This window comes from Flavobacterium cryophilum (genome assembly GCF_048286555.1).
Classification (GTDB): domain Bacteria; phylum Bacteroidota; class Bacteroidia; order Flavobacteriales; family Flavobacteriaceae; genus Flavobacterium.
Window position 1 is genome coordinate 1 of sequence record NZ_JBLVPZ010000002.1, and the last position, 115,343, is coordinate 115,343.

A 115,343-nucleotide genomic window follows, 5' to 3' on the forward strand; every position below is an offset into this window, starting at 1 on the left:
TCCCATCCCGAACAGAGTAGTTAAGCCCGCCTGCGCAGATGGTACTGCAGTTATGTGGGAGAGTATGTCGTCGCCTTTCTTTTGAAAAACCCCGTTTCTTACGAAATGGGGTTTTTTGTGTTTAATAAGTATGAGATAAATTGCTTTTTATATCTATACTGCTGCATTTTAAGGATCAATGGATCAATCCCAAAACCTGTGGAGCGATAAAAATTAAGCATAAATATTAGTTAGTCTAAAAAAGGAAGAATTCTATATTTCTAACTCCTCTGAATTGAGCTCTAAATGCCTTTATTTTAGCATTGAAAGATTCTGCCGAAGCATTTGTGCTTCTGTTATCAAAATAGTTCAAAATAGTTTGATAGTGATTCACTATAGATCGAGAGATTGTATTAAAGGATTTGAACCCGGATTGGTTTACTTTTTCGTGCCATTTGGATAATTTTGCAAATCCGATTATTTTATCTGTTGTCTTTTCAAAGATGTTGCGCAAGTCTTGCGTTAGATTGTATGCTTTTTGAATTTCAGGATACAATTCAAATAATAATGCCGCACGTTCTATTTGGTTTGCCGACCATTTTGATTTGTTTTTGTACAAGAAATAGCGACTTCTGGCCAGTAATTGTTTAAGAGTATCTCCATTAGCCAAGACTTCAGACTCGAACCTTTTCTTGTTTTTCTTGGCCTTTTCTATTCCCTCATTTTCCTGGTCTATGGCTTGCCATCTGTATTTGATCCTTATTTCTTGTAAAGCTTCTGTAGCCAGTTTTTGAACATGGAAGCGGTCGGTTACCCTTGTTGCATTTGGAAAACATTTCTTAGCAATTAATCCCATATTAGCTGCCATATCCAGCGTAATCTCTGTGACTTGATTGCGTGCTTTGAGAGGAATTTTTTCAATAATAGAAATTACAGTGTCGGCTTTAGTTATAGCAATCATGGCAACTATAGTTCCTTTCTTTCCTTTTGCTGCTTTATTGGTCAAAATAGTATAGAGTTCACCATTGGAGAGTGAAGTTCCGTCTATCGATAAACGTTTGCCTAAATTTTCTGGAAAAATAAGCCATTGTTTGCGTGTGATAGTTGATTCCAAGTTTTGAAATCACTTAAGAAGTCTTTGTATTGATGTTGCAGTTTTTTACCCGTAACTCCGTAAAAAGAAGCAATAGCATTACAGTCATTAGGTCTGGAATCTATTGATCCCTTTTAAAAAAGACGCAAACTCTTGTGTTACCCGAGTTCCGTCTGCTACTAAATTCCAATCTCTGAAAACGACTTGCCCAGTATTTTCATTAAGCCATCTTCTGCGAGTGATATGAAGGTATACTTGGTGTCCACGAATTGGGAAATCCTGAACGGTTATCTCGTCAAAGAATCCTTTGGAACTTAATTTATATTGTCGGTATTCTTTAGGGATTGAATTGATCTCCTTTAAGTAAAGATGAAGTATTTCTTCTCCTTTTTGATAAGAAGTAAGTTCAAAGTATTCAACAATAATTTCTGGTAATAATAATTTGATAAGTTCGCTATAAGAATCTTGCATTTGTATCTGATTTGGAAATACAAATATCCTTATTTTAACATTTCCCCACAACTTTTAGGACTGATCCCATGAAACTATCATTTATTTATAATTTTAAATTGCAAAGATATTTTTCAATTACAGTTATCTAGCAATTCCTCAAAATGATCATCCATAAAAACTTCTTAAATAATTAAATTCAGAATATTTGAATTTACGTGGAATTAATTTATTCAGATCACGTACCCACTCTTTGTAAATTATTAAAATAATTCGTAAGATAATTACTTAAATTTTCCAAATAATTACCAAAAAAAGTGCAAGTTAAAATTTGGCTAGACCGATCTATTATAGAAGATCTATTTTTTAAAAGAACAAGTACCATATAAGTACGACAGTGACCGGTTTGTGCATTATATTGCAATTCAAATTAATACAAACTTCGGACATACAGAAGAGGTTTTATGAAAAGACTGGAAACAACCTATATATTAGCGGAAAGAATTTTTGTAAGTGCAGCCTTTTGAAATAGATTGTCAAAGGTTTGTTTCACTAAATGGCTCTCAAAAGACGTTAATATTTTTTTTCAAACATTAAGAATAGCTTTTTATTTGTTTTGGTACTTTAATTAGAAATTGAAGTTTCTATTAAGTCTATTTTGCGTGAAGGATGGTAGAGAAAATCCTTTTATGAAGTGAAGCGCAATAAAAGATTGTAGCGTACAGCCTGACCTTGTTCCGGTACTAAGTAAAGTTATTTATAAAATAGTGGTGGAACAAGGATACGCCCAAAAAAAACAAATGGCATAAAAAAACCGATTTGTATTCACAAAGCGGTTCGTATTGTAAAGGTGATTTTATTTATACAAATAAGCCTTCGATGCTTAAATAGTGTTCGCCGGTGTCGTAACAAAAAGTCAGGACTTTCGCGTTTTCGGGAATTTCGAGAAGTTTTTTGGCCACTGCTGCCAGTGATGCTCCAGAAGATATTCCTATGAACATGCCTTCTTCTTTTGCGGCTCTTTGGGTATAGGTAAATGCTTCATCTTTGCTCACTTGGATGGTTCCGTCCAGTAAATTCGTATGCAAGTTGGAGGGGATAAATCCTGCTCCAATGCCTTGAATAGGGTGGGGACCCGGTGCGCCCCCGCTGATAACTGGCGAAGCTTCGGGTTCTACAGCGTATACTTTTAGGTTGGGGAAGTGTTGTTTCAATATTTCGGCACAACCCGTGATGTGTCCGCCGGTTCCTACGCCGGTAATCAAGTAATCCAGTCCGTCAGGGAATGCTTTAATGATTTCCTGGGCGGTCGTTGTTTTATGAATTTCAATATTGGCAGGATTATCAAACTGAAGCGGTGACCAAGAATTTGGTAGTTCTTTTACTAACTCCTGTGCTTTTTCCAGTGCGCCTTTCATCCCTTTTTCTCGGGGGGTCAATACAAATTCGGCACCATAAAGGCTCATGAGTCGGCGTCTTTCTATAGACATGGAATCAGGCATTACCAGCACTAATTTATAGCCTTTTACGGCAGCAACCATTGCGAGTCCAATTCCTGTATTTCCGGAAGTGGCTTCAATAATAGTGCCTCCTGCTGTTAATAATCCTCTTGATTCGGCATCTTCAATCATCGCAAGAGCGATTCGATCCTTGATGCTGGCTCCTGGATTAGCACGTTCCAGTTTGATCCAGACATTATGACTGGGACCAAACAAACGATTGATTTTCACATGTGGCGTGTTGCCTATTGTTTCGAGTATGTTGTTGTATTTCACAGTGATTATATGGAGAAAAAATTAATGTCTTTTATTTCCTGCTGGTTCAAAACAGTGTTTTTATTGGATTGCATGACAAATGAATACGGATTCACACTCTTTGTAATAAACGTATTTCCACCCACAATACTATGATTTCCTATGATGGTGCTTCCGCCTAAAATAGTGGCATTGGCATAAATAATTACATGGTCTTCTACGGTCGGATGGCGTTTTTTTTCCTGCATGTTTTTCTCGACTTGCAACGCTCCCAAAGTTACTCCCTGATAAATACTTACATGTTTTCCTATTATTGTGGTCTCGCCAATGACAATTCCGGTGCCATGATCGATCATAAATGGAACGTCGATGGTGGCATTTGGGTGAATGTCGATTCCGGTTTTGCTATGGGCATATTCGGTAAGAATTCGCGGAAGCATACACGAGGTTCGGGAAGCAATTGCATTTGCAATACGATAGACTTCAATAGCAAAAAAACCGGGATAGGAATTGATGATTTCCTGAATACAATCAGCAGCAGGATCTGTATCTAATATGGCTTGCGCATCTTTTTGCATCGACTGGTACAATTCCGGAAGCGCGGTATAAAAAGATTCGGTGTCATCCAGAATTTCATTGGCAGTTTTGTCTTTTACAATCTCCGAAAGAATGGCAATAAAGTTGGCTTTATTTTGGTCCAAAAGCAATTCGATTTGAATGGTTTCCATTGCTTTCTCCGGAAATAATATTTTGAACAGATCATCAATCCAATTGATAATCTTGGAAGAGTCGATGGCTCTTACCCAATTTTTATTTTGGTTTTCGTGTAGTGTATTTGAAAAACGGTTGGTTTCAGTATTCATTTAGGGTACAATATAATCGCAATGGAGTTAGTGAAATGGCTCGAAATACAAATATAGAGCAGAATTGAATAGGTTCATAACCCTGATTTGTAAATAAATGTTAATATGTTAAATTCCCACAAAATGTAGGCTTTGCGTTGGATTTGGTTACATAAAAAAATCCGATTTGCTTTCACAAATCGGATAAATAAATCTGAAATCAAAAAACGTTACTTTACAATCTGAATTCTATAAGTGTATTACCTCACCATAAGCATCCGCCACAGCTTCCATTACAGCTTCGCTCATTGTTGGGTGTGGGTGAATTGATTTTAATATTTCGTGACCTGTTGTTTCCAGTTTACGTGCCACAACGGCCTCAGCAATCATATCGGTAACGCCGGCACCAATCATGTGACATCCTAACCATTCACCGTATTTAGCATCAAAAATTACTTTTACAAAACCATCCGGTGTTCCGGCAGCTTTTGCTTTCCCTGAAGCTGAGAATGGAAATTTACCAATTTTCAATTCGTATCCTTTTTCTTTTGCTTGTTTTTCAGTCAATCCTACCGATGCAATTTCTGGAGTTGCATACGTGCAACCCGGTACGTTTCCGTAATCAATCGGTTCTACATGTAATCCTGCAATTTTCTCCACACAATTAATTCCTTCGGCAGAAGCTACGTGCGCTAATGCTTGTCCTGGCGTAACATCACCAATGGCGTAATATCCGGGAATGTTGGTTTGATTGTATGCATTTACCAAAATTTTATCTTTGTCAGTAGCGATTCCTACTTCTTCCAATCCTATGTTTTCAATGTTGGTTTTGATTCCCACAGCCGAAAGTAAAATTTCAGCTTCTAGCACTTCTTCTCCTTTTGCTGTTTTTACAAAGGCTTTGACACCTGCTCCAACTGTATCAATTTTCTCAACTGTTGAGTTAGTCATGATTTTGATACCTGCTTTTTTCAACGAACGCTCCATTTGTTTCGAAATGTCTTCGTCTTCAACGGGAACTACATTTGGCATAAATTCTACAATAGTTACTTCGGTTCCCATCGAGTTGTAGAAATGTGCAAACTCAACTCCAATCGCTCCAGAGCCAACAATAATCATCGATTTTGGTTGTGTTGGCAATGTCATTGCTTGTCTATAACCAATTACCTTTACACCATCCTGAGGCAAGTTTGGCAGTTCGCGAGAACGCGCTCCTGTTGCAATGATGATATGATCCGCACTGTATTCAGTAACTTTATTGGCAGCGTCAGTTACATCAACTTTCTTTCCTGGTTTTAGTTTTCCAAAACCTTCAATCACGTCGATTTTATTTTTTTTCATTAAGAATTGAACTCCTTTGCTCATACCGTCAGCGACAGTACGGCTGCGTTGCACAACAGCAGGGAAGTCTTTGTCAAATGATGAAACAGTCAATCCATAATCAGAGGCGTGTTTTAAATAATCAAACACCTGAGCTGATTTTAGCAACGCTTTAGTTGGTATACAACCCCAGTTCAAGCACACTCCGCCTAAGTTTTCTTTTTCTATTACAGCTACTTTAAAGCCTAATTGTGATGCTCTAATAGCTGTAACATAACCACCTGGACCACTTCCTAAAACTATAATATCGTATTTCATTTTCTAAGTATTTATTTTTTTAATTGTAAAATGATCGAAGCAAAAGTGCCTTCCATTTTGTGTGTGTTTCTTGTTTAATCGATTGTGCGAATTTAAGGATTTATTCTGTTTTGAGAAAGTTTCAAACTAATAAAGTGGTAAACTATAAAATTTTCAGAAAAACATCTTTATTTGTTAGCGCTTAGCTCTTTATCCCTTTGCGATTAAGACATTTAATTCGCCACTGAAAATTGGGAATCATACAAGTTCTTGTAATACCCACTTTCTTGATTGATTAATTCCTGGTGCGTACCTTGTTCTACAATAAGCCCTTTGTCCATGACCACAATTTTATCTGCATTCACAATTGTTGCCAAGCGATGTGCAATTACAATGGAAGTTCTGCCTTTAGTAATAGTTTCCGTAGCACGTTGGATTAATTCTTCGGAATAGGTATCGATTGATGATGTGGCTTCGTCGAGAATTAAAATACTTGGATTACTAACATACGCTCTTAAGAAAGCAATTAATTGGCGCTGACCTGATGAGAGCATAACTCCACGTTCCTTTACATCAAAATCATAATTATCTGGTAAAGTCATGATGAATTCATGAACGCCAATTTTTTTGGCTGCTGTCAAAACCTGTTCTCGGCTAATTTCAGGATTATTCAAGGTAATGTTATTGAAAATGGTATCGGCAAAAAGAAAGACGTCCTGCAATACTACTGCAATTTGTTTTCGCAAGGAACTCAATGTGTAATTCTCAATATTATGACTGTCGATGTAAATCGAACCACTGTTAATTTCATAAAAACGATTCAGTAAATTAATAATTGTAGATTTTCCAGCACCTGTAGACCCTACAATAGCAATCGTTTGACCCGCATTAACTTCTAAATCAATTCCTTTTATCACTTCTTCATCAGGAATGTACCCAAAACGAACTTTTTTAAATTGGATATCGCCTTTAAAGATTGGCGCTTCGATAATCCCGGTATCCTGAATTTGATCTTCGGTATCCAAAATGTCAAAAACACGATTTGCCGCAATCATACCCAGTTGCATCTCGTTAAATTTATCGGCAATTTGACGCAACGGATTGAATAACATTCCGATGAACATCGTGTACGAAAATAAATCTCCAAACGTAGTAAAATTATCCCCGTTTAAAATCTTGATACCTCCATATAATACAATAAAACCAAGGGTTAAAGATGAAATAATATCGGCAATAGGGAAAAAGATGGAGTTGTAAAGAATGGTTTTTATCCAAGCTTTTTTGTGTTTGTCGTTGATACTTTTAAATTTTTCATACTCAATATTTTCTCTGTTAAAAAGTTGAACAATCTTCATTCCCGTTACGCGTTCCTGCACAAAGGAATTCATGTTGGCAATTTGGGTACGCACTTCCTCAAAAGCCACTTGCATTTTGCGTTGAAAAATTCGGGTAAAATAAACCAGAATTGGCATTGCGATAATCACAATCCAAGTCAGTTTCCAGTTCATGTAAAACATAAAAGCCAGTACTACCACCATTTTCATCAAGTCACTAATTATCATAAATAATCCCTGGCTGAAAATTCTGGCAATAGATTCAATATCCGAAACCGAACGTGTAACCAATTGTCCTACGGGAACGTGATCAAAATATTTCATTCGGAAACTTAAAATATGACGAAATAATTTTGTTCGAATGTCTTTTACGATGTCTTGCCCGAGCCAGTTGGCCCAATATACAAAGTAAAACTGCGAGAATACTTCGAGTAAAAGTACAATTCCCATTAGGACAACATACAGTAATAATCCCTGTTGGTCTTGAGTTGCGATGTAACCGTCCACGGTTTGTTTCAATAAATAAGGACGTAATGCCGCAAAAATAGACAGTGAAACGGCAAAAATAATCACGCCGTTAAAACGCCATTGATAGGGTTTCGTGAATTTTAAAATTCGTTTAAATAATCGGGTATCAAATGCTTTTGCTTTCATATTTTTTGGAGCTGTTCCTGCTATTCGTTGCAATCTGTCATTGGTTCGTTCCTCTCAATGACAGGATTTTCACTGCTATCAGGGCTATTGCGTAATGTAATCGTATTCTATTTTGGTTAAATACAAACCATGCGCCGGAACCGAAAAACCAGCTTTATCACGGTTTTTACTTTCTATGATGGCCGTAAAATCAGCCAGTGTAATCTTGTGTAAACCTATGTTTACTAATGTGCCCACAATGGCACGAACCATATTTCGTAGAAAACGATTTGCCGAAATGGTGAAAACCAAATTGCCGTTTTCTAATTTCCAATTGGCTTCAAAAATTGTGCAGTCAAAAGTATTTACATCTGTATTGACTTTCGAAAAACATTGAAAATCAGAGTGATTAAACAGTAATTTTGCCGCTTGATTCATCAAATCAAGATCTAGCTTTTGATGGAAATACCAACTTTGCTCTTGCAAAAAAACTGCTTTAAAAGTGTTAATATGGTATTCATAGGTTCTTTTTGTAGCGTCAAAACGACTATGCGCTTCATCATGAACCGGAAGAATGTCATAAACGACAATGTCTTTGGGCAAATAGGAGTTGAGTTTGTGCATTAAACTGGGAACATCAAATGGTGTTTCAAAATCAAAATGAGCATACATCTCTTTGGCATGAACGCCGGTATCTGTTCTTCCGGCTCCCATAAGATTGATGGTTGTATTCAATAGCACCGAAAACGCTTTGTTCATCGTTTCTTGAACAGAAGCAGCATTCGGTTGGTATTGCCAGCCGTGATAATGAGTTCCGTTGTATGCTAATTTGATGAAATATCTCAAGTGAATTTTTTTGAAGCTACAAAGATACTTATTAATTTTTTTGCCACGAAATCACTAAGAGGCAAAGTTTGGTAAGTTTCGATTTGATTTTTTATTTGGAATCCGAATGTTTATTTTTACCCCAAAATCCTAGCCCAGATTACTTCACTAAACTTTTATTTTCATAGGAGTTCAGTGAATGTAAACATTTGCAGTGGAAATCCTTTATTATTTTTTCTTTAAAATAATAAAGATTGAAACGGATAGCTGGAAATTGCTCCAAAAAAAAATACTTTGAAAAAAATACTTCTGCTTTCCGATACGCACAGTCACATTGATGATACGATTTTGAAATATGTTGCACAAGCTGACGAAGTTTGGCATGCGGGTGATATTGGGGATTTAGCGGTAACGGATGCCATAAAAAAGTTGAAACCGTTGCGTTGTGTATATGGTAATATTGATGATGCGAAGGCGCGACTGGAATTCCCATTGCACAACCGTTTTATGTGTGAAGGGGTCGATGTCTGGATTACGCATATTGGTGGTTATCCTGGCAAATACAGTCCCAATATTAAAACAGAGATGAAAACTAACCCGCCAAAATTATTTGTTTGCGGGCATTCGCACATACTGAAAGTCATCTTTGATAAGCAATACAATTTATTGCACTTGAATCCCGGAGCGGCTGGTAAAAGTGGTTTTCATCAAGTACGTACGATGTTGCGTTTTGTGATTGAGGGCGAAAAAATCAAGGATATGGAAATTATTGAGATGGAAAAACGGGTGTAATTAATTTTTTTTGATAGGTAATAGGCACCTCAGTAGCAATAGTTGTTCCGGAATTAAGCTTTGAATTTATTAGAATAGTTCCTTTTAAACTATTTATTCGGGCTTTAATTTGGTTGATTCCAAAACCTTCCAGAATATAGAATTTTTCGGTATCAAACCCTTTACCGTTATCTTCGACTGTGATTTGGAGTGATTTGTTGTTTTCTTGAATGGTTAGATTAGCCAGGGTGGCGCAGCTATGTTTTGTGATATTGTTTAGTAGTTCCATTATGATAAAATACATTTTCATTTCAAAATCTTCGTTGTACCGTGTTCTTGTAGGTACCACAACAGAATAGTTAAATTGAATCACTGAGTTTGAGTTTTTATCGCATAAATCTTGTAATGCGTAAAATAAACCAAATCGGGCTAATAGCGTTGGCATTAATTCATGGGATAAATCCCTTATTTGATCGTGTGCTTCCTCTAATATTGCTTTAGTTTTTAAGATTTCTGCTGCATTAGTTTGGTTTTGAGAGGTAAATGCATTGAGGTGCAATCCTGCCGAGGATAGCAATGCACTAATGTTATCATGTAAAAATGAAGCGATTTTTTTTCGTTCTAATTCTTGTCCGTTGATAGATGCGTTGATTGTATTTTGTTGCAGTTGGCTTTGTATGTCTTTAAATTTATTTTTTTGTTTTAGTTTTGAGTTTTGTGAGAAAATGTAAAAAAGGAAAAAGAAAAACAACAAAACAATAATTATGGCAATCACAATTTTTTTGTTTTTGGATTGCTCTTGTAGAAGTACATATTCTTTGGTTTTGTACTCGTTTCCTATCTTATCAATTTCTCTTTTGTATTCGTCAATCTCGAGATTTATTCCGGCAACATTTGCTTTGTTGAGCTTTTCCTCATTGTTTAACTGAATCGTTAGAGCATTGTAAAGCGCAAGATTTTTATAAGCATTTTCATAATCTCCATTTTTTAATAAAAATTTAGAATATTCATGATGTGAATAGGATAAATCTGATTTTTCCATTCCTTTATTACCTAGTTTGATGGCATTTTGAAAAAAAAACGACGCTTTTTGTGTGTCATTTTTATGACTATAATACATTCCATTTAGCATATTCAAGGCAACGATGGTCGATTCGTCGCCAAACTTTTCGTGGTATTTGTTGATGTATTTTAAATAGGGAAACCCTTCTTCATAGCGACCAATGTCGAAATAGGCCCAAGTTATATTGAGTTTAGTAAAAACTATTTGAGCAGAATCATTAATTTTTGTGCTGTATTGCAGCGATTTTTTGTAGTAATAAATTCCTTTTTCATATTGTTTTTTGTTAAAGCAATAAATGTTCCCCAAATTATTACTTATCCAATTTTTCAAAACATCATTATTGGTTTTATTTGCGTAGGATAGTCCTTTATTGTAATAAAAAAAGGCTTTGTCGTATTCAGATAATTGGTCAAAATTTGCAGCAATTAAGTTATACGTTGCCGCAATCAGATTGTCATCTTTCAAAGCAATCGCATGGGTCAGGGCATGTCTTGATTTTATTAATGATTTTTCAAAATCACCGACTTTCATTAGCTCACTGGCTTCTTTTGTGAGTTGGGTAATTTCTTTCTTTAGGGGTAATTTTTTTTGAGCTGAGACAGTAATTCCACAGAAGCTAAGTAGCAAAATCAATACTATAACAAGTTGTTCGTACCGCATAGATAATTTAATTTTTTCTGTTTATTGCTGTTTTTGGTTAAAAACAAATCGTAGTTCGGATTGACAACTTAAGATTTAATTAATTTGTTTTTAATGGCGTATTTTACCAGACTGATAGAGTTTTTTGCATCCAGTTTTTTCATTATATTTTTACGGTGGGTTTCGACCGTATTCATACTGATGAACAATTGTTCACTAATTTCTTTTCCGCTATATTCAAGAGATATTAATGTGATGATTTCTAATTCTCGATCGGTTAAAATAGAATGAATTGCAGGCTCATTTTTGATTAATTTCAGATTGTCTTTTGTGACTGTATGAAATATTTTTTCTCGTACCGATTTACAAAAATATTCTTCGCCTCTAAACACCGCCTGAATTGCTTCAACGATATTTTCGCCGGCACATTTTTTTGTCAAATAACCACTGCTGCCCAATTTCATGACTTCCTTTATTAATCTTAAATCATCGTAACTGGATAAAACAATGATTTTACAAGGAAATCCTTTTTCGGCAAATTCCTTAATAACTTCGATTCCATCTTTTTTGGGCATATTAATATCTAAAATAAGAATATCGGCATGGTTTTCGGTAACTTCATTAAAAATAGTGTCTCCACTGAGCGAGAATCCAACGACTTCAAAATCAGGAAGAGTATGTAGCAAAGTACGAATGCCATCAATAAGTATTTGATGGTCATCAGCAAGATGGATTCTAATTTTTTGTACCATATTTTAATTACTATTTTCAAATTTATAAAAAAAATCGGATAATATCATTTTATAAGATTTTTATTCTTTTTTTTATCTCAAATAAAAACATTAGACACAAAAAAACCCGAATTGTTACATTCGGGTTCTCTTCGCACTAATAAACTAAAGTTTATAGGTTTACCTCAATCTGTCCACAGATTTTACAAGATCTTCATCCTTTTTGATCGCTTTATTGGCCAAGACCAATAACACGACAGCAATTACAGGTAGAAACATCCCAATACCTTTCTCTGAAACAGCAGGTGTTTCTCCAGATAGATTTAGTGAACGATATACAAACAATCCTAATAAAATCAAATTTAATATGATATTCAATCTGCCAATAACAAATTGATTTTGTCTTTTTTTATAGGAAACAATACTTAATAAAGTCAATGTGGTACTCAATCCGAGCAATATAGTATACACTTGGCTTTGCATGAAATAAAATTCTTTACCATCGTTCATTGTCCATAATGGAATAAAAAAGAGTAAGATGCCCGTCACTACAAAAGCAAGTAGTAAATATATAGTTTGAATTCTTTGTATCATTTGTTAAATATCTTTTGCAAAAATATATTTTCTTTTTAATAAATACTATTGTCTGATTAAATTTTATTCGTATTATTGCATCATAATACCGTAAGCACTTCATACTGCGGTTGATTCAAAATAAAGTTCACTGCCTATCTTTTACATTATTTTCCAAAAATTAATTAAACTCATAGAACATTCATGTTTGATATTTCTGCATTAAAAGAAATGAAGCTTTCTGAGCTTCAAGAAATAGCTAAATCAGCTAAAACCATAAAATTTAACGGTGTAAAAAAAGAGATTTTAATCAATCAAATTTTAGAGCATCAAGGAGCTAATGTTGAGGCAACATTAGATACAATAGTGGAAAGTAATTTTGAAGACGATAAGCCTAAAAGAGCTCGAATTACTCCGGTAATAAAAGTGGCTATTCAAAAATCAGTAAAAAATTCTCTTTTTGAAACGGAAGAAGTAATAACTGAAGCAAATGCTCCCAGTGAAAATATTCTTCCAATTGAGGTTATTTCAGATGATGAACCGGCTTCCAAAACAGAATTTGAAGGCGATGAGAAAAAATCCAGTAAAATTATTAAATTTAATAAATCAGCTTACGAAAAAAAAATTGCTTTAAAAAAGGATAAAGAAGAGTTAAAAGAAGCAAGTGCAGAGAATGAAACAATTGCTGATGATGCAGTTGAAGAAAAAACAGATGTTGCTGTTACTACTGTAAAAAAAATAAATCCAAACCAATTACACAAGCAGAATCCAAATCCCAACCCAAACCAAAACGGAAATGGTAGTGGAAATTCAAATCCAAATTTTAAAAACAAGAAAAATAATTTTGCTGCTTCTGATTTTGAATTTGACGGAATTATAGAAAGCGAAGGTGTTCTTGAAATGATGCCTGATGGATATGGTTTCTTGCGTTCTTCGGATTACAACTATTTGGCCTCACCAGATGATATTTATTTATCGACTTCACAAATTAGATTGTTCGGTCTTAAAACCGGAGATACTGTAAAAGGAGTGGTTCGTCCACCTAAAGAAGGGGAGAAATTTTTCCCATTAGTACGCGTTTTAAAAATAAACGGACACGATCCTCAAGTGGTTCGTGACCGAGTATCATTCGAACATTTAACGCCTGTCTTTCCATCAGAAAAATTCAAATTAGCAGAGAAACAAAGCACTATTTCAACACGAATTATCGATTTGTTTTCGCCAATAGGAAAAGGACAGCGCGGAATGATCGTGGCACAGCCTAAAACTGGTAAAACGATGTTGCTTAAGGAAATTGCCAATGCAATTGCGGCAAATCATCCAGAAGTATATTTGATTGTTTTATTGATAGACGAACGCCCGGAAGAAGTTACAGACATGCAACGTAGTGTACGTGGGGAAGTAATTGCATCCACATTTGACAGAGAACCACAAGAGCATGTTAAAATTGCGAATATCGTTCTTGAAAAAGCGAAACGATTGGTAGAATGTGGTCACGATGTAGTGATTTTATTGGATTCTATTACACGTTTGGCCAGAGCCTATAATACGGTTCAGCCTGCTTCAGGTAAGGTGTTAAGTGGTGGTGTGGATGCGAATGCATTGCAAAAACCAAAACGTTTCTTTGGAGCCGCCCGAAATGTTGAAAATGGAGGTTCATTAAGTATTATTGCTACTGCATTGACTGAAACCGGTTCGAAAATGGACGAAGTTATCTTTGAAGAATTTAAAGGTACTGGTAATATGGAATTGCAATTGGATAGAAAAATTGCTAACAAACGTATTTTCCCAGCTATCGATTTGACTTCTTCTAGTACACGACGTGACGATATGTTATTGGATCAAAAAACCTTGCAAAGAATGTGGATTATGAGAAAATACCTTTCGGATATGAACCCAGTGGAAGCGATGGATTTCATCAACGATCGTTTTAAGAAAACGAAAAATAATGAGGAGTTTTTAATTTCAATGAATGATTAAGAAGAAAACAGAATAGCATAAAGAACTTAGATAAAACACATAAAAAAATTCCTCGATTTGTTCGAGGAATTTTTTATAATCTGTAATCTGAAAATTCTATATTCTATTCGATTTCTTTCTGTACTCTTTTTTCTTTCTGATCTACACTTTCTTTTCTTTCTAACAAAGCCATGTAAAATCCGTCAAAACCAGACTCTGAAGCCAGGATTTTTTGGTCTTTAATAAAATCGAATTGTTTTCCAATGTCAGTTGTCAAGAAACGAGCAATTTGTTCTTGATTTTCTGATGGCAATATAGAACAAGTGGCGTATACTAATTTTCCGCCCGGTTTCACAATTTTAGAATAACTTTCTAAAACTTCCGATTGTACTTTACGAATGTTATCAATAAATTCAGGCTTTAATTTCCATTTCGCGTCTGGATTTCTTTTTAGAACTCCTAAACCGCTGCAAGGTGCATCAATTAAAACACGGTCTGCTTTTTCGTGTAATTTTTTGATTATTTTTGTCGAGTCAATAATTCGGTATTCAATATTGAAAGCACCGTCTCTTTTAGCTCTTATTTTTAATTGTTTCAATTTGCTTTCATACAAATCCATAGCGATTAGCTGTCCTTTGTTTTCCATCAACGACGCGATATGAAGTGTTTTTCCACCTGCACCGGCGCATGTATCAACAACACGCATTCCTGGTTTAACATCAAGAAAAGCGGCTACTAATTGTGAATTAGCATCCTGAACTTCAAAGAAACCTTGTTTAAAAGCATCGGTCAAGAAAACATTGGCTCTTTCTTTGAGTACCAAAGCATCTGGTTGATTTTTCAACGTTTCTGTTTCAATGTTTAAATCCATCAAAATAGCACGTAGCGCTTCTCTGGTAGTTTTAAGTGTATTGACTCTTAGGATCACTTTAGCAGGTTGGTTTTGAGCTGTAATTTCTGTTGCCCAGACTTTTTCACCTAATTCTTTAACTCCCAATTCATCCATCCAGTCTGGAATAGATTCTTTTAAAGCCCTCACTTTGGATAGTTCGTCAAAGCGTCCTTTTATTTTTCGTTCTGGAGTTCCTTCCAGTTGTCTCCAATCTGGAATGGGATAGCCTCTTAAAACGGCCCAAACAGAAAACATTCTCCAAAGGTTATCTCTGTCAAAAGGTTCTTTAACCTCGGCTATTTCTGCGTATAATCTTTTCCAACGTACAATTTCGTAGATGGTTTCGGCGACAAACTTTCGATCAGAACTTCCCCAACGTTTGTCTTTTTTTAAGGATCTGGCTACCACTTTATCAGCATATTCACCTTCGTTAAAAATGGCGTTTAATGCGTCTATTGTGGTGTAAACTAAATTTCTGTGTAATCTCATTTTAAATAATTGAGGTGCAAAGGTACTATTAATTGATTGAATGTTATATTTTTAATAATGAATGTTGTTTTTTAATTTTTTGGTATAAAAAAACATCGTATTAAATACAATGTTTTTATATATTTTTAAAAAACAGGAAGATTACTTTACTCTTGTCAACGCTATTTTTTCAGGAGCATGCAGTACCATTGGAAATTTCTCCACTTTTACCGAACTACTGTCTAAACCAAAAGCTCTTTCTTCGGATAAACTTAGTTTTTTAATAAAGAAATAGGAGTTCATAATTATTTTTTCATGCCAAAGCAAATCACTATCATTTGAAAGGAATTTTTCAGATAATACAAATTTGAAATCACCAATGATGTTATTTTTATTCAAAGATTCGTACCTGCTGGTGATATCTACTTCTCCTTTTTGTACCATATCTTTAATTACTTCTTTAAACATCAGGTTTATTTTTGTAGGCTCTCTAAAACCTAAATTGAAGTCAACACGATACAAGTCATCTTTGACAATTTCGGTTACTTTATATTCGGTTTTATACGGTTCCGTTAATATATTGACGTGTACAAACCAATAAATATCAGCTCTTTTAGGTCTTTTTTGTAAAATCGAATACATTACTTTTTCTTCAATTTCATCTACTCTGCCCGCATTAGTCATATAAACTAAATGTGTTGCATATTTCGGTATTGTTAAATCAGTACTTAATTCAACGAGTACTTTTTTGTAATCTTCAATTTTGACAATTTTGGTGTAGCTCTTGTTGATTTTTTTAGCTAAATACCAAATCGTCATTATACTTATTAAGGTAATCGCGATAAAAAGAGTTACGTAACCACCATCAGCGAACTTAGTAATGTTGGCCGCCAGAAAACTAAATTCAATTATTAAATAAATGGTAATTAGCGGCACTATAAAATATAATTTCACTCGTTTCATTATCAAATAAAAATTCAGTAAAATAGTGGTCATTATCATACATAATATAATTGCGAGACCGTATGCATGTTCCATATTGCTGGATTCTTCAAAGTGCAATACGATTCCAACACATCCAAAAAATAATAACCAGTTAATAGACGGAATATACAATTGCCCTTTTAATTCAGTAGGATATTTTATTTTTACTTTGGGCCAAAAATTCAATCGCATCGCCTCATTTATCAGAGTAAATGAGCCACTAATTAATGCTTGGGAAGCAATTACGGCTGCAAGTGTAGCTATAATGATTCCTATAGGTTGAAACCAGTCTGGCATTATTAAGTAAAATGGATTTCCGTTTTTTCCACCTAAAGTTTGTAATGTTTCCCCTTCGTGATGTATTAAATAAGCGGCTTGGCCAAAATAATTAAGCACTAAAGCAATTTTTACAAAGATCCAGCTGATTCTAATATTTTTTCGTCCGCAATGACCCATGTCGGAATACAATGCTTCAGCACCAGTTGTACAAAGGAATACAAATCCTAAAACAAAAAAACCTTCTGGGTGAATGGTCAATAAATGATAAGCGTAGTACGGATTAATGGCTTTTAATACCTCAGTGTGTTGCGAAATTTGCGTGATTCCAAGAACTGCAAGCATTCCAAACCAAATTAGCATCATGGGTGCGAAAAATTTACCGACTAATTTGGTTCCAAATTGTTGAATGGTAAAAAGTATAAATAAGATCCCTATAACAATTGGTATTGTATTTATATCAGGGTAATAGGTTCTTATTCCTTCAACAGCAGAAGATACTGAGATAGGAGGAGTGATAATTCCATCAGCTAGTAATGCACTTCCCCCAATGATTGCGGGAACTATTAACCACTGGATTTTCGTCTTTTTGACTAACGCGTATAAAGCAAAAATCCCACCTTCACCATGATTATCAGCACTTAGTGTAATAATGACGTATTTTATTGTAGTTTGTAAAGTAAGTGTCCAGAAAACACAAGAGATTCCACCTAAAACAATATCGGCATTAATGACATGATCCCCAAGTATAGCTTTCATTACGTATAAAGGCGAAGTTCCAATATCACCGTAAATTATTCCTAATGAAATTAATAATCCACCTAATGTCCATTTACTGTGAAGGTCTTTCTGCGATGCGTTCATGTATTATTTTTAAAAAACTTGTCAAATTTACACTTTTAAAATAAAATAGCGCTTTTTATCCAATAAAAAAAAACACGGCCCTATTAGCCGTGTTTTTTACGTTTTTTAATGCAGTTTTTTACGATCTTCTGTTGTCATTTCTTGATGAATTGCCTCTTTGAGATTCATTTCTTTGTGGAGCTGATTCTCTTGAAGAATTACCTCTGCTTTGAGATTCTACTCTTTGCGGCGCAGCTTGTCTAGAAGAATTGCCATTGTTTTGTGCTTCTGCTCTTTGTGGAGCAGCTTGTCGAGAAGAGTTGCCTCTGCTTTGAGATTCTGATCTTTGTGGCGCTGCTTGACTACCAGGATTCGTTCTATTTTGCGAATAATCTTTCGTCGCATTTCCTCTTTGTTGCGCTCCCTGACTTGAAGGACTAGTTCTGTTTTGAGAATAATCTCTTGTAGAGTTACCTCTTTGTGGCGCTGCCTGACTAGAAGGATTCGTTCTGTTTTGCGAATAATCTTTCGTCGCATTTCCTCTTTGTTGCGCTCCCTGACTAGAAGGACTAGTTCTGTTTTGAGAATAATCTCTTGTAGAGTTTCCTCTTTGTGGCGTTGCCTGACTTGAAGGACTAGTTCTGTTTTGAGAATAATCTCTTGTAGCGTTTCCTCTTTGTGGCGTTGCCTCACTTGCACGATTAGTTCTGTTTTGAGAGTAATCTCGAGAAGATCCAGACCTTTGCGGTGTTACTTCTCTTGATGAACTAGTTCTGTTTTGAGACCCTGTTCTTCTGTTTGAAGAACCCAATTCATTTCTGGAGCCCCTTGTTTGTTCTAATTCATAGCGGTTGGATACATTAGCATTTCTTCTGGAAAAAGAATAATTTGGATGTTGTCTTTCATAACCGTTTGAACGTCTAGAATTGTGAAGCACGATTGCACGTTCGCTTCTTCGATAATTAACATAATTATAATTGTTATTGATGTTCAAACTAATGTTAATATTATTTCTATATCTGAAAATTGGGAATGGATTCCATGCGTAGTAATACGAAGGATAATAACCCCAATTCCACGCGGAATAATAAGGACTATAATTAGCAGACCAGAATGAAGCATAAATTAGTGGTGTGCTGTAGTAAACGGGTTCGTAAATATAATTTTGACCGTACATGTACACATCTCCTACTACTTGAACGTGAATTTGGTTGTTTCTGTCTTTTTCGACATCAATTGTAGCAACATCCTGATAAACGTCTCGATCGATAACAGATTGAATGATAATTAGGTGAGTCCTATTTTCGACAGTTTCAATAACTCTTAAATAATCCACCTCATTGTCATTATTCAAATCTAAATTTGATATTTGTAATTCAGGATCATTCAGGCGTCGTTCAAAATCCTGTAGATTTCTTGAGTCACCAAAAATAGAAGCAACAGCTCTCAAATCAAGATTGTCACTAATTTCATTATTCATTGCATATACTGATGTTCGATCCTGTGCCTGTATTTGTGTTGCGAAAACAGAGGTCAATAGGCTCAGTAGTAAAAGTTTAGTTTTCATAATTAATTGGATTAGGTTTATTCTTTTTTTGATTATCCAATTACTGTGCCAATAAATTGGATCGTTATTTACTGTTCATATTAATAATTGTAAATTAGCCATAAAATTTATATAAAATGAGAACTTTTTTTTTGATTCTATTCATTTCAAGTGTCGTGTTATCCTGTAAAACAGCTAATTTTGCGGTCAAAAATGATGCTAAGGTTGAATTTCAATCTGTTATAGTAGATACGTTATTTCAGGATAAAATAAGCATTCGGGCTATTTTAATTGATGCACATAAAATTTGGTTTGCTGCTGATAAAGGAAGATTTGGTTTTTTTGATTTGGATAATAATCAAAAATTTGAAAGCAAAATTATCAAAGATTCTTTGGACCTTGAGTTTAGAAGTAACGCGAAAACAAAAAAGCATATTTTTATTCTAAATGTTGGAAATCCAGCGCTACTTTATCAAATTTCAAAAAACGGAAAAGAAACAAAATTAGTATATCAGGAAAATCATGAGAAAGTGTTTTATGATAGCATGCAATTTTGGAATGATAGGGAAGGTATTGCGATGGGAGACCCAATTGCAGATTGTCTGAACATAATTATTACACGAGACGGTGGAAATTCATGGCATAAGGTGCCGGCTAATAAATTACCAAAGGTGATTGTTGGAGAAGCTGCTTTTGCCGCTAGTAACACTAATATTATAATCAAAGGGAATAATACCTGGATTGTCTCCGGTGGAAAAAAATCAAGAGTTTTTTATTCTCCTGATACTGGAAATTCATGGACCGTGTACGATACGCCAATAGTGCAAGGGAAATCAATGACCGGAATTTTTACTGCAGATTTTTATGATGCTCAAACCGGATTTATTGCCGGAGGAGATTATGAAGTGCGAAATCAAAATTTTTCTAATAAAGCGATCACCCTAGATGGTGGAAAAACATGGAGGCTAACAGCAGAAAATCAAGCTTTCGGATACGCTTCTTGTGTTCAATATATCCCTGAGAGTAATGGTAAAGGGTTGGTGACTGTAGGTTTTTCAGGAGTGTATTATTCCTTGGACGGTGGTATTTCATGGAAACAAATATCAACGGATTCCACTCTTAATACGATTAGATTTATAGATAAGCAGACGGCAATTGCAGCGGGACAAAATAAAATGATTCGCATCAGATTTAAATAACGAAAAATACCTTAAGTCCAAATAAATCAAGGCTTAAGGTATTTTTGAATTAATAAAAATAAATAATATTACTTTTTATGACCTTTGTTACGATATTGTTGTAGCAATTTTCTGTTGAAATCTTCTTCCGCTTTTTTAAGTTTAACTATTTTTACAGCAGGTAAAATTGTTTTTACATTTTGCATGAATTTTTTTCGCAATAAAAACAACTCTTCTTCCGTATCTTCTATTTGAGCCAAAAAGGTATTGGCTTCTTTTTCAGTTATTTTATCTAGAGATCCATCACTCATGCGTCTCATGTAGGTTCTCATTTTCTGATGCCTCAGTTCAAATTGTTTGTCATCGAATGTATTGTAGATCGGCCAGAATCTTTCGGATTCATTAGTTGTTAAGTCTAATTCGGTCGTGAAAAAAGCAGCTTTTAAGGCTTTTATTTGCTCTTTTTTCTCTTTCATGCTTTCGCCTTGAGCGTAAAAGTTGAAAGAAACCAATAGCAATAATACCGGTATTAATTTTTTTATATTCATTTTTTATTTATTTAAATATGGCTTTAAATGGAAGCTTTATAATATTGTTTATTCTAAAATAAGATTTTCTAAGTTTGAATTTACTGATAATTGTTCCTCTATCGCTTCATCTTCTAAAACAATACTGGTATGAATGTTATTAATATCTTCGGATTCTAATACACTTATTAAATCATATTGATTAACATTAGATTGATATGTAATATAATTTTCTAACTCCGCAGCATCTATTTCTTTTGTGTTTGTCGAAGAAGAACCAAAAAATGGAATCATTAAAGCAAATACTAAAACAGCTGCAACCATCAGTACTAAACTTTTTCTTTTTTGAAATATAGAAATTACTTTTGGCTCGTTTTTAGGCAATTGCGCCATCATTTTGACTGAAAAATTTTCAAAATAGTGGTCTGGAATTTTAAATCCAGCTTCAATTTTAGGTTTGTTCTCTAATTTAAATGTTTTCATAATATATTTTAGACAGTGTTAAAGCTAAAAGGTTTAATTTGTCGAAACAAAAGCTTCAATTTTTTTTACAGCGAGATGATAAGATGCTTTTAATCCACCAACGGTGGTTCCCAGAATTTCCGAAATTTCTTCATACTTCAATTCTTGAAAATATTTCATTTTAAAAATCAATTGTTGTTTTTCAGGCAATAATGCAATCGCTTTTTGTAATTTTATTTGGATTTCATTTCCGTCAAAAAACACATCGGCTTCCAGATTATCAATCGTTTTGTTTTGTAACGTTTCAGATGAGATACCGCTTGTTTTTGATTTTTGTTTTAAAAACGTCAAGGATTCATTAGTTGCAATACGGTACATCCATGAAAAAAGTTTACTTTCTCCTTTGAAATTTTTCAGATTTTGAAATATTTTTATAAAAGTATTTTGCAATACATCATCCGCATCATCGTGATTCAAAACAATGTTACGAATGTGATTGTATAACGGTCTCTGATAATCCTGTAATAACCGCTGAAACGCTTGATTTTGCGTTTTAGGGTTCAACAAATGATTTATAAATTCCTGTTCTTCTTGCAAAACGATTATTTAAGAGTTAGAATAGAATTTATTAAAAAGGTTTAAACAGTAAAAAAAAACATTAAAATTCAGACTCTTCTTCTTCCTTATTTATTACTGGTGCCGGTGTTTTTACGGCTTCTTCTTTTTTGACAACAGCGCGAGGGATCGCAGCTACAGGAATTACTTTGGGTTTTAATGGATAGTAAATTTCCGTAACCCATTTTGAAGGGTTTTTAATTTCTGTTTTACTGATAATTAAATTCTCTAGGTGAGAGAATGCAGGGTTAATCTCTATTTTATTAGTGTTAATGTATTTTATTGTTTTATCTAAAGCTTCTTTTTTATGCGAATAATCGCCCGTTAAAGTTGTTTTAACGGCGTCGAATGCTTCTAGTTTTCCAGTTAAAATATCACTTCCCGAGCTCGTTAAAATTTGGTTTTTTATGGGTACACAAAAAGATAATTTAGTCAATCCGCTTACGGCATCATAAGTGTGATAAATTATGAATGGTTTTCCATTTAGTTCAATACTATTTTTATCGCAAAAAGCAATTATTTTTGGGAATACGATCTGAGCATTTTTATTGACCTTTGAAATTTCACTGGTAAAGGTTTGTCTCAAATAAAATGTTCCGAGTTTTTGTGCCAATCCATTTACTTTTACAGCAAAAGTATTTATTTCAAAATCAAGAGTTTTGTCTAAGTTTGCTAAACTCTTTTCATACGTTTTTCCTATAATTTTATTTATTCCTCCTTTAAAGGTTGTATAAACTTTCATGGTGAAACTCATTTTCCCAGTTGTTTTCCATGTCACCTTGGTTCCACCAATTGTATCTTTAAAACTCCAAAAAACGGATGATGATGTTCCGTTATAATTCATTTTTTGAGAAATACTGTCATTCTCTTTTACAAAAACAGTTAACATGTCACCGGTTCCATCTTTTCCTTGCCATGAAAAGGTAGCTCCTGGACCAATTGTTTTTTTAGGATACGTAATCTGCATTTCAGGATCTTCAAGAATCCATGAACTAAAATCTTCCCAGTTTCTATAATCATTAATAAAATTATATACTGTAGCTCTTGGAGAATTTATAATTTGACTTCTTTCAACGGTAAAATCTCCTTTTTGTGTTGCCACAAAAATGGATAAAGCCACAAAACTTAGCAATAATAAAAGAAATAAGTATTTTAAAATCCTCATAATATACAGGTTTGTTAATTTTTGTAAAGTTAAAGATTTTATTTACAAGTCATAGAAAGCGCTAAATAAATATAGAGTGTCTTCTAGATAAAGGAGGTGCAGCTGCAAGTTTTGGTTTGAATTTAAGGACGTTTATACGACAATCAACAGCTGTATTTTTAGTTGTTTTCGAATAAAAAACTAAACAAGTACAATTGTTATTCATTAGTATTGAATCATTTGCATTAAATGCAGAACGCATTATGTGGCCAGAATTATTTGTTTATTTTAAAAAAAAACTAACGTTTAAAAAATACTTTTATCAAAAATAAAATTCCAATAAAAATTCCAAATCCTATCAGAATCTTGTAATTTCCTTGATAAAACTGTTTATGAATTCTAATATCTTTTCGATAGGCGTAAAATGCAGCGATAATAAATGCTACAAAAAACAAGCCTGCAAACACTAATTGACCTTGGCTAAACATAGTTTAAATTATTTCTAGCAAATTTAGGTAATAGTTTAGAAATAGTTGCTAATTTGCCTTTTCATTTATTAAAATAAAAAATGCAAAAACAGATAAACTCAGTTAAAGAATTTCATACGGCTTTTAAAATAGGACACAGCGAAATTCCTACAGCTGATCTAGGGGAAAGCAAACACACGCTTCGTTATAACTTAATGAAAGAGGAAAACGAAGAATATCTTGAGGCTGTTCAGAACAATGATTTGATTGAAATTGCTGATGCGTTGGGTGATATGATGTATATACTATGTGGAACTATAATTGAACATGGTCTGCAGCATAAAATAGAAGCAGTTTTTGACGAAATTCAACGCAGTAATATGAGTAAGTTGGGTAAAGACGGCAACCCTATTTACCGTGAAGATGGCAAAGTGATGAAAGGTCCCAATTATTTTAAACCTGATTTCTCTAAAATAATTAGTGAATAGTATCTCCTGTTTTATTTCATACTTGATACACAGATAAGATAAAAAAAAGCGATTTTCATATTGAAAACCGCTTTTTTTAAATCATGAAAGAGAAGAATTAGACTTTAACAGTCCATCCAAAAGTGTCTTCTTCCAGTTTGTTTTGTATATTTTCCAATTTGCTTTTTAGTTGTAAAGCCATTGTGTTTTCAGTTTTTGGCAATTCATAATAAACATCTTGGTAGGAGAAACCAGAAATTGGACTTACAACAGCGGCCGTTCCTGCTCCAAAAATTTCTTTTAAAGTTCCGTTCTTAGCAGCCTCTACAAGCTCATGTACTAAAACCGAACGAATATCTACATTAATTCCTTCACTTTTTGCTAAATCAATAAGCGTTTTTCTAGTCACACCATCCAGAATTCTTTCACTAGTAGGAGCCGTTAATAATGTATCGTTTATTCTAAAAAACACATTCATCGTACCCGCTTCTTCCAGTTTAGTATGGGTTGCATCATCAGTCCAAATTACCTGTTGAAAACCTTCTTTGTTCGCTAAATTTGTTGGGTAAAATTGAGCAGCATAATTTCCAGCAGCTTTTGCAGCACCTATTCCTCCATTTGCAGCGCGACTGAAATGTTCCGCAATTAGTACTTTTACGTCGCCAGAATAATACGAACTGACGGGTGATAAAAGAATCATGAATTTATAGTTATCGGAAGGATTAGCAATTACCCCGGTTCCAGTTGCAATCATAAATGGTCTGATGTACATGGCATTTCCTTTTCCTTTCTTAATCCATGCTTCGTCTAACTGCAACAATTGATTTAGACCGCTCATAAATATCTCTTCAGGAACTTCCGGCATAGCCATTCTTACTGCAGAGGTATTAAAACGCTTGTAGTTTTCATCAGGTCTAAAGAGCCAAACGTCATCATTTTCGTCTTTGTAAGCTTTCATACCTTCAAAAATTGCTTGACCATAATGAAAAACCCTTGTAGACGGGTCTAACAAAAATGGTGCATAAGGCTTAATGACTGGTTTCTGCCATTCCCCATTTGTAAAATCACATTCAAATAAATGATCTGTAAAAACAGAACCAAAGCTTAAGTTGGAAAAATCAACTTCATTTATTTTTGAAGAGGGAGCTTTTATTGTTTCAATTTTGTTAGTTTGAGTAGTACTCATAGTAAAGTATTATTTTTTTGATTTGTTTTAAATGACGAACTGAAGCTTAAAAAAACTTAATTTTTATAAGTTGAAGTTTAATCTTTGCAAAATTAAATAAAAATCAACAAAATACTTGTCAAAAACCTATTAATTATAGGTTTTATCTAAGATTTGTTTGCATTTTAAAAAAAGTAAAAAAATCAGCCCCATTTCTATTAATTATACATTAAATATCGGTTTTTCAGAAGCAAACGTCTTAGATTTTGATTAATTTTGGACAAAAATTAAAGCTTTTAATTTAGTATAACCTCAAAATTCAATTTTGAAAAGAGAAATAATCCAAACACTTGATGGTTCAACTACCATTCAAATAGCAGAATGGGATGAATGTTATCATTCTAAACATGGTGCCATTCAAGAAGCACAGCATGTATTTATAAAAAATGGCCTTTCATTATTTCAAAACAGGAATGTCTCTATTTTGGAAATAGGATTTGGCACAGGTTTAAATGCCTTTATAACGTTGCTGGAGTCAAAAAAAATGCAGCAATCGATTGATTATGTCGGTGTTGAAGCCTATCCAATTTCAGAAGATGAAGTTGGATTAATGAATTATGTCACGGAATTAAACGCAACTCAAGAAAGCGCAATTTTTGATAAAATGCACAAAAGTAATTGGGGAGAAAAAATTCATTTAAGATCGGATTTTTCACTCACAAAAAGGAAGCAATTTTTTGAAGAAATTGATGATATCAATCAATTTGATTTGATTTATTTTGATGCTTTTGGGTATAGAGTGCAACCTGAATTATGGAGTACGGCTATTTTTGAGCAGATGTATAAGGCGCTTAAAAGTACTGGTGTTCTGGTTACTTATGCTGCTAGAGGTGTTGTAAAAAGGAGTATGATTGAAGTGGGCTTTACTGTCGAAAAACTAGCAGGACCACCGGGAAAAAGAGAGATGTTTCGCGCTACAAAGAACTAATTTTTGTCATTTAAGTCGTTTGTTATCAGGGTTTTATTGTGATATCAAAAGAATTAATAATTAAAAAAATAAAACTAAGTTAAATAGTTTTGATGTAAAAAAAAAAGATGTATTTTTACATCACTTTAGAATATGATATATAATTAAAATCAGCGTTTATTATGTCAAAAATCATGTATGATTATACAAAATCAATTTTAGAAAGAGTTAGTTTTGATCCATTGCTCTTTTGCAAGGAATTAGAGAAAGCCATCAAAACATTGTTACCCTACGAAATGGAGCAATTGCGAGAATGGTTATTAAATTTTACAATTGGAAAACCAGAATTAAAACAATGTTTACTAATCGTAAATTCATAAAAAAAAGGAACCGTAAAACGGTTCTTTTTTTTTATTTTTTAGGAAGTGAGCTTATAATTTGAACATTCTGAAATACGATAGCACCTTTTATAACTCCTGCAATCGTATTTCGAAGCGCATCAATTATCTGTATTTTTAATTCGCTTTTAGGGAAGATGAGACTGACTTCTCGGGCAGGTTTAGGTTCCTTAAAATGACGTAGTTTTACTTTGTCAGATTCTTTTAAATCTAAGGTATGTAAATAGGGAAGTAATGTTGTTCCTAAACCTTCATCGGCTAATTTTATAAGGGTTTCGAAACTTCCGCTTTCAATTTGAAAACGACTCATTTCATTTCTACTTACATTTTTGCATAAATTTAAAATTCCGTCGCGAAAACAGTGCCCGTCTTGTAAAAGCAAGATTTCATCTATATTTAGATCTGAAACTTCTATTTCTTCTTTTTGAAAATGATGGTGACTTTCTGGAATGTACGCTACAAAAGGCTCGTAATATAATACAATTTCTTTTATTTTTTCCTCTAACAAAGGTGTCGCGGCAATGGCGGCATCAAGATGGCCATTGTTTAATTTTATTATAATTTCTTCGGTATTTAACTCTTCGATTATGAGTTTTACTTTTGGGTATTTTTTAATAAAATTATTCAAGAACATGGGCAATAAAGTGGGCATAATAGTCGGAATTATTCCCAATCTGAATTCTCCGCCAATAAATCCTTTTTGTTGTTCTACTATATCATGAATCCTGTCAGCTTCATTGACGATGTTTTTTGCTTGGTTTACAATTTTTAAACCAATATCAGTAAGTTGAATTGGTTTTTTGGTTCTGTCAAATATCTGAATACTTAATTCTTCTTCTATTTTTTGAATCTGCATACTCAGTGTAGGTTGAGTTACAAAACATTTTTCGGCTGCTAAAGTAAAATTTTTGTGCTCTGCCACAGCAAGAACATATTTTAATTGAGTGATTGTCATCTTTTATAGTAATATCTAATGCAAATATAAAAACAATCAATTTGACTTATAGTGTAAAGAAGTATTTTCTTGTGTATTTTTGTATAAAATAAAAAAAGATGAAAACAAATATTTTAGGATTACCCGTTAAAGAATCAGAATTGATCGTTAGTGAATTGAATATTTTGTTGTCTAATTTCCAAGTGTATTATCAAAATTTAAGAGGGATTCATTGGAATATTAGAGGGAAACGTTTTTTTGATTTACATGTTAAATTTGAAGAATTGTACACTGATGCCCAAATTAAAATTGATTTAATTGCTGAAAGAGTTTTAACTGTTGGAGGAACGCCACTGCACACTTTTGAGGATTATATAAAAAACAATCAGCTAGCTGTAGGTGAAAATATTTCAAACGATGAAAAAGCAGTACATTTAATTGTTACTTCATTGTCCCATTTGTTAAAAATAGAAAGAGCGATTCTGGACAAATCGGGGGAAATAAATGATGAAGGAACAAATTCGATGATGAGTGATTTTATATCAGAACAAGAAAAGACAATCTGGATGATGCAAGCTTGGTTAGAAGAAAGTTTGTAGTTTAGTAAAAAACGGAATGAAATAAGTTCACGTTTTGTACTTTGATTAATTGTTAATTTTTTTTAATTTTATAAAAATAGTTGTTAATTTAATTAAGTTAATTCTATTTTTGTACAAATGAAAATAATATCTAAAATATTTTTAATTGTATTTATCGCTTTTCTCATCACTCCAACTGTAGTTACGGTGATTGAGAAAAGCGCAGATATTTCTATTTTCTATAGCATTTCCGAAGAAGAACAGCCGCATAAAGAAATTAAAACCTTTTTTTATTTGGAAACTCCTACTGAGGTTGTTATTTCATTAAAATCATCGTCTATTGCTATTCTATCTGAGAATTTATCAAAACACGATAATATTACCTCCTCGATATTTATTCCCCCACCCAACGAAGTTTAATACAATTTTTGATTTTAATTTTTTAAAATCAATTTTCACATCTACATGTGAAGAAATTTTTGTGTTCAATCTTTAGTTTGGTATTATGACAAAAAAAATCAATCTTTTTGCTAGCCTTAAATCCGATTTCGCATCTGGTTTAGTGGTTTTTTTGGTGGCGCTGCCTTTGTGTTTAGGTATTGCAATGGCTTCTGGTGCTCCTTTATTTTCGGGAATTATTTCAGGAATCGTAGGAGGAATTGTTGTGGGCTATTTAAGCACATCAAATATAAGTGTCTCTGGTCCTGCCGCGGGTTTGACTGCAATTGTTCTTACAGCAATTACGGATTTAGGCGCTTATGATATTTTTTTAACTGCAGTTTTCATCGCCGGTTTCATACAATTAATATTTGGATTTGTCAAAGCTGGGAGTATTTCTAATTATTTTCCCACGAATGTCATTGAAGGAATGTTAGCAGGGATTGGAATAATTATTATTCTGAAACAGTTGCCGCACGCGTTTGGTTACGACAATGATTTTGAAGGAGATCAAGCGTTTTCACAAATGGATGGCAGTAATACATTTTCGACGTTGTTTCGTATTTTTGATTATATCCAAATAGGCGCGATAGTTATTACATTGGTTTCTGTTGTTATTTTGATTTCTTGGGAAAAAGTTCCTTTTTTGAAAAAATTAAAATTAGTTCCGTCAGCCTTAATTGCAGTGGCTCTCGGTGTTATTTTAAATGAAATTTTCGTTAGCGCCGGAAGTGCATTAGCTATTGGAAAAGAACATTTGGTATCTTTACCAGTTCCATCATCTTTCGAAGAATTTAAATCTATTATTATAACTCCTAACTTTTCAGGCCTTACGAATCCTAAAGTTTGGGTCGTAGCATTTACAATCGCTATTGTTGCTTCGATTGAGACGCTTTTAAGTATAGAAGCGTCGGATCGAATGGATGTCCAAAAACGCTACACTGACACTGATAAGGAATTAAAAGCGCAAGGAGTAGGTAATATGGTGAGTTCACTTTTAGGCGGCTTACCATTGACATCTGTAATTGTACGTTCCTCTGCCAACAATAATGCAGGAGCCAAATCTAAAATGTCAACCGTTATTCATGGATTTTTGTTATTGACAAGTGTCTTGGCCATTCCCGTGGTTCTGAATAAAATTCCCTTGGCTACTCTTGCCGCTATCTTAATCTTAATTGGATACAAACTGGCTAAACCAGCTACATTCAAACATTTTTGGAAAAAAGGTAAATATCAATTTGTGCCTTTTATTGCCACATTATTAGCAGTTGTATTTTTGGATTTATTAAAAGGAGTCGCTCTGGGTATTCTTATCAGTATTATTTTTGTTTTAAAAGGGAATCTTAAAAGAGCTTATAATTTTAGAAAAGAGGAATATGCAGATGGAGATGTAATTCATATTGATTTGGCTCAGGAAGTTTCTTTCTTGAATAAAGCGGCAATTAAACAAACATTAAATCAAATTCCGGAAAATTCTAAGGTTATAATTGATGCTAAAGATACGGTGTATATTGCGCATGATATTTTGGATTTAATCCATGAATTTAAAACCACCAGAGCTGTCGATACTAATATAAAGGTGAAGCTGCGCGGATTTAAAAAAGCCTATCAGTTGGAAAATACTGAAGGAACTCAAAATCACGTGAGTATAGAGCATTATTATGATGCCGCAAAAAGAGTTATGGTCAATAAGGTAATAGTCGATGAGGTCTCCATCAAAGAATAAAATTATATTAATATAGGATTTAATTTAAAAAAAGGAGTTTCTTTACATTGTACTGATAAGTGACGAAATGATGTATAAATAAAATAATTACACAAAGATTATGAGCGATTTTTATGAAAAAATGTTAGAGAATAACAAAAAATGGGTTGAAAGTTGTTTAGCGAGTGATCCAAATTGTTTTGAAGATCTTGCCAAAGGTCAAACACCGCCATTATTGTGGATCGGTTGTTCAGATAGTAGAGTTCCTGCCAATGAAATTATAGGGGCAAAGTCTGGAGAAGTTTTTGTACATAGAAACATAGCCAATATGGTTGTGCATAGTGATATGAATATGTTGAGCGTGTTGGATTATGCGGTGAATGTATTGAAAGTAAAGCATGTACTGGTATGCGGACATTACGGTTGCGGAGGAATCAAAGCAGCAATGGGGAATGATTCAATTGGTATTATTGACAACTGGATTCGACACATTAAAGATGTATACCGTTTGCACAACAGCTATTTAGATTCTATCAAAGATGAAACAGAACGATTTAATACTTTTGTCGAATTAAATGTAAAAGAACAAGTGTTTGATTTAGCCAAAACATCAATAGTACAGGCTGCGTGGAAAAATGGTCAAGATTTAACCTTGCACGGATGGGTTTACGGACTTAATTCTGGTTTTGTAACAGATTTAAATGTAAACATCAGTTCCGAAAAAGATTTGGACGAAGTATACCAACTGAAATTTTAATATAAAAAAAGCCGCTCATGCGGCTTTTTTATTCGTTATCAAGATTTTCATTAAAGGCAGAAGGCAATAGAGTAGGGATGAATTTAATTAAGATTGGCAACAACAAACTACCACCAGGAAGTAAAAATATAGTCAGCGAAGGAATGGTTTTACAAATTTCCAACAATTGTTTTTTGACTTTTTTCTTTTCTTTTTCGTCTAAATCTCTTCGAGTTGAGTAGGCCAACAATACCATTAATTCTTTGCTTTGCACAATTTCCTTTATCAATCTATTTTTATTGCGACTTATTAGTGTAACGACACTTTGAGTCGTTTGATCGTAAAAATGCTTGACAGGGTTTGAATAATTGAAATACGGTATTTCTTTTTTATGTTTCGTTATAAATGAATTGGTACTATCGATGCTTTGTTTTACAAAATCATCAGAAACCGATACTGTTTCAGCCAATGAATGTAAAAAATAGGCTTCATCATTTTCAATTTTGCCATCACTCCATAAGGCCATTCCAGCAATATCTATCAAATAAAATTTTTCTAATTCACTTGTAAAATAATCCAATTGCAGTGTTTCGAGACTTTGTACAGAAATTCGGGAAAATTTGCTGTACCGAATTGAGGCTTCAAAAAGTTTTATCAATAAATCATCATATTGGGATTTTTTAGATTTAATTTTTAAAGCGAGTGTCACAATATTTACAATGGTCTCTTCAATTTTCTTCAGGTATTTTTCCGGAATTTCACCCTGTTTTAGGTATTGACGAAAGGCCAGTACATCGATAAAAAGTAACGCATTAGTTACCAGATGGGAGAAATTTTTACTGATGATACTCTCATTCGTCTGAACACGCTCATCAATTATTTTTTCCAGTGTCAAGGAGAGAGAATTTTTAGGAAGTATCTTTTTAAACAAACTGAAACCTTGAGGATTCATTTGATTGTAAAAAGAAACCGTTTGTTTAATGAAATTTTCAGAACTCTTTTCGTCACTATCCATGCAAAAAACACTATATAAAGTATTTAAGAGTGCAACTTTTGATATCTCTTCTTTAAACCATCCTTTAGTTTCAATTGCATTGTCAGTATCAAATGTGATGATATGTCCATAGATAAATCCTGTTTCTCTAACTTTTTGATAAAATGTATCTGTAGTTTTAGAAACTGTTTTCTCTGAAGTTTTTTGTTCAATAAAAAATTTATCTATCCAACCTGATGCCGAAGGGTTAATCATTGCTTTAATTTAAAGGTACAAAGCTATACTTTTTTGTGATAGTTTTAACTGGTGTTTTTTAGTTTAACACAGATATTGCGGTTAATTACTACTGTTTTTTTACTTTTAAACAGGATAAATTTAATTGGTACAATTATTACTGAAAAAGACCCAGAATCACGCAATAGTTTCACTGCATTAATTTAAAAATTAAGTGTTGGTAGATTGGTGATTGATACTTGGTATATTGTATCTATAGCAATTAAAGCCCTGAATTACAATGAAAACAGGGCTTTTAAAAGTATTTAAGAATTGTAAAGCGCTTCGGCTGCGTCCCAATTTACAACATTCCAAAAAGAAGCAATATAATCGGCTCTGCGGTTTTGATTTTTTAGATAATAAGCATGTTCCCAAACGTCTAAAGCTAAAACAGGTTTTCCTTTTAATCCTTTACCACGCAAACTCATCAATGGATTATCCTGATTTGCTGTAGAACCGATAACTAATTTACCATCCTGAACTACTAACCAAGCCCAGCCGGAACCAAAACGTTTCATCGAAGCATCACTAAATTGTTTTTTAAATTCATCTAAAGAACCAAAAGTAGTTGTTATTGCGTCCCCTAATTTTCCTTTTGGAGTACCGCCGCCATTTGGCTTCATTAAACTCCAAAATAAGCTGTGATTGTAGTGTCCGCCCCCATTATTACGAATAGCTTCTGGAAATTTTGATATTTTTCCGAAGATACTTTCCAGTGATTTAGAATGGTCAACTAAGTTATTATCCAATGTTTCGATTGCTTTGTTCAAATTTGTCACGTAACCTTGATGGTGTTTGCTGTAATGAATTTCCATTGTCATTTTATCAATATGTGGCTCTAAAGCATCATACGCATAAGGTAATTTTGGAAGGCTATAGTTTCCCTGGAAGTCCATCGTTTCAACATCAGGCAGTTGATTTTCTATTTTTAAAGAGTTTTCAGACGCAAAAGCACTATTGAATACGCTAGAACCAATAAGCGTCCCAGTCGAAAGTATTGCTGTTTGTTTTAAAAAATTTCTTCGTGTATTATTATTTTCCATAAGTTGAAAATTTATCCTAAAAAGGTTATTAAATAAGTTATAAATTTAATCATTAAAAAATAGGGACGGGTTAAGAAAGACTTAAAATTTAGTTCCTGTTTTGTTACCAATAGGTTGTTCAGTTTAAAATTGTATCTGAATTATCTGAAATTCATTTCTTATTTGTATCAAATATCTTTGTAATTTTGAAAATAAAAATAAATGGATTCTCATCGAAAGAGCTCCTTTTATCGTAAATAAATGACAATCAGATTCCTTATCTTTTGAAAGGAAATAAAAATATAAAAATGAAACATAAAGAAATAGCCCTAACGAGCTGGAGTTTACTCAAGCGTACTTATCATGAATTTGACGATGATAATGCCATAAAATTAAGTGCTTCATTATCTTATTATACTATTTTTTCATTGCCTCCACTGTTAATTATTATTCTGTCAATTTTTAGTTTTTTCTTTGGAAGAGAAGCGGTAACAGGACGTTTTTTTGGACAAATTAATGGTATGGTTGGCAATGAAGCAGCAATGCAAATTCAAGAGACAATTAAGAACATAGAACTCTCGGACAGTAATACATTTGCTGCTATTTTCGGAGGAATAATGCTGCTAATAGGTGCTTCTGGTGTGTTTGCTGAAATTCAGAGTTCCATCAATTTTATTTGGGGCTTGAAAGCAAAACCCAACAAAGGAATTATAAAATTTATAAAAAATAGATTAATGTCATTTTCGATGATTGCTTCTGTTGGTTTTTTATTAATGGTGAGTTTAATGGTCAATACAGTAATGGATGTTATAAACACTCGGTTACTGGTTTATTTCCCTGATACGACGGTTTATATATTTTATATTTTCAATTTAATAATCTTGTTTGCAACAACGACAATGCTATTTGCAATTATTTTCAAAACCTTACCAGATGGCGATATTGCTTGGAAAGATGCTTTGATAGGTTCAAGTTTTACTTCTTTTTTCTTTATGTTTGGTAAATTTGCTATTGGATTTTATTTAGGAAGTTCAACTGTTGCAACCGTTTATGGTGCTGCAGGATCAATCATAATTATTTTAATTTGGGTGTATTATTCGGCTATAATCTTATATTTTGGAGCTGAATTTACTAAAGTGTACGCCAATGCTCATGGCAATAAAATCATCCCAAATGCCTATGCCGTAGCAATTAAGGTGGAAGTTGTAGAAGTTAAAAAGAATTAAATATTTTAATTTTACCCAAATAATTTTCTAAGATTAAATTAATACGCCTGATTTGGGCTCAATTGTCGTAATAATTTTTTACAAATAATTTGAAAAATTGATCCAAATGAAAAGTTTTGTCTTTTGTAAAAGCTTTCTTTTTAGCAATTAAAATACAAATAACTCAAGGTTTTGTCGATTTAAAATACAATCCTCTGAAACACGCTTAATTATTGATTAACAATAGTTTAGCTTTTTTTAGCTACCTTTGAACCTCATTATTTTACCTTTTCAAGACGCATTTTAATGGAAAATTTTGATATTGGTTAAAGATTCGTAGGCATTTAAGTGCTTTTAAAATACATATCGTTTACCATTAGCAGAAACTAATTTTGTTTACAATTTTTATAAAGTTGGCATGGACAAAGGTTAATCAAATTTAGCCGATACCGATGGAGGACGACTATATATTAATTTCGAAAATTTTCACTGCAATCACAATTTATTAATTTTTCAATAAAACATGTTAAAAAAAACTACCCATTTACGATTATCAAAAACCTTTTACCTTGCCTTATTTGGCTTGCTACTTGCATTTCCTGTAATGGCTCAGGATAAACCAGAACTCAAACTTGGCGGGGCACTACGTTTTAATTATAATTTGTCTTCATGGAAAGAAGGTCAGAAAAAACGCGGAGGAGATTTTGGGTATGATATGTTTCGGATAAATGCCAAAGGTGCTTACAAGGGAATATTTTTCGATGCCGAATACAGATTATATTCAGAAGATTTTGGTGGCGGATTTTTAAAACAAGGTTGGCTTGGTTACAATTTCAATAAAAGAGATCAAATTCATATCGGTTTAACTCAAGTCCCTTTCGGTATACAACAATACAACTCTCACAATTGGTTTTTTAATCTGACTTACTATGTAGGGCTGGAAGATGATCATGATATGGGTATTAAATACATGCACACAGGAGAAAACTTTGAATATCAACTGGCATTCTTTAAAAATGCCGAAGAACTAAGATTTGGCAGCAACACCGAAACCTCTCCAGACCGATATTCTTATGATATTGCAGGCAGAAACAAAGAAGTAAATCAATTCAACGGAAAGATTATTTATAAATTTGGAAGTGAATCAACAAATAGATTGGGATTCTCCGTGCAATATGGAGGTCTATATAATCTTGACACTGAGGAAATGGGCGAACGAGGTGCATTTGCTGCTCATTACGAAATAACAAAAGGGAAATGGAACGCAAAAGCTCAAGTCCTTACTGCTTTCCATGATCCAGAGAATGTTGAAGGAGAATCTACAGCCGTAATTACAATGGCCGCTTATGGAGCTCCGTATGAAATTGCATCAGATTTTAACATATACTCCCTGGGGGTTTCTAGAAATGTTCCTGTCGAATGGGGGCCAGTTACGAATATGCAGTTTTATAATGATTTTGCTTTTATGCAGAAAAAAACGACCGGATTTACGGATTCTTACATGAATGTAACCGGCGCACTAATCACTGCAGGAAGTGTATATACTTATATTGATTATGCAGTGGGATACAATCATTCTTGGTTAGGCGGAAATTTTGTGGACGATTTTGCCAAAGGGAATCCCGAAGCTAAATGGGAAGCAAGGTTTAACATTAATATTGGCTATTATTTTTAGCGTTTATTAAAAATAGTAAGAGGGAAACTCTTGAAAAAATTAAATAATAATAAAAACCAAAATGCTTTATGGCTAAGAAAATTATAAGAAGCGATGAGAGAAAATCCTTTTTTGGATTAGAAGTGAATGGGCCTGTGTTCTTTACATCCGCAATTACCGTTATGATCATCATAACATTAACCCTAATGTTTAAGGAAGGAGCAGAACAATTTTTTACTACAATTCAGAATTTTGTTGCTGATAAGGCGGGCTGGTTCTTTATATTAAGCGTAAATGTATTTTTAATATTTATGATTTATCTGGCATTCAGTAAATTTGGCCACTTGAGGATTGGTGGACAAAGTGCAAAACCCGAATTTAAAACTCTTTCTTGGTTTGCAATGTTATTCAGTGCCGGAATGGGAATTGGACTGTTGTTCTGGAGTATTTCAGAACCAATTTATCATTTTCTCAGCCCACCAATGGCAGAAGGCGGAACTGCTGAAGCAGCGAAGGATGCTATGAAATTTACCTTTTTACATTGGGGTTTTCATGCTTGGGCAGTTTATGCACTGGTGGGATTGTCTCTGGCATATTTCACGTATTCCCGAGGTCTTCCACTCACGATCAGATCAATTTTTTATCCTTATTTAGGAGATAGAATTTACGGAAAAATTGGCGATGCAATAGATATTTTTGCAGTCCTAGCTACATTATTTGGACTTGCCACATCATTAGGAATGGGCGTTCAACAAATTGCAGCAGGATTAAATCACCTTTTTGCGGTAGATAACGGTGTAGAAACCCAAATTTACTTAATTGCCGGAATAACCTTGATTGCTACTATTTCAGTAGTTTTGGGAGTAGATAAAGGAGTGCGAGTTTTGAGTGAATGGAATATGAGAGTAGCAGTGCTATTTCTTTTTATAGTAGTGATATTAGGACCAACCATCTTTATTTTTAAGTCCTTCATACAAAATACAGGAAGTTATTTATCCAGTTTTCTGGAAGTTGCCACTTGGACTGAAAGTTACACAGGTGGAAATTGGCAAAATGCCTGGACCATTTTTTACTGGGGATGGTGGATTGCCTGGTCTCCTTTTGTGGGAATGTTTATAGCCCGTATTTCTAAAGGGCGCACGGTACGTGAGTTTATTTTGGGAGTTTTATTAGTTCCCTCCATTGTAACTTTTTTCTGGATTTCAGCTTTTGGAAGTACAGCTTTACATCAAACGCTTCTGGGAGATGATACTATCGCAAATGCCGTGAATGATAATGTTGCCACCGCCCTGTTTGTGTTTTTAGAAGACTACCCTTTTGCATTTATTCTTAACATTATTGCTATAATTTTAATTGCAGGATTCTTTATTACCTCTTCAGATTCCGGTTCTTTAGTAGTAGATAATTTAACTTCCGGCGGTAAAATAGACGCGCCAGTAAGTCAAAGGATCTTTTGGTCCGTTGCTGAGGGTAGCATTGCGGCGGTTCTTTTAATAGGCGGCGGATTAAAGGCTCTTCAAACCGCCACTATAGTAACTGGGCTTCCCTTTGCCTTGATTTTGATAGTCATGTGCTTTTCCCTTTACAAAGGTTTAAGCGAAGATCTTAAGAAACTAAATAAGCGGGCTTCTCAGAAAGAACTTGAAAACTATGAGGAGATAGTTTCGGATATCATTAAAAAACAGAATACGAAACAGCATAATAACATAAAATAACACTAACTATGACTGAAATAAAAAACATATTGGTCGCTTTAGACCTTTCAGATATTGATAGCACCTTAATTGAATATGCATCATTTGTTGCAGAAACACTTCATGTTAAAAAAGTGTACTTTGTACATAATATTAAAAAGTTTGAGATCTCGGAATTATTTGAAGAACAGTTGAAGGATATTAATCTTGACGAAATAATTGGTAGTGAGTTAAATGAAAAGGTAGAGCGAGAATTTACATCTTTAGTAGATTGGGAAGTACTTATTTCCGAAGATCCTTATTCTGAATCCCTTATTAGTTATATTGTAAACAAATATGAGATTCAGTTGGCTTTAATTGGAAATAAAAACAAATCAAAAGGTACGGGAGTCGTAAGTGGAAAATTATTGCGGATGCTTAAATGCAGTATTTTATCGATACCTAAAAATGCAAAACCGATTATTACAAATATTTGGGTGGGAACGGATTTTTCAACTGCTTCTCATAAGGTTTTTGAAGTAGCCGAAAATTTACAGAGCGTCGTGGCAGCTAAAGTAAAAGCTGTACATGTTTATAATGTGCCGCTTCAATTCTCGCCGTACATTCCAAAAGAGCATCTAAATTCAAAAATAGAAATTCATTTACAAGAAAAATATGATAAATTTATAAAAAAGATTAGATTTAAAGGTGACTTAACGTCAGAAATCATCCAAGGAAGGGATAGCGGGGTTGCAGAAAAACTGCGGAGCAAAGCCGAAGCATCTGGGGCAGATCTCATTATGGTTGGAGATAAAGGCCGGAATACCTTCTCCTCTTTACTTGTAGGAAGCGTTACCGAGGAGATTTTCAATCAAGATCTGGAAATACCTTTGTGGATCGTAAAGTAGCACATTCAAACTTGACCTAAGCAAACACCAGTTATTGAAAAAAATGGGTTTGTCTCTGGATGCAGTAAGTTTTTCGCAAATGCTTAGGGAGGAGTGAAATGAGGCAAAAAGACATTAGATGCACATGCTTGATTTAAAAAGTTTGATGTCTTTAAAATCTAATTTTTGTAAGACAATTTTCTGTGCTTTTTATTTCGAAAAATAGTACATTGGCAATGTTTTTGCACCATTTAAAAGAGTATAATAATGAAAAACTGATCTCATGAAAAAAATAATTCTGTCGCTTACTGTTCTGCTTTTTGTATTTATTTCTTGCAATTCCCTTAAAACAATCACAGGCAAAACAGCGTCACTTGAAGGAACATGGGAGTTGAATTATGTTACAGTACCAAGTATTGCTTTTGATGGATTGTATCCAAATAAAAAACCAACGATTAATTTTGACTTAAAAGAAAATCGTTTTTCAGGAGATACTAGTTGTAATAATTACACTGGAAAATTAAGTGTAAAAGGAAATACAATTAGTTTCAAAGGACCAATTACGATAACCAAAAAGATGTGTTTGGATGGTAATGGTGAAAGTGTGTACGTATCATTGTTAGAAAAAATAGATTCCTATTCTGTTTCTGAAGATGGAAAAATTTTGAATTTTATTATGGGCGATATCGCAGTGATGCGTTTTGAAAAAAAATAAATGTAATGTGTTAAAACAATTTGCTTTCAGAACCTTTGAGCATGTCTTTAATAAAGGTTTTTTAAATTTTTAAATACGACAATCAAAATATTACAAATGGATATTATGAAAATAAAACTATCAATTTCAGTAATTTTTTTGTCATTAATTCTGGCTACTGGCTATGGGCAAGAAAAAAGTAAAAAACAATTAAGAAAAGAACGTAAAATAGAGAAGCTAAAACAGACAGCGGCTTTAGTTGATGCTAAAAAATTTATTTTTATTGGAAGAACAGCTTTGCCTCAAGGGTTTAGGAGCATGGATTTAAGCACAAATCCAAATTATGTACAATTTTATCCAGATACGATCAAGAGTGAAATGCCATTCTTTGGACGAGCATTTAGTGGCGTTGGGTATGGTAATGATGTAGGATTACATTTTGAAGGAATTCCTCAAGAATTTACTGTTGAAAAAAGTAAAAAGTCCTATCAGATAAAAGCAATTGTTAAAGGTGATAGAGATACATACAGACTTTTGCTTTCCGTTTTCTTCGAGGGTAGTGCAACACTTTCTATTAGTTCCAATAACCGAAGTACGATTTCTTATAATGGAGATATATATAAAATTAAAAATAAAGAAAAGAAGTAATTTAGCGATTGAAATAATAAAAAAAACCGTCTTGTTTTCAGAAACAGAACGGTTTTTTAAACAAATAAATTTCCAAAAACTAGATTATATTAAAACAATATTCATTTTCAGTCACTAATTTAGTTGTGATGATTTCTCTCAATCCTACAATGTTTGGCATGTTTGTATATTTAGTAAAACGACGTAATCCCATAAGCATCATGCGTTGTTCATCGCCTTCAGCAAATGAGATTACACTTTCTTTTCCTTTTTGGGTAACAATATCTACCGCTTTATATAAGTATAGTTTTGCCATGGCAATTTGTTCCTGTACTTTGGCTTCCCCTTCTTTTTTTGCTAATTTCTCCGTTCTCAGAATCGTACTCTCTGCCATATAGATTTCAATCAAGATATCAGAAGCGGCCATTAATAATTGTTGGTGTGCATCTAAGTCCGGACCGTATTTTTGAACCGCTCCGCCTGCAACCATTAAAAATGCTTTTTTCAATTTTCCAATCATTTCTTTTTCTTCGGCAAATAATTCTGCATAATCAGGAGTTTCAAATGACGGAATACCCATTAATTCTTCTTGCACTTTTGATGCAGGTCCCAATAAATCAACATGTCCTTTCATCGCTTTCTTAATCAACATCCCTACAGACAACATTCTATTAATTTCGTTAGTTCCTTCGTAAATACGTGCAATACGCGCATCTCTCCACGCACTTTCCATCGGAGTGTCTTCAGAGAATCCCATTCCACCAAAGATTTGAATTCCTTCATCGGCGCAATTTTGAATGTCTTCAGAAACCGCCACTTTTAATATGGAACATTCAATGGCATATTCTTCAACACCTTTTAATTCTGCTTCTTGATGTGTAGAACCTTCGGCCTCACGAGCAGAGATTCTATCTTCAATATCTTTAGCTGCTCTATAGGAAGCGCTTTCTCCAGCGTAGCAACTTGTCGCCATCTCCGCTAATTTAGCACGGATAGCGCCAAATTGTGCTATTGGAGTATTGAACTGAATTCTTTCATTAGCATACTGTACCGAACTTGCAATCACTCTTCGTTGGGCGTCTAAACAAGCTGCTGCTAATTTTATTCGTCCCACATTTAAAGCGTTCATTGCAATTTTAAAACCGTTTCCTCTTTCAGAAAGCATGTTTTCCACTGGAACTTTTGTCTCATTAAAGAAAACTTGACGTGTAGAAGAGGCACGAATCCCTAATTTATGCTCTTCTTCGCCCATTGAAATTCCGTTGTCTGCAGTATTTTCAAGGATAAAACCGGTAATGTTTTTATCATCACCAATACGGGCAAAAACGATAAACAAAGAACAAAATCCCGCATTCGAAATCCACATCTTTTGACCTGTGATTTTGTAATGTGTCCCATCTTCAGATAAAACTGCTTTCGTTTTACCGGAATTAGCATCAGATCCTGCGCCTGGTTCTGTCAAGCAATAGGCTCCAAACCATTCGCCAGAAGCTAATTTAGGTACGTATTTTTGTTTTTGCTCTTCTGTACCGTACAAAGTGATCGGCATGGTCCCAATTCCGGTATGAGCACCGAAAGCGGTAGAGAAGGATCCCGTTGCTCCTGAAATATAATCGCAAACCAACATCGTCGATACGAAACCCATTCCTAATCCACCATACGCTTCTGGAACTGCAACTCCTAAAAGCCCCAAGTCACCTGCTTTTTTCATGGTTTCTTGTGTGTAAGCATAATCTTTTTTCTCAAAACGATCTTTGTGTGCCCACAATTCTTTATCTACAAACTCTTTTACAGAGTCACGCATCATTAACTGCTCTTCTGAGAAATCCTCTGGAGTAAAGATATCTTCGCACTTCGTTTCTTTTACGAGGAATTGACCGCCACGGGTTACGTTTTTTTCAATTGTATCTGCCATTTCTTGTTATTTTAATGATGAATTTTAAATTTTAAATTATTTCGTTATGCTGACTTCCTGAGAAGTCTTTATTATTTTTGTTATTATGTTTATTATATGCTCAATTTCAATTAAATAATTGGACACAGATATTGAAGTTAGTTCCGATTTGTCTAATAATCGCAACCAGTATTTCGTTTCTCTAGCTTCTTTAGATGCAATAGCCATTTTATTTATAAAATCTCTTTTAGATTGTGCAGCAATTGCCTCTTCAACATTGGCGCCAATACTCGTTGCTGACCTTAGTATTTGTTTAGAAATGATGAATTCATTTTCTTTTTTAAGCTGAATAAAAAGATTTATAATCGACAATGCAAAATCAAAAGAATTGCAATAATGTTATCTTTCAAAACCATTTAAAATTTAAAATTCATCATTTAAAATTAATTAAAGCAGCTCATAAATCCCCGCACTTCCTTGTCCCGTTCCCACGCACATGCTCACGATTCCGTATTTGCTTCCACGTCGTTTCATCTCATCGAATAATTGTACCGAAAGTTTAGCTCCTGTACAACCCAATGGGTGCCCTAATGCAATTGCTCCACCATTGACATTGATAATATCAGGATTTAAATTTAGTTCTCTGGTAACTGCTAATGCTTGTGATGCAAAAGCTTCATTCAATTCAATTAAATCAATATCATTCAACGTTAAGCCGGCTTGTTTCAACGCTTTTGGAATCGCTTTAACAGGGCCAATACCCATGATTCGCGGTTCTACTCCAGCCGAAGCGAAGTTTACCAAACGGGCGATAGGAGTAAGGTTCAATTCTTTGACCATTTCTTCGCTCATAATTAATACGAATGCTGCTCCATCACTCATTTGAGAAGAGTTTCCAGCCGTTACGCTTCCGCCAGCTTCAAAAACAGGTCTTAAACCGGCTAATGCTTCTACAGAAGTTCCTGCTCTCGGACCTTCATCTTTATTTACGACATAGGATTTGGTTTCTTTTTCCCCATTTTCATTAACAAAGGTTTGTTCTACTGTAATAGGGACAATTTGCTTGTCAAATCTACCTTCGGCTTGCGCTTTTAGCGCTTTCATATGTGATTGGTAGGCAAACTCATCTTGGTCGGCACGAGAGACATTAAATTGTTTGGCAACTGCTTCCGCAGTCAGTCCCATTCCCCAATAATAATCTTCGTTTCCCGCTTTTGCGACAGCATAATCCGGAGTCGGTTTGTAGCCTCCCATTGGAATAAAACTCATGCTTTCGGCACCGCCCGCAATGATACAATCGGCCATTCCAGATTGGATTTTGGCCGTAGCCATCCCAATCGTTTCTAATCCAGACGCGCAATACCGATTTACGGTTACACCGGGAACGTCTTCGATTTTCAATCCCATTAAGGAGATTAATCGTCCCACGTTTAGTCCTTGTTCTGCTTCCGGCATGGCATTTCCTACCATTACGTCATCAATACGAGTTTTGTCAAAATCAGGCAACTCATTCATCATAAACTGAATCGTTTCGGCTGCCAATTCATCAGGGCGTTTAAATCGAAACACTCCTTTTGGAGCTTTACCCACGGCTGTTCTGTATGCTTTTACTATATAGGCTGTTTTCATAACTATTGTTTTGAATTTTGAGTAATAAATTTTAAATGAAGTTCATTCCTAATTTATTATTCCTAATTTATATTTTAAAATTAATTTCTCAACGGTTTCCCTTTGGTTAACATAAACTGAATTCTCTCCAATGTTTTTCTTTCGGTACACAATGACAAGAAAGCTTCCCGTTCCAGATCTAATAAATATTGTTCCGTTACTAATGTTGGTTCTGATAAATCACCACCAGCCATTACATAAGCCAATTTATTTGCAATTTTCTTATCGTGTTCCGAGATGTATTTTCCGGCTTCCATTTGGTCCGTTCCTACTAAGAACATTCCCAAAGCTTGTTTTCCTAAAACTTTTACATCGCTTCTGCGAATTGGTTGTGTGTAACCGGCTTCTGCCATTAACAAAGCGTGTTTCTTCGCTTCTGCAATCTGACGGTCTTTGTTGACTACAATGATATCTTTTCCTTGTTGTAAAAGTCCGGTATCAAAAGCTTCGTATCCTGAAGTCGAAACCTTTGCCATGGCGATCGTCAGGAAATATTCTTGCAGTACATTCAATTCAACATCGTTTTTATGGAATAAATCAGCTGCACGCAATGCCATTTCTTTCGATCCGCCACCGCCAGGAATTACTCCAACTCCAAATTCAACTAATCCCATATACGTTTCTGCCGCGGCAACTACTTTATCCGCATGCAAACTCATTTCGCAACCACCTCCAAAAGTCATTCCGTGTGGCGCAACTACTACTGGAATTCCAGAATAGCGCACGCGCATCATCGTGTCCTGGAACATTTTGATAGCCATATTTAATTCGTCGTATTCTTGCTCTACGGCCATCATGAATATCATACCAATATTAGCGCCCACAGAGAAATTCGCTGCTTGATTTCCAATAACCAAACCTTGATATTCTTTTTCGGATAAATCTATTGCTTTATTGATCGCAGCTAAAACATCGCCACCAATCGTATTCATTTTAGATTGGAATTCTAAATTTAAAATTCCGTCTCCCAAATCCTGAATGATTGCACCACTATTGCTCCATACTTTTTTGCTTTCGCGAATGTTGTTCAGGATAATAAAGGCATCCTGACCCGGAACTTTAGTTTGCGATTTGGTCGGTATATTGTAGAAAAAAGTAGCACCTTCTTTAATAGTGTAGAAGCTAGAACTTCCGGAAGCCAACATATCATTCACCCAAGCAGCTGGCGCTAAACCTTCGGCTTTCATAATTTCGATTCCTTTTTCGACACCTATGGCATCCCAAATTTCGAAAGGACCATTTTCCCATCCAAAACCCGCTTTCATCGCATCGTCAATCTTATATAATTCATCTGAGATTTCAGGAATTCGGTTCGAAACGTAAGCAAACATGCCTGCAAAACTTTTTCTATAGAATTCACCCGCTTTATCTTTGCCTTTTACCAAAACTTTAAAACGGTCAATCGGTTTGTCGATCGTTTTTGTCAGTTCCAAAGTTGCAAAAGAAGCTTTTTTTGCAGCTCGATATTCTAATGTATCTAAATCTAACGAAAGAATATCCTTGTCTACTTTTTTATAAAAACCTTGTCCAGTTTTGCTTCCCAACCATTTGTTCTCCATCATTTTACTGACGAAATCAGGTAATTTGAACAATTCGTGTTGTTCGTCATTCGGGCAGTTTTCGTAGATTCCGTTGGCAACATGTACCAAAGTATCCAAACCAACTACGTCAACGGTTCTAAAAGTCGCTGATTTTGGTCTTCCAATAACCGGACCGGTCAATTTATCCACTTCTTCAATCGTAAGTCCCAGTTCTTTAACCAAATGAAACAAACTCTGAATTCCGTAAATTCCAACTCTGTTCCCAATAAATGCTGGAGTATCTTTGGCAACAACCGACGTTTTCCCCAAAAATTTAGAACCATAATCCGTAAGGAAATCCAAAACTTCTGTTGAAGTTTGTGGACCCGGAATAATTTCGAATAATTTTAAATAACGCGCAGGGTTAAAAAAGTGTGTCCCACAAAAATGCTTTTGAAAGTCCTCGCTTCTTCCTTCACTCATAAAGTGAATTGGAATTCCAGAAGTATTTGAAGTCACCAAAGTTCCTGGTTTTCTGAATTTTTCAATCTGTTCGAAAACCATTTTTTTGATGTCCAAACGTTCCACTACAACCTCAATAATCCAATCGGCAGTGGCGATTTTAGCCATGTCATCGGTCGTATTTCCAGTTGTGATTCTGCTGGCAAACTTGACGTTGTAAATAGGAGAGGGTTTCGATTTCAGGGAATTGGCCAAATGCTCATTCACCAATCGGTTTCTTACTATTTTGCTTTCTAAAGTGAGTCCTTTTTTAGCTTCGGCTTCAGTAAGTTCGCGAGGAACAATGTCCAACAGTAACACTTCAACTCCAATGTTAGCAAAATGACAAGCAATTCCTGAACCCATAATTCCGGATCCAATTACTGCAATTTTTTTAATTGTGCGTTTCATATAAAATAATATTTATTTTTTCATCGGGCCTATGTAATTCGCATTTCAGCAATCGGTTTTTGTGACTAATTGTTGTTTATGCGCATTTCATATGTCGTTTATATTTGTTTTTTCAATTTGCTCCGCCATTTCGCTGACGTTCGTGTGATTAAATATATTTTTATCTTGAATTAATTCGTTGATGGTTTCCGCTACTTCTATAAAATGTTGCAGCTTTTCTTCGGAAATAGTTTGTTTTACAGTTTCATTGAATTTCAAAACCGTATTTTTTGACAATTCTCTTTTTTCTTTACCAAAATCCGTCAAGTAAATCAATACGCCGCGGCCGTCTTCGGGGTTTTTCTTTCGGATGATTAAGCCTTTTTCCTCCATAGACTTTAGGGTTCTGGTCAGGCTGGTGGCTTCCATTCCCATCTTTGGTCCCAAAGAGGTCGATGGCGTACCACCTTCCTTATCAATACTCAATAAAGCGAATCCTGTAGCCATGCTCGCATCGTATTTCGATGCTTCTTCATTATACATTCTGGCCACTGCTTGCCAAGTGGCACGTAATATATAATCTATCGTTTTATCTTTCATAAGTAACTATATCGTTTTCAAATATAATAAAAATTACTATGCATGCATAATATATTTAATTATTTTTTTGTTAAAAAGCATTAAATATAAAAAAAAGCTACTGAAATAGAGGAGATTATGCTGTTTTTTAAGAGAAATTATTTTTAGGGCGTTTCCCTACATAAAAACTTTGGGGTCGGGATTTTTGTTGTATCTCTTATACACTGCCTTCCTTTAACGATGCTTCGGCATCGGATCGGTAACTGATAAAAGGATGCCAATGCCATCCTAGAGGCAAATCCTATTGCGGAAAAATGTCGGGTCTTGCAGTTTAATGGTTCTGGTTTTTAAGATTCCGACCTTGTAAAAAAAGATTCTTACAGCTACAGATTTGTTGTGCAGATTTTATTCGATTGTGAAGTTCGAATTAACAAATTTCTAACGGTGTACACGTCATTACAAAATAATTTTCAGACTGAAGAAAATCAGAAGTTACCTCTATGTGAATTACTTCTGAAAATAGAAACAATTTTTCTTCTTTTATTGCACTGAAGCGGCTCTGCTGATTAGTAATTTAATTCAACTACTTCTAAAACCATTAAGCAATTTTTTATTATATTTGAAATAAAAGTCATTTTTTTTAGCGTAAAATGCTTATTTTAAATGTATTAATTGATATTCTGAACTTCAATTAATTGCAATCGGCGGGTCAAATGTACTGTCACTATATGTCTTAAACTTGTCCCTAAGGAAGTAGAATTACTGGATCAATTTATTCAGCATCCCATTGAAAATAAATCCATGAAACGGTAAAACGGAGTACCAATATAATTTCCCCCAAATTCCTCTCGGTCTAAAAGTTGCCGATTGATATAAAGTGTTATTTATAATTTTAAATTCTAGCCAAGCTTCACCTGGCAGTTTCATTTCGGCAAATAAAATTAATTTTCCCTCTTCTTTATTGGCATATAAAACCCGCCAAAAATCTAAGGCATCACCAGAATGAATATCATGTCGGTTTGTTCTTCCTCTTCTAGAACCTACACCACCATATAATTTGTCTATAAAGCCACGTAAATCCCAAAGCCAATCTCCATAATACCAACCGGAATCGCCGCCGATTGACCAAATTCGGTTTATAGTAAAATCCCGGTCGATGATTTCCATTTTACGACGGTCAATAAAGCAATTTTTTTTTGGAACTTTCAAATATTCCGACATATTGCTGTTAAAACGCCCGCTGATTAAAGAATCTTTCCAGCTCGAAGCCACTTTATCTTCGTCTACTTTTATTAAAGCACGAGAGAGCGCTTGTTTGTACGACATAGGCGTAACATCCAACAAGGAATTGATCCTGTTATCCCTGCAAACTACTTCAACTTTCATGCTACTAACCAATGCTGAGGCAAGTCTATACGATGTTGAGGTTACAAAATACAACCAATAGGAAGAGAGTTTTGGCGTCATTATAGGTATAGTAAATATCCATCGCTTTAATTTTTTAGCTTCTGCAAAACCTAAAAGCATTTCTTTATACGTTAAAATATCAGGTCCTCCAATGTCAAAACTCTGGTTATAGGTAACGGGATTTAATAATGATTTGGATAAAAAATCAAGAACATCCGGAATTGCAATCGGCTGACATTTAGTATTAAGCCACTTAGGAGTAATCATAATGGGAAGTTTATTTACTAAATCCCGAATAATTTCGAACGAAGCGCTACCGGAACCCACAATAATTCCTGCTCTTAAAGTTGTTGTGGCAAAAGTTCCCGTATTTAAAATATCCTCCACTTTTTTCCTCGAAGACAAATGTTTTGATAGTGATTTATCATTGACAATCCCACTCAAATAAATGACTTGTTTGGCTTTGGTTTCATTCAAGCGTTGTACAAAATGGAGTGCCGATACCCTTTCTAATTCATCAAAATTAGCAGCGGATCCTGACATGGAATGAATGAGATAATAAGCCGCATCGATATCAAATGGAATCGTTGCTACTGTTTCTTGTTTTAGAAAATCGACTTCAATTACGGTAACACTTTTTTGAAATTCGATAGGACAATAAAACCTGTTTTTATCTCTCACACAACAGATTATTTCATGTCCTTGTGCCACCAACAAAGGCAAAAGTCGTTTTCCTATATAACCTGTTGCGCCTGTCAAGAGAATTTTCATGGTTTTATTTTTTTTGCATTCAAGGCACTAAATTCTAGTGCTTTAAGTGATCATTTTTTTCTTTAAGTCTTTGCCTTTGTTGCCATTTTTTAATTCATTTTTTGACTTGAAAAAAATTAAAATTAACTCAATTTATTAGAAACTAAACTGATGAATTCTTTTCTGGTTTTGTCTTTTTCGAAAGCTCCGGTAAATGATGATGTTGTGGTAACCGAGTTTTGTTTTTGAATCCCTCGCATTTGCATGCACATGTGTTGCGCTTCAATCACAACAGCCACACCCAAAGGATTCAATGCTTCTTGGATGCAATTTTTAATCTGGTCTGTCAATCTTTCTTGCACTTGCATTCTTCTAGCAAAAGCATCAACAACTCTTGGGATTTTACTTAAGCCAACAATTTTACCATTCGGAATGTAAGCCACGTGTGCTTTGCCAAAAAAGGGCAACATGTGGTGTTCACACATTGAATATACTTCGATGTCTTTTACCACAATCATCTGTTTATGGTCTTCGGTAAACATAGCCGATTTAAGTATTTCTAAAGGATCCAGACCGTAACCGTGTGTTAAATATTGCATCGCTTTCGCTACTCTTTCTGGGGTTTTCTCAAGTCCTTCGCGAGTTACATCTTCGCCTAAATTTTCAATTATTACTCTGTAATTATCAGCTAACAATTCTGTTATTTCAATGTCGTATTGTTCAATTTTTTCGTAGCTTTTCATTTCTTTTATCATGGTATTCTGTGTTTTCTACTTTTGTTAACCGAATTATTTTTTTAAATTTTAAAGGTCACGATTCCGTAATCCATTTCGAAAATCTGACCCGAAATTGATTTCGCATTTTCCGAAATGAGGAAGTTTGCCATACTGGCCACTTCTTCCGGTTTTAGATAGCCTTTCATTGGGTGGCGTTCGACCATATTTTCTTTCATTCGATCGTTTCTCAAAATACCTGCCGAAAGTGTCGTTTCGGTAATGGTGGGAGCGATGGCATTGATCCGCACTACCGAAGCCAGTTCTGCTCCCAAGGATTTCACGAGTCCTTCGATTCCTGCTTTTGCGGTAGCAATACTAGCATGAAATGGCATTCCTAATTTTGCAGCTACGGTGCTAAACAAAACTATGGATGGATTAGTTCCCTTTTTTAAAACAGGTAAATATTTTTGAATGGCTTTTACAGCGCCAATAACATTAATTTCAAAATCATTCCTGAAATCATCGATGCTCAAACTGCCTATAGGTTTCAAATTGATCGAGCCCGGACAATAAATCAAGGTATCAATAGTTTCTATTTCCGGAAGCGAATCCTGCAATACATCGACAGAAAAGTGTTTCAAATTGGGATGCGAGATGTCTGGCGCATTTCGGCTAATATTGTAAACCGTGTTTGTTTCTAATTGTTGTAACAAAATTGCATTTCCAATCCCTTTGCTACCGCCAATTATTACTATATTTTTCATCTTTTGTATGTTTTGATTATAACTAATTACTGTTCGCTGAAAACAACTAATTATCGCTTGGAAATCTTGTTGTTGTTAATTTGTCTTTGCATCGTACATTTAAATCGACCTTCTTTAAAATCCCTAAGTTTTTCATGTTTTGTTTTGCGGCCCTGCACTCTTTTGCGCCACATTCTAAAACTGGATGCTTTCATTTCGGTACGCATCAGATCGATTACTTCTTGTTCTTTTAATCCAAATTGCAATAAAATGGCATCAAAAGTGGTGCGGTCTTCCCAAGCCATTTCTATGATTCGGTCTTTGTCTAAATCAGTTAATTCTTTTTTTGTAGTCACTGTATTTTAATAATTTATGATTGCTATTGATTTTGTTAAATTATTCGCTGTCGCCTATATCAGACATGGTGTGTAACTTTAGGATGCGGGAACTTTCCTCTTTTACCAATGGATTATTCTTCATTTTCCATAATAAATCACTCGCAAATTTCCGTGTCCGTTCCATATTTACAATTGGTTTCGGATAATTGATGCCTATTTCGAAATCATTAAACTTTTGTTCTAAGTACGTCATTTTATAAGGTTCATGTACAAATGCCCTTGGCAAATTGCGCAGTTCAGGCACCCATTTTTTTATAAATTCGCCATCAGGATCATGTTCGTAACTGTTTTTTATTGGATTATAAATTCGCAACATATTGATTCCGGTTTCTCCAGCCTGCATTTGCAACTGCGGAAAATGAATTCCAGGTTCAAAATCCAGGAACATTTGTGATAAATGTTGCGTCGCTTCCTGCCAAGGTTGCCATAAATTATGTGTAAAAAACGAAACTAACATAGCCCGCATTCTAAAGTTTAAATAGCCCGTTTCGTTTAAACAGCGCATGCAAGCATCAATTAATGGGAATCCCGTTTGTCCTGTTTTCCAAGCTTCAATATAATTTTCATTAACTTTTTTTTGCAAAGAATGAAAACCTCTATTGACACTTTCAAACTCCATGATTTCTTCCATTTCAAATTTTTGGATGAAATGCGCCTGCCAGGTAAGTCTGGAGATAAAGGAATCAATTTGATTTTTATGGCTGCATGTCAATCGAAACGTGGCCGCTTTTTGTAAAACTTGTCTGGAAGATAGGTTTCCCCAAGAAATGTAAGGGGATAATCTGCTGCAACTTCTTCGTGCCAATAATGGTTTTGAAATATGGGAATTGTAATTGTGATAGCGCTCATCAAAGAAAGACTGTAAATATTTCCCAGCCATTGTACTGCCCCCTTTTTGAAAAATAGTATCTGGAACAGTTTCTAAATTTGTTTTTTCCAATGCTTTTTCAAGTTCGACTATTGCTTCTGAATTAAGAAAATTTTCTACTTTCGAATCAAAAATAAATTGCGGTTCGTTCATGTATATTTCCCATTTTGAAACCCAGTTTGTTCTGTTTTTTAACGCCCTGAAAATACCGTTATTAATATTTTCAACCCAATTGATTTGATTGTTTTTACAAAAACGTTTGAAGGTTTTATCTCGTTCGTAAGTGATTTTTAAACCGGTTTCCTGATGCGAATACACTGATTCGATTTTGTATGTTTCCTCAAGAATATTGAAAACCTGCATCACTTCTGATGACACCGCTAATACTTGAGTGTTGGATTTCTCGAGTTGAATATTAATATCTACAATTGATTGCTTAATAAAATTCCAGTGTCTTAGACTGTAATGAGAATCGTTTTCTAAAGATTTTTCGAATACATACAGCAACAAAGTAGGTATGTTTGTTTGTGTGGCATTAAAAATGGCTTCGTTATCCTCTAAACGAAGGTCTCTTTTTAACCAAACCACATTAATATGTTTCTTATTTGTCTTCATTTAATTTTAAAATAATTGTTGCTGCAACCATAATTTCTGGAATTTGGATTGTCCGTCGTAATTGGCTGCTTGTAACTTAATATTGAATTTTCGATCTCTTGGGTCGTTACCAACTCCTGCAACATACATCCAATTCCCATAATTGCTGTGTACATCATAATCAATAAGCATTGCCTCAAAATAAGCGGCTCCTATGCGCCAGTCTAACAAAAGATTCTTTGCAAAATAAGATGCAACATTTTGTCGACCGCGATTGCTCATCCATCCCGTTTGTTGCAGTTCAATCATATTAGCATTCACAAAAGGCTCTTCAGTAATGCCGTTGATCCACTTATTAATAGCTGACTTATTAGTTTTCCAATCGTAATTTTTGTTTAATATTCCTGAAATTTTAAAAATAGAATTCCCGTTTTTCATCGAAACGTATTTAAAATAATCCCTCCAAATTAATTCGAAAATTAACCAGTATGTCGAATCATTTTTCTCGATTTGTTGCTCATATTTTACAATCTCCCAATAAATAGTTTTTGCCGAAATGGATCCGTTTGCCAGCCAAGGAGAGAATTTCGAACTAAAATCGGCTCCAATTAATCCGTTGCGGGTCAATTTATAAACACTTAGTTTTTTGGTTTCCCAAAAATAATTTTGCAATCGCTTAACCGCTTCGTTTTCACCACCACAAAAAGGAAACGCTGTTCTGGAATCCATTTCAAAATCATTAAATCCCAAAGTTTTCAAGTTAGGGATAACAGTTGCGTTTGTGGTCCAATTTTCTTTAGACAGCGGTTGAACTGAAAATTCAGGTCTTACGGTTGTTGATTTTTCACACTGGTTTCTGAATTGGGTAAAAACATTTGGAATCGATGAAATCTCAAACGGAATAGTTGCAGGATGAAATAAGAACTGGTTGTAGGTTGCTTTAAAAGACACTGTATTGGGAACTTTCGATCTTACATTGTCTGAAACTTCCATTTCCTCACTCGTCCATTCTCCTTGGAAGTACACTGAATTGATTTGATATTGAGCAACAATTTCCGGAATAGAATCTTCTGGTTTTTGATGATAAACCAGAAGCGAGATATTCAATTTTTCCAGATTTTGTTTCAACGAAGTAACCGATTCAATTAGAAATTGGGCGCGAAATTTCTCTGTTTTCTTGAAACCAAATTTTGTTTCTTCAAAATGTCTCGGATCAAAACAATACACCGCAATTACGGTCTCATTTTCATCGATAGCGTTCGTCAAAGATTCATTATCATTCACTCTTAAATCATTTCTAAACCAAACTAATCCTTTTTGTTTCTTTTGCATTTTTCGCTACAGTATTTGACTTCGTCCCAAACTTTTTCCCATTTTTTCCGCCAATTAAAAGGTCGGTTACAAACCAAACACATTTTTGAAGGCAGAATTCCCTTTTTCACAAGTTGTATTTTTGATATTGATTGACAACAATTGTTGCTTTCAAATCGAACATCAAATTATACAATCCAAAAAAGGTTCGGTTCATATAAATAAAATGTTTGGAACCTCTATTGCCATTCATTTTTCTAAGGTTAGTGTCTTTTGAGAATCGTTCACCCAATTGTGCAATGCTTTCAAAAAATGCTGCATCAGAGAAATCAAAAGTTTCGGTTTGAAATGGTTTAGTAAATAATGACAACAAATCGTAGAACATTTGAGTAAAATATTCGACTTCCGCTTTGGAATCATCAACTCTGAGGATTTCCAGTTCGAATAATTTTTTGCTAAAAAGTTTCTTGTTGTCAATCACTTCTTTGTTTATTAATTCGAAATATGGAATATAAAAGTCATTTGGAATTTGTTTCATACAACCAAAATCCAGTGCCACTAATTGGTTTTTATCGTTTACCAAGAAATTTCCCGGATGTGGATCAGCATGTACTTTTTTCAGAATATGAATTTGATACATGTAGAAATCCCACAATGCCTGCCCAATTTCATTGGCAATTTCCTGATTGTCATTTTTTTTAGTAAATTCTGAAAGATGGATTCCTGACATCCAATCCATTGTGATAATTTTCTCCGATGATAATTTTGGATAGTAATTTGGAAACACCAGATTTTCAATTCTTTTGCACGCTTTAACAACCTCTTGGCTTTGTTTCAGTTCCAATAAATAGTTGGTTTCCTCAATAAGCTTGTCTTCAACTTCTTTAAAATATTTATCAGAATCCTTTCCTTGAAGATTAAACATTCTGATAGCTATTGGTTTTACCAAAGCCAGATCAGATGAAATGCTATTGGCAACGCCTGGATATTGAATTTTTACAGCCAGTTTTTTACCATCTTTTACTGCAATATGAACTTGTCCGATACTTGCCGCATTCACTGAGTTTGCATTAAATTCATCAAAAATTTCATAAGGTGTTTGTCCAAAATTATTCTTAAACGTTTTCAGTACTAATGGCGCCGAAAGCGGTGGAACAGAAAATTGAGAGAGCGAAAATTTTTCTACATAAGCCTGAGGCAAAAAGCTTTTGTCCATGCTTAACATTTGCGCTACTTTAAGTGCGCTTCCTTTCAAACTTTTTAATCCGTCATAAATATCTTCTGCATTATCTTCATTGAGTTTATCACGAGTCAAATCAGAATTGACCATTTTTTCGCCGTAATATTTTAGGTAGTTTACGCCAACTTTAGCACCGGTCTGCACTAGTTTTGTAGCTCGTTCAATTTTTGAGGTTGGAATGTAGTCTATCGTTTTCATTTCTTGTTGTATATTTTTTCTTTGAAAATAAATTTTCCAAAGTCTATTAAGCTGTCCAGCGGTGCAATATTCATTAATTCAAAAGTCACTTTTACAGACTTCTCAATGTAGATGTCTGTTTTTTCAAAGGCTGGCGAAGAATCATCGAGCCAGAATTTCAGCGTCAATAAAAGTTGAATCCAAGAAGTTTCCTGAAAAGCTTTCTCTTGGAAATTTTGAATTTTTTCTTGTTGTGTTCTAAATTCATCTGTAATTATTTCGAGGAGATAATTTTTAAAACTGGTTCTAAGTTTAGAAAGTTGCATCAGTTTTTTTAATTGATCGTTGTGCTCTTTTAAAACTAGCACGACATAACTTCTATTTGCTGTCAAAATTTCGAAGAAAGTAAAATAAAAACTTAACATTTTACTTTTCATATCATACAGCTCGTATTCCTTGTTTTTATGCAGTAGTGCTACAGTTTTTTCTAAAAACATTTTAAAAATCTCTTTTTCGATGCTTTCTATAGTTCCAAAAAATGTATAGAATTCGGCTTCAGTAAAATCATTTATTTTTGCAAAATGATATACTGATTTAGGTTTTTCACTATGATCCAGTACATAGTTCATGTACATGGAAACTATTGTGTCCTTTGTTAAAATTGTTTTTTTAGGTGCCATTTTTAGTGTATTTCAAATTAAAGTATAAAGGTATGAAATGTTTAACCATATTTTAATAAAGTTAAACAAAATTTAATATAATTTTATATGATTATAAATCATTAGCTTTACACTATCATGAAAAAAAATGTTTTAATAAGTGGAGGTTCGGGATTTATCGGGAGCCATTTGACAGATTTATTAATCGCAAAAGGATATTCAGTATCGATCTTGAGTAGGAGTGAAAAACAAAACAAAGAGGACATGTTCTATTACAAATGGGATGTTGCAAATCAAACAATTGATCCTAATGCAGTTTTAAACGCGGATTATATCATACACCTAGCCGGTGAAAATATTGCTGAGAAAAGATGGACACTTAAACGCAAAACGGAAATTATTGATAGCCGGGAAAAATCTACCCAATTGTTGTATTCTGTTTTAAAAAAGAATAATAAAAAGTTGGAAGCTTTTATTTCAGCTTCAGCAGTGGGTATTTATGGTGCCATAAACGGGGAGGAGATTTGTTCAGAAAGTTCGCCATATGCAAATGATTTTCTGGGAAATACCTGTCAGAAATGGGAAGATTCTATCCGTTTTATTGAAAACTTAAACATTCGCACCGTAAAAATTAGAACTGGATTAGTGTTAGGGAAAAATGATGGTTTTTTGAAAAAACTTATTCCGTTGTTTAAGATTCGATTGGGTTCAGCATTGGGTTCCGGAAGGCAATACATGCCGTGGATTCATATTGATGATTTGTGTAACATCTATTTTCAGGCGATGGTAAATCCAAATATGGAAGGGGCTTATAACGCTGCTGTCGCTGACAATACCACCAACACTATTTTTTCTAAAGCGTTGGCGCGTATTTTTGGATATGCAATTTGGTTGCCTAATGTTCCCGCTTTTGTATTAAAAATGGTAATGGGCGAAATGGCCGTGATTGCCTTAACTGGAAGAAGAGTGTCAGCTGATAAAATTGAACAGACGGGTTTTCAGTTTAAATTTAAAAACCTTGAAGAAGCCTTAAGAGATTGTTTAATAAAATAGATTTATTGTAAGACACAAATAAGTTGCGTGTTAACACTTTTTGATATTTTGCTGCGTACTATAAAAGGAATTTCAATCTTAAAATCGTCCGTGTTTAAAGGGAATTCAGAGGTAAGTTCAATTCGTTTATCGACTTTTTTTACGAAGCCATTAATTTCTATTTTTTTAGTTCTGCCATGAATGGTGATTTGTCCATTGATTTGAAATTCTTTAGCGACTGAATTGATATTTTTTAAATCAAATTTTTCAATTCTACCTTTGAAAATAGCTCTCGGAAACCTGTCGCTTTCCATATAGTTTTGATTAAAATGCGCTTCCATTAGGCTTCTCTGAAATTTGAAATCTTTAATATTCATCCAACAAGCAATCTGTCCTGTTTTAAGTATTAAAATACAGGTCGTTTTTTCATTGCTTGCTTTCACCTCTTCAAATAAAGGAATTGAGGCCTCAAAATGTATGATACCTTCGTTAGTCACCATTTTATCTTGAGCAGCAGATTTAATCGCAATAATGAGTAATAATATTAGAGTAATTTTTTTCATAGTAGTTTATGAATTAAATTACTTAAAGTTACAAAATTAACTCATGAAACAGAAGTATTGAACCGTCCAAAAAATCACCAAATCAGTTAATTTTTTTCGATTTTTTTAATCAGAAATTGTCGTCTACTTCTAAATGCAATTGTATTGGAGAACAACTTTTTGTTGCAATAGTAGCTATTGAGATAATTACAGTTCTAATTTAATATTGTATTTTTTTAAACTTTCTAATGATTCGATTGAATTATAATCAAACTGTTCTTCGTGCAAGTCTTTTTCCTTTTTTAAAGCTATTTGTTTGACGCAATTTCCAAAGCGACGCACTTCGTTCATAGTAGATATAATTAATCCGGGAACAAGCTTGCTGACGCCATCTTTGTCTTTAGCAACCATCGTGAAATAAGAAGAAGTACAATGTTTGATTTTTCCCGTCTGAATATTTTCGGCTTCCACACGAATACCAATAACCATGGAACTTTTACCTACGTAATTCACGCAAGCTTTCATTGTCACCAGTTCGCCTACTTCGATTGGTTTTAGGAAATTTACGGTATCTACAGATGCGGTTACACAATAATTTCCTGAAAATTTTGATGCGCAGGCAAAAGCAATCTGATCTAATAAAGATAGAATATGACCACCATGAATCTTACCGCTAAAATTAGAATGTGATGGCAGCATCAATTCTGAAATACTGATATTTGAGGATGCAACGGTTTTAAAAGTACGGTTCATTTACTTAACTTTAAAAGGAGAATTGACCATTTTTACGTCTTTGATAAAGTAGCGGGTGTCACCCCACCAAGGAAATGTTCTATAGCGTTCCACATAAGTTACCTGAACATATTTACCTTCCATAACTTTCAAATCTGCAATCACTTGTTCCTCGCTGTCCAGCACTGAAAAAGAGAAAATTTGTGCTCCGGAAATTCCTTGACTGATTTCACCTTCCCAAGTTTTGAATGCAACTCCTTTGCGACTCACCTTAATTAACTCGCCTGAACGCACACCTTCACTGTAAGTGGCACTGTATAAAAAAGCGAAATAACCCGCAACAGATACTACAAGTATTGCGGTAATAACCATTAAAAATTTTCTCATTTTTTGTTTAGTTTAATATTATATTTTCGTCTTTTTCTGCTCGGTTCAAGATGCTTTCCGGAAGTGCTTTTTTTGCTTTGGCGCCCATTTTTTTCAATTTTTCAACACTTATTATTAAGTTTCCTTTTCCTTCCACCAATTTATTCATAGCGCCGCTGTATTCAATTTTGCTTTCATCGATCTTCTTTCCAATTTTGATTAAATCACCCACAAAACCTTCAAATTTGTCATATAAAGCACCAGCTTGTCTTGCAATTTCAAGTGCATTTTCCTGTTGTTTTTGGTTGGTCCACATGCTGTCAATAGTTCGCAAAGTGGCTAATAAAGTAGCCGGCGTAACGATGACTATGTTTTTCTCAAAGGCCTTGTTATAAAGTGTCGTATCCTCATTAAGAGCCATGGCAAAAGCGGGTTCAATTGGGATAAATAGCAATACAAAATCAGGGCTTTCTATTTGATATAAATCGTGGTAATTTTTATTTCCTAATTGCTCTACATGACGTTTTATGGAGTTTACATGTTCTTTCAAATAACTAACTTTCAAAACATCGTCTTCCTCATTGATGTATTTTTCGTATGCTGTCAAAGAGACTTTGGAATCGACAATCATCTTTTTGCCATCCGGCAGATTAATGACAACGTCCGGAAAAACGCGATTACCATCTTCGGTCGTAAAAGCTTGTTGAACTTCATATTCACGGCCTTTCTCTAATCCGGATTTTTCAAGAACGCGTTCTAGAACTAATTCACCCCAATTCCCCTGCATTTTACTGTCGCCTTTCAAAGCTTTCGTCAGGTTAATGGTTTCCTTGCTCATCTGGATATTCATTTCGCGTAAGCCTATAATTTGTTGGCGCAAAGCCGCATGGTAATCAATGCTTTCTTTATGAGTGTCTTCGACTTTCTTTTCGAACAATTGAATTTTATCTTGCAAAGGCGTCAAGATGTTTTTCATATTTTCTTTATTCTGCTCCGTGAATCTATTGGACTTTTCTTCTAATATTTTATTGGCGAGATTCTCAAATTCTTTGGTAAATTTTTCTTGTAGCTTCTCGACTTCTTCTTTTTGTTCTTTGTTGCGTTCCCAAAGATTCTCAAAATCAACTTCTTTTTTTGAAAGCTGAATGGCTAAACTGTCTTTTTCGCTTCGAATGCTTTCTTTTTCGGCAGTAGCGTTTTCTAATTGCTTTTCAAAAGTTATCTTGTCAACAAGAGTCTGCTCTTTCAATTGGTTGAATTGGGAAGTAAAAGCAATTAATTTTTCTTCCAAACTAATTTTTTCCGAAAGAAAACGGGCAGAGAAAATGAGTTTTCCAATAAAAATACCGATAGCGAGAGCAACGCAGAAAATTAATAAAAAGGGAAGCATATTTGACATAAAATTTCTTTTTGTAAGTTTGTAAAAATAAACAAAAGTTTCCTTTTTTCCTTTCGGAAATCAAAATAGTATCTCAAGTTCTAGCATTCATGGATTTGTAAATTTTGTTGGTATTTAATTTTTACATTTTAAAAAATATGCAGGAGAAATTTTTAAAATTAAATTCTCGTTTTTGCGCGATTATTGGTATTGTAGGTTGGTTTGCTTTGCTATTGCATTGTTCCTTATAATTTTGAATCGTGTGGCTTCGCTTGCAGAAACAATTGTTCGCTTTTTTAGTTTTTTTACTATTCAAACGAATATTTTAGTAGCACTATGTTTTACTTTTCTTTGGCTCAAGTCAAAATCTAAATGGGGTTTATTTTTTTCGAATTCTAAAATTGTAACTGCAATTACGTTATACATTATTATTGTTGGAATTGTTTACAATGCAATTCTTAGATTTTTATGGGCTCCAACAGGTTTTCAAAAAATAGCGGATGAGTTACTGCATTTGGTAATTCCAATTTTGGTTTTAGTATATTGGACATTATTTGTTCCTAAAAAAGCATTGGAATTCAAAAACATCTTTCCTTGACTGATTTTTCCTTCGGTGTATTTGATGTACTCTTTAATTCGGGGCGCTTTTTTTGGTTTTTACCCATATCCATTTATCAATGTGATTCTTTTGGGCTACAACAAAGTGTTGCTTAACAGCTTTTTTATGGTATTGGGTTTTCTTTTTATTGGAACCTTACTAATTGGGATTGGGAAAATAAAATGCAGTAATTTAAAGTAAAAAATAAAAAAGACCAATAGGAAGTTACTTCGTACTGGTCTTTTTTAAACCGAAATCTATTGTTATTGATCCAGTTTTATATTTCCTCTGTCTTCCTTATTGTCCGGATGCTCATTAGGATATCGGTTTGGAATAATATCCGAATTATGGTCTTTATTTTCAACCATTTTTTTAGCTTGCTCTTCGGAAACAATTGGAGTGTCAGTACTTAAGTTTTTTGGTGAGCAATCCTCATTCTGTTGCAAGGTTCCGTCTATATTGCGAGCTCTTTTCACAATTTTTTTATCTCCATGATCGTCCGTTTCTACCTCTGATTTTAAATGTGATACTTCAGGATTCGTGTTTTCGGCTAGATTCTGACCGCTAAATCCTTCGTTTATATTTTGTTTGTTATTTGTTTTTTTTGAACCTAAATCGTTGCTTTCCATAATGGTTAGTTTAAAGTTAATGCGGTTAACTTCTATAATATTACGGCTTTTATTCGTAGGATTTTAATCATTTAACATAGCTTTTAGTTTGGTGAGGAAACGCAACAATGACTATTTTAAATCCTGCTAAAACAAAACTATCTTTGCTTGCACAATTAACACAATAAAATGTCTCATTCTCATTTCATTATTCATAAACCTTACGGGTATCTGAGTCAATTTATTTACGAACTAAAACGAAAAAAGAAACTCCTTGGAGAATTGCACGATTTCCCCAAAGGAACGATGGCAATAGGACGTCTTGACGAAGATTCTGAAGGATTGTTGCTGTTGACTACAGACGGGATGGTCAGCGAAATCATTAGAAGTAAAAAAGTCGACAAAGAATATTATGTGCAAGTTGATGGCATTATCACTCAGGAAGCCATCGAGCAACTCGAAAACGGGGTCGAAATAGGTTTCAATGGGACTAAATACATCACGAAACAGTGTAAAGCTTTTTTAATTAATGAAATTCCCGCTTTTGGAACCAGAGGAAAAAAAATACGGGATGAGCGTCATGGTCCTACTTCTTGGGCTTCGATAACAGTCAACGAAGGAAAGTTTCGCCAAGTTCGTAAAATGACGGCCGCTGTTGGTTTTCCAACGTTACGATTAGTTCGTGTTCGAATAGGAAACGTCCATCTCAATAATTTACAGGCAGGCGAAGTTATAGAAGTTGATGATTTTCAAATAACTGAATAAACAAATAACCGATTAACTCATATAAAATGTTAAACATCGTTTTAGTAGAACCAGAAATTCCAAATAATACAGGCAATATTGGCCGATTGTGCGTAGGTACTGAAAGCCGTTTGCACTTAATTCATCCTTTTGGATTTGTTATTAATGATAAAAACCTAAAACGTTCCGGGTTGGATTATTGGGTGCATCTTGATGTTACTGAATATCAAATCGTAGCCGAATGGAAAGCACAGATTCCTGATTTGTCCCGAGTTTTTTTGATGAGTTCCCATGCTGAAAAATCGTATTTAGAGAATGATTTTCAAGATGGAGACTGGTTGGTTTTTGGAAAAGAAAGTACAGGTTTGAGTGCCGCTTTTTTAAACGAATTCCCCAATCATTTGACAATTCCTATGTCACCGCTAATTAGAAGTTTTAATATTGCGAATTCAGTTGCATTTGTCATAGGCGAAGCAAAGCGGCAAATAAATAATAAACTGTAAGTTGTAAATTGTAAAAAGTAAGGCAATTTTGTGCTTGAAATTTCATATATTTGAGTAGTTCATTCCAAATCTAATCGTGTTTCTCGCCTTCTTTAAAATGTACCTTTTATGATCGACAAAATTACGCTCAGAAACACTATTTTCAAACATTTAGATGGTTTGGTTACGGCACCTGTAGCTTATGTTTTGCATGAAAAAGGAGTACTATCCCATATTCTTGACAAAAAAGAAGTCACACTTACGGAACTTACGGAACATTTTAAAGCCAACGAAGGTTATCTCAATGTGGGCTTACGTGTTTTGTGTTCGCAAGGATTCTTGAATTATCATATTGATCACACTGCAGATCAAATTAAATTCAGCATAAACGATAAAAGTGCTATTGCATTTTCGATGTTCTATTTGTACGAAGATGTGGTTGATTTACTGCATTTCACGATGCAATTTCGCACGCGATTATCAGATCACATTCCATTTGTCAGATTGGGTTTAATTTTTGATTTGTACGCAACTAATTACGGAATTTCATTTTCGAATGATACACTGACCAACGAAATTCAGCATCAGATTCTAACGCATATTGAAGGTTGTTTGGTTGGGCCAATATTAGTGCAATTGGGTATGAGTGGCATGTTCCACAAGTATTTTATGGAAATTTCCTTTCGTCCCGAAGAATTTCATAAATCTCCTGAAAAATTCAAAATCGTATTGGATTTTTTCCTTGAATTAGGCTGGTTTACCCAAAACAAAGGCAATTATCAATTTACTGAAAAGGGTTTGTTTTTTGCTAAAAGGGCTTCTGCTTATGGAGTGACGGTATCTTATTTACCCACTTTTAGTAAAATAGAGCATTTGCTTTTTGGGAATCCAAATGTACTGCGAACGGTGTCCGAAGGGGAAGATGAAATTCATGTCGATAGAGAAATGAATGTTTGGGGAAGCGGAGGCGCACACGACACTTATTTTAAAGTCGTAGATGAGATTATCATTAAATTATTCAATTTACCAATAGAAGACCAACCCAAAGGAATTCTCGATATGGGTTGCGGCAATGGAGCATTTATCGAACATATTTATACTGTAATCGAAAGACAAACGCGGCGCGGAAAAATGCTGGATGAGTATCCTTTATTCCTTGTTGGTGCCGATTACAATCAGGCGGCATTGAAAGTAACCCGAGCCAATTTAATCAAAGCCGATATTTGGGCCAAAGTAATTTGGGGCGATATTGGACAACCCGATTTGTTAGCTACTGATTTATTGGATAATTATAACATTGATTTGAAAGATTTGCTAAATGTAAGAACCTTCTTGGATCATAACCGAATTTGGGAAGTGCCAAAACACATTACCAATGACAGAGTAAGCCATTCAACAGGAGCATTTGCACATAGAGGAGAGCGTATCAGTAATAGTCTAGTCGAAGATAATCTATTGGAACATTTGATAAAATGGGCGCCTTATGTTCGGAAATTTGGATTGTTAATGATTGAATTGCATACGATTGCTCCAAATTTGACTGCTGCTAATTTAGGAAAAACAGCTGCTACGGCTTATGATGCCACCCATGGTTTTTCAGATCAATACATAGTGGAAATTCCCGTTTTGCACAAAATCGCTGCTGAAGCAGGATTGTATCCAGATACTAATTTTTTCAGGAGATTTCCTGATGCTGATATCGCTACAGTAAGTATTAATTTATTGAAAGGGAAATGATTTAAACAATCATAAACTTCCCTTTTTCAGCGTCAAAAACAATGTGTTCATCTTTGAATAAGGTGTTGAAACTTCCTTTTGCAATAAAATTACAGGGTTCGTCTTGCAACACAGTTTCTGGTGTCATAATAATCATTTCATCACTCAATTGTATCGCCATATCAATATCATGAGTAGAAAATAAAATGCATTTTCCAGTTTCATGAGTCAGCTTTTTCAAAAGTTTGAATAAGGCCACCTTGTGCAATAAATCCAGATGGGTCGTGGGTTCGTCTAAGATTATTAAAGGAGTATCCTGTGCTAAAGCGCGGGCTACTAAAACTTTTTGCAACTGTCCATCACTGATTTCGTAATGTTTTTTAGCAGCTAAGTGACTGATTTGTGTGAGTTCCATTGCTTCAAGAACTTTGGCGACGTCAACATCAGATAAAGTCCCCATCCAATTGGTGTACGGTTGTCTGCCTAAAGCAATAAGTTCAAAAACGGTTAGATTACTGGGCGGTAATTTTTCGGTTAAAACGATGCTTAAGTTTTGGGCTAAGGCTAAAGGTTCATAAGAAGTAATTTTCCTTTCATTTAAAAAAACAGCGCCGGAAAGCGGTTTCTGGATTCCCGTTATCGTTTTTAAAAGCGTTGATTTCCCGATCCCATTGGCGCCAATTAAGGCAATCAGTTTTCCTTTTTTTAAAGAAATCGAGATATTCGAAGCCACTTCGATTTTCTCTTTTTTATGAGAATAACCAATGCTAATTTGAGATGCTTGTAAGATGATTTCGTTTTCCATTAGGCGATCATTTTTCGTTTACTAACCAATAACCAAATGACCACCGGAGCACCAATTATTGAAGTCACCGCATTGATGGGCAAAGTGATCTCCAATCCTGGCAATTCTGAAATTACATCACAAATAAGCATGATCGAAGCTCCTAAAAGTAACGTACTCCAATACAAAACAGAATGGTTACTGGTTTGAAATACTAATTTTGCTATATGTGGTACTGCCAGTCCTATAAAGGCAATTGGACCTGCATATGCCGTGATGCTTCCAGCTAAAATGCTTGTTGCAAAAATAATAATTAATCGTGTTTTTTTGAAATTCAAACCTAAACTGCGAGCGTAATTTTCACCCAATAACAATGCATTGAGTGGCTTGATGCTAAACAGACTTAGTATTAAGCCAATCCCCACACAAACGGTTAGAATTACTATAGAAGACCAAGACAAGTTGCCTAAGTTTCCCATGGACCAAAACGTGAATTTCTGCAATTGTTCAGCCGAACTAAAATACGTAAGAACGCCTACTATGGCACTGGTAAAACTACCAAACATTAGCCCTACAATTAAAATGGACATTGTGTCTCGAAGTCTTTGGGAAACCACCAAAACGGCAAGTAATACAACGGAGCTTCCAATAGTTGAGGCTAAAACCACGCCATAAGAAGATAACAAAATAGTACTCAAAAAAGGAGGAAGTAAGCCAGCTCCTAATATTACAAAAGCAACACCTAAACTGGCACCGGAACTCAGTCCTAAAACGTAAGGCCCTGCCAATGGATTTCGAAACAAAGTTTGCATAAGCAAACCACTTATGGATAGCCCCATTCCGACAAGAATTGCTGTTATGGCTTTGGGTAACCTATAATTAATAATGATGTATTCCCAAGTAGACTTGCTCGCTTGACCACCAGTCAAACTAGTAAAAATTTCTCTAAAAGGTATCGTTATAGAGCCAAAACTAATATTTGTAAAAAACAATAGCACAAGCCCAAAAGTAAGCAAGAAAAATAGAATAGTATTTCGTTTTTGATTGTTCAATTGTAGTACGGTTATAGATGTATTATGATACTATATTTAATTTTTAAAATGAATTGAAATCCAGTTTTGGCTCCCTCTCCTTTGGAGAGGGTTGGGGTGAGGATTTAATTTAGTTTTTGAGCAAAAGTAAACGTGTAATTTGGAAGCAATTCAGGATGAAAGATTTTGATAAAATCTTTCAAGACTAAATCCGGTCGGCCTGGTGCTAATTCATAATAAATGGTTCCTCCCGTTGCACCTAATTTACTTTCAAAAGTATAGACATTTTTAGATTTTGAAGCGTCAAACTGACTGTAATGTGGATTGCTATTTTCGAATTCAGCACTACTTTTAAACGAACCTGTTGCAATCCAATAGTGCGCCGTTTTCGCTTTCTCTAATATTTTTTCAAAAGGTAAACTAAGACTTCCTGTTCCTTCAACATTTGCCCATAAATAACTGGCTTTGGCATCTTTCATAAATTGAGCTACCCAGCTATTTCCTCGCGCTACATACCATGTGTCTTGGTACATAGATCCGTAAAGAACTGTAGCTGTTGGTTTTTTGGTTGCAACCAATTGTATGGCATCATTATAATTTTTTACGATTTCATCAAAAAGCGTTTTGGCTTCTTTTTCTTTTTTAAACAAAGCACCGTAAAGCTTAATCCATTCTGCTTTTCCCAGTGGTGTTTGTTCCATCCAGTCCGCTTGAATGAGTACTTTAAGACCACTTTTTTGTAAATTATCAATCATTGGATTGTTGTTGTCAACTCCAAAGGTTACGATTAAATTAGGCTCCAATTCAATGAGCTGCTCCACGTTTAATTTTTCGTTTTGTCCTATGTTTTTAACACCGCCGGCATCAATTAGTTTTCTGGTTTTTTCAGAAGAAACATAATCGGTGTGAGGGAAACCCACTAGTGATTTTTCAACTCCCAGCATTTCCAAAAAAGGGATATTGGTCGTTGAAGTAACGACGATCGATTCTAAAGGCACTGAAATTGTGGTGTATTTTTGTAGGCTATCAGGAATGCTGCCGTTTTTTTCTTTTAAAATATACGTGAAGTTTTTATTGGCTTCAGGCCAAGGATTTGAAACCGTCACTACTGAATATCCTTCATAGGTATTAATAGAAAGTCCCGAGGCATATTCGATTGTGTTTTTTGAAGTTGTACTTTCTTTTACGTTCCCGTTTTCGCTTTTTTTACATCCAACGAAAGCTGAAAAAGAGAAAACAAAAAGGATTAATTTAAAGGTGAATTTCATGATTTAATTTTTCAATAGCGACAAAGGTATACCAAATTTATAAAATTTCTTGTTTATTTTTAGCAGTAAAAAATTGAACAAATACTATCTTTACGAAATGAATAGCATTAAAGTCAAAAACTGTTCTACTTGCGGAACTCCTTTTAATTGTGGGGACACAACTGAAGGAAGTAAATGCTGGTGCAACAATTTTCCGCCCATTTTTACTCCGTCAGAACTGGTAGATTGTTTGTGTTCCAGTTGTTTTACAACTGCTTGTTCCATCAAAATCGATGAATATGTTGGAACGATAGTTTCTGAAAAGGCAACGGATAATAAAGCCAAAGATTTACCCAAAACTACTGATCTTATAGAAGGAATTGACTATTATTTAGAAAATGGGAATTATGTTTTTAAGGCTTGGTTTCATCTAAAAAGAGGTCACTGTTGTACCAACGGATGTCGACATTGTCCGTATAAATAATTATAAATTATGAATCATTAAAGATAATATTGTTAAAACCAAGAGTTTTGATTTGAAAAAGAATGTGAAAATATAAATAGCGATGCAATATCAATATTAAAATGTTATTACAATTTACAATTAATAATTTACAATTAGCATGATTTATTTAATAACTGGCGGTGAACGCTCCGGTAAAAGCGGTTATGCCGAAAACTTAGCAAAAGGATTGTCGGATAAACCAATGTATGTGGCTACAGCCCGAAAATGGGATAATGATTTCCAAGAGAGAATCGATCGCCATCAAAAAGATCGGGACGAACGATGGATGAATATCGAAAAAGAAAAACACTTAAGCGAGATTGATTTTTCAGGAAAAGTAGCGGTCGTCGATTGCGTTACGCTTTGGTTAACGAACTTTTTTGTAGATACTAAAAATGATGTTTCCTTGTGTTTAGAACAAGCTAAAACCGAATTTGATGCCATTGCCAATCAAGAAAATGCCACAATTATTATTGTAACCAATGAAATAGGAATGGGCGTTCATGCCGAAACGCATATTGGTCGGAAATTCACCGAACTTCAAGGTTGGATGAATCAATACATTGCTAAAAATGCCGATACCGTTGTGCTAATGGTTTCTGGAATTCCTGTAACTATAAAAGAAAATAAATGAATTTTGTAACTTCTTGGAGTGGTGGAAAAGACAGTTGTTATGCTGTGATGCAAGCAATTCAGCAAGGATTTATTCCAAAAGTGTTACTCAATATGATGAATGAAAACGGAAAAGTTTCTCGTTCTCACGGATTACCTTTGTCTATATTGAATCAGCAAGCCCAAAAAATGGGATTACCTCTGGAAGGAATTCCTGCAACTTGGGGTGATTATGAAGCCAAGTTTATTGCAGTTTTGAAAATACTAAAAGCCAAATATGATTTGGAAGCAGCCGTTTTTGGTGATATTGATCTGCAACCGCATAAAGATTGGGAAGATAAAGTATGTGACGCAGCTTCGCTAAAAGCAATTTTGCCTTTGTGGCAACAAGACAGAATCGTTTTGGTAAATCAAATGCTTGAAAACGGAATTGTAACAATGATTGTTTCTTGTAATACCATAATGGGTGAGCGTTATTTAGGTGAAATATTGACTAAAGAACTAGCACAAGAATTACATGAAAAAGGAATTGATCCTTGTGGTGAAAATGGAGAATTTCATACTTTGGTAATTAATTGTCCGTTGTTTTCTGGAGCGATTGAACTGCCTGAATTTACTAAAATTACCTATGAGGATTATTGTTTCATCGTTTGGAAAGAATAATACGCTCTCTTATTGTTTTGATTTGACATTGCCATTGACTTTTGACATTGAAATTAAAAAATATTGAATTTAAAAAGATGACTTATTTAGATGAAATTTTAAAATCCCGTCGCGACACCCGTCATTTTACGGAGGATCAAGTACCGGATGCTGTTCTTGAAAAAGCACTGCAAGCGGGGCATTGGGCTCCTTCAGTGGGTTTAACTGATGCTACAAAATACTATCTGATTAGGTCGGCTGAAATAAAGAAAGCCATTAAAAATTTGTTTTCAGATTATGATGAAAAAGCAGTTGCGCTCACTGATAACGAACAACAAAAATTAGCATATAGAGCTCTTAAGCTGGAAGCAATTGAAGAAGCTCCACTGGGATTAGTGATTTGTTATGATCGTTCCGTTTTGAATAATTTTACGATTGGAACCGTTGGAAGTAACGAAGCGGTAAAGTTCAGTTCGGTTTGTGCGGCGCAAAATATTTGGCTATCCTTAACGGAACAAGGCTATTCCATGGGTTGGGTTTCTATATTGAATTATTATCAGTTTAAGCTATTATTAGGTTTACCTGAAAACATGGAGCCATTGGGGTATTTCTGCGTGGGAAAACCAGCTACTGATTATGATAATCAACCCATGTTGCAACAATTGAATTGGAAACAAAAGCAAGAAACGCCATTAGTGGAGGAAATCACTATTTTGCATGAAAGTAAGGTGACGAAAGTATTTTTTGATGCTAAAAAGGAAATGGATGCTGCTGCTTTTGCAAATGCGTTGCAACATAAAATCGACCAAAAAACCAAACCAACGGGTTCATTAGGAATTTTAGAAGTGCTTGCCAAACAAATAGGGATGGTGTTTCAAACTTTAGAACCTAAAATTACAAAACCCAATCTGGTTGTTTTTGCTGCCGATCACGGAATTGCAAATCACGGAGTAAGTGCCTATCCGCAAGACGTAACCAGACAAATGGTGAGTAACTTTTTGATAGGTGGCGCAGCAATTAATGTGTTTTGTAAACAGAATGAGATTCAGTTAGCTATAGTGGATGCGGGAGTAAATTATGATTTCCCTATGAATACGGATTTGATTTCAGCTAAAATAGGGAAGGGAACGCACTCTTTTTTACAAGGACCAGCAATGAGTAAAACAGAAATTGAATTGTGTTTTATAAAAGGAAGCGAGATTGTTGCCACTATTGCAAAGACGGGCAGCAATTGCATTGGTTTTGGCGAAATGGGCATTGGCAACACGGCCACAGCTTCGGTTTTAATGAGTATTATTTTAGAATTACCAATTCAAGATTGCGTAGGAAAAGGAACGGGTGTAAATGATGCGCAGTTAATTCAAAAAATAAATATTCTTAAAAAATGCATTGCTAATTACGATGGTTCAGATGATTTAGACAGTAAGTTAGCTTATTTCGGGGGATTCGAAATCATGCAAATGGTAGGTGGAATGCTTCAGGCAAAAAAAGCCAATATGTTGATTCTTGTGGATGGCTTTATCTGTAGTGTCGCTTTTTTAATTGCCTTTAAAAAGAATCCGTCGATTATTAAAAATGCTATTTTTTGCCATTCATCTGCGGAGCAAGGACACCAAAAAATATTAGACTACCTAGGAGTTCGCTCTCTGTTGCAACTTGATTTGCGATTGGGCGAAGGCACGGGTTGCGCCATTGCTTTTCCTATAATTGAGTCGGCTGTAGCGTTCTTGAATGAGATGGCCAGTTTTGAATCAGCAGGGGTTAGTGGTCGATAAACGGTAGATACACACTATTGTAGGGCCGCAATATTTTGCCTTTCTACTACAAGATCAAAATAAAATAATAAGATTTAATTCCAAAAATGAAAAAAGAACTCTATATATTTTTTACTGCATTAATGTTTTACACTAGGATTCCATGTCCTAAAAACATCGATCACAATCCAGATTATTTAAATAAAGCGTCCCGTTATTTTCCGTTTATTGGTTGGATTGTAGGGAGTGTGGCGTTTGGAATATACTGTATTTTTAATTATTTAGTTGCTCCTGAAATTGCGGTAATCTTCTCTATGATTGCTTCCGTTTTAGTGACGGGAGCTTTTCATGAAGATGGTTTTGCTGATGTTTGCGATGGTTTTGGTGGCGGTTGGACCAAAGAAAAAATCCTGATGATTATGAAAGACAGCGCAATTGGTGCCTATGGAGCGATTGGTCTAGTACTGCTGCTAATGCTTAAATTTCAGGCCTTGATTCAATTAATTAGTGTCTCGGAAACTAAATTTTTAATTTATAATTCACAATTCACAATTTTATTGTTGTTTGTTTCAGCGCATTCTATCAGTCGATTAGCGGCGATTTCAATTGTTTTTACCCATCAATATTCGCGTGAAGATGCTTCCAGCAAAAGCAAACCTATCGCACAAAGTTATTCTTGGAGAGAAGTGTTGGGAGCTTTCTTTTTTGGGTTACTTCCATTCGTTATTTTGTCCTGTTATCAGTGGCCGATACTGTTGGTTTTAATCCCTGTTTTTCTGACCCGATTTTTCTTAGCACGATATTTTCAGAAATGGATTGACGGCTATACCGGGGATTGTTTGGGAGCGACCCAACAGGTTTGTGAAGTGGTTTTTTATATATCAGTGATTGCAATATGGAAGTTTATTTAGTACGGCATACGGAAACGGTTTGCGAAAAAGGAATTTGTTATGGACAATCCGATGTGGAAATCATGGAGCCTTATCATGATGTTTTTCAGTCTGTTTTAAATCAATTGCCTCAGGATGCAAGGCTGTACTCTAGTCCTTTGCTTCGCTGTGTGCTTTTGGCAAATTATATCAAAGACAATTCAAAAATCACTTGTATTAACGAGGATTCCCGTCTAATGGAAATGAATTTTGGCGATTGGGAAATGAAAAATTGGGATGTAATTCCTGCTGATGATTTTACACCTTGGATGACTGATTTTGTAAATGTTCGGGTACCCAATGGAGAATCATTTACGGATTTGCATGATCGAGTAATTAATTTTATAACTAATGAACTTCAAGCAACCCATTCAAAACCAGTAATTATTGTGGCGCATGCGGGAGTGATACGCAGTTTTTTATGTAAAATTTCGGATTTACCTCTCAAAGACGCTTTTCAGAATAAAGTAGATTTTGGAGCTGTAATTAAAATTGAATTATAAAATCCGCAATTATTTAGGTTATTAACTTAATATAATTTTATCTTTGCCGCCGTATTGAGGTTGAGGTTTGTTTTTTCAAACCACATTAAAAGGGAATCAGGTGATAGATTTCAAGTTTTAGATATCAGATTTCAGGGCTTAAATCCTAAATCAAGAATCCTAAATCTTAAATCAAAAATCCTGAGCTGTACCCGCAACTGTAAGCTATAAAGCTTGTTGTTATCTACAAAACCACTGAGCTAGCTGAATTTATTTCAGTTTCTTGGGAAGGTAAACAACAAGACGCAAGCCAGGAGACCTGCCTATTACATCAAATATCAAACTTTCGGGAAAAAAGGTTTGGGTATGGGTCATTCTATGCTTTTCTCCCATTTATTAAATTTTACATTTTTAAAATGAACAAAAAATTCATTCGCTTTAGTGCGATTGCATTGTTATTTGCAATGAACACGTATGCCCAAGATCAAGAGCCAAAACAACTAGATGAGGTTGTTGTTTCCGATTCGAAATTTGCTTTGCCAAAAGAAAAATCAGGAAAAGTTATTGTGAAAATTACTGCTGAAGATTTGAAGAAAAAAGCAGGACAATCAGTAGCTTCGATTTTAAGTACGGTAGCCGGTGTTGAAATCAACGGAAACCAAAGCCGTAATGGTAAAGATTTAGGACTTTACATTCGTGGAGGAAGAAATCATCAGGTTTTAATTTTGATTGATGGCGTTCCGGTAACGGATGCTTCCGGTATTAGCTTATCCTATGATTTGAGATTACTTCCAGTGGAACAAATTGAAAGTATTGAGATTATGAAAGGCGCTTCGAGTACTTTATACGGCTCGGGAGCTGCGACTGGTGTAATTAATATTACACTAAAAAAAGCAGGTAAAAAAGCAATCGCTGGAAATGCATATCTGAATATTGGTACACAAACAGTTGCCAAAAACGCAAATTATAGTGTGCAAGATTACAATCAGGGATTTGCGGTAAACGGAGGTTTTGAAAAAGTGAATTATTTTGCCTCGTTGAATAGTACGGAGACCACAGGAATTTCTGAAGCGAAACCTTTAAATTCAAATACTAAATTTGAAAATGATGCTTTTTCAAGAGTTAATTCTCTTGTAAAAATTGGCTTTACGCCAAATAAGAAATTATCATTTGATTTCTTTGCTAATTATGACCGAATGAAAAGCGATTTTGATGCAGGTTCCTTTTCAGATGATCTTGAAAATTTTAGTTTATCAGAGCAATTTAGAGTTGGTTTTACTCCAAAATATAAATACAACAAAGGAGAATTTGTGATTAATACGGGCGCAAATGTAATCACCCGTGATATCTTTAGTTTTGGCTCTTTATTCTTAGCGAAGTCAAGAAGTGTTAATGTAGATGCCTTTAATAAATATGAAATTTCATCTCAGTTATTTGTGGTTACAGGTGCACAATTTCAGTTCCACGAAATGTCAAACAGTAGCGAGTATGATGCAATTGCAACTGATGTAGCAAAATTCAATATGATTGATCCTTATGCAACGGTGGTCTATAATTCAAACTTTGGATTAAACTTAAATGCAGGAGCTCGTTATAATATGCATAGTAAATATGGAAATAATTTTGTGTACAATATTAATCCTTCTTTCACTTTTTCTGAAAATTTAAAAGTATTAGCGTCCTATAGTACTGCTTTCATCACTCCAAGTTTGTACCAATTGTACTCACCTTATGGTGATTTGAATTTGTCTCCAGAGAAAGATGCAACTGCGGAAGTTGGTTTTGAAGTAAGCGCATTGAACAAGAAATTAGTTTTGAATGCTGTCGCTTTTCAAAGAGAAGAGGAAGATGCAATAGGATTTGATTTGACGACCTACAAATACTTTAATGTAGATGGGAAAAACAAAGCCAAAGGTCTTGAAACAATGATTTCTTATGCTTTTAATGATAAAGTAAAATTCAATGCCAATTATACTTTTACAGAATTAGAAAGACAATCCCGTATTCTAAATCCAAAACACAAAGTAAATGCTGCTGTGGATGTGCAAGCAACAGCGCGTCTAGCCTTTAATCTGGCATATCAGTTTGTGTCAGACCGATATTTAGAATACACAACATATCCTGCACCAACTTACGATCCCGTTTTAAATGCAGAAATTTTAAAAGATTATCAAATAGTTAATGCCAATATTCGTTATGATTTAATCAAAAACAGATTGAATGTTTTTGGTACAGTAGATAACATTTTAGATAAAGATTTTGTTGAAAGTCGTGGATACAGTACTAGAGGAAGAAATTTTAAATTAGGTTTGAATTTGGTATTCTAAAAGAATATATTTTAGTTTTAGTTCTTAATTCCCGTTCCCTAATTTGGAACGGGTTTTTTGTTGGGAAAAAATCAGATTCTTTAATTTTGAATTATAAAAAAAAGAGACTTTCAGTGATGAAAGCCTCTTTTTAGTTTAAAGTTATTTTTATTTCAATTCTGAAATGAATTCTATTATAGTTGCTGCAATTTTATTTTGTTCCAAATCATTGGTTAAATACTCTCTATCAGCAAGGTTGGACATGTAACCCAATTCTACAAGCACTGCTGGCACTTCCGATTTTTTTAAAATAAAAAAAGGAGCATTCTTTATTTCAGATGCTTTTAAATTATTATTTTGAATGAATTTAGTACGTAGTTCATTCGCAATTTTATTTGATTTTTCATTCGTAATCGATTCATTGGCAATGTAAAATTCCATTCCTGATTTTGCTACATTTGAACTTTTATTGACATGCAATGATAAAACTAAATCAGGTTTGATTTTGTTAATGATTACTGAACGATCATTCAAAGACAGAAATTCATCTCCAATTCTGGTAAGATGAACACTAATATTTTCGTTTTTATTTAAAAATTTGATTTTGTTAGTGATTTGTTCTACAATTTGTTTTTCAGTACTGCTGCTCGAAGTAGCTCCAAAATCGGATCCGCCATGCCCAGCATCAATAACGACATTAATTTGTTTAGGCTCTTTAATATCTGGTTTTACAAATGCGAAAGATACAATGGTTGCACAGGCCAAAAATACCGGAATTGATTTTTTCATGTGGTTTTGATTTAATAGGTTATTCAATAATAACTTACAAAAAATAATTTTATTGTGTTGTCTTTATCTTATTCCAATGCTTTCAAAAGTCCTTCAGGAGCTTTCTCAACATACATTTGATTTTGGATTCCTTTGACTGATTTCGAATCTTTGAAAAACTCAAAATCTACTCCTGTGTTTTGTTTCAACATTCTGGATGTTCCGGTTATTTTTCCAATAGCGGTACTCAATAAACGTTCTGAAGAGTCTCCAAGAACGCCAAATGTACTAACTGTTTCTTTTACTAAAAAATCGGGTTGTAACCCATTGAAATAATCTCCAAAACCGGTCGAATTCACAATTTTCAATACAATCGGCTGCATGGCGTATCTGTGGTTTGGGTTTCTGTTTTCCGAACCAAAAGTAGGGGAGTCATATAGAGTAACAGACCCAACATTTTTACCCACGGTTACATCGCCAATTTGTATGACATTGATGTGAGGCTCTAATCCGTTGATTACTAATTCACTTGCTGATGCTGTACTTTGAGTAGTCAATATATAGACTTTAGTCAAGTTTAAACTGTTTATTGCGGTGGTTCCTATTTTATCTGTAAAATTATTTATTAAAGCTGCTGGATTTTCAGCTTCAAAATAAGCATTAATTTTAGCGTTCCATTGTTGTTTTGCAAATACCTTTCCTGTAAATTGTCCTGTAATCATACTTGCTAATCGTGTAGCCGTTTGTACTGAACCACCTCCGTTGTATCGTAAATCTAAAACTAAGTCAGTAACTCCTTGTGATTTTAGTGAACCAAAAGCATCATTCAATTGCGTGTCATAATTAGCATAAAAACCATTGTACATCAAATATCCAATCTTATGTGAACCCGAAGTAATTACTTTGTTGATTAAAATTGGATTCTCGGATAAAACGGTTTTTGTTAACTCCACTGATTTTCCGTTGCCCGTAATGGTAGTTCCATTATAATCGGCTAGATTTAAGGTGTAAGTTTCATTGGAACCAAACAATAGTGCCTCATAATTACTCAAAGTAAGTTGCGTTCCATTAACGGCAGTAAAATAATCACCACGTTTAATATTCTTGTTTGAGGCATCTGAATTTGCAATGATATAACGTACATAACCAAATATTTCAGTGGTACTTCCGGGTTTTCTGCTTAAACCAAAATCAACTCCGTTATTTTTAGTTGTTCCTTGAAGTGCTCCTTCCAATTCTAAATAATCATCCACAATCCAACTGAATCGATCTATGGATTTGTCGACTCTAAGCGCATTAAAAAGCTCTTCGGGTACGGGATACCCTTTTAGAAACGTGTTTAATTCAGTCTGGTCAGCAAATCTGTCATCAGCCAAATTTGGAACATCTGCCTGCCATAAGTAATACTGGTTAAGCCCTTTCCAAATAAAATCTTGAATATCTAAGCTTGCTGGCGGTGCAACATCATCATTATCTTGACAGCTTTGGAAAGTGAAAACTGCTATAAATAATAAAAGCGTAAATTTGAAACTTGTTCTCATGTTTGGATTTTAATATAATAAACGTAAAAATACTAACTTTAGTTTTATTTTAAGTTTTTTTTGTTACAAAAATAAAAATGAGTCGTCTACATTATATACTAAGTTTAAAACCTGCTTTTATATGAACCAAAATGAGTTTGTACTACTCGTCACTCCTTTTAAAGATAAAGTCTTTAGGCTGGCCAAGCGATTGCTTGTAAGTACTGAAGAAGCAGAAGACGCTACTCAGGAAGTTTTGGTTAAATTATGGAATAAAAATGGAAATTTAGCCCAGTACGGCAGTGTAGAAGCATTTGCAATGACAATGACAAAAAATTATTGTTTGGACCAGCTAAAATCCAAAAGAACAGGAAATCTTAAAATCGTTCATACAAATTATATCGATAGGGAACCGGCTCTGGAGAAGAAAATAGAAGATTTGGATAGTTTGAATTGGGTGGAGAAAATAATGGATAAATTACCCGTTCAACAAAGATTGATTATTCAAATGCGAGATATTGAACAATACGAATTTGAGGAAATTGCAAAAATACTCGATATGAATGAGAGTGCAATTCGGGTGGCACTTTCAAGAGCAAGGAAGACGATACGGGATTATATGACAGAAACACACAAATATGGAATTAGTTAAAATAGAAAATTTAGTAGAAAAATACTTTCAGGGAGAAACCAGTATTGCAGAAGAAAATGAATTACGTAATTATTTTTCTTCATCGAATGTTGCGCAGCATTTAGAACAATACAAGCCTATATTTGGGTATTTCTCTCTTGCGGCAGCCCATCAGTTTACGTCGGAAATTCCACTGCATGCTAAAAAACGTACTATTGCGTGGATATCAATTGCGGCCGCGGTTGTTGTTTTGCTGGGAATAGGAACCTATGCTTATCATAGTGATGTGGTTGTAAATAAAAGCCAGGATTTAGGGACGTACGACGATCCCCAAGAGGCTTTCAGAGCAACTCAAAAAGCATTATCGGTATTGTCAGATAATGTAAATGTTGGCATAGAAAGTGTACAATATATTCAAGAATATCAATCCACAAAAGATAAAATATTCATTAATACTAAAAAGCAATCTGGTGGGTCGTAATTGACTTGAGTAAATAGTAAAAACAATAATAATTTTAAACCAAAACAATTTAAAAAAGATGAAAACAACAATCAATAGTAACAAAATGAACAATAATCTCAACTGGAGTAAAAAAATTATACTCACTTTAGTGTTCACATTAGTTTCAAGCACATTTTTTGCGCAAGCGATTTTTGATAAATTCGACGGGCAAGAAGGCGTTACCTCAATCATTGTCAATAAAAAAATGTTTGATTTGATGAGCAAAGTAAAAATGGATGCTTCTGATAAAGAAATGCAACAATACCTGAGCTTGATAAAGAAACTGGATGATTTAAAAGTCTTTACGACCAAAAGCGCCAGAATAGAAGGCGAAATGAAAGTTATAGCTGATAAATACATAAAAACGGCAGGATTAGAAGAACTGATGCGTGTGAATGAGAATGGTAGAAGCATTAAAATTTCAGTGAAATCAGGAGCAAGTGATTCTCAAATAAAAGAATTATTTATGTTTATTGAAGGCGCTAAAAATGATGATACCGTTTTAATGTCTTTAAAAGGTAATTTCGATTTAGACGAACTGTCTGTTCTTACCAATAAGATGAAAATTCCTGGTGGCGAAGATTTGAAGAACGCAACTAAAGGAAATAAGTAATGAAAACAGTTTATGTATTAGCGCTACTATTCAGTTTGCTTCTTGTAAGCTGTAACTCTGAACCGACCTTGCAAAAATATTTTGTGGAAAATACCGAAAACAAAAATTTTATTGCTTTGGATGTGTCACCTAATATTCTGAATGTTGATAAAACAAAATTATCAATTGCGCAGAGCGATGCTTTAAAGTCGTTTGATAAGATGAATATTTTGGCTTTCAAGTTGAATGATAAAAACAAGGCTCAATTTGAAATTGAACGTGCGAAGGTTAATCTGATTTTAAAAGACAAAAAGTACCAACAGCTGATGAAGTTTAATTCAGGTAAGGAAGGAGCATCGGTGAGTTTTGTAGGAACAGATGAGCATATTGAAGAGTTTGTGCTCTTTGCTAATAGAAAGGAAAACGGTTTTGCTGTTGTTCGAATTTTGGGCAAGGATATGAATCCCACAGATATTATGACAATGATAAGCGTTTTGCAGGAATCTAATATTGATGTAGAGCAGTTGAAGCCTTTGCAGCAGCTATTGAAATAAGCGTATTTTTGGATAGTAAAAAAAAGCGTCTCGATAATATGTCAAGGCGCTTTTTTTTGAGGTATGATTTTCGACCAAAGTTAGATGAGTATCAATTACAAAACATTATTTTTTGATATTTGGTTTGACCGTTTTAGTTAAAAGATCACTTTTTAGATCTACAAATAATGTAAAAGTATGATAAAGAGTAAAAGGCAAATAATTGAAATAAGTCTATTATTTGCCTTTTACTCTTTATGTTTTAACTGTAACCTTTTTGAGACAATTCTCAAACCATTTTAGTTGATTTAAAACTTTTTACAACTTCTTTCGCCACTACTGAGTGTTTTGTGGAATTTAATGCGTTCATGAAGTTAGATTAGTTTATTTAAATTAATTTACAAAACTAATATTCATTGTTTTTTTTGATATGTTTATTGCATCAATTTTAATGCATCATTGAGTCGCAGTGCAACATTATCCCAATTGATAATATTGAATAATGCATCTACAAAATCCGTACGTTTGTTTTTGTATTTTAAATAATAGGCATGTTCCCAAACATCAATAACCAGTAGCGGAATGGCGCCCCACTGCGTTAGCTTCTCGTGGTTTTCGCATTGCAAGATGACTAAACTGTCGCTGTATGGTTGATAGGCCAAAATTCCCCAACCGTTACCATCTACGTTTTTAGAAGTGGCAGCAATTAAGATTTTAAGTTTATCGAAACTGCCAAAATTTTTCTCGATTCGCTTTAGTAACTCGCCTTGTGGCAGGGTATTCCTGTTCGTCAGATTTGTCCAAAATATGGAATGCAATATATGTGATGAAAAATGATGGGATAATTTTTTGGTCCAAAAATCTACAGTTTCCAAATTGTTTTCGTCCAATGCTTTTTTTATCATTTGCAAATCTTTGTTTGCCCCTTTGACCGCGCCACCATGATGAAACGTATAATGCAAATGCAAGGTCTCGGCATCCATATAGGGTTCTAAAAAACTTTCACTATACGGAAGCGTTTGTTGAATATAATTTCCGTTTGCATCCACCAACTTATCAATTGAATTGTTAGCTAAATTTTTGGCAAATGTCTCATTTGTTGGAAGTATTAACGAAGCTGCACCTAATAAAGTGCCCGATTTTAAAAACTCTTTTCTGTTCATTGTAAGATATTTTTTTAAATTATCAAAATTTGATTGCGTTCAATTAATTTATGGCCACCGCGAGAACAGGAAATTTTAATTCCGTTCCTTTCTATTGCCAATATAAACCATCTACCTGATTTAAGATCGCGTACAATTTATTTTAGGTTGGTGCAATAGCTTATATTTAAATAGGGATGCCATGTATACCGTTGATCCGAAATATATTCTACCCAACTGTAAATTGTATCATAAATTTGAATTCCAATTTACAACCTTCAAAATCATTTATGTAAGTGTAAGAAGTTACCCCCGATATTACTTAAGTTACCCCCGATTTTGCAAGGAATTGCATCCAGCTCTTTTGACCTATTCACTATTTGATTGGTAAGTTATTTCAAAGATATGGAAGTCTGATGAAATGGAACAGGATAACACTAATCTTTTTTATCGGCTTTGCTTTTTGATAAATCATTTTGGTAAACTGTCGGTGTCTTTCCAGTTTGTTTTTTAAAAATTCTGTTGAAATGATTCAGATAAGTCAAACTGATTTTAAAAACAGCTGTATTTTATTTAATTACAAAAATAAAAACAAAAAAACATGATTTTTGAAACTGAAATTACATTCTAAAAAACCAATTAAATTGCTTTGTATCAGGATTTGTCGCTTTAGAGGTTGCCAACATTAAATTGTTTTAACGAATTTAAACTAAAAAAACACCCTGAAAAAGACTGTTTTGAAAGTGATTAAGTAAAACCTTTGTTAAGCCCTGTAAATAGGCTTTTAAAATGACCACGGTGGGACAATTTTCGGACCTTCTTTTAGATGACTTAAAGAAAATGAATAGAATGGATTACTGAATAAGAAAATGTAAATAAAAGGAATGTATTGGTCATGAATAGCAGACTATTGTTTTTAACCGCCAAATGGAAAAAAACTTATTAAGATAATTTGGAAAGGTTATACTTTAAAAATTAACTTATTTTTATAAAACCCCCATAATATTAGTGACCAAAAAACAGCATACACCAATGCAAAAGTTAATGAAGCATTCATAGGATTGCTGAAAATGGGAACAATACAAAATTTATAAAAATAACTTTGAAGATTGATCTGTTCCGAAGCTATTTCAGGATTTTCGATCTTAATGGCACTCAAAACTCTTGGAATTATTCCCGAAAAGAAAAACACAATCATAGGATTTACACCCCAAATTAAAAATAACTTTGTCCATTTTTTATAGTTTGCAACATCTATTAGGAAGTATAATAATGTTAGGCTTAAGGTGGCGATGCCTGCAGAATATAGTACATAGGAACTTGTCCAAAGTGATTTGTTGATAGGAAACAGGAGACTCCAAAGCAAGCCTGCAATTAGTAATGCAAATCCGACGACTGCTATTTTTTTTAGAATTTCAGTTTGTTGGATTTTCAAATTTAAAATTTGGCCTATGAACATTCCAAGAATTCCTGTAGCTACAGCCGGGAGAGTACTCAAAATTCCTTCTGGATCCCAAGTTTTGGCGTAACTCCATAGATGTCCTTTTAATACTAAATTATCCAACCACGCAGCTAAGTTGGTGCCTTTTTCAAAATTTGCGGCACCAAATCCCGGAACTGGAACAAAAGCCATTACAATCCAGTAACCCAATAAAATTGATGCAGCAACGAGAAGTTGTGTTTTCAGATTTGTTTTTAAATATAAAAGAGAGACAAAAAAATATACAATTCCTATTCGCTGTAAAACTCCTGGGATTCGTACATCCTGAAATGCTTCAATTTGACCGTATGCTAAGATTAATAATATTGAAAAAATTCCAAAAACGAAGTAGGTTTTAATTTTTAAACTGAAGTTTCCTAAAAGTGCATAAGCGACTGCAAAGGTTATCATCAACCTGAGTAGTAACAAGGAAATCCCCTCTAAGGCCAATAATTCAATTCTACTGAAATAATTTAAAAATAATCCTAAACAGAAAATTCGTAAGGATCGAACTATAATTTTATTAAAAACTACATAGTCAAATTGTTTCGTTGGCATTGCAAAAGGAATTGCGCTACCCATTATAAAAATAAAAAAAGGAAAAACTAAATCGGTCGGAGTACAGCCGTGCCATTTTGCGTGTGCCAAAGGCGGATAAATAGCGGCCCAACTTCCCGGGTTGTTGACAATAGTCATTAATAAAATGGTAAATCCTCGAAATACATCTAGTGAAATTAAACGCTTTTTTGTCATTTTTTTGTTTAAATTATTAGAATAATGGAATCATTTGAAACATACTTCATTCAGGTTTACTAAAATGGTGTCAACAATTTTATTTGATGATTGCTTCCTGAATTATTTGCTGAATGTCTTCGCGAATTTTTTCTTTAGATAATTTATTTCCTTCACCAGAAACTTCCGGATAGGTTCTATTGGATAGGAAAACATAAACAATCTCTGTTTCGGGATCGACCCAGGCTATGTTTCCGGTGAATCCGGTATGACCAAAACTGGATTCAGAAACACAGGTACAAGTAGATCCGTCTTTTCCTATTCTTTTATCAAAACCTAAACCTCTATGAACTCCTTCAGAACTGTAATAGGAAGTGTTGAAGGCATCGAATGTTTTTTCGGAAAAATATTGCTTATTGCCGTAATTTCCTTTTTGTAAAAACAGCTGCATCATTTTGGCGACATCCATAGCGTTAGAAAAAATTCCGGCATGACCGGCTATTCCACCTTCCATTGCCGCTGCCATATCATGAACGTATCCCTGAACAACTTGGTGTCTAAAATAATTATCAACTTCAGTCGGTGCAATTCGATTTTTATCAAATTTTTCTAAGGGATTGTAAAGGGTATTATTCATTCCAAGTGAGCTGTAAAAATTTTTCTGGCTTAAAACTTCTAATTTCTTTTTAGTTTTTCTTTCGAGGTATTCTTTCAGGATAATGAAAGTGAAATCGCTGTATTTGTATTCTCTTTTAATTGATAATGGGCTATTGGCAATGATTTTCATAATTGTATAGTGATAATCATTTCTTATAAAAAGACCGTCGGCTACTTTTGTGGAAAATTGGGAGTCAGCTATTTTATGATAGTATTTTTCCAAAGGCTTGTTTTCAGTGTCCAAGGTTGCTTTGTAAAATGGAATCCAGGCCTGAAGTCCCGCATAATGCGTCAGTAAATCCTTGAAGTTGATGTTTTCTTTATTTGTTTTTGCAAAAAGGGGAACCATTTTTTTTAATTTGGTATCCAGATTCACTTTATTTTGATCGTATAATTGCATCACGTTAGGCAGCGTCGAAATCATTTTTGAAATCGAGGCTACATCATATAAGTCCGAATTTGAAACTTTCGTGGTATTATCATAGGTATGGTAACCATAGGACTTCTGGAAAATGACATTTCCTTTTCGAGCGACAAGCACCTGCATTCCGGGTGTCATTTTACCATCAATTGCTTTTTGGGCTACAGCATCGATTTTAGATAAAATCTCTGGATTCATTCCTTCATTTTCTGGGGTTGTAAAACCCAAACGGTTTAATTTTTTGGTTGATAAGCCCTCATTTATATGGAAGGATGAATTAATGGATACGGGTAATTTTCCTTTGGCTTCGATAGCTCCAAATAGTAACTCTGCTGAAACCACCTGACTTACATCAGAGTTTTGGTAGGAAACTATTAATCCTTCAATATCATCAAAAGTAGTGATTGGCAATAGGGAATAAGGTTTTGTGAAAATATCTAAAATTACTTTGTTCTGCTTTGCAATTTTTTGTAACCAAAGCAATTCAGTTTCCGTAAAATTCTGTTTTTCCCAAGTTTTGTTTAATTTGTGGAAACCAATGATAACAGTATTGTATTTTTTTAATTCGGTGTTTAGACTATCAATATCGGTGTTTGATATTTCGGTCACTTCGGTATATTTTTTTAATGTTGTTACAAAAGTGCTGTTGACATCATCTCCCAGTTTTACGTATGCAATTTTTTGATCTAAATTTTTGATAGGAAGTATTTCTTTTTTATTCTTCAAAACGGTAACAGCATTTTCATACAATTGATAGTGCAAAGCATCATTTTGTGAAGGATTGATATCATTGTATAAGTTTGCTATGTCGATTGGCTTATATTTATTTAATCCTGCTTTAAATTTATAATGCAATATTTTTTTTACAGAATGGGACAAACGTTGTTCCGTAATAATACCATCATTATAGGCCGTTTCAAGTTTTTGAACTGCTATTGGTATATCTTCCGGACAAAGTAAAATATCATTACCAGCAAGAAGTGCAGCTAATTCCAGATCACCAGGAGCTTTGAAATTGCTTGCCGCTTTCATCGCTAAACCATCGGTAAAAATTAAACCATCAAAACCTAATTGCTTCTGAAGTAGATTGGTTACTACATTATAAGAAGTTGAAGAAGGATAATTTTCTTTCGATTCTAAGCTAGGAATGTTTAGATGTGCAACCATTACAGATACTAATCCTTCATCAAACATTCGTTTGTATGGATACAATTCAATCAAATCAATTCGTTCTTTTGAGAAATCAACCAGAGGTAATGTTAGGTGCGAATCGGTTGATGTATCTCCATGACCGGGAAAATGTTTTCCGGTGCTAAAAACGCCTTGGCTTTGTACTCCTTTCATTAATGCAATGGCTTTATTACTCACATTAATTTTGTTTTCACCAAAAGAACGGTTTCCAATAATAGGATTTTTAGGATTGGTGTTGATGTCAAGGACAGGAGCAAAATTGAAATGAATTCCCATTCGCTTGCTTTCACTAGCCATATTCTTTCCTACACTTTCAATTAAATTTAAGTCTTGAATTGCTCCCAAAGTCATATTCCAAGGATAGCGATACGTAGAATCTAATCGCATACTCAAACCCCATTCTGCATCAAGGCCAATGAACAAAGGAACTTTGGCTTTAGACTGATATTGATTAGTTAATTTAGCCTGACGAACTGGTCCACCTTGAAAAAAAATCACACTACCTATTTTGTAGTCTTGAATTAATGCCTTGGTTCTATTTTCATGAACGGAATCTTTATTAGAATATACCGAAATCATAAATAGTTGTCCTATTTTTTCTTGAAGCGACATTTTGTTGTAGATACTGTCGGCCCAAATCGTTTCATTTTCAGAATTTTTAAAAAAAGTCTTTCTTTCTGATTTACTTTTAGGTATATAAATATCTATTTCTTTTGAAAAGGAAGCTTTTTTTAAAGCGGTAATTGTATTGGTTTTTTTTGAAGTAGCACAATTGGTAATCAAAAATATAAATGCGGCGTAGAGGCTAATCTTTATAAAGTAATTTTTCATCGAATTATTTTTAGTGCATGTGATTGGTAAATCATTGGTGTTTTTAATGTGATCTAAAAACTAATTTTTTTAATGCTATGGGAACTTGTCAGGAACAATCCTAAGTAAGTTAAGAGTCCGTTTAGAACTATTAATTCGTTATCAAATACGTAACCCGAAAACAATATTTTAGAGTTTTCATTTATTATATAGGTTAAGAAAGGAGCTGATAGGCATATAAATGGGACTAATTTATCATTTACGTTTCTTGATTTTTGAAACAGACCAAAAGCATATAATCCTAATAATGGGCCATAAGTATAAGAAGCAACCTTGAATATCATCCCAACAACAGAACTATCATTGATTGAATTGAAAATGAGTATTACTAAGAAGATTAATAATGAAAAACTTATGTGAACAATATGTCTTTTACGGACGGTATTTTGTTTACTGCTATTTTCGGTTTTGCCCATTCCTAAAAAATCGACACAAAAAGAGGTAGTTAAAGCCGTCAGCGCAGAATCGGTAGTGGCAAAAGTGGCTGCAATAATCCCTAATAAAAATATAATTGCCGGAATTGTTGATAAATGATTTAATGCGATTTCAGGAAAAAGCAAATCGGTTCTGGGTTTATTTGTAATTAAATCAACAGGGATTTCAATTCCGTTTTTATCAGCATAAATATATAGTAAAGCACCAACACTTAAAAAGAAAATATTGATTATAACGAAGATTCCCGTAAAGGTAAACATGTTTTTTTGTGCATCACCAATATTTTTGCAACTCAGATTTTTTTGCATTAAATCTTGATCCAGCCCAGTCATGGCTATAGTTACAAACATTCCTCCTACTATTTGTTTTACAAAATGAAATTTACTTCCAAGGAAATCATCAAAGAAAAATATTTGTGAATAATTACTGTTTTTAACTTCATTGAAAGCGCTAACGGCACTTAAATTCATACTGTCGCAAATAAAATAAATTGTAAGGAAAACTGATGTTACAAGGAAAAAAGTCTGCAAGGTATCCGTGATAATGATTGTTTTCAATCCACCTCTGTAGGTGTAAGAAAAAATGAGCAGCAAGGAGATTAATACAGTTAATGCAAACGGAATATTATAATAATCAAATACAAAACGCTGTAATACTATTACCACTAAATAGAGTCTGAATGCAGAACTTATCGTTCTGCTAATCAAGAAAATAGTAGCTGCGGTTTTATAGCTGTAAAGCCCCATTCTCTGTTCTATGTATCCATAAATAGAAGTTAGATTCATTCTGTAATACAGTGGTAATAATAACTTTGTAATTACTATAAATCCGATAGCATTACCCAATACAAACTGAAAATATTTGAATTGTTCGCCACTCGCGGCGCCTACTTCTCCCGGAACAGATATAAAAGTTACTCCCGAAAGAGCGGTTCCTATCATCCCAAAAGCAACTAAATACCATTTTGAATTTTTATTGGCGGTGAAAAAAGCATCATTCCCATCATCTTTTTTGCTGACTCTATGTGAGATGTAGAATAATGTTGCGAAATAAACGATGATAAGGATTAGGATTGCACTTGGAGTCATTTTGTATCTTTATAGGTTTATTGTTTTTTATGAATCTGTAACAGATTTAAAATGGTTTGCTGATTAAATTTCTAGATTTTTATTTTCAGCCAATAAAACGGCTCTGACGCTTTTGTGTTCTTTTAGTAATTCAAAAGCTAATTTTTCGTCAATGTGTAGTTCTTCTACAATCATTTCAACACCTCTTTGTACTAGTTTTTTATTAGACAATTGCATGTCGATCATTTTGTTGCCATATATGCGCCCTAGTTTAATCATAACAGATGTTGAAATCATGTTTAAAACTAATTTTTGTGATGTTCCAGCTTTCATTCTCGTGCTTCCGGTAAGAAATTCTGGACCTACAATCAATTCGATAGGATAATCAGCTTGTTTTGAAACCAGACTTTCACTATTACAGGAAATACTTCCAGTTGCGATATTGTTTTCTTTCACTTTTTTTAATCCGCCAATAACATAAGGAGTATTTCCCGAAGCTGCAATTCCTATAACCACATCTAAACTAGAAATGTCGTAGGCTGATAAATCTCTCCAAGCTTGATCAATGTCATCCTCGGCATTTTCTACTGCTTTTCTAATGGCTGAGTCGCCACCTGCAATGATGCCAATAATCCAATTGTCCGGAACGCCAAAAGTAGGCGGACATTCTGAAGCATCAAGAATACCGATTCGTCCTGATGTACCCGCACCGATATAAAATAGTCTTCCACCAAGTTTCATTTTAGACACAATAATATCAACCAATTTTTCAATATTTGGGATTTGTTTTTCTATTATATCCGCTACTTTTTTATCTTCATTATTTATATTAGAGAGTAGTTCATTAGTACTCATTTTATCTAAGTTTGAATAGAGAGATTCTTGTTCAGTATCAGGATTAATTTTTGCCATTTCTTATTTTTTTACGGATTGGAGATTTTTTTATTTTTTGTCGGCCAGATTCAATGTTTGTATTTTATTAAAATAGTGTTCTGTTTTATTTGGCAATAAACAAGCATTTATTTAGTAGATTATATACTTCATACGCATTTTTTTAAATGCTGTCAATCCATTTTTCCAACTTTTTCTTATTTTATTTTCTGAAATTCTACTTTCAATTTGCTGCTGTAATTTTTTTGTTCCAGAAAGTTTTGTGAAAAAAGGATTGAAGAATTTAGTTTTGTCACTGGTATTTTGATAGGCTTTAATCAACCATTTTAATTCCAATCGAGTTAGCTTTGGGTAAGTTGTTAAATCTTCTCCAAAACACTTTTTTCCATTATAAATAGGGTCTTTGGCTCCGAAATTTGGTTTTGGAATAAAAGTAAAAGTGCTTTTCGTTAAAAAAGGAGAACCATAAATTTGAAATTGTTTTTCGGTTCCTCTGCCCACACTCACATTGGTCCCTTCAAACAAGCACAAACTCGCGTATAGATTTATGGATTGGTCATTTGGTAAATTTGGAGATGGTTTTAGAGGTAAGCTATATTCCATTTTTCGATTATAATCAACACAAGAAATAACGGTCAATTTACATTGTGCCGCATTTTTAAGCCATTTTTCTCCATTTATCATTTGTGCATATTCCCCGATAGTCATTCCGTGAAGTAACGGGATATGGTGCATGCCTACAAAACTGGTAAATTCTTTTTCTAAAAGTGGACCATCAATGATACTGCCATTAGGGTTTGGTCTGTCAAGAATTAAAAGAGGAATTCCGTTTTCTGCACAGGCTTCCATGACATAATGCAAAGTCGAAATGTAGGTATAAAAACGTACGCCAACATCTTGTAAATCAAATAACATAATGTCAATTCCAACTAATTGTGTTGCTTTTGGTTTTTTATTATCACCGTAAAGAGAAATAATTGAGAGTCTGGTTTTGGCATCTTTTCCGTCAACGACATGTTCTCCGGCATCAGCAGTTCCTCTAAACCCATGTTCAGGAGCAAAAATGGTTTGGATGGCTATTTTTTTTTCTAATAAAAAATCTACTAGATGTATTTTATTAGAAAGAATGCCAGTCTGATTGGTAACGATTCCAACCTTTTTATTTTGTAATAAAGGCAGGTATTTATCGTAATTATCAGCGCCTGTTTTAATTTTTACAGAATCAATTGAGATTCTTTTTTTTGCAATGTTATCTTTTGAATAAGAATAGCAACTGATAGTAATCATTACGATCAATAAATAAATATTTTTTTTTAAAATAAAATACATTGTAGTGTTTTTTAAAAGTGATTAATAAAATTACTATGTTCAATTATAGATATGCCATTGATTTAAGTTCATAGCGAACCATTCCATAAAAGAAATAGACTTATAGTTTTAAAAAAAAAATCTATTTTTTTACAGGGAAAAAACTACTTGTACGATGGGTTGAATGAGATTAGTTAACAAAAAACCACTTAAGAATTTTCTGAAGTGGTTTTTCTAAATCTTATTTATTGGTATAAAAAGTTATTACAGGAATGTTTACGGTTGTGCTAGGCGCTCCTGCGGATAATCCACCAGCATAACCCCTGCAATAAATAGTGTAAATTCTACCTGCTCTAGGAACAAAAATACCAGTTCCTATATTAGCTTGATTTGCTACAAGTGCTGGAGCAGTAAGAGTTGAATTGTTTGCTGCGGATCCTGCTAAACGCAATTGTAATTGGTAGCCTCTTGTATCAGTAGGATCTTGTGGCTCTACAGCAATGAATTTTTCGTCACCGCCTTTGAAAGTTATATTCTTATAGGTTTGAATCTCTTTTGTAATTACAGGTGTAACTCCACTGATTGAAGTTGTTTTTATAATTCCTAAGTCATAACCAACTACAGGAGAGTTAGTAATCACATTGATAAAGCGAATGTAAGCTTTTGTTTTGTCCAAATTGGCTACTGATAAATCATCATTGATTTGAAACATTGAATAAGTAAAAGGTGCAACTGTTGGTAATGATCCAATAAGGAAATTGGTGTAGAATTTGCCTTTCTCGGTTACTAGTTTACCAACATAACGTTCTACCGTCGGAATTTGAGGAACTGTCGCAGTAGCGGCAATTACAGGAGATATAGCGCTTAAGGTCTGTTCACCTGATTTTACCATACTATAACTGGTAGACGCTGGATATTGCAATCCATAAGAAGTTCCAACAGGAAGACCAACATTAACCCCAACAGAAGAGATTTTCTCCGCTCCCATAAAATAATTCACTTGAAAATTTGTTCCGTTCGCACCAACTGCGGCGTGAATAAATTTCACGTTTGAAGTGTTTTCAAATGCAGTTGTTGCATAAGGAGTGAAATCGTGTTCCTCTCCACAAGAGGCAATCATTACCACTCCCAGAAGTGGTATGATGGACTTTTTAATTGTGTTAAATATATTTTTCATGTAATAAGTTTTATAGGTTTGATAAATTACAGTTTAGAGAACCACATTTCTACAGTATGGTAATCCACTTTGTCTGCACCAATTGCTTGTAAAGCTGCAAAATTCCATACATACTCTGAGTTAAATCTTGGACGAACTCGGTATGGTAATTTTTCATTATTATCAACAAATAAGCTGATTGGGAAAGCCATCGTCTTGTAAATATTTACATTATCGTAGTGGTATTTACGCATATCTGTCCAAGCTTCTAAGTTTCCAAAACCAAAAAGAGAAATGTATTTTTGAAGGATGATATGACTCATTGTCAAGTCAGCTTCAGCCGGAACCACATTTACGTTAGCAAGAAAAGTTATTTTTTCTGTAGCCGATATAGCTGTTGTGATTGGATAAGACGTACTGGTAATGGTATTTGCATTTACGAAATCGATACTGGCTTCAATTCCTTTTTTGTATGCTGTCAAAGCCATAACTTTATCTCCTTTTATGAAAGCAGCTTCTGCTTTAATGAATTGAATTTCGGCATAAGTCATGATTGGAAACGGTGCTTTGTCTCTAAAAATATATCTGCCAGGTGTTGTAATACTTCCTGCTAAAAAAGTACCCCAAAGATTAGGAATTCTAATTGGTCCAACAGTTGATGAAGCCGAAGTGTTTAATGGATTACCTATAAAAGTATATTTAGTTGGGTCTGGATTTGCTGCCGATGCCGGAGCTGTTTGAGATGTTCCAATGGATGGTGCTAAAATTCTTGACATACGAGGGTCGATTGCTCCTGTGAAAACAGATCCATTCATAACTCTAACCATAAAATCAGTTTGACGGAATGTAGAGTAGTTATTTCTACCTGGTCCGTTGAAATTGCTATCAGCTCCCACCGATCCATTGTAATTAATCAATGCATTGTCTGCATTTGACGCCAAAGATTTATCGCAGGCTTCAATTACAGCTGTCGGGTTGTAACTAGCTTTGTTTATTTGGTTATTCAAATTACGTGCTACAATACCCCAAGCAAATTTGGTCCATTTGGCTCTATCGCCGTTATACATTTTGTCTCCAACAGCAGTGTAAGTACTAGAAACTTTACCATCTGTACGCGCCAAGTCAACAACACCTTCGTTTATCAGACGCAACACTTCGGCATACACTTTTTCTTGTCCCACATAATCAAAGGACATTCGTTGTGTAAATGCCTGATCAAAATCAATCAATTCTGAATGATAATCTGTGGAAACTTGCCAAGACCAAGCTCTAATTACTTTTGAAATACCAGTAATGTCATGACGTTCTTCGGTAACTGCTTTCTCTTGCATTCTGGTCAAATTTAACCCGATGGAAAAATAAGCCATTTTCCAAATTTCACCTCCTTGGTCATTATTTGCAACGTATCCGTATCTGTCCCAATCGTTTCCAGTTGTCGCATTACTGAAATATTGAACGTACCTTCCTAAATACCGATTATCAAACTGCAAACCCACGGCCATTTGTTGCTCAATTGGTGGCATTAAAGCTTGGGCAGAAACATCTACTGGAAAACTTGGGTTTTCATTTAAATCTTGCAAGTTGTCACACGAAACAACAGCGGTCAACAGACCTATTGCAGCTATATATTTTTTTATGTTTTTCATTTTCTTTAAGTATTAAAATCCTAATTTTACTCCAATGTTCAAACCCCTTGGTGTAGAAACTGTCCCAAAGTCAAAACCTGCTCCCCCTGCTCCTCCAGAAGAGGCATTTAAACCATTAACCGCAGGATCTGCGCCGGTGTAATTGGTTATCATAAACGCATCGGTCAATGTTACGTTAAGTGAAAGCGATTTAATAGCAGTTTTATCCAATTTTTCTGGCGACATTCTATAGCTGAACGTAATATCTCTCATACGCAACCAATTAATATCTTTTTCAATAAAGTCAGCATCAACTGCACCAGATCTATAATATTCATTTTGATAATAAGGGGTTACGTTAACGTTATTCTGTGTAGGAGTAGCTGTATTTTCTAATCCATCTCTCAATACACCTTGTACAACACGGGGTTGTTCTCGGTCTAAAGTTCTAGTCGAGATTCCATTTTGGTACATCCAAAATTCGGTTCCATTGAATATATCTCCCCCTTTTCGTAGGTCTAACAACATCGACAAACTTACATTTTTATATCTAAAAGTGTTTTGAAAACCAAGTACAAAATCTGGATTTCTGTCACCAGCGATAACAAAGTTTGGATTTTTAAGAGGATAACCAGTGCTTGGATCAACTAATATTTGTCCTGCATTATTTCTTAAATAATCTACAGCTGTTATTGTAGTTAAGGGACCACCTACTTTTACACCACCTCTAACATTTCCATAAAGCCATGTATCAGAAAGATAATATTCTGATACCGCAGCAGGAAGATTCAATAATTCGGAACGTGTTTTATTGAAATTAGCGCTCAAATCCCAAGAAAAATGGGTTGTTTTCACAGGAGTGGCATTCAAAGTGATTTCTAAACCTTCATTTCTTAAGTCTCCAAAATTAGCAGATGTTAAAACGAACCCTGTACCGTAACTTAAACGCATATTTTTCAAGATTGGATCCACTGTTTTGGTGCTATACACTGTAACATCTAACCCTATACGGTCCTTAAAAAATTTCAATTCTGTACCAAATTCAACAGACTTACGGAATTCAGGAACTAAATTTGGATTAGCGCCTGTTACTCCATAAGCATATCCGCCATTTGTTGTTAACTGTGGTTGATAAATGGGTACTGCAGAATAAGGAGAAGGTATGTTTGCCGCCTCCGCGTATGAGGCTCTTATTTTTCCATAAGACAATATTCCATTGTCTTTTAAGCCAGGTAAATTAGAGAACATAAAACTGGTTGAGGCAGAAGGATAAAAGAAAGGCTCAGGCAATACTGAAACCCAGTCTTTACGGCCTGTCAACGATAAATAAACAATCTTGTCATAATCAAAATTCAATTCTGTAAAGAAACCTATGATTCGACTTTGAATAATTCTTTCTTGAGATCTTTGTGTTGTAGCCTCGGTATTATTAATAGAATTAAAATTTGGATCAAAATACTTGTTTCCGGATGTGGATAAAATTCTAAAATAGTTATCATTAATAGCATTACCAAGTAAAATTTTGGTATTGAATTTTCCGAAAGATTTGTTGGCAGTTGCCAAGAAAGTTGTATTCAAGTTACTTGTACTATTATAGTAAGTTTCTATGAAGCCTCCTGTTGATATACCACCAGCTGATTCTGGGTGAATTGCTCTGTATCCTTGACCCGAATTAACATCCCAACCTGCACGGGCAGTAAAATTTAACCATGCTGTTGGATCATAAATTAACCCAACATTTGTAACAAAACGGTTGTTGAAATCTTCAGACAAGTTTTTGTTTACATCCCAAAAAGGGTTGTCAGTTTCAGTGTCCAATGCTCCAGAAGTGATTTTTCTTCTTGATCCATCTGTATTTAAATAATTACGAACATCATCATCTTGAGGCCAACCTAATAATGTGAGCAAATATCCATTGCTACCAGTTAATCCTCCAGATCCACCTTTAGATGCTTTTTGATTGTCCGATTTAGTAAAACTAAAGGTCCCTTCTGATCTAAATTTCGGAGAAATTTTTGCAGTGGCATTTAAGCTGGCATTTAAACGGTTGTATGATGTATTAGGTGTAACCCCTTCTTGATCTAAATTACTCAAAGATAATCTGTATGAAGTAGTTTCTGTCCCTGCTTCAAAAGATAAGTTGTGTGTTGTAGAAGTTCCTACTTTAAAGAAATTACCAACATTGTCATAAAATTTTGTGTCAGGAGCAAATGCGTCTCCTAATTGTCTTCTGTAATCTGTATTTGTTACTCCGTCTGCACCTCGTTGATACACTGATTGAGTTTCTGGAAAACGATAGATTTGATCCAGTCTGGTATTGGTAGAATAATTAATTCTTCCTACTCCTTTTCTACCTTTTTTTGTAGTAATAACAATGGCACCATTACCTGCTTGCATACCATAAAGCGCAGCAGCCTCTGGACCTTTAAGAATCGTAACAGACTCGATGTCTTCCGGGTTGATGTCTGCACCTCTATTAGTGTAATCTTGGTTTCTGTTTGGCGCATTGGAAATCATCAAGCCTTGATCCAATGTTTCGTTGCTTACCGGTAAACCGTCTACAATATATAAAGGAGAATTGTTACCGCTTAAAGAGTTCACGCCTCTTAATTGTATTGCAGCAGAAGCTCCTGGCGCTCCAGTACTACTTGTCACTGTTAAACCGGCAACACGTCCTTGCAGAGCGTTGGCAAAATTTGCACGTTGTGTATCGGCGATTTCTTGACCTTTAACCGCCTGTACGGAATATCCTAAAGAAGATTTATCTAAAGTCCTGCCCATAGATCCTATAATTACTACTTCTTTTAAGCTTTCAACACTTTCGGTTAAAACTACATCCATTGAAGCGCCCGTAACTTTTATTTCTTTAGTTTCGAAACCAATATAACTGAAACTAAGTATTTGCCCTGATGATGCAGCGATTCTGTAATTACCATCTAAGTCAGTAGTGCTTCCATTATTACTTCCTTGAATAAGCACAGAAACCCCCGGTATAGGAATTCCGTCCGTTTTGTTTTTGACAGTTCCAGTAATTGTTTTCGTTTGTCCAAATGTAACTTGAACGAAAAAAAACAATAATGAAATTAGAAATATTTTCTTCATAATTATTGTGGTTTAGGGTTATTAAACAAATATATATTTATTTATTGCATATAAATGCAAAATTTGGTATTAATTTTTTTTAAAACAAACTAAATAACGCAATAAAATGCATTTTTCGCTTAAAAACAGGCTTTATATCTGTAGATTAATGATTTTGATGAGGTGGTCTGTTGCGGTTAGTGTTATATCTCGACTTTCGAATTGAAATATTTGATATATTTGTCCTGAATTTTTAATTTTAAAAAATGCTAAAAGCCGAAAGACATAAATACATAATGACTAAACTTATTGAAGATCAAAAGGTTGTTACAGCTAACTTGGCTTTGGCTTTAGCTTTGTCAGAAGATACAATAAGGAGGGATTTAAATGAGTTAGATAACAAGAATCTTCTTGAAAAAGTTTACGGTGGAGCCATACAAAGCGTCGAAAAGTCAGTTGACGTTTTCGATATCGTCATAATGGCTGAGGAGGAAAAGAAAAAAATTGTTACTAAAGCATTGTCTTTGTTGCATGATGGACAGGTTATTATAATGAGTGGAGGGAGTACTAATTTGGTTTTTGCTAAGTTAATCCCTTCTGATTTAAAGGCTACTATCTATACTTATAGCTTACCTATAGCGATGCAGTTGTCTCAGCATCCCAATATAGATTTAATATTTATAGGCGGAAAAATGCAGAAAAATGCAATGGTTACCATAGGAATGGATGTGATTCAAGTTTTATCAAAGATTAAAGCGGATATTTGCTTTATAGGAGCCAGCAGTATTAATGTAAAACAGGGGTTGACAGAAGTCGGGTATGAGGTTTCTATCGTCAAAAAAGCAATGATAGAGTCATCTGACAAAGTAGTTTCTATGTTTGCTTCTATTAAATTGAATACTAAAATGCCGCATATTGTTTGTGATCTCAATCAGTTAGATACCATTGTAACGGATTTAGATCCGGAAGATTTAAGGTTGGAAGAATATCGAAAGCTAGGGGTTCTTATATTGTAACTTAAATTGTAATTAAAAATTTGCGTTATTTTGCGTTATTTTAGTTTATTTCTATAAAATAACGCAAAATAAAATATTTATTTTGTTTTTTGTATATATTTGTTAAACTAATTTTTTAATTAAAAGATATATTATGAAAACGAAAACTTCTTTGGCTTACAACATACCTGGAAAATTTGAAGAAACTCGATTTGAAAAAAATCATAATGTAATTTTTAAAAGTTCTGTAGAAGCTTCAAAGGTTGTTGCTCAGGAAGTAGCAACATTAATCAAATCTAAACAGGCCGAAAATAAATCTTGTGTCCTTGGCTTGGCTACAGGGTCTTCGCCTATAAAAGTGTATGAAGAATTAGTTCGAATGCACCAAGAGGGTGAACTTAGTTTTCATAATGTTATCGCTTTCAATCTGGATGAATATTATCCGATGACTAAAGAAAACCGCCAAAGCTACCATTATTTTATGCATCAGCATTTGTTTAATCATATCGATATTAAACCTGAAAATATAAATATTCCAGATGGAACAGTTGTATTAGAGGAACTGAATCAATATTGCATGGATTATGAAACAAAAATAAAAAATGCAGGAGGAATTGATTTTCAGCTTTTAGGAATTGGTCGTACCGGACACGTAGGTTTCAATGAGCCGGGTTCTCACATTAACTCCGGAACCAGAATTATAACATTAGACCACATTACCAGAGTCGATGCTTCTTCGGATTTTAATGGTATTGGTAACGTTCCTAAAAGAGCGATTACCATGGGAGTTTCAACAATTCTTAGATCTAAAAGAATTGTTTTGATGGCTTGGGGGCAAAATAAAGCGGTTGTTATTAAAAAGACAATTCAAGGCGAAATCACGTCAGAAGTTCCTGCTTCTTTTTTACAGAATCATTCGAATGCTACTTTTGTTTTAGACCAATTTGCGGCTTCCGAATTAACAAGATTTAAAACACCATGGCTCGTTGGTGAATGTATTTGGACACAGGAATTAAAAAGTAAAGCAATTATTTGGCTGTGCAAAGAAACCAAACAATCGATATTAAAACTTACCGATAGGGATTACAATAATAATGGGATGTCAGATCTTTTAGCACAAGAAGGTTCTGCTTATGATTTGAATATTAATATGTTTAACGTTTTACAACATACCATAACGGGTTGGCCGGGAGGAAAACCCAATACTGATGATTCTCACAGACCCGAAAGAGCTAATCCTGCAAACAAAAGAGTTATTCTTTTTAGTCCACATCCAGATGATGATGTAATTTCTATGGGTGGGACATTTTCTAAATTAATAAAACAAGGACATGACGTGCATGTTGTGTATCAAACTTCCGGAAACATAGCAGTTACGGATGACGAAGCATTAAAGTTTGCTGAAGTAGGTCGTGATTTTATCGAAAAAGAGAAGAGTGAAATTAATTTCTCATCAGTTATTAATTTTCTAAATAATAAAACCGAAAACCAAGTTGATTCTTTGGAAGTTCGAAAATTAAAAGGTCTAATAAGACGACGTGAATCGTATGCTGCTACCAGATACATAGGTTTAAAAGATGAAAAAACGCATTTTTTAGACCTACCTTTTTACGAAACCGGGCAAATAATGAAAAATCCTTTAGGTCTGGATGATATTGCTATCGTGAAAGACATTATTGCCAAAATAAAGCCTCATCAAGTTTTTGCTGCTGGAGATTTGGCAGATCCGCACGGTACTCATGAAGTATGTTTGAATGTTATATTTCAGGCAATGAAGCAGTTAAAATCAGAATCTTATATGAATAATTGTTGGTTGTGGTTGTATAGAGGTGCGTGGCATGAATGGGATATTCACGAGATAGATATGGCTGTGCCTTTGAGTCCAGACGAAGTAATTATTAAAAGACATGCCATTTTGTACTATCAATCTCAAAAAGACAGAGTGATGTTTCAAGGAAACGATTCCAGAGAATTTTGGGTAAGAGCTGAGGAGCGTAATAAAAATACAGCAAAACTCTATGATGATTTGGGTCTTGCAGAATATGAGGCGATTGAGGCTTTTAAACGTTTTGATTATTAGAAAAATTAAAAGTTCTAAATGTTTAAAGGATGAATTTAACTGTAGATGTTGCTTTTCGCAAGAGTCGGCAGCTGATTGAAATTATTAGTTGACTGAGTTTCTTGCGAAAAGTATTCATCAGAATGTGAAATATTTTATTTTTTAGAAATAATAGCAATTTACTCCATTAAATGTCAATCACGCCTCAACTAGAACAATTATCTCAATCATTAGAAAGAACACTTTTATATGGTGATCTCCGTAAAATACTGAATGCCACGGATGCCTCTGCTTACCGAATTGTACCACTTGTTGTCGCGTTCCAAAATCAGAGGTCGATATTATAAAAATTATTCGCTTTACTGCAAAAAATAAAATTTCAATTAGGCCCCGAACTGCCAGAACTTTCTTAGCAGGACAAACGGTAGGTAATGGAATAATCGTAGATGTTTCAAAACATTTTACGAAAATTGTCGCTTTTGATTCGGTAAAAAAAAACGGTTACAGTACAACCGGGAGTAATTCGGGACGAACTGAATTTATTTTTAAAACCGTACGGATTGTTTTTTGAATCCAATACTTCAACCTCAAATCGCTATGATAGGAGGAATGGTAAGCAATAATTCATCTGGAACCACATCAATACGTTATGAAGTTACCCGAGATAAAATAGTGGACATTAAAGCAGTTTTGAGTGATGGAAGTTCAGTGGTATTTAGAAATGAGTTCGGCGGAATTCCTTGAAAAAACAAAGGGAAACACGCTTGAGAGTTCAATTTATAGGACCATTCATGAGGAACTTTCGAATTCAGAAAACCAAAAAGAGATTATCAAGCAATTCCCAAAACCGGAAATTCACCGAAGAAATACGGGTTATACTATTGATATATTATTAAAATCGGAACTTTTTAGAGGAACAGAAAACAAACAGGGGATTATTCCGGAGCCATTGCTATCATCAATCAAATTAGAACCAGAGCGAGAACTACCGTAACAGCATTAGGAACAATTCCGCCTGCCGGAACTTTACCTGACAGAGGAGCATCTTTAGATAAAACGGCTGTAAAAGGCTGTTTAATTTCAGAAAGAAGAACAGAACTTGGTTTTGAAAATCAAAGAATGCTCGATTTAAAAAGATGGGGAATTGCAAAAGCAGTTATGATAACTCACGGGAGAAGTTTCCAAGACAAACACTTATTGTATCCAATCCCTCAATTAGAAATTGATGCATTCGCTAGGACTTTGACACAAAATCCAGGGTATTAATGTTTTAATATAGTGGTTTGGTTTAATTAATATTATTTGAGAAGTAGCAGTTGCATTTAAAAAAATTGCTGCTTCTCTATTTATATTTTGAAATAATCATCCAAATTGGCATTCTAAAGGACAGCAATGGAAATTGTATCAATAAAATAAATAAATTTACTAATAAACTATTCCTTTTAAAATAACAATTGAGTATCTCCCAAAGGGATCCGGACTTTAAAAATAAATTATAAAATAAAAAGAGATTCGCATGAAAGATATCGCAAAACGTTTCACAGAAAATCCATTATTATCCCCGGCAGACCTACCTGCAAGTAGAGAAGGTTTACAAATTACCTGTCTTCTTAATCCAGGTGTATTTCAATTTGAAGGAAAAACATGGTTGATTGTTCGCGTAGCCGAAAGACCGGAACAAAAAGAGAACATTATTTCTTTCCCTATTCTAACGGAAACTGGAGCTATTAAAATTATCGAAATTCCTACAGATGATCCGGATTTAGACGCAAGTGATGCAAGGGTAATTAATTATAAAGGAGTGGATTACTTAACTACCTTATCCCACCTTCGATTACTATGCAGCGATGATGGTATCAAATTTTATGAGCCTGAAAATTATCCGTTTTTAGTTGGTGAGGGAATGCTGGAAACGTTTGGAGTAGAAGATTGCCGAGTGGCTTTACTCGAAAATAAATATTACCTTACCTATACAGCGGTATCTGATAATGGAGTAGGAGTAGGTTTGCGTACGACCACCGATTGGAAAAATTTTGAATCGCACGGAATGATATTGGCACCACACAATAAGGATTGCGCCATTTTTGATGAAAAAATAAATGGTATGTATTACGCTTTGCACCGTCCAAGCAGTGTTGATATTGGTGGGAATTATATTTGGATAACTTCATCTCCTGATGGGCTGCACTGGGGAAATCATCATTGTATTATTATAACCAGAACCGGTTTATGGGATAGTAAAAGGGTGGGTGCCGGAGCGGCTCCCATAAAAACAGAAAAAGGCTGGTTAGCCATTTATCACGGTGCTAATGCAGCACATCAATATTGTTTAGGCGCCTTTTTAATGGATTTAGAAGATCCTACAAAAGTAATTGCACGAACAGAAGAACCTATTATGGTACCTACCGCAACCTATGAATTGAGTGGTTTTTTTGGAAATGTAGTGTTTACTAACGGGCATGTTGTACATCCTGATGGTGATACCGTTACTATTTATTATGGTGCTTCGGATGAGTTTGTTTGTGGTGCGGAGTTTTCCATCAAAGACATTTATTCACTTCTAAAATATAACTAATGTTCAAGAAACTAAAAACAGAAATTGACCATTTTAAAAGCCAAACCCATAATTTTCGTATCCTAATTTTTACCAATTTAGTTTATGCTCTGGTATTGCCTGTAATTGATATTTTTGTGGCTGCCTACATTATGAGAAATTCCAGCGATACTTCAAAAGTTGTTATTTATCAATTGGCAATTTATACAGGAATTCCACTTACTTTCATATTAAATGGTTTTCTTTTGAAACATTTTAATATTCGGAAATTATATTCGGCCGGAATGATGTTTAGTGGCGTTTCGATGATTATTATGATGTCGTTGAAGACATTAGATTTAACAGGAATTGGAATAGCAGGCATCACTATGGGGCTTTCTTTCGGATTATACTGGTCGAATAGAGATTATTTAGCTTTAGCTATAACAAATGATGCCAATCGAAACTATTATTACGGATTGGAGACTTTTATTTATACCATTATTGCTATCGTAATACCTGCAACTATTGGCTGGTTTATTCAATCTAAAATAGGGGAAGATCAAAAACATGGAGCCTATTTGACCATTACAGGAATTGTTTTTCTTATTACGATTGTGGCATCAATCGTTTGTTTTAAAGGTAAATTTGAAAATCCTGCCCAAAAACAATATATCTTTTTTAAATTTCATCCGTTATGGTATAAACTATTGTCTTTGGCCACGTTCAAAGGTTTGGCACAAGGCTTTTTGGTTACTGCTCCTGCAATGCTTATTTTTAAAATATTAGGGGAAGAAGGAGTATTAGGAAAAGCGCAATCTATTGGAGCAATTTTAGCAGCTGTCATAATTTATTTCATCGGACGTTTTTCTAAACCATCCGACAGAATCAAAATATTTTCCGTAGGACTTATTTTATTTGCTTTAGGAGCCTTTTTAAATGGGCTTTTGTTCGATAAAACCGGAGTAATAGTGTTTTTGTTATTATTGCTTATTGCAAAGCCTTTAATGGATTTAGCCTATTTTCCAATTCAGTTGAAAGTAATTGATATTGTATCTCATATAGAAAAAAGAGGCGAGTTTACTTATATCTTAAACCATGAAGCGGGGTTATACATCGGAAGGCTTTTGGGTGCGGGTACTTTTTTAGCATTATATTATGCTGTTTCTGAAGATTTTGCTTTACGCTATGCCATCGGGATAATTGCCTTATTACAACTGTGTTCTATTTTTATAAGTAAAAAAATTATAGCCGAAGGGAAATTGCTTTCCCCGGATGAACCTGTAATTGATAGCAAAGTACGGAGCGAAGTTGCCGAAAAAATGGTATAATACCAATTAGTGTCTAAAATAGAGTTACAATTAAATCTGGATATACTAACAAAAATAGAACAGCAAGTTAAGAAAAATTGAAACCTAAGCTAAGAACTTTTTTCTATATCCGCAATAAGATAAGACTCATGAGCTTTTAAAAATTTAACATAATAATTTATAATGCTTTAAAGGATTCGAACTGGTAAAATCAGCAAACACAAGAAATTATTAATCAATTAAAACTACTGACGATTTTGTCGAACAAAAAAAAGCCTGCAAAATTAAAACTTTGCAGGCTTTTCAATTTTCTTGTGACCACGGTGGGAATACTTATATACAATGTAGCTACTTTCTAAAAAGTCTTGATTTATTGCTAAAGTATTAATAAAATCAATGTGTTATAAAATTTAAATAAATTTTTTAAATTGCAGTAAAATGTATTAAATTTCATTAAGTTGTATTTTATAATACAGATTTACGTATTTTTGTATTATAGAAATTAATTCGATCTAAATGGCAACCGTGCATTTTTTATACCGTTCAGTCAGAAGCAAAGCAAAGCTTGAAGTTAGGCTTCAACACACGCATAAAACATCTGAAAATACTACAAACTATATTTGGACAGCCAAAACTAAAATTGAAGTTACAGAAAACTTTTGGACAAAGCAACGAAAAGTAAAAAGTAAGGGTAATATTGATATAAGCAATGAGCAGACACGAGTAAATAATTTGTGTAATGCTCTTGATAATTTTATTTTAAAGTGTTTCAATACAACAACACCTGAAGCGATCACAAGAGACTGGCTTCAAACTCAAATTAATCATTATTACAGTCCACCAATTGAAAAGCCGCTAGAAATAATTCCGGTTAATCTAATTGATTATTTTGACTATTACATTAAACACAAGGAAAACCGCCCTTCTGATGTATTGATAAGAAAAATAACAGTTGTAAGACGAAAATTAGAAAGACTGGAAAAATTTAGAAAAAAACAAATACTTGTAAAGGATATCAATAAGCAATTCAAAAATGAATTTCAAAATTATTGTGATAATGAAAAGTACAGTCGATTAACTACTCAAAGAGATTTTGCCGAAATAAAAACAATTTGTTTAGATGCCAGAAGTAAAGGAATTGCAACGAGTTTGGAACTCGACAAATTGAGTTTTAAGCGTGAAAAAGCAACCAATATTTATTTGACCATTGACGAACTTCAAAAGATTGAAAATATTGAAAAAAGCAAATTAGCTGACTATTTGGAAAATGCACGAGATTGGCTTTTAATATCTTGTTTCACTGCGCAAAGAATTTCTGATTTTATGCGATTTACTGCCGATATGATACGCATTGAAGACGGTCATTATTTTATTGAATTTACCCAAGTAAAAACAGATAAAATAATGACGGTGCCATTACACCCGAAAGTAATTGAAATACTAAGTAAAAGAAACGGAGATTTTCCAAAAGCAATATCGAGTCAAAAGTATAATGACTACATTAAATTAGTTTGCGAGATTGCAGAACTTACACAAGAAGTTTACGGGAGCAAATTAACCGAAACAGCCCCAGAAAGCGGAATATTTAGAAAAGAAACTAAAATGTTCAGAAAGTGCGATTTGGTCAGCAGTCATATTGGCCGAAGAAGTTTTGCAACAAATTTCTATACCAAAATACCAACCACGCTGCTAAAGAATATTACAGGACACACAACAGAAGCAATGCTTTTGAATTATTTAGGAAAAAGCAATAAGGATTTAGCAAAAGAAACCCATAAATATTTTTAAAACTGGAATAGGTGAAACAGTTCCAGTGGAACCCAGGCGGGTGAAAAGTTTGTAAACTGCATTTGTCCAGAACTAAAACTAATGATAATGAAAACAATCACTATTCCAATTGAAGAATATAATAGTTTGTTAGAAATAGACGAAAAATACAATGTTCTGCGGGGGACATTAGAAAAGGCTAATGAATTATTCAAAAGCCTTGGTGAAGAGCTTGGGAGCGACACAAAACAAAGTGTTGCTGCCAAGCCCAAGCCTAAAACTAAACCGAAAGAAACGAAACAGGAAGCAATTGACAGGTTTACAAAGTTAATTGAAAGCGGGCAACGAGCAAAAAAACCGGAATACTTGAAAAAGAAATGATAAGGATGTTCTGGAACAATACTAAGAATAATTTATAGAAATTTAAAAAATGAGCGATAGCGTATCAAAAAAAACAGAGATTAATCAATATTTAATTAATGAGATCAATATTGAGATTTTTAATAAAATAAAAAAAGAAGATCATGTATTCAAAGAAGATCTGGTTTTTTTTAACAATTTATTCAATGATTTTACTTTTTTTAAAACAAACTCAAATAACTACTCAAACCTTTATTCTTATTTTAAGGTAAATAATATAGTTAACAATTCTAGGTTACGATTTGATATAAGTAATCATGAGCACTTATCACCCGACAACTTTGAAAAAGAGTTACTTTTTATTAGGTATCAATTAGGGTTTTATGAATCATTATTATTGCTGGTAAACAATGAATACGATGTTGAAAAAAGGAATGGAGTTTTAAAACAGTCAATTGGTTTAATTGGCAAATTAATAGAAAGTTATACGTTTTGTCAAGATAGAATATTTGATATTTTCCATAATATCGATATGGTTGATAGTTTCGAAAGTTTAATAGAAATCGTTGAAGATATTGAGGATATTGATGAACGTATAGAATTTGTTCATAAGGCAAAGCACAAGTATTTAGAATGTGTTGACTATTTTATAATTAATGAAAACGACATTCCTTTTGATATAAGATGCGATTCTGAAATTAAAAAACTTAAAGAATTAAAAAAACATTTAGATTCTGGATATTTTACTGTAACAAATTCATCTCAACAATCCGGAGCTGTTAAACTTGATGCAGTTATAAAAGAACTTCATAAAACTATTTTTAAAAGCAATGCATTTGAAGTATTTGAAAAATATCACAGTTCCAAAAATTTAGCAGAAAATAGTAAAACAGAATTAAGTCTGCTTTTTCAGTTATTTACTAATGATGGCCTTTTCTTAGAAACTATTGAATTGAAGCATTATATAAAATGGCTGAACAGAACTTATGGCTATGATTTAACGGAATTAAAAAAGATAAACATAGAATCAAAGCCAAATATTCAAAAGGCAAACGATTACAAAGAATACAAAAGTACAACCTTAAAATAACCTTGAAATAGGTCAAAAAGTACTTCTTCATAGGTCAATTTCTTACCAACATTTGCAATGTTAATAATCTTAAAACATTGTAAATATGGAAGCAAATTCTATTATACTTCAAAATCTAAACTCAGAGCAACTTTCGGAGCTTATGGGTAAAGTTGTAAAAACCCACCTAGAAATCTTCAGGAAAGAGTTTACAACTCAAAACGCCAATGATGATTTAATGAGCCGAGAGCAAGTCTTAAGCTTTCTACAAATTGATCCATCAACTTTATGGCATTGGCAAAACAAAGGAAAAATTATTGTCTACAAATTTGCGAACAAATGTTACTATAAGCGTAGTGAGTTAATGCAAACTATAGCACCTTTAAAAAAATAAGGCTATGCATGGAGGAGGAGACACGCAAAGCCTTGATTTTAAAAGTTTAGAACAAGGCAAAATTACAAAATTACGTTATACCAAACCTGAAAGCGTAAAAATACTGGAAACTATAGCTCTTGACAAGCTCAAAGAACGCTATCCAAACAATCCATATTATCCAAAATTCACTTATACCGATGCTACAACCAACGGACTGACTAAGTGTGTAGTTGAATTTATAAACCTCAACGGTTTCCAAGCTGAAAGGATCAATTCTACTGGAGCAATCAAGGACGGCCGTAAAACATCTAAAGATGTATTAGGGAACATAAGAACTATTGGAAGTGTTCAGTGGATAAAAGGCAGCGGCAAAACCGGAACTGCTGATATTTCAGCTACTATAAAAGGTAGAAGTATTAAGATTGAGATTAAATGCGAGGCCACAGGCGATAATAAACAATCCAGAGAACAAATAGAGTATCAAAAACAAATTGAACGTGCTGGAGGTGTTTATATCGTAGTTAGAAATTTCACTCAATTTTATGATTGGTTTATTGATTTTGTAAAAAAATGAGTTTATGGCAAAATCAAAGAATGATGAACGGTATTTAAATTTCCCTATTCAATTGTTAAGCGGTTTCGTAATAGATTCAAAAAAAGTGTTGGATAACATTTGCGATTATGCTGTTTATAAACATTCCTTAGATCTGGAGTTTGGAACAGATTTAGAAAAGGTGAAAGCAAGTTTAGGTTATTTCAATTTTCAAGAAAATTACGCACCAACTGCATTTAAAAATGGTAAAATTGTTTATGAAAGTATTCCAGTTGGTACACCCTATGTTGGTTTAAATCTTTCAATATTTTGGGATTTTTACAGAAATGATAAACACGAATTTGATAAAATATGTTTGCTAGGTTTTTTAGCTATTAAAAGCATATTACAGAAAAACACCTATTGTAAGATTGATAACAAGTTTTGGTTAAGCAGAATGGATGGTAGGCGTAAATCTGTTAATAGTAGCAACGAATTATCAAATGAAATTAGGATGTATGCAAATGAATATCAAACAAAGAAGATCAAAACAGCATTAAGAGATAACTGGGGTTTGGTTACATATTCACGCTATACAAGAGGATTTTACATTAGTTACAGCCTTACACTGGAGCAGCTTATTTATGAGGCTGAAAAACGAAGAAAAGCAACTAAAGAAAAGCAGTACAAACTCCAGGAAAAAGAAGCTTTAAAAAATGTGTTGGAAAGATTAACCGGAACACGAACATAGAACGACCATGACACGACCTATAAAAAAGGATTTTTGACATTTGTTTTTTTACAGTCATACTAATTTCATATTACCACACGAGCTATAATAAGGTATTATAAAAAGGACTTTAATAAGATTACTAAAAAAGATAATGAAAGAGTGTATATGATTTTTTCAAAATCAATTCCATATGCATTTTTTGAATTTGTAATCAAATAATAAAAACTGGGATCCATAAATTAATAATGATAAAATACAAAAGGATCTATAAGCCAGAACAAATTAATTTACTCAACCAATTTAGCAGGTAAAAGTACATGTTTACATCAAGGATTAATTTTTAATAACCATAAGGTAACCATAAGGATTTATTTTTTGATAACGGTGAGATTACGGTTAGGATTTATTTTTAATAACATCAAGTTTACATCAAGGATTGAAATTTTAAAAAACATAAAAGTTGACTTATTAATTTGATATATGGCAGTAAATAAAAAATCATTAGCAAACCTAAAACCCCTTAATTACCTCCTAAATTGACAGTTAACAAATGCAGAATTATAAAAAAAGTAACCAACAAACAAAAACAGAAATCATGAACAGAAAGCAACAGATTACTAATCTTCGAAATCGGATTAGCCAAGATCAGACAACTCTTAGTGAGTTAAAAGCAGCAGAAGAAAGGCAAGATCCGGACGAATTTTATCCTGGTAGTGCTGATCCTTCAGGCGATTTAACTTCGGAAGATCTAGACGATATTTTAAAACACATTTAAAAACAAAAAATCCATGAAAAAAGAAAGAATCTTAATCAGTCAAAACAATTCATTACTTAATGAAATATGCTCAGATTTACAACATTTCAAACCGTTGTTAGAAAATCTAAAAACAATTTATGAATCACTAGAAATAGGGCCTTTTAGTGATCAAATTTATAAGGAAATAGTTTATTCAGGAACTGCAGGAACATCCGAAAGATTTAGATCCAGTATTGAATCTGATATAAAAAGTACTGGTGTATTAAAATCAATTATCAAAGACAATATTAGATCAGGATCTGAAACGCTATTAAATCAATTTATAAACTGTGTTTCAGAATTAAAAAAATTTAAACCGGATACTTTCTCCAGAGAAAAGAGACTGAATTTAAAATACATTTCTTTTAATGATAAAGGGTTTGTAATAACTTCAGAAGATAAAGAAAACATATTGGAGGATGAATGCCGTATTTATATTGAAACGGATGCTGAACATGAACTTCACGAGGCTTTAATAAAATTTCTAAATGCCTTTCATGATTTTGATAAAAACATAGCTAAGTTGGGTATTATAAATAATCATCTAGCAAATAGATTAGGATCTATTGCCGAAATATTTTTGATACCAAAAGATGGAAAGTATGAAATTAAACCTGAGTCTATAAGATGGGCAATTAATCGGAGATCGTTCATGCAAAAAGGAAATGAAAGGACGTTGAGGTCTCAGGAACTAACTACTTTAAAGAGCGAAAAAATAGATCTATAAATCAAGTTAAAAGGGGAGCGTAAAAAGTTCCCTTTTTATCTAAAGTACGTAAAAAGTACGAGCAAAGTATGAATTTCAAATCTAAAAAGTATGGAAAACAAAAGGGTAAAAACGCCGGGAAGTGGCAGAGTCAAAGGCACTCCAAATAAAACTACAAGTGAAGCAAGAGAGCTTTTGCAAAAAATAGTTGGTAAGGAATTAGACAAACTTGGAACTTTATTATCAGGTTTGCCTCCATTGGAAAGGGTGAACGCTCTGGCAAAACTATTGCCTTACATACTGCCAAAAAAGCAAGAAGTTATTTTAGAGGAAAAACCGCCAATGACAGAAGAACAAAGAATAGCTAGAATGGAAGCGTTAAAAGCAAAACTTAACAGCTCAAAAATATGATTTCAGATGCAGAACTATTGGAGTTAGAAATATTACTGATTGACAAGTACCAAAATCATGTATTTGATAAAATATTCTATAATGAAATGACAGACGAAATCATTGCTGTTTTTGAGGACCTGAAATATTTATTAGTAAAAGAATATTCAGGGAGATATAGGGTATTTAGCAGTAAAGTGATTATGAGTTTAGATTTATTTGATCTTCTTAAAATGAAGTACTTCTCAACAAATGAAACAGTCCAGATCAAAACATTAAAAATTAATAATAATTAAAAAACCATGAGCAATTTTAATTTAGCATATTCAGACAGGATACGATATACATTGTATAATAAATCACAAGGCTCATTAGTAATAACTGAGCCTATTGGCTACGCAAATGACGAAAAAGAACTGGCACGTCATGAACAATATCACGGCATTATTTCAAGATTTTCTAATTCTTCAAAATTTATTGGCAGCGGTAAAGACTACATTCAATTGATTTATGATATCGAGGGAATCAATGCCGAAATTAAAATGAAGCGCGAGGAACGACACCCTCAAACGGATGATTGGACATTGTCCTATTCCGGTTATCTTGATCTTTCGACTTGGGAAACGGAGAACAATCAAATATCTATTAAATTTAATTCTGGAGGACTAGAGCAACTTTTAAAAGCCCGAGAATCGGAGCAAGTCGAAATTGACCGTAATACAACTATTGACGGTAAATCAATTGCAGCATTAGCGCCAATTACGGTAGCAATGGATGGGCGAAGAATCTTTCTAAAAACAAAATATGAAGTTGCCGAAACAGATAATTCATTACAATTACATAACGAAAGTAATGCTGGAAATATTAGGAGTCAAACCGCTGGAATTCCGTTTGCTGTTATCAATAAATCACATGAAAGCGCTCAAACAGTGCTTGACGGAGGTGTTGGAAACAAAGACAATGGCGACACTGGTATGATGTTTTTTGCGGTTTCAGACAGAAAAAGAAGGCTACGTGTGGTGATTGATCAACTTACATTTAACTATAAAATAGATAGGCAGGCAATTAAAGACGATTCAAATACGTATTTTAAAATAAGCCTGACAAAATTTAAAAGCGGATTCGATTACGCTACGCCTGAAAGGATACCGTTACTTAGTTTTAACTATAGCCAGATGATTGAAAATCACGACAGGAATTTTGCTTTAAACTACAGTGCGTATATTGATTTAGATATAGGAGAAAGTTTGTCGGTTGAGGCTTTCCAGAATGTAAATTTTAATTTCAGCAATAATGCGAGATTAAATATTACGTTATCGAACATATCGGGTAAATTATCTGTTGACGAAGATTCATTCTTTGAAAAATCACAAACTAAAGCAGTTTTAGCACATGAATTATTAGATAGGTTAGTGACCATTGGCACCAATAAAGAAAAAGCTTTTTACTCTGATTTTTTAGGAAGAACTGATTTAGGTTATGCAGCTGATGGATTAGGATCTCTTACCGGAATAACGCACGGTTTTTGGATTCGTGCATTTGGTAAATCAGCAACTCCTGCTGATGCGTTAAAAGAGGATAACTTATTCAAACCATTGACTACTTCATTCAAAGACGCTGTGGCTGCATTGGACGCTGTTTGGAATGTCGGCATCGGAATTGAAACCGTGGGAAATAAAGAGCGTGTTAGACTGGAAGAGTTATCTTATTTTTATAACAACAACGTGACAATTAGGCTGCCGTTCCAGGTTAAAAACGTAAAGAGATCCGTGGCAACAAACTACTATTATTCCGGATTAGAATTTGGCAGTGAAAAAGGCGGTGATTATCAGGAAGCAATGGGATTGGATGAGTATAACACCAAATCTACTTTTACAACAATAATAAATAGGGTGAAAGAAGTATATTCGAGAGTTTCAAAATATCGCACTGATTCTTATGGAATGGAATTTGCCAGACGCAAACCAAAATCACTTAACGATACCGAAGATACGCCGTATGACACTGATAATTTCATGTTAGATTTATTTAAAAACCCCGTGGGTATATTTGAGCAAAGATTATGGTTTAATAAATACGATCGGACTAAAGATGATTTCAAGAAAGAACCTACAGGTGTTTTTAATCCTGAATCAGCTACCAACTTGCGTTTTTCTCCATTCAATTGCTTATTACGTCACTCTTGGTGGTTTGGTGGAGGATTAAAGAAATATGCAACTGATTATGTCAGTTACGGAAGTTCAGTAGCCAGCAGCCAATTAAAAACAAAATTGACAGGCCAAAATGAATATGCCGAAAACGGGAATATCGTAAATTCTGAACTTATGAAAGCGAGATTCTTTCCAGAGTGGATAGAATTTGAACACATTTGTGATTTTGAAGTCATGCAAATGGTTGAAGGCAAAACGGTTATTTTAGGTAAAGAGATAATGAATTTTTATGGATTGGTAGAATTCATAAACGAAAATAAAGATATAGAAAAAGGATTTTTAATGAATTTAAAACCAAATAATAAGGGAGTTTGGGCGATTTTGAAGGCTAATAGATAAAGTATTGAGGTTGTATAATGTTAGTATTTAAAACAAAATGTAACAAAATATGTTCGTTTGGAATAATCTTTATTCATTTGTAGTTGATTTGTTTTAAATGGTATTTCGTATCAATAAAACTGTTGTATATTTGAAATGCAAACATTATAATAGGGTTAAGCTTCACCGCCTAACCAACATATCGGTTAAGGCGTTTTTTTATGCTCCAGCGAGATTTACAATATTGAAGATCGAGCCGTTAAAACCCCCGCAATAGTATTCGTAATGGTGCTATTAACCCTATTAATATAGTGTTTGCAACGGGAAAGTTTAACGGCTTTTTTTATTGTGTAATTTTAAAACCATAATACAAATGCAAAACAAACTAAATGGTACCAAAACAAACAACAGTAGTCTACTACAAAGAATCAAATCCTTATTTCAAGGTAATGCAGTAAGCGGTCCTGCGCACACTCATTTTCATCATCCATCTGTAACCATTAGAAAATCTGAATTAACACTTGATCAGCAAGCTTCATTTGATAAGTTATTTGCCGATTTATTTAATAAAGTTCATACAATAAAAAACCAACCATTATCAAACAAACCATTAAAAAACTAACCACATGGAAAATTTAAAAGACAAATCAAAAGTAGTAGTGTCAATTCTTACTGATGCAATCATATTCTCCAGACTAAGCTGCAAGATGTACGATATTCTAAATATTTTCGATCCTAAAAATCAAGGTCAGGAATTTGATTTAGAATTTAATTACAGCGGTATGAACAACGCGATATCTGTGATGAGAATCAAAGATGACAAGCTTGATAATATATTAGGGGGCATTTATTGTGACTTAGTGTATAGCAAAGAGCAAGACGAACAAATAAGTGAACTCGCTGCCCTTATTTATCAAAAATGGGTAAAGGCTATCAAAAAATATAATTCATCTTATCAACTTACTGCGTAATGGAAACAATTACGATTTCAATTGAAGAATATAATCGTTTACGGAAACACAAACCCAATATGGAAACACTTCAGTTTATACAGATGAATCCTAAAGATTTTAAGCAGGAAATTATCAACGGGATTTTAGAGATTATGGTCAAGCCAAAAGACGAAGAGTCTTTATTGAGCAACGAGCAGACGGCGGAATTTTTCGGAGTAAGTATCGATACCGTCTTAAGGTGGAGGAAAAAGAAAACCATCATAGGCTATATGATTGGAGGATCTGTTCTTTATAAAAAAAGCGAATTGCTCCAGGCCTTGAAGCAAATAAAAGAAAAATAAAAAACCACTCCCGAGCAATACTAAAAAATAGAATTTTTATTTATTCTCAGCAATGTAGAAACCTTTCAGAAATGGGAGGTTTTTTTATGTTAAAAAGTTTAAAACAGTATCGTTACGGAAAACCTCAATGTTGTTGATTTTTAATATTTTAAATTTGATTTTTATAAATCTAAAAAATAAATTTATGGAAGGATTAGGAGCAATATTTGTAATAGCGATTACAATTGGGGTAGTTTTTTTAATGCGCTGGCTTGGAGCTTGGATGCTTAGAATTGATGAAGTGAGTAATATTCAAAATGAAATTCTTAAGGAAATAAAAAAAAGAAATTAATGCTAAAAACTTACTTTAACAGGCAGTAAAAAATATTAAAATACAGAAATAATACAGATTGTAAAACTACAAAACCCTAAAACCTTAATTAATAAAGGCTTAGGGTTTTATTTTTGTTCTAAAAGTGACCACGGTGGGATTTGAACCCACACGCCCTTGCGAGCACCAGCCCCTCAAGCTGGCAAGTCTACCGTTTCTCCACGTGGCCTTAAAAAAAAAGGCCAAGTAATAAATTACTCGACCTTTTGTGACCCGACTGGGGCTCGAACCCAGGACCCCATCATTAAAAGTGATGTGCTCTACCAACTGAGCTATCGAGTCAATGCTTCAAGAAAACTATGTGTTGATCACAAATTTGTGACCCGACTGGGGCTCGAACCCAGGACCCCATCATTAAAAGTGATGTGCTCTACCAACTGAGCTATCGAGTCATATTCTTTCCTTGAATGCGGGTGCAAATATAAGGACTTATTTTGGAGTTTTCCAAGCAATTTTATTATAAATTTGTCTTTTTTAAACAAAATTACTCAACACCTTAATTTGTAAGGTTTTATTCAGATGAAAAAAATTATATTATTAGGATACATGGGGTGTGGTAAGTCCACAATTGCAAATATGCTATCAAAAATTGTCAAAATTCCTTTTGTAGATTTAGATAAAAAGATTGAAGAGAAAGTAAATTTATCTATAAATACCATTTTTGAAAAGCACGGAGAAATTTATTTTAGAAAGTTAGAACATGAAGTTTTTATCGAATTGCTGCATTTGCCGGAACAACTAATCATAGGTTTAGGTGGAGGAACGCCCTGTTATGCCAATAATCATGAGTTGCTAAAAGGCGATAATGTGGTGTCTATTTATCTAAAAGCTTCAATAGATACTTTGTTTGACAGGTTACGTCTCAATAACAGTAAGCGTCCTCTTATTGCAAATAAAAGTGACGCTGAGATGAAAGAGTTTATCGCTAAGCACCTTTTTGATAGAAGTTTTTATTACAATCAAGCGCAATATAAGGTGAGTGTTGATGATAAGACAATTGACCAGACGGTACGCGACATCGTTGCTATATTAGCTTAAATATGCATAATTATCGTTATTTTCGTCAAAAACTACTTGAACATGTTCCAATAATGATGTTGAAAGAGAGATGCCTTTAAAGTCGGCCTTTACAGGATATTTTTTGTGGTTTCGGTCCACAAGTACGGCGGTTTTAAACTTTTTCAAAGGAACCGCTATAAAATGCCGTACTGCATAGATTAATGTAGTGCCGGAATTTAACACATCATCAACAAGAACTAAGCCTTTATTGCCATATTGTTCTTTTGATAAGGAAGTGTAAATAGGTAATTCAGGATTTTGTTTGTTGATCCGCACTTCACAAAGCGAAACTTTTAGAGAAGAAATGGTTTCTAGGGCCACGGCTATTTTTTTCGCAAAAGTAAAGCCATTAGTCGCAATTCCAGCAATGACAATTTCTTCCTCATCTACAAAAGTCTCATAGATTTGGTATGCGATTCTTTTAATTTTATGTTCGATTTCTTGATTTGTCAAGATGATGTTTTTGCTCATTATTTTAATTTAAAAGGTTAACATTCTAGCAATAGGGTGGGATAAAGAGGTGTTTTTAATCGACATCTTTCTCCTCTTCAATCTCATTCCCAAATTCATCAATATCTCTTCGATCTTTTTTGGTAGGTCTTCCTGTACCATTTTTTCGATAATGCTCTTTGGATAATTTCAGTAATTCTAAATGTTGATAGGCTTCTGATGGAGTGTCGTTTCGTCTATAAATATCCACCAATTTAGCTCCAACACGGTTCTCTGGAATATCGAGAACAGTTATAATTTGGGTAATTTGGTCTTTCCGGAACGTGATTTTATCAGTAGGAAAAACTTCCTTTGATGGCTTGGCAACAAGGCCGTTTACTGTTACATGATTCTTTTTACAGGCTTCAGTAACCATATTTCGGGTTTTATAGTATCGCATGCACCATAAATATTTATCTATTCTCATAAATTTTCTAAAATCGGAGTTAAATAGTTTACAAAAATCAATCAAAATTGTATCTTGCGCACTTAAAAATTTAGCTATAATGAACAAATTTAAGTATTATTTTTTTCTATTAATTACAACTGTCTCTTTATTTTCATGTTCAAAAGATGATGCTGCCGCAGAAATCACGCCACCAAGGGACTATGCAGTACAATATGCTACTGATTTAACGGACATTGAAGAATATTTAAAAACTTTTACTATATCAGTTCTGAGTCATCCTGGTTTTTCAGATGATCAAGATGTTACTTTTACAAAAATTCCAACTGGTGGAACACAGCCGTCTATCTATTCTTACTTGAATAGCGCCACTTTTCCTAAACTTTTGAGCAAAGAGGTGAAACTTCATGATATAACATATAAGTTGTATTATTTAGTGCTAAGAGAAGGAGTGGGAGAGAGACCGTCTAATATTGACGGGGTATTGTCTGCCTACAAAGGAGATTATTTATCTCGTCAAAAAATAGTTGAAGTAGAAACCTTAACTGCAACTCAATTCGAACAAGTTAGGAATCCACAACAATTCTTAAGTTTATTTAGTACTATAACAGGATGGGGTGAAACTTTTCCGGAGTTTAAATCAGGCACCTATTCCTCTAATGTTGATGATGGTACCGTTTCTTATAAAGATTTTGGAGCAGGAATTATGTTTCTTCCATCAGGACTTGGATATTACAATTCAGGGAGTGCTAGCATTCCAGCATATGCTCCTTTAGTTTTTAGTTTTAAATTATTTGCAGTTAACAGAATTGATTCTGATGGCGATGGAATTATGAATTTTCAAGAAGATCTAAACGGTGATGGTTACATGCGCGTTTTAGCAAAAGGTGTTGTGAATCCTGATGATTCAGATGGAGATGGAATTCCTAATTTTTTAGATACTGACGATGATGGTGACGGTGTAAGTACCAGAACAGAAATT

General features: G+C 34.0%; 109 protein-coding genes, 3 tRNA genes, 1 rRNA gene, 3 pseudogenes and 1 riboswitch (1 of these 117 running past the window's edge). Of the genes and pseudogenes, 57 read left to right on the forward strand and 59 right to left on the reverse strand.

Annotated elements, in window-relative coordinates:
* Positions 1-79, forward strand: a 5S ribosomal RNA gene (gene rrf, locus ACNQGJ_RS05325); the annotation flags it as partial.
* A gap of 156 nt (positions 80-235) precedes the next feature.
* On the opposite strand, the gene ACNQGJ_RS05330 is transcribed toward rrf, so the two are convergent.
* The 7 genes from ACNQGJ_RS05330 to truA form a co-directional block, all read right to left on the reverse strand.
* Positions 236-1,093 (reverse strand): ISAon1 family transposase, encoded by an 858-nt coding sequence (locus ACNQGJ_RS05330; RefSeq protein WP_417971920.1) that lies wholly within the window; start codon positions 1,091-1,093, stop codon positions 236-238.
* 87 nt (positions 1,094-1,180) lie between these two features.
* Positions 1,181-1,543 (reverse strand): ISAon1 family transposase N-terminal region protein, encoded by a 363-nt coding sequence (locus tag ACNQGJ_RS05335; RefSeq protein WP_417971922.1) that lies wholly within the window; start codon positions 1,541-1,543, stop codon positions 1,181-1,183.
* An 839-nt stretch (positions 1,544-2,382) separates the two neighbouring features.
* On the reverse strand, positions 2,383-3,297 hold the full coding sequence (gene cysK / locus ACNQGJ_RS05340) for a cysteine synthase A (protein WP_417971924.1): 915 nt from the start codon (positions 3,295-3,297) through the stop codon (positions 2,383-2,385).
* Positions 3,298-3,302: 5 nt separating this feature from the next.
* Positions 3,303-4,139: a serine O-acetyltransferase gene (locus tag ACNQGJ_RS05345; RefSeq protein WP_417971926.1), complete on the reverse strand. Its 837-nt coding sequence runs from the start codon at positions 4,137-4,139 to the stop codon at positions 3,303-3,305.
* 228 nt (positions 4,140-4,367) lie between these two features.
* Positions 4,368-5,756 carry a dihydrolipoyl dehydrogenase gene (gene lpdA, locus ACNQGJ_RS05350; protein ID WP_417971928.1) on the reverse strand — a complete coding sequence of 463 codons (1,389 nt, stop codon included), beginning with the start codon at positions 5,754-5,756 and terminating at the stop codon, positions 4,368-4,370.
* Positions 5,757-5,968: 212 nt separating this feature from the next.
* Positions 5,969-7,723: an ABC transporter ATP-binding protein gene (locus ACNQGJ_RS05355; RefSeq protein ID WP_417971930.1), complete on the reverse strand. Its 1,755-nt coding sequence runs from the start codon at positions 7,721-7,723 to the stop codon at positions 5,969-5,971.
* An 84-nt stretch (positions 7,724-7,807) separates the two neighbouring features.
* Positions 7,808-8,548, reverse strand: coding sequence for a tRNA pseudouridine(38-40) synthase TruA (truA, locus tag ACNQGJ_RS05360; RefSeq protein WP_417971932.1), 741 nt, complete (start codon positions 8,546-8,548; stop codon positions 7,808-7,810).
* Positions 8,549-8,821: 273 nt separating this feature from the next.
* Between truA and ACNQGJ_RS05365 the strand changes: the two genes are divergently transcribed.
* Complete coding sequence (locus ACNQGJ_RS05365) at positions 8,822-9,319, forward strand: metallophosphoesterase family protein (protein ID WP_417971934.1); 498 nt, start codon at positions 8,822-8,824, stop codon at positions 9,317-9,319.
* On the opposite strand, the gene ACNQGJ_RS05370 is transcribed toward ACNQGJ_RS05365, so the two are convergent.
* From ACNQGJ_RS05370 to ACNQGJ_RS05380, 3 genes are all read right to left on the reverse strand, one after another.
* On the reverse strand, positions 9,294-11,021 hold the full coding sequence (locus ACNQGJ_RS05370) for a tetratricopeptide repeat-containing sensor histidine kinase (RefSeq protein ID WP_417971936.1): 1,728 nt from the start codon (positions 11,019-11,021) through the stop codon (positions 9,294-9,296). The genes ACNQGJ_RS05365 and ACNQGJ_RS05370 overlap by 26 nt on opposite strands.
* A 68-nt stretch (positions 11,022-11,089) precedes the next feature.
* Positions 11,090-11,752 (reverse strand): response regulator, encoded by a 663-nt coding sequence (locus ACNQGJ_RS05375; protein WP_417971939.1) that lies wholly within the window; start codon positions 11,750-11,752, stop codon positions 11,090-11,092.
* Positions 11,753-11,911: 159 nt separating this feature from the next.
* Positions 11,912-12,325 (reverse strand): DUF4293 family protein, encoded by a 414-nt coding sequence (locus ACNQGJ_RS05380; RefSeq protein WP_417971941.1) that lies wholly within the window; start codon positions 12,323-12,325, stop codon positions 11,912-11,914.
* A 183-nt stretch (positions 12,326-12,508) separates the two neighbouring features.
* Here ACNQGJ_RS05380 and rho point away from each other — a divergent pair, with 183 nt between their 5' ends.
* Positions 12,509-14,284: a transcription termination factor Rho gene (gene rho / locus ACNQGJ_RS05385; protein WP_417971943.1), complete on the forward strand. Its 1,776-nt coding sequence runs from the start codon at positions 12,509-12,511 to the stop codon at positions 14,282-14,284.
* 103 nt (positions 14,285-14,387) lie between these two features.
* On the opposite strand, the gene ACNQGJ_RS05390 is transcribed toward rho, so the two are convergent.
* From ACNQGJ_RS05390 to ACNQGJ_RS05400, 3 genes are all read right to left on the reverse strand, one after another.
* The gene (locus tag ACNQGJ_RS05390) at positions 14,388-15,644 is read right to left on the reverse strand and encodes an RsmB/NOP family class I SAM-dependent RNA methyltransferase (RefSeq protein ID WP_417971945.1); all 1,257 of its coding nucleotides are present in this window, start codon (positions 15,642-15,644) and stop codon (positions 14,388-14,390) included.
* A 141-nt stretch (positions 15,645-15,785) separates the two neighbouring features.
* Complete coding sequence (locus tag ACNQGJ_RS05395) at positions 15,786-17,747, reverse strand: KUP/HAK/KT family potassium transporter (RefSeq protein WP_417971947.1); 1,962 nt, start codon at positions 17,745-17,747, stop codon at positions 15,786-15,788.
* Positions 17,748-17,865: 118 nt separating this feature from the next.
* Positions 17,866-19,293 (reverse strand): hypothetical protein, encoded by a 1,428-nt coding sequence (locus tag ACNQGJ_RS05400; protein ID WP_417971949.1) that lies wholly within the window; start codon positions 19,291-19,293, stop codon positions 17,866-17,868.
* A 116-nt stretch (positions 19,294-19,409) separates the two neighbouring features.
* On the opposite strand from ACNQGJ_RS05400, the gene ACNQGJ_RS05405 reads away from it, so the two are divergent.
* Positions 19,410-20,471 (forward strand): sialidase family protein, encoded by a 1,062-nt coding sequence (locus ACNQGJ_RS05405; protein WP_417971951.1) that lies wholly within the window; start codon positions 19,410-19,412, stop codon positions 20,469-20,471.
* A 68-nt stretch (positions 20,472-20,539) separates the two neighbouring features.
* On the opposite strand, the gene ACNQGJ_RS05410 is transcribed toward ACNQGJ_RS05405, so the two are convergent.
* The 4 genes from ACNQGJ_RS05410 to ACNQGJ_RS05425 form a co-directional block, all read right to left on the reverse strand.
* Positions 20,540-20,998, reverse strand: a complete 459-nt coding sequence (locus tag ACNQGJ_RS05410; protein ID WP_417971953.1) for a sensor of ECF-type sigma factor — start codon at positions 20,996-20,998, stop codon at positions 20,540-20,542.
* A 48-nt stretch (positions 20,999-21,046) separates the two neighbouring features.
* Positions 21,047-21,460, reverse strand: coding sequence for a hypothetical protein (locus tag ACNQGJ_RS05415; RefSeq protein WP_417971955.1), 414 nt, complete (start codon positions 21,458-21,460; stop codon positions 21,047-21,049).
* Between the two features lie 33 nt (positions 21,461-21,493).
* A complete protein-coding gene (locus ACNQGJ_RS05420) occupies positions 21,494-22,036 on the reverse strand; it encodes an RNA polymerase sigma factor (RefSeq protein ID WP_417971957.1) in 543 nt (180 codons plus the stop codon).
* 61 nt (positions 22,037-22,097) lie between these two features.
* Entirely contained in the window at positions 22,098-23,219 is a 1,122-nt protein-coding gene (locus ACNQGJ_RS05425) for an SRPBCC family protein (protein ID WP_417971959.1), read from the reverse strand.
* 547 nt (positions 23,220-23,766) lie between these two features.
* On the opposite strand from ACNQGJ_RS05425, the gene ACNQGJ_RS05430 reads away from it, so the two are divergent.
* A complete protein-coding gene (locus tag ACNQGJ_RS05430; protein WP_417971961.1) occupies positions 23,767-24,153 on the forward strand; it encodes a pyrophosphohydrolase domain-containing protein in 387 nt (128 codons plus the stop codon).
* A 97-nt stretch (positions 24,154-24,250) separates the two neighbouring features.
* Here the strand turns inward: ACNQGJ_RS05430 and ACNQGJ_RS05435 are convergent, their stop codons facing one another.
* Positions 24,251-25,318 carry a branched-chain amino acid aminotransferase gene (locus ACNQGJ_RS05435; RefSeq protein ID WP_417971963.1) on the reverse strand — a complete coding sequence of 356 codons (1,068 nt, stop codon included), beginning with the start codon at positions 25,316-25,318 and terminating at the stop codon, positions 24,251-24,253.
* Positions 25,319-25,622: 304 nt separating this feature from the next.
* Between ACNQGJ_RS05435 and mnmC2 the strand changes: the two genes are divergently transcribed.
* Both mnmC2 and ACNQGJ_RS05445 read left to right on the forward strand, forming a co-directional pair.
* The gene (gene mnmC2 / locus ACNQGJ_RS05440) at positions 25,623-26,285 is read left to right on the forward strand and encodes a tRNA (5-methylaminomethyl-2-thiouridine)(34)-methyltransferase MnmC2 (protein WP_417971965.1); all 663 of its coding nucleotides are present in this window, start codon (positions 25,623-25,625) and stop codon (positions 26,283-26,285) included.
* Between the two features lie 161 nt (positions 26,286-26,446).
* Positions 26,447-26,644, forward strand: coding sequence for a hypothetical protein (locus ACNQGJ_RS05445; RefSeq protein ID WP_099716298.1), 198 nt, complete (start codon positions 26,447-26,449; stop codon positions 26,642-26,644).
* Positions 26,645-26,675: 31 nt separating this feature from the next.
* Here ACNQGJ_RS05445 and ACNQGJ_RS05450 read toward each other — a convergent pair whose 3' ends face one another.
* Positions 26,676-27,617, reverse strand: coding sequence for a LysR substrate-binding domain-containing protein (locus ACNQGJ_RS05450; protein ID WP_417971967.1), 942 nt, complete (start codon positions 27,615-27,617; stop codon positions 26,676-26,678).
* A gap of 98 nt (positions 27,618-27,715) precedes the next feature.
* On the opposite strand from ACNQGJ_RS05450, the gene ACNQGJ_RS05455 reads away from it, so the two are divergent.
* From ACNQGJ_RS05455 to can, 4 genes are all read left to right on the forward strand, one after another.
* Entirely contained in the window at positions 27,716-28,195 is a 480-nt protein-coding gene (locus ACNQGJ_RS05455; RefSeq protein ID WP_417971969.1) for a Dps family protein, read from the forward strand.
* A 117-nt stretch (positions 28,196-28,312) separates the two neighbouring features.
* A complete protein-coding gene (locus tag ACNQGJ_RS05460; RefSeq protein ID WP_417971971.1) occupies positions 28,313-28,594 on the forward strand; it encodes a hypothetical protein in 282 nt (93 codons plus the stop codon).
* 85 nt (positions 28,595-28,679) lie between these two features.
* Entirely contained in the window at positions 28,680-30,338 is a 1,659-nt protein-coding gene (locus tag ACNQGJ_RS05465) for a SulP family inorganic anion transporter (protein WP_417971973.1), read from the forward strand.
* A 100-nt stretch (positions 30,339-30,438) separates the two neighbouring features.
* Entirely contained in the window at positions 30,439-31,074 is a 636-nt protein-coding gene (gene can, locus ACNQGJ_RS05470) for a carbonate dehydratase (protein WP_417971975.1), read from the forward strand.
* Positions 31,075-31,102: 28 nt separating this feature from the next.
* Here the strand turns inward: can and ACNQGJ_RS05475 are convergent, their stop codons facing one another.
* Entirely contained in the window at positions 31,103-32,302 is a 1,200-nt protein-coding gene (locus tag ACNQGJ_RS05475) for an LETM1-related biofilm-associated protein (RefSeq protein ID WP_417971977.1), read from the reverse strand.
* A gap of 284 nt (positions 32,303-32,586) precedes the next feature.
* Entirely contained in the window at positions 32,587-33,363 is a 777-nt protein-coding gene (locus tag ACNQGJ_RS05480; RefSeq protein WP_470303336.1) for a superoxide dismutase, read from the reverse strand.
* Between the two features lie 287 nt (positions 33,364-33,650).
* Between ACNQGJ_RS05480 and ACNQGJ_RS05485 the strand changes: the two genes are divergently transcribed.
* The 6 genes from ACNQGJ_RS05485 to ACNQGJ_RS05510 all read left to right on the forward strand — a co-directional run bounded on the left by ACNQGJ_RS05485 (position 33,651) and on the right by ACNQGJ_RS05510 (position 40,103).
* Complete coding sequence (locus tag ACNQGJ_RS05485; protein WP_417971979.1) at positions 33,651-34,568, forward strand: YihY/virulence factor BrkB family protein; 918 nt, start codon at positions 33,651-33,653, stop codon at positions 34,566-34,568.
* A gap of 502 nt (positions 34,569-35,070) precedes the next feature.
* On the forward strand, positions 35,071-36,222 hold the full coding sequence (locus ACNQGJ_RS05490; protein WP_417971981.1) for a hypothetical protein: 1,152 nt from the start codon (positions 35,071-35,073) through the stop codon (positions 36,220-36,222).
* A gap of 68 nt (positions 36,223-36,290) precedes the next feature.
* Positions 36,291-37,916, forward strand: coding sequence for a BCCT family transporter (locus ACNQGJ_RS05495; protein WP_417971983.1), 1,626 nt, complete (start codon positions 36,291-36,293; stop codon positions 37,914-37,916).
* 8 nt (positions 37,917-37,924) lie between these two features.
* Positions 37,925-38,782: a universal stress protein gene (locus ACNQGJ_RS05500; protein ID WP_417971984.1), complete on the forward strand. Its 858-nt coding sequence runs from the start codon at positions 37,925-37,927 to the stop codon at positions 38,780-38,782.
* Positions 38,783-39,044: 262 nt separating this feature from the next.
* A complete protein-coding gene (locus tag ACNQGJ_RS05505) occupies positions 39,045-39,476 on the forward strand; it encodes an META domain-containing protein (protein ID WP_417971986.1) in 432 nt (143 codons plus the stop codon).
* 105 nt (positions 39,477-39,581) lie between these two features.
* A complete protein-coding gene (locus tag ACNQGJ_RS05510) occupies positions 39,582-40,103 on the forward strand; it encodes a DUF4251 domain-containing protein (RefSeq protein WP_417971988.1) in 522 nt (173 codons plus the stop codon).
* 79 nt (positions 40,104-40,182) lie between these two features.
* Here ACNQGJ_RS05510 and ACNQGJ_RS05515 read toward each other — a convergent pair whose 3' ends face one another.
* From ACNQGJ_RS05515 to ACNQGJ_RS05580, 14 genes are all read right to left on the reverse strand, one after another.
* Positions 40,183-41,997 (reverse strand): acyl-CoA dehydrogenase family protein, encoded by a 1,815-nt coding sequence (locus tag ACNQGJ_RS05515; protein WP_417971990.1) that lies wholly within the window; start codon positions 41,995-41,997, stop codon positions 40,183-40,185.
* Between the two features lie 36 nt (positions 41,998-42,033).
* On the reverse strand, positions 42,034-42,348 hold the full coding sequence (locus tag ACNQGJ_RS05520; protein WP_417971992.1) for a four helix bundle protein: 315 nt from the start codon (positions 42,346-42,348) through the stop codon (positions 42,034-42,036).
* Positions 42,349-42,423: 75 nt separating this feature from the next.
* The gene (locus ACNQGJ_RS05525; RefSeq protein WP_417971994.1) at positions 42,424-43,605 is read right to left on the reverse strand and encodes an acetyl-CoA C-acyltransferase; all 1,182 of its coding nucleotides are present in this window, start codon (positions 43,603-43,605) and stop codon (positions 42,424-42,426) included.
* Between the two features lie 80 nt (positions 43,606-43,685).
* On the reverse strand, positions 43,686-46,076 hold the full coding sequence (locus ACNQGJ_RS05530; protein ID WP_417971996.1) for a 3-hydroxyacyl-CoA dehydrogenase/enoyl-CoA hydratase family protein: 2,391 nt from the start codon (positions 46,074-46,076) through the stop codon (positions 43,686-43,688).
* An 87-nt stretch (positions 46,077-46,163) separates the two neighbouring features.
* Complete coding sequence (locus tag ACNQGJ_RS05535; RefSeq protein ID WP_417971998.1) at positions 46,164-46,655, reverse strand: MarR family winged helix-turn-helix transcriptional regulator; 492 nt, start codon at positions 46,653-46,655, stop codon at positions 46,164-46,166.
* Between the two features lie 738 nt (positions 46,656-47,393).
* Positions 47,394-48,812, reverse strand: a complete 1,419-nt coding sequence (locus tag ACNQGJ_RS05540) for an SDR family oxidoreductase (RefSeq protein WP_417972000.1) — start codon at positions 48,810-48,812, stop codon at positions 47,394-47,396.
* A 122-nt stretch (positions 48,813-48,934) separates the two neighbouring features.
* Positions 48,935-49,534: a GTP cyclohydrolase I FolE gene (gene folE, locus ACNQGJ_RS05545; protein WP_417972002.1), complete on the reverse strand. Its 600-nt coding sequence runs from the start codon at positions 49,532-49,534 to the stop codon at positions 48,935-48,937.
* Between the two features lie 53 nt (positions 49,535-49,587).
* Positions 49,588-50,271, reverse strand: coding sequence for an SDR family NAD(P)-dependent oxidoreductase (locus tag ACNQGJ_RS05550; protein WP_417972004.1), 684 nt, complete (start codon positions 50,269-50,271; stop codon positions 49,588-49,590).
* Between the two features lie 50 nt (positions 50,272-50,321).
* Positions 50,322-50,606, reverse strand: coding sequence for a TIGR03643 family protein (locus ACNQGJ_RS05555; RefSeq protein ID WP_417972006.1), 285 nt, complete (start codon positions 50,604-50,606; stop codon positions 50,322-50,324).
* Between the two features lie 40 nt (positions 50,607-50,646).
* Entirely contained in the window at positions 50,647-52,131 is a 1,485-nt protein-coding gene (locus ACNQGJ_RS05560; RefSeq protein WP_417972008.1) for a cryptochrome/deoxyribodipyrimidine photo-lyase family protein, read from the reverse strand.
* A 6-nt stretch (positions 52,132-52,137) separates the two neighbouring features.
* Positions 52,138-53,442 carry a DASH family cryptochrome gene (locus tag ACNQGJ_RS05565; protein ID WP_417972010.1) on the reverse strand — a complete coding sequence of 435 codons (1,305 nt, stop codon included), beginning with the start codon at positions 53,440-53,442 and terminating at the stop codon, positions 52,138-52,140.
* Entirely contained in the window at positions 53,418-53,552 is a 135-nt protein-coding gene (locus tag ACNQGJ_RS05570) for a DUF2256 domain-containing protein (protein WP_417972012.1), read from the reverse strand. The genes ACNQGJ_RS05565 and ACNQGJ_RS05570 overlap by 25 nt, the downstream gene beginning before the upstream one ends.
* On the reverse strand, positions 53,549-54,859 hold the full coding sequence (locus ACNQGJ_RS05575) for an ABC1 kinase family protein (protein WP_417972014.1): 1,311 nt from the start codon (positions 54,857-54,859) through the stop codon (positions 53,549-53,551). Before ACNQGJ_RS05575 ends, ACNQGJ_RS05570 begins: the two co-directional genes overlap by 4 nt.
* Positions 54,856-55,518: a TetR family transcriptional regulator C-terminal domain-containing protein gene (locus ACNQGJ_RS05580; RefSeq protein ID WP_417972016.1), complete on the reverse strand. Its 663-nt coding sequence runs from the start codon at positions 55,516-55,518 to the stop codon at positions 54,856-54,858. Before ACNQGJ_RS05580 ends, ACNQGJ_RS05575 begins: the two co-directional genes overlap by 4 nt.
* Before the next feature lie 117 nt (positions 55,519-55,635).
* Between ACNQGJ_RS05580 and ACNQGJ_RS05585 the strand changes: the two genes are divergently transcribed.
* The gene (locus ACNQGJ_RS05585; protein ID WP_417972018.1) at positions 55,636-56,550 is read left to right on the forward strand and encodes a TIGR01777 family oxidoreductase; all 915 of its coding nucleotides are present in this window, start codon (positions 55,636-55,638) and stop codon (positions 56,548-56,550) included.
* A 2-nt stretch (positions 56,551-56,552) separates the two neighbouring features.
* On the opposite strand, the gene ACNQGJ_RS05590 is transcribed toward ACNQGJ_RS05585, so the two are convergent.
* From ACNQGJ_RS05590 to ACNQGJ_RS05605, 4 genes are all read right to left on the reverse strand, one after another.
* Entirely contained in the window at positions 56,553-57,092 is a 540-nt protein-coding gene (locus ACNQGJ_RS05590; protein ID WP_417972020.1) for a YceI family protein, read from the reverse strand.
* Positions 57,093-57,278: 186 nt separating this feature from the next.
* Positions 57,279-57,824, reverse strand: coding sequence for an acyl-CoA thioesterase (locus ACNQGJ_RS05595; protein WP_417972022.1), 546 nt, complete (start codon positions 57,822-57,824; stop codon positions 57,279-57,281).
* Entirely contained in the window at positions 57,825-58,190 is a 366-nt protein-coding gene (locus tag ACNQGJ_RS05600; protein ID WP_417972024.1) for a 6-phosphogluconate dehydrogenase, read from the reverse strand.
* A 7-nt stretch (positions 58,191-58,197) separates the two neighbouring features.
* Positions 58,198-59,568, reverse strand: coding sequence for a DNA recombination protein RmuC (locus tag ACNQGJ_RS05605; RefSeq protein ID WP_417972026.1), 1,371 nt, complete (start codon positions 59,566-59,568; stop codon positions 58,198-58,200).
* Between the two features lie 241 nt (positions 59,569-59,809).
* Here ACNQGJ_RS05605 and ACNQGJ_RS05610 point away from each other — a divergent pair.
* Positions 59,810-60,346 (forward strand): annotated as a pseudogene (locus ACNQGJ_RS05610) (Pr6Pr family membrane protein).
* 62 nt (positions 60,347-60,408) lie between these two features.
* On the opposite strand, the gene ACNQGJ_RS05615 reads toward ACNQGJ_RS05610, so the two are convergent.
* The gene (locus ACNQGJ_RS05615) at positions 60,409-60,774 is read right to left on the reverse strand and encodes a hypothetical protein (RefSeq protein ID WP_417972028.1); all 366 of its coding nucleotides are present in this window, start codon (positions 60,772-60,774) and stop codon (positions 60,409-60,411) included.
* Between the two features lie 168 nt (positions 60,775-60,942).
* Between ACNQGJ_RS05615 and ACNQGJ_RS05620 the strand changes: the two genes are divergently transcribed.
* From ACNQGJ_RS05620 to ACNQGJ_RS05630, 3 genes are all read left to right on the forward strand, one after another.
* Positions 60,943-61,518, forward strand: a complete 576-nt coding sequence (locus tag ACNQGJ_RS05620; RefSeq protein WP_417972030.1) for a pseudouridine synthase — start codon at positions 60,943-60,945, stop codon at positions 61,516-61,518.
* A gap of 26 nt (positions 61,519-61,544) precedes the next feature.
* Positions 61,545-62,000: a tRNA (cytidine(34)-2'-O)-methyltransferase gene (locus ACNQGJ_RS05625; protein ID WP_417972032.1), complete on the forward strand. Its 456-nt coding sequence runs from the start codon at positions 61,545-61,547 to the stop codon at positions 61,998-62,000.
* A 108-nt stretch (positions 62,001-62,108) separates the two neighbouring features.
* Positions 62,109-63,716 carry a class I SAM-dependent methyltransferase gene (locus tag ACNQGJ_RS05630; protein ID WP_417972034.1) on the forward strand — a complete coding sequence of 536 codons (1,608 nt, stop codon included), beginning with the start codon at positions 62,109-62,111 and terminating at the stop codon, positions 63,714-63,716.
* A 1-nt stretch (position 63,717) separates the two neighbouring features.
* Here ACNQGJ_RS05630 and ACNQGJ_RS05635 read toward each other — a convergent pair whose 3' ends face one another.
* The 3 genes from ACNQGJ_RS05635 to ACNQGJ_RS05645 all read right to left on the reverse strand — a co-directional run bounded on the left by ACNQGJ_RS05635 (position 63,718) and on the right by ACNQGJ_RS05645 (position 66,778).
* Positions 63,718-64,500, reverse strand: coding sequence for an ABC transporter ATP-binding protein (locus tag ACNQGJ_RS05635; protein ID WP_417972036.1), 783 nt, complete (start codon positions 64,498-64,500; stop codon positions 63,718-63,720).
* Entirely contained in the window at positions 64,500-65,531 is a 1,032-nt protein-coding gene (locus ACNQGJ_RS05640) for an iron chelate uptake ABC transporter family permease subunit (protein WP_417972038.1), read from the reverse strand. Before ACNQGJ_RS05640 ends, ACNQGJ_RS05635 begins: the two co-directional genes overlap by 1 nt.
* 104 nt (positions 65,532-65,635) lie before the next feature.
* On the reverse strand, positions 65,636-66,778 hold the full coding sequence (locus tag ACNQGJ_RS05645; RefSeq protein ID WP_417972040.1) for an ABC transporter substrate-binding protein: 1,143 nt from the start codon (positions 66,776-66,778) through the stop codon (positions 65,636-65,638).
* Between the two features lie 97 nt (positions 66,779-66,875).
* Between ACNQGJ_RS05645 and ACNQGJ_RS05650 the strand changes: the two genes are divergently transcribed.
* The 7 genes from ACNQGJ_RS05650 to ACNQGJ_RS05680 all read left to right on the forward strand — a co-directional run bounded on the left by ACNQGJ_RS05650 (position 66,876) and on the right by ACNQGJ_RS05680 (position 74,008).
* Positions 66,876-67,241 (forward strand): DUF5522 domain-containing protein, encoded by a 366-nt coding sequence (locus tag ACNQGJ_RS05650; protein ID WP_417972042.1) that lies wholly within the window; start codon positions 66,876-66,878, stop codon positions 67,239-67,241.
* 139 nt (positions 67,242-67,380) lie between these two features.
* Entirely contained in the window at positions 67,381-67,896 is a 516-nt protein-coding gene (gene cobU / locus ACNQGJ_RS05655) for a bifunctional adenosylcobinamide kinase/adenosylcobinamide-phosphate guanylyltransferase (RefSeq protein WP_417972044.1), read from the forward strand.
* Positions 67,893-68,537: a Dph6-related ATP pyrophosphatase gene (locus tag ACNQGJ_RS05660; RefSeq protein ID WP_417972046.1), complete on the forward strand. Its 645-nt coding sequence runs from the start codon at positions 67,893-67,895 to the stop codon at positions 68,535-68,537. The genes cobU and ACNQGJ_RS05660 overlap by 4 nt, the downstream gene beginning before the upstream one ends.
* Before the next feature lie 77 nt (positions 68,538-68,614).
* The gene (gene cobT, locus ACNQGJ_RS05665) at positions 68,615-70,291 is read left to right on the forward strand and encodes a nicotinate-nucleotide--dimethylbenzimidazole phosphoribosyltransferase (RefSeq protein ID WP_417972048.1); all 1,677 of its coding nucleotides are present in this window, start codon (positions 68,615-68,617) and stop codon (positions 70,289-70,291) included.
* An 86-nt stretch (positions 70,292-70,377) separates the two neighbouring features.
* Positions 70,378-71,181, forward strand: a complete 804-nt coding sequence (locus ACNQGJ_RS05670; RefSeq protein ID WP_417972050.1) for an adenosylcobinamide-GDP ribazoletransferase — start codon at positions 70,378-70,380, stop codon at positions 71,179-71,181.
* Positions 71,166-71,702: an alpha-ribazole phosphatase gene (gene cobC / locus ACNQGJ_RS05675; RefSeq protein WP_417972052.1), complete on the forward strand. Its 537-nt coding sequence runs from the start codon at positions 71,166-71,168 to the stop codon at positions 71,700-71,702. Before ACNQGJ_RS05670 ends, cobC begins: the two co-directional genes overlap by 16 nt.
* Before the next feature lie 46 nt (positions 71,703-71,748).
* Positions 71,749-72,023, forward strand: a riboswitch (cobalamin riboswitch).
* 74 nt (positions 72,024-72,097) lie between these two features.
* Complete coding sequence (locus ACNQGJ_RS05680; RefSeq protein WP_417972054.1) at positions 72,098-74,008, forward strand: TonB-dependent receptor plug domain-containing protein; 1,911 nt, start codon at positions 72,098-72,100, stop codon at positions 74,006-74,008.
* A gap of 147 nt (positions 74,009-74,155) precedes the next feature.
* Here the strand turns inward: ACNQGJ_RS05680 and ACNQGJ_RS05685 are convergent, their stop codons facing one another.
* Both ACNQGJ_RS05685 and ACNQGJ_RS05690 read right to left on the reverse strand, forming a co-directional pair.
* Complete coding sequence (locus ACNQGJ_RS05685) at positions 74,156-74,776, reverse strand: N-acetylmuramoyl-L-alanine amidase family protein (RefSeq protein ID WP_417972056.1); 621 nt, start codon at positions 74,774-74,776, stop codon at positions 74,156-74,158.
* A 68-nt stretch (positions 74,777-74,844) separates the two neighbouring features.
* Positions 74,845-76,296, reverse strand: a complete 1,452-nt coding sequence (locus ACNQGJ_RS05690) for a S41 family peptidase (protein ID WP_417972058.1) — start codon at positions 76,294-76,296, stop codon at positions 74,845-74,847.
* Positions 76,297-76,417: 121 nt separating this feature from the next.
* On the opposite strand from ACNQGJ_RS05690, the gene ACNQGJ_RS05695 reads away from it, so the two are divergent.
* From ACNQGJ_RS05695 to ACNQGJ_RS05710, 4 genes are read left to right on the forward strand one after another with little or no spacing between them, the layout of a single operon-like run.
* The gene (locus tag ACNQGJ_RS05695) at positions 76,418-76,927 is read left to right on the forward strand and encodes an RNA polymerase sigma factor (protein ID WP_417972060.1); all 510 of its coding nucleotides are present in this window, start codon (positions 76,418-76,420) and stop codon (positions 76,925-76,927) included.
* Entirely contained in the window at positions 76,914-77,387 is a 474-nt protein-coding gene (locus ACNQGJ_RS05700; RefSeq protein WP_417972062.1) for a hypothetical protein, read from the forward strand. Before ACNQGJ_RS05695 ends, ACNQGJ_RS05700 begins: the two co-directional genes overlap by 14 nt.
* 58 nt (positions 77,388-77,445) lie before the next feature.
* Positions 77,446-78,021, forward strand: a complete 576-nt coding sequence (locus ACNQGJ_RS05705) for a DUF4252 domain-containing protein (protein WP_417972064.1) — start codon at positions 77,446-77,448, stop codon at positions 78,019-78,021.
* Entirely contained in the window at positions 78,021-78,554 is a 534-nt protein-coding gene (locus tag ACNQGJ_RS05710) for a DUF4252 domain-containing protein (RefSeq protein WP_417972066.1), read from the forward strand. The genes ACNQGJ_RS05705 and ACNQGJ_RS05710 overlap by 1 nt, the downstream gene beginning before the upstream one ends.
* Before the next feature lie 413 nt (positions 78,555-78,967).
* On the opposite strand, the gene ACNQGJ_RS05715 is transcribed toward ACNQGJ_RS05710, so the two are convergent.
* The 9 genes from ACNQGJ_RS05715 to ACNQGJ_RS05755 all read right to left on the reverse strand — a co-directional run bounded on the left by ACNQGJ_RS05715 (position 78,968) and on the right by ACNQGJ_RS05755 (position 94,610).
* Positions 78,968-79,696 carry a superoxide dismutase gene (locus ACNQGJ_RS05715; RefSeq protein ID WP_417972068.1) on the reverse strand — a complete coding sequence of 243 codons (729 nt, stop codon included), beginning with the start codon at positions 79,694-79,696 and terminating at the stop codon, positions 78,968-78,970.
* A 940-nt stretch (positions 79,697-80,636) separates the two neighbouring features.
* Complete coding sequence (locus ACNQGJ_RS05720; RefSeq protein WP_417972070.1) at positions 80,637-81,908, reverse strand: acyltransferase family protein; 1,272 nt, start codon at positions 81,906-81,908, stop codon at positions 80,637-80,639.
* Positions 81,909-81,987: 79 nt separating this feature from the next.
* Positions 81,988-84,987 (reverse strand): glycoside hydrolase family 3 N-terminal domain-containing protein, encoded by a 3,000-nt coding sequence (locus tag ACNQGJ_RS05725; RefSeq protein WP_417972072.1) that lies wholly within the window; start codon positions 84,985-84,987, stop codon positions 81,988-81,990.
* 53 nt (positions 84,988-85,040) lie between these two features.
* The gene (locus ACNQGJ_RS05730) at positions 85,041-86,549 is read right to left on the reverse strand and encodes a sodium:solute symporter (RefSeq protein WP_417972074.1); all 1,509 of its coding nucleotides are present in this window, start codon (positions 86,547-86,549) and stop codon (positions 85,041-85,043) included.
* Between the two features lie 63 nt (positions 86,550-86,612).
* Positions 86,613-87,440 (reverse strand): N-acetylmuramic acid 6-phosphate etherase, encoded by an 828-nt coding sequence (gene murQ, locus ACNQGJ_RS05735; RefSeq protein ID WP_417972076.1) that lies wholly within the window; start codon positions 87,438-87,440, stop codon positions 86,613-86,615.
* Between the two features lie 111 nt (positions 87,441-87,551).
* Entirely contained in the window at positions 87,552-88,748 is a 1,197-nt protein-coding gene (locus ACNQGJ_RS05740) for an exo-beta-N-acetylmuramidase NamZ family protein (protein WP_417972078.1), read from the reverse strand.
* A 220-nt stretch (positions 88,749-88,968) separates the two neighbouring features.
* Positions 88,969-89,904, reverse strand: coding sequence for a hypothetical protein (locus ACNQGJ_RS05745; protein WP_417972080.1), 936 nt, complete (start codon positions 89,902-89,904; stop codon positions 88,969-88,971).
* Positions 89,905-89,930: 26 nt separating this feature from the next.
* Complete coding sequence (locus tag ACNQGJ_RS05750) at positions 89,931-91,529, reverse strand: SusD/RagB family nutrient-binding outer membrane lipoprotein (protein ID WP_417972084.1); 1,599 nt, start codon at positions 91,527-91,529, stop codon at positions 89,931-89,933.
* Between the two features lie 12 nt (positions 91,530-91,541).
* Entirely contained in the window at positions 91,542-94,610 is a 3,069-nt protein-coding gene (locus ACNQGJ_RS05755) for a SusC/RagA family TonB-linked outer membrane protein (protein ID WP_417972086.1), read from the reverse strand.
* Between the two features lie 245 nt (positions 94,611-94,855).
* On the opposite strand from ACNQGJ_RS05755, the gene ACNQGJ_RS05760 reads away from it, so the two are divergent.
* From ACNQGJ_RS05760 to ACNQGJ_RS05865, 22 genes and pseudogenes are all read left to right on the forward strand, one after another.
* Positions 94,856-95,605: a DeoR/GlpR family DNA-binding transcription regulator gene (locus tag ACNQGJ_RS05760; protein WP_417972088.1), complete on the forward strand. Its 750-nt coding sequence runs from the start codon at positions 94,856-94,858 to the stop codon at positions 95,603-95,605.
* Between the two features lie 133 nt (positions 95,606-95,738).
* Positions 95,739-97,664, forward strand: coding sequence for a glucosamine-6-phosphate deaminase (gene nagB, locus ACNQGJ_RS05765; RefSeq protein ID WP_417972090.1), 1,926 nt, complete (start codon positions 95,739-95,741; stop codon positions 97,662-97,664).
* A 170-nt stretch (positions 97,665-97,834) separates the two neighbouring features.
* Positions 97,835-98,565 (forward strand): annotated as a pseudogene (locus ACNQGJ_RS05770) (FAD-binding oxidoreductase); the annotation flags it as partial.
* A gap of 44 nt (positions 98,566-98,609) precedes the next feature.
* Positions 98,610-98,741: pseudogene (locus ACNQGJ_RS05775) on the forward strand (hypothetical protein); the annotation flags it as partial.
* A gap of 21 nt (positions 98,742-98,762) precedes the next feature.
* Positions 98,763-98,909 carry a hypothetical protein gene (locus tag ACNQGJ_RS05780; protein ID WP_417972092.1) on the forward strand — a complete coding sequence of 49 codons (147 nt, stop codon included), beginning with the start codon at positions 98,763-98,765 and terminating at the stop codon, positions 98,907-98,909.
* A gap of 250 nt (positions 98,910-99,159) precedes the next feature.
* A complete protein-coding gene (locus ACNQGJ_RS05785; protein ID WP_417972094.1) occupies positions 99,160-100,218 on the forward strand; it encodes a glycoside hydrolase family 130 protein in 1,059 nt (352 codons plus the stop codon).
* Entirely contained in the window at positions 100,218-101,507 is a 1,290-nt protein-coding gene (locus tag ACNQGJ_RS05790; protein WP_417972096.1) for an MFS transporter, read from the forward strand. The genes ACNQGJ_RS05785 and ACNQGJ_RS05790 overlap by 1 nt, the downstream gene beginning before the upstream one ends.
* Positions 101,508-102,002: 495 nt before the next feature.
* Positions 102,003-103,274, forward strand: coding sequence for a site-specific integrase (locus ACNQGJ_RS05795; protein WP_417972098.1), 1,272 nt, complete (start codon positions 102,003-102,005; stop codon positions 103,272-103,274).
* An 87-nt stretch (positions 103,275-103,361) separates the two neighbouring features.
* On the forward strand, positions 103,362-103,634 hold the full coding sequence (locus ACNQGJ_RS05800; protein ID WP_417972100.1) for a hypothetical protein: 273 nt from the start codon (positions 103,362-103,364) through the stop codon (positions 103,632-103,634).
* A 49-nt stretch (positions 103,635-103,683) separates the two neighbouring features.
* Entirely contained in the window at positions 103,684-104,703 is a 1,020-nt protein-coding gene (locus ACNQGJ_RS05805; RefSeq protein WP_417972102.1) for a hypothetical protein, read from the forward strand.
* Between the two features lie 85 nt (positions 104,704-104,788).
* Positions 104,789-105,076, forward strand: coding sequence for a hypothetical protein (locus ACNQGJ_RS05810; RefSeq protein ID WP_417972104.1), 288 nt, complete (start codon positions 104,789-104,791; stop codon positions 105,074-105,076).
* Positions 105,077-105,080: 4 nt separating this feature from the next.
* On the forward strand, positions 105,081-105,632 hold the full coding sequence (locus ACNQGJ_RS05815; RefSeq protein WP_417972106.1) for a hypothetical protein: 552 nt from the start codon (positions 105,081-105,083) through the stop codon (positions 105,630-105,632).
* A 4-nt stretch (positions 105,633-105,636) separates the two neighbouring features.
* Positions 105,637-106,341 (forward strand): hypothetical protein, encoded by a 705-nt coding sequence (locus ACNQGJ_RS05820; RefSeq protein WP_417972108.1) that lies wholly within the window; start codon positions 105,637-105,639, stop codon positions 106,339-106,341.
* 577 nt (positions 106,342-106,918) lie between these two features.
* The gene (locus tag ACNQGJ_RS05825) at positions 106,919-107,098 is read left to right on the forward strand and encodes a hypothetical protein (protein ID WP_417972110.1); all 180 of its coding nucleotides are present in this window, start codon (positions 106,919-106,921) and stop codon (positions 107,096-107,098) included.
* Between the two features lie 13 nt (positions 107,099-107,111).
* Positions 107,112-107,846: a hypothetical protein gene (locus tag ACNQGJ_RS05830; protein WP_417972112.1), complete on the forward strand. Its 735-nt coding sequence runs from the start codon at positions 107,112-107,114 to the stop codon at positions 107,844-107,846.
* Positions 107,847-107,936: 90 nt separating this feature from the next.
* Positions 107,937-108,236, forward strand: coding sequence for a hypothetical protein (locus ACNQGJ_RS05835; protein WP_417972114.1), 300 nt, complete (start codon positions 107,937-107,939; stop codon positions 108,234-108,236).
* A complete protein-coding gene (locus ACNQGJ_RS05840) occupies positions 108,233-108,511 on the forward strand; it encodes a hypothetical protein (RefSeq protein WP_417972116.1) in 279 nt (92 codons plus the stop codon). Before ACNQGJ_RS05835 ends, ACNQGJ_RS05840 begins: the two co-directional genes overlap by 4 nt.
* Positions 108,512-108,517: 6 nt before the next feature.
* Positions 108,518-110,764 (forward strand): hypothetical protein, encoded by a 2,247-nt coding sequence (locus tag ACNQGJ_RS05845; protein ID WP_417972118.1) that lies wholly within the window; start codon positions 108,518-108,520, stop codon positions 110,762-110,764.
* A gap of 352 nt (positions 110,765-111,116) precedes the next feature.
* Positions 111,117-111,365: a hypothetical protein gene (locus ACNQGJ_RS05850; RefSeq protein ID WP_417972120.1), complete on the forward strand. Its 249-nt coding sequence runs from the start codon at positions 111,117-111,119 to the stop codon at positions 111,363-111,365.
* Between the two features lie 4 nt (positions 111,366-111,369).
* Positions 111,370-111,714 carry a hypothetical protein gene (locus ACNQGJ_RS05855; protein ID WP_417972122.1) on the forward strand — a complete coding sequence of 115 codons (345 nt, stop codon included), beginning with the start codon at positions 111,370-111,372 and terminating at the stop codon, positions 111,712-111,714.
* Complete coding sequence (locus ACNQGJ_RS05860) at positions 111,714-112,037, forward strand: helix-turn-helix domain-containing protein (RefSeq protein WP_417972124.1); 324 nt, start codon at positions 111,714-111,716, stop codon at positions 112,035-112,037. Before ACNQGJ_RS05855 ends, ACNQGJ_RS05860 begins: the two co-directional genes overlap by 1 nt.
* A gap of 184 nt (positions 112,038-112,221) precedes the next feature.
* Positions 112,222-112,368, forward strand: coding sequence for a hypothetical protein (locus tag ACNQGJ_RS05865; RefSeq protein ID WP_417972126.1), 147 nt, complete (start codon positions 112,222-112,224; stop codon positions 112,366-112,368).
* Between the two features lie 125 nt (positions 112,369-112,493).
* On the opposite strand, the gene ACNQGJ_RS05870 is transcribed toward ACNQGJ_RS05865, so the two are convergent.
* The 3 genes from ACNQGJ_RS05870 to ACNQGJ_RS05880 all read right to left on the reverse strand — a co-directional run bounded on the left by ACNQGJ_RS05870 (position 112,494) and on the right by ACNQGJ_RS05880 (position 112,799).
* A tRNA-Leu gene (locus ACNQGJ_RS05870) sits at positions 112,494-112,576 on the reverse strand.
* A 40-nt stretch (positions 112,577-112,616) separates the two neighbouring features.
* Positions 112,617-112,689, reverse strand: a tRNA-Lys gene (locus ACNQGJ_RS05875).
* Between the two features lie 37 nt (positions 112,690-112,726).
* A tRNA-Lys gene (locus tag ACNQGJ_RS05880) sits at positions 112,727-112,799 on the reverse strand.
* Positions 112,800-112,926: 127 nt separating this feature from the next.
* On the opposite strand from ACNQGJ_RS05880, the gene ACNQGJ_RS05885 reads away from it, so the two are divergent.
* Complete coding sequence (locus tag ACNQGJ_RS05885; RefSeq protein ID WP_417972128.1) at positions 112,927-113,445, forward strand: shikimate kinase; 519 nt, start codon at positions 112,927-112,929, stop codon at positions 113,443-113,445.
* On the opposite strand, the gene ACNQGJ_RS05890 is transcribed toward ACNQGJ_RS05885, so the two are convergent.
* Both ACNQGJ_RS05890 and ACNQGJ_RS05895 read right to left on the reverse strand, forming a co-directional pair.
* Entirely contained in the window at positions 113,437-113,937 is a 501-nt protein-coding gene (locus ACNQGJ_RS05890; RefSeq protein WP_417972130.1) for a phosphoribosyltransferase domain-containing protein, read from the reverse strand. The genes ACNQGJ_RS05885 and ACNQGJ_RS05890 overlap by 9 nt on opposite strands.
* A gap of 55 nt (positions 113,938-113,992) precedes the next feature.
* Positions 113,993-114,382 carry an RNA-binding S4 domain-containing protein gene (locus ACNQGJ_RS05895; RefSeq protein ID WP_417972132.1) on the reverse strand — a complete coding sequence of 130 codons (390 nt, stop codon included), beginning with the start codon at positions 114,380-114,382 and terminating at the stop codon, positions 113,993-113,995.
* 79 nt (positions 114,383-114,461) lie between these two features.
* On the opposite strand from ACNQGJ_RS05895, the gene ACNQGJ_RS05900 reads away from it, so the two are divergent.
* Positions 114,462-115,343, forward strand: partial view of an FKBP-type peptidyl-prolyl cis-trans isomerase gene (locus tag ACNQGJ_RS05900; RefSeq protein WP_417972134.1) — the 5' portion only. 105 nt of this gene lie beyond the right edge of the window; 882 of the gene's 987 nt are visible here — the first part of the coding sequence; it begins with the start codon at positions 114,462-114,464; its stop codon lies beyond the right edge, outside the window.

Coding starts and splice junctions, on each gene's coding strand:
- ACNQGJ_RS05335 (WP_417971922.1), bottom strand. CDS start 1,543: ATGCAAGATTCTTATAGCGAACTTATCAAATTATTATTACCAGAAATT.
- ACNQGJ_RS05345 (WP_417971926.1), bottom strand. CDS start 4,139: ATGAATACTGAAACCAACCGTTTTTCAAATACACTACACGAAAACCAA.
- lpdA (WP_417971928.1), bottom strand. CDS start 5,756: ATGAAATACGATATTATAGTTTTAGGAAGTGGTCCAGGTGGTTATGTT.
- ACNQGJ_RS05355 (WP_417971930.1), bottom strand. CDS start 7,723: ATGAAAGCAAAAGCATTTGATACCCGATTATTTAAACGAATTTTAAAA.
- ACNQGJ_RS05370 (WP_417971936.1), bottom strand. CDS start 11,021: ATGCGGTACGAACAACTTGTTATAGTATTGATTTTGCTACTTAGCTTC.
- ACNQGJ_RS05375 (WP_417971939.1), bottom strand. CDS start 11,752: ATGGTACAAAAAATTAGAATCCATCTTGCTGATGACCATCAAATACTT.
- ACNQGJ_RS05380 (WP_417971941.1), bottom strand. CDS start 12,325: ATGATACAAAGAATTCAAACTATATATTTACTACTTGCTTTTGTAGTG.
- rho (WP_417971943.1), top strand. CDS start 12,509: ATGTTTGATATTTCTGCATTAAAAGAAATGAAGCTTTCTGAGCTTCAA.
- ACNQGJ_RS05390 (WP_417971945.1), bottom strand. CDS start 15,644: ATGAGATTACACAGAAATTTAGTTTACACCACAATAGACGCATTAAAC.
- ACNQGJ_RS05395 (WP_417971947.1), bottom strand. CDS start 17,747: ATGAACGCATCGCAGAAAGACCTTCACAGTAAATGGACATTAGGTGGA.
- ACNQGJ_RS05400 (WP_417971949.1), bottom strand. CDS start 19,293: ATGAAAACTAAACTTTTACTACTGAGCCTATTGACCTCTGTTTTCGCA.
- ACNQGJ_RS05405 (WP_417971951.1), top strand. CDS start 19,410: ATGAGAACTTTTTTTTTGATTCTATTCATTTCAAGTGTCGTGTTATCC.
- ACNQGJ_RS05410 (WP_417971953.1), bottom strand. CDS start 20,998: ATGAATATAAAAAAATTAATACCGGTATTATTGCTATTGGTTTCTTTC.
- ACNQGJ_RS05415 (WP_417971955.1), bottom strand. CDS start 21,460: ATGAAAACATTTAAATTAGAGAACAAACCTAAAATTGAAGCTGGATTT.
- ACNQGJ_RS05425 (WP_417971959.1), bottom strand. CDS start 23,219: ATGAGGATTTTAAAATACTTATTTCTTTTATTATTGCTAAGTTTTGTG.
- ACNQGJ_RS05430 (WP_417971961.1), top strand. CDS start 23,767: ATGCAAAAACAGATAAACTCAGTTAAAGAATTTCATACGGCTTTTAAA.
- ACNQGJ_RS05435 (WP_417971963.1), bottom strand. CDS start 25,318: ATGAGTACTACTCAAACTAACAAAATTGAAACAATAAAAGCTCCCTCT.
- ACNQGJ_RS05445 (WP_099716298.1), top strand. CDS start 26,447: ATGTCAAAAATCATGTATGATTATACAAAATCAATTTTAGAAAGAGTT.
- ACNQGJ_RS05450 (WP_417971967.1), bottom strand. CDS start 27,617: ATGACAATCACTCAATTAAAATATGTTCTTGCTGTGGCAGAGCACAAA.
- ACNQGJ_RS05455 (WP_417971969.1), top strand. CDS start 27,716: ATGAAAACAAATATTTTAGGATTACCCGTTAAAGAATCAGAATTGATC.
- ACNQGJ_RS05460 (WP_417971971.1), top strand. CDS start 28,313: ATGAAAATAATATCTAAAATATTTTTAATTGTATTTATCGCTTTTCTC.
- ACNQGJ_RS05465 (WP_417971973.1), top strand. CDS start 28,680: ATGACAAAAAAAATCAATCTTTTTGCTAGCCTTAAATCCGATTTCGCA.
- can (WP_417971975.1), top strand. CDS start 30,439: ATGAGCGATTTTTATGAAAAAATGTTAGAGAATAACAAAAAATGGGTT.
- ACNQGJ_RS05475 (WP_417971977.1), bottom strand. CDS start 32,302: ATGATTAACCCTTCGGCATCAGGTTGGATAGATAAATTTTTTATTGAA.
- ACNQGJ_RS05480 (WP_470303336.1), bottom strand. CDS start 33,363: ATGGAAAATAATAATACACGAAGAAATTTTTTAAAACAAACAGCAATA.
- ACNQGJ_RS05485 (WP_417971979.1), top strand. CDS start 33,651: ATGAAACATAAAGAAATAGCCCTAACGAGCTGGAGTTTACTCAAGCGT.
- ACNQGJ_RS05490 (WP_417971981.1), top strand. CDS start 35,071: ATGTTAAAAAAAACTACCCATTTACGATTATCAAAAACCTTTTACCTT.
- ACNQGJ_RS05495 (WP_417971983.1), top strand. CDS start 36,291: ATGGCTAAGAAAATTATAAGAAGCGATGAGAGAAAATCCTTTTTTGGA.
- ACNQGJ_RS05500 (WP_417971984.1), top strand. CDS start 37,925: ATGACTGAAATAAAAAACATATTGGTCGCTTTAGACCTTTCAGATATT.
- ACNQGJ_RS05505 (WP_417971986.1), top strand. CDS start 39,045: ATGAAAAAAATAATTCTGTCGCTTACTGTTCTGCTTTTTGTATTTATT.
- ACNQGJ_RS05510 (WP_417971988.1), top strand. CDS start 39,582: ATGAAAATAAAACTATCAATTTCAGTAATTTTTTTGTCATTAATTCTG.
- ACNQGJ_RS05515 (WP_417971990.1), bottom strand. CDS start 41,997: ATGGCAGATACAATTGAAAAAAACGTAACCCGTGGCGGTCAATTCCTC.
- ACNQGJ_RS05525 (WP_417971994.1), bottom strand. CDS start 43,605: ATGAAAACAGCCTATATAGTAAAAGCATACAGAACAGCCGTGGGTAAA.
- ACNQGJ_RS05530 (WP_417971996.1), bottom strand. CDS start 46,076: ATGAAACGCACAATTAAAAAAATTGCAGTAATTGGATCCGGAATTATG.
- ACNQGJ_RS05535 (WP_417971998.1), bottom strand. CDS start 46,655: ATGAAAGATAAAACGATAGATTATATATTACGTGCCACTTGGCAAGCA.
- ACNQGJ_RS05540 (WP_417972000.1), bottom strand. CDS start 48,812: ATGAAAATTCTCTTGACAGGCGCAACAGGTTATATAGGAAAACGACTT.
- folE (WP_417972002.1), bottom strand. CDS start 49,534: ATGAAAAGCTACGAAAAAATTGAACAATACGACATTGAAATAACAGAA.
- ACNQGJ_RS05550 (WP_417972004.1), bottom strand. CDS start 50,271: ATGAAAAATATAGTAATAATTGGCGGTAGCAAAGGGATTGGAAATGCA.
- ACNQGJ_RS05560 (WP_417972008.1), bottom strand. CDS start 52,131: ATGAAGACAAATAAGAAACATATTAATGTGGTTTGGTTAAAAAGAGAC.
- ACNQGJ_RS05565 (WP_417972010.1), bottom strand. CDS start 53,442: ATGCAAAAGAAACAAAAAGGATTAGTTTGGTTTAGAAATGATTTAAGA.
- ACNQGJ_RS05575 (WP_417972014.1), bottom strand. CDS start 54,859: ATGAAAACGATAGACTACATTCCAACCTCAAAAATTGAACGAGCTACA.
- ACNQGJ_RS05580 (WP_417972016.1), bottom strand. CDS start 55,518: ATGGCACCTAAAAAAACAATTTTAACAAAGGACACAATAGTTTCCATG.
- ACNQGJ_RS05585 (WP_417972018.1), top strand. CDS start 55,636: ATGAAAAAAAATGTTTTAATAAGTGGAGGTTCGGGATTTATCGGGAGC.
- ACNQGJ_RS05590 (WP_417972020.1), bottom strand. CDS start 57,092: ATGAAAAAAATTACTCTAATATTATTACTCATTATTGCGATTAAATCT.
- ACNQGJ_RS05595 (WP_417972022.1), bottom strand. CDS start 57,824: ATGAACCGTACTTTTAAAACCGTTGCATCCTCAAATATCAGTATTTCA.
- ACNQGJ_RS05600 (WP_417972024.1), bottom strand. CDS start 58,190: ATGAGAAAATTTTTAATGGTTATTACCGCAATACTTGTAGTATCTGTT.
- ACNQGJ_RS05605 (WP_417972026.1), bottom strand. CDS start 59,568: ATGTCAAATATGCTTCCCTTTTTATTAATTTTCTGCGTTGCTCTCGCT.
- ACNQGJ_RS05615 (WP_417972028.1), bottom strand. CDS start 60,774: ATGGAAAGCAACGATTTAGGTTCAAAAAAAACAAATAACAAACAAAAT.
- ACNQGJ_RS05620 (WP_417972030.1), top strand. CDS start 60,943: ATGTCTCATTCTCATTTCATTATTCATAAACCTTACGGGTATCTGAGT.
- ACNQGJ_RS05625 (WP_417972032.1), top strand. CDS start 61,545: ATGTTAAACATCGTTTTAGTAGAACCAGAAATTCCAAATAATACAGGC.
- ACNQGJ_RS05630 (WP_417972034.1), top strand. CDS start 62,109: ATGATCGACAAAATTACGCTCAGAAACACTATTTTCAAACATTTAGAT.
- ACNQGJ_RS05635 (WP_417972036.1), bottom strand. CDS start 64,500: ATGGAAAACGAAATCATCTTACAAGCATCTCAAATTAGCATTGGTTAT.
- ACNQGJ_RS05645 (WP_417972040.1), bottom strand. CDS start 66,778: ATGAAATTCACCTTTAAATTAATCCTTTTTGTTTTCTCTTTTTCAGCT.
- ACNQGJ_RS05650 (WP_417972042.1), top strand. CDS start 66,876: ATGAATAGCATTAAAGTCAAAAACTGTTCTACTTGCGGAACTCCTTTT.
- cobU (WP_417972044.1), top strand. CDS start 67,381: ATGATTTATTTAATAACTGGCGGTGAACGCTCCGGTAAAAGCGGTTAT.
- ACNQGJ_RS05660 (WP_417972046.1), top strand. CDS start 67,893: ATGAATTTTGTAACTTCTTGGAGTGGTGGAAAAGACAGTTGTTATGCT.
- cobT (WP_417972048.1), top strand. CDS start 68,615: ATGACTTATTTAGATGAAATTTTAAAATCCCGTCGCGACACCCGTCAT.
- ACNQGJ_RS05670 (WP_417972050.1), top strand. CDS start 70,378: ATGAAAAAAGAACTCTATATATTTTTTACTGCATTAATGTTTTACACT.
- cobC (WP_417972052.1), top strand. CDS start 71,166: ATGGAAGTTTATTTAGTACGGCATACGGAAACGGTTTGCGAAAAAGGA.
- ACNQGJ_RS05680 (WP_417972054.1), top strand. CDS start 72,098: ATGAACAAAAAATTCATTCGCTTTAGTGCGATTGCATTGTTATTTGCA.
- ACNQGJ_RS05685 (WP_417972056.1), bottom strand. CDS start 74,776: ATGAAAAAATCAATTCCGGTATTTTTGGCCTGTGCAACCATTGTATCT.
- ACNQGJ_RS05690 (WP_417972058.1), bottom strand. CDS start 76,296: ATGAGAACAAGTTTCAAATTTACGCTTTTATTATTTATAGCAGTTTTC.
- ACNQGJ_RS05695 (WP_417972060.1), top strand. CDS start 76,418: ATGAACCAAAATGAGTTTGTACTACTCGTCACTCCTTTTAAAGATAAA.
- ACNQGJ_RS05700 (WP_417972062.1), top strand. CDS start 76,914: ATGGAATTAGTTAAAATAGAAAATTTAGTAGAAAAATACTTTCAGGGA.
- ACNQGJ_RS05705 (WP_417972064.1), top strand. CDS start 77,446: ATGAAAACAACAATCAATAGTAACAAAATGAACAATAATCTCAACTGG.
- ACNQGJ_RS05710 (WP_417972066.1), top strand. CDS start 78,021: ATGAAAACAGTTTATGTATTAGCGCTACTATTCAGTTTGCTTCTTGTA.
- ACNQGJ_RS05715 (WP_417972068.1), bottom strand. CDS start 79,696: ATGAACAGAAAAGAGTTTTTAAAATCGGGCACTTTATTAGGTGCAGCT.
- ACNQGJ_RS05720 (WP_417972070.1), bottom strand. CDS start 81,908: ATGACAAAAAAGCGTTTAATTTCACTAGATGTATTTCGAGGATTTACC.
- ACNQGJ_RS05725 (WP_417972072.1), bottom strand. CDS start 84,987: ATGAAAAATTACTTTATAAAGATTAGCCTCTACGCCGCATTTATATTT.
- ACNQGJ_RS05730 (WP_417972074.1), bottom strand. CDS start 86,549: ATGACTCCAAGTGCAATCCTAATCCTTATCATCGTTTATTTCGCAACA.
- murQ (WP_417972076.1), bottom strand. CDS start 87,440: ATGGCAAAAATTAATCCTGATACTGAACAAGAATCTCTCTATTCAAAC.
- ACNQGJ_RS05740 (WP_417972078.1), bottom strand. CDS start 88,748: ATGTATTTTATTTTAAAAAAAAATATTTATTTATTGATCGTAATGATT.
- ACNQGJ_RS05745 (WP_417972080.1), bottom strand. CDS start 89,904: ATGAAAAATATATTTAACACAATTAAAAAGTCCATCATACCACTTCTG.
- ACNQGJ_RS05750 (WP_417972084.1), bottom strand. CDS start 91,529: ATGAAAAACATAAAAAAATATATAGCTGCAATAGGTCTGTTGACCGCT.
- ACNQGJ_RS05755 (WP_417972086.1), bottom strand. CDS start 94,610: ATGAAGAAAATATTTCTAATTTCATTATTGTTTTTTTTCGTTCAAGTT.
- ACNQGJ_RS05760 (WP_417972088.1), top strand. CDS start 94,856: ATGCTAAAAGCCGAAAGACATAAATACATAATGACTAAACTTATTGAA.
- nagB (WP_417972090.1), top strand. CDS start 95,739: ATGAAAACGAAAACTTCTTTGGCTTACAACATACCTGGAAAATTTGAA.
- ACNQGJ_RS05780 (WP_417972092.1), top strand. CDS start 98,763: ATGCTCGATTTAAAAAGATGGGGAATTGCAAAAGCAGTTATGATAACT.
- ACNQGJ_RS05785 (WP_417972094.1), top strand. CDS start 99,160: ATGAAAGATATCGCAAAACGTTTCACAGAAAATCCATTATTATCCCCG.
- ACNQGJ_RS05790 (WP_417972096.1), top strand. CDS start 100,218: ATGTTCAAGAAACTAAAAACAGAAATTGACCATTTTAAAAGCCAAACC.
- ACNQGJ_RS05795 (WP_417972098.1), top strand. CDS start 102,003: ATGGCAACCGTGCATTTTTTATACCGTTCAGTCAGAAGCAAAGCAAAG.
- ACNQGJ_RS05800 (WP_417972100.1), top strand. CDS start 103,362: ATGAAAACAATCACTATTCCAATTGAAGAATATAATAGTTTGTTAGAA.
- ACNQGJ_RS05805 (WP_417972102.1), top strand. CDS start 103,684: ATGAGCGATAGCGTATCAAAAAAAACAGAGATTAATCAATATTTAATT.
- ACNQGJ_RS05810 (WP_417972104.1), top strand. CDS start 104,789: ATGGAAGCAAATTCTATTATACTTCAAAATCTAAACTCAGAGCAACTT.
- ACNQGJ_RS05815 (WP_417972106.1), top strand. CDS start 105,081: ATGCATGGAGGAGGAGACACGCAAAGCCTTGATTTTAAAAGTTTAGAA.
- ACNQGJ_RS05820 (WP_417972108.1), top strand. CDS start 105,637: ATGGCAAAATCAAAGAATGATGAACGGTATTTAAATTTCCCTATTCAA.
- ACNQGJ_RS05825 (WP_417972110.1), top strand. CDS start 106,919: ATGAACAGAAAGCAACAGATTACTAATCTTCGAAATCGGATTAGCCAA.
- ACNQGJ_RS05830 (WP_417972112.1), top strand. CDS start 107,112: ATGAAAAAAGAAAGAATCTTAATCAGTCAAAACAATTCATTACTTAAT.
- ACNQGJ_RS05835 (WP_417972114.1), top strand. CDS start 107,937: ATGGAAAACAAAAGGGTAAAAACGCCGGGAAGTGGCAGAGTCAAAGGC.
- ACNQGJ_RS05840 (WP_417972116.1), top strand. CDS start 108,233: ATGATTTCAGATGCAGAACTATTGGAGTTAGAAATATTACTGATTGAC.
- ACNQGJ_RS05845 (WP_417972118.1), top strand. CDS start 108,518: ATGAGCAATTTTAATTTAGCATATTCAGACAGGATACGATATACATTG.
- ACNQGJ_RS05850 (WP_417972120.1), top strand. CDS start 111,117: ATGCAAAACAAACTAAATGGTACCAAAACAAACAACAGTAGTCTACTA.
- ACNQGJ_RS05855 (WP_417972122.1), top strand. CDS start 111,370: ATGGAAAATTTAAAAGACAAATCAAAAGTAGTAGTGTCAATTCTTACT.
- ACNQGJ_RS05860 (WP_417972124.1), top strand. CDS start 111,714: ATGGAAACAATTACGATTTCAATTGAAGAATATAATCGTTTACGGAAA.
- ACNQGJ_RS05865 (WP_417972126.1), top strand. CDS start 112,222: ATGGAAGGATTAGGAGCAATATTTGTAATAGCGATTACAATTGGGGTA.
- ACNQGJ_RS05885 (WP_417972128.1), top strand. CDS start 112,927: ATGAAAAAAATTATATTATTAGGATACATGGGGTGTGGTAAGTCCACA.
- ACNQGJ_RS05890 (WP_417972130.1), bottom strand. CDS start 113,937: ATGAGCAAAAACATCATCTTGACAAATCAAGAAATCGAACATAAAATT.
- ACNQGJ_RS05895 (WP_417972132.1), bottom strand. CDS start 114,382: ATGAGAATAGATAAATATTTATGGTGCATGCGATACTATAAAACCCGA.